General features: G+C 69.3%; 92 protein-coding genes (2 of these 92 running past the window's edge). 44 read left to right on the top strand and 48 right to left on the bottom strand.

Annotated elements, in window-relative coordinates:
- The 5 genes from D7X30_RS18590 to aspD all read right to left on the bottom strand — a co-directional run.
- Positions 1-208, bottom strand: partial view of a hypothetical protein gene (locus D7X30_RS18590; protein ID WP_120564285.1) — the beginning only. The gene continues 989 nt to the left of window position 1, outside the view; 208 of the gene's 1,197 nt are visible here — the first part of the coding sequence; its start codon is at positions 206-208; its stop codon lies beyond the left edge, outside the window.
- 2 nt (positions 209-210) lie between these two features.
- Positions 211-936 (bottom strand): ImmA/IrrE family metallo-endopeptidase, encoded by a 726-nt coding sequence (locus D7X30_RS18595; RefSeq protein WP_120564286.1) that lies wholly within the window; start codon positions 934-936, stop codon positions 211-213.
- On the bottom strand, positions 933-1,313 hold the full coding sequence (locus D7X30_RS18600; protein WP_120564287.1) for a hypothetical protein: 381 nt from the start codon (positions 1,311-1,313) through the stop codon (positions 933-935). The genes D7X30_RS18595 and D7X30_RS18600 overlap by 4 nt, the downstream gene beginning before the upstream one ends.
- The gene (locus tag D7X30_RS18605) at positions 1,300-1,917 is read right to left on the bottom strand and encodes an RNA polymerase sigma factor (protein ID WP_120564288.1); all 618 of its coding nucleotides are present in this window, start codon (positions 1,915-1,917) and stop codon (positions 1,300-1,302) included. Before D7X30_RS18605 ends, D7X30_RS18600 begins: the two co-directional genes overlap by 14 nt.
- A 262-nt stretch (positions 1,918-2,179) precedes the next feature.
- Complete coding sequence (gene aspD, locus D7X30_RS18610) at positions 2,180-3,844, bottom strand: aspartate 4-decarboxylase (RefSeq protein ID WP_120564494.1); 1,665 nt, start codon at positions 3,842-3,844, stop codon at positions 2,180-2,182.
- Between the two features lie 207 nt (positions 3,845-4,051).
- Between aspD and D7X30_RS18615 the strand changes: the two genes are divergently transcribed.
- Positions 4,052-4,846, top strand: a complete 795-nt coding sequence (locus tag D7X30_RS18615; RefSeq protein ID WP_120564289.1) for a GNAT family N-acetyltransferase — start codon at positions 4,052-4,054, stop codon at positions 4,844-4,846.
- An 86-nt stretch (positions 4,847-4,932) separates the two neighbouring features.
- A complete protein-coding gene (locus D7X30_RS18620; RefSeq protein WP_120564290.1) occupies positions 4,933-5,622 on the top strand; it encodes an iron-containing redox enzyme family protein in 690 nt (229 codons plus the stop codon).
- Positions 5,623-5,640: 18 nt separating this feature from the next.
- On the opposite strand, the gene D7X30_RS18625 is transcribed toward D7X30_RS18620, so the two are convergent.
- From D7X30_RS18625 to D7X30_RS18685, 14 genes are all read right to left on the bottom strand, one after another.
- Complete coding sequence (locus D7X30_RS18625) at positions 5,641-6,669, bottom strand: LuxR C-terminal-related transcriptional regulator (protein ID WP_120564291.1); 1,029 nt, start codon at positions 6,667-6,669, stop codon at positions 5,641-5,643.
- A 263-nt stretch (positions 6,670-6,932) separates the two neighbouring features.
- Positions 6,933-9,140, bottom strand: a complete 2,208-nt coding sequence (locus D7X30_RS18630; RefSeq protein ID WP_158619290.1) for an NACHT domain-containing NTPase — start codon at positions 9,138-9,140, stop codon at positions 6,933-6,935.
- Positions 9,137-9,757, bottom strand: coding sequence for a hypothetical protein (locus tag D7X30_RS41975; protein ID WP_158619291.1), 621 nt, complete (start codon positions 9,755-9,757; stop codon positions 9,137-9,139). The genes D7X30_RS18630 and D7X30_RS41975 overlap by 4 nt, the downstream gene beginning before the upstream one ends.
- Before the next feature lie 452 nt (positions 9,758-10,209).
- A complete protein-coding gene (locus D7X30_RS18635) occupies positions 10,210-10,716 on the bottom strand; it encodes a hypothetical protein (RefSeq protein ID WP_147443238.1) in 507 nt (168 codons plus the stop codon).
- Positions 10,717-10,771: 55 nt separating this feature from the next.
- Positions 10,772-11,581, bottom strand: coding sequence for a hypothetical protein (locus D7X30_RS18640; protein WP_120564293.1), 810 nt, complete (start codon positions 11,579-11,581; stop codon positions 10,772-10,774).
- A gap of 84 nt (positions 11,582-11,665) precedes the next feature.
- Positions 11,666-12,103, bottom strand: a complete 438-nt coding sequence (locus tag D7X30_RS18645; protein WP_120564294.1) for a hypothetical protein — start codon at positions 12,101-12,103, stop codon at positions 11,666-11,668.
- A 122-nt stretch (positions 12,104-12,225) separates the two neighbouring features.
- A complete protein-coding gene (locus D7X30_RS18650) occupies positions 12,226-13,065 on the bottom strand; it encodes an alpha/beta fold hydrolase (protein WP_120564295.1) in 840 nt (279 codons plus the stop codon).
- Positions 13,065-13,841 carry an alpha/beta fold hydrolase gene (locus tag D7X30_RS18655; protein WP_120564296.1) on the bottom strand — a complete coding sequence of 259 codons (777 nt, stop codon included), beginning with the start codon at positions 13,839-13,841 and terminating at the stop codon, positions 13,065-13,067. Before D7X30_RS18655 ends, D7X30_RS18650 begins: the two co-directional genes overlap by 1 nt.
- A gap of 27 nt (positions 13,842-13,868) precedes the next feature.
- Positions 13,869-20,324, bottom strand: a complete 6,456-nt coding sequence (locus D7X30_RS18660) for a non-ribosomal peptide synthetase (RefSeq protein ID WP_120564297.1) — start codon at positions 20,322-20,324, stop codon at positions 13,869-13,871.
- Positions 20,321-27,145, bottom strand: a complete 6,825-nt coding sequence (locus D7X30_RS18665; protein WP_158619292.1) for a polyketide synthase — start codon at positions 27,143-27,145, stop codon at positions 20,321-20,323. The genes D7X30_RS18660 and D7X30_RS18665 overlap by 4 nt, the downstream gene beginning before the upstream one ends.
- 174 nt (positions 27,146-27,319) lie before the next feature.
- Positions 27,320-28,198: an alpha/beta hydrolase gene (locus tag D7X30_RS18670; RefSeq protein WP_147443239.1), complete on the bottom strand. Its 879-nt coding sequence runs from the start codon at positions 28,196-28,198 to the stop codon at positions 27,320-27,322.
- The gene (locus tag D7X30_RS18675; protein ID WP_120564300.1) at positions 28,195-29,943 is read right to left on the bottom strand and encodes a DUF885 family protein; all 1,749 of its coding nucleotides are present in this window, start codon (positions 29,941-29,943) and stop codon (positions 28,195-28,197) included. Before D7X30_RS18675 ends, D7X30_RS18670 begins: the two co-directional genes overlap by 4 nt.
- Before the next feature lie 27 nt (positions 29,944-29,970).
- Positions 29,971-30,558 carry an NYN domain-containing protein gene (locus D7X30_RS18680; RefSeq protein WP_120564301.1) on the bottom strand — a complete coding sequence of 196 codons (588 nt, stop codon included), beginning with the start codon at positions 30,556-30,558 and terminating at the stop codon, positions 29,971-29,973.
- A gap of 39 nt (positions 30,559-30,597) precedes the next feature.
- Entirely contained in the window at positions 30,598-31,485 is an 888-nt protein-coding gene (locus tag D7X30_RS18685; protein ID WP_120564302.1) for a LysR family transcriptional regulator, read from the bottom strand.
- Positions 31,486-31,598: 113 nt separating this feature from the next.
- Between D7X30_RS18685 and D7X30_RS18690 the strand changes: the two genes are divergently transcribed.
- The gene (locus D7X30_RS18690; protein ID WP_120564496.1) at positions 31,599-32,531 is read left to right on the top strand and encodes an MBL fold metallo-hydrolase; all 933 of its coding nucleotides are present in this window, start codon (positions 31,599-31,601) and stop codon (positions 32,529-32,531) included.
- Here D7X30_RS18690 and D7X30_RS18695 read toward each other — a convergent pair.
- Positions 32,464-33,477, bottom strand: a complete 1,014-nt coding sequence (locus D7X30_RS18695) for a GlxA family transcriptional regulator (protein WP_120564303.1) — start codon at positions 33,475-33,477, stop codon at positions 32,464-32,466. The two genes, D7X30_RS18690 and D7X30_RS18695, sit on opposite strands and share 68 nt — an antisense overlap.
- Positions 33,478-33,640: 163 nt before the next feature.
- On the opposite strand from D7X30_RS18695, the gene D7X30_RS18700 reads away from it, so the two are divergent.
- Together D7X30_RS18700 and D7X30_RS18705 are read left to right on the top strand one after the other, a co-directional pair.
- Positions 33,641-34,009 carry a hypothetical protein gene (locus D7X30_RS18700; protein WP_120564304.1) on the top strand — a complete coding sequence of 123 codons (369 nt, stop codon included), beginning with the start codon at positions 33,641-33,643 and terminating at the stop codon, positions 34,007-34,009.
- A complete protein-coding gene (locus D7X30_RS18705; protein WP_120564305.1) occupies positions 34,006-34,320 on the top strand; it encodes a DUF3817 domain-containing protein in 315 nt (104 codons plus the stop codon). The genes D7X30_RS18700 and D7X30_RS18705 overlap by 4 nt, the downstream gene beginning before the upstream one ends.
- A gap of 7 nt (positions 34,321-34,327) precedes the next feature.
- Here D7X30_RS18705 and D7X30_RS18710 read toward each other — a convergent pair whose 3' ends face one another.
- The gene (locus D7X30_RS18710) at positions 34,328-35,707 is read right to left on the bottom strand and encodes a hypothetical protein (protein ID WP_147443240.1); all 1,380 of its coding nucleotides are present in this window, start codon (positions 35,705-35,707) and stop codon (positions 34,328-34,330) included.
- Between the two features lie 87 nt (positions 35,708-35,794).
- Complete coding sequence (locus D7X30_RS18715) at positions 35,795-36,202, bottom strand: MarR family winged helix-turn-helix transcriptional regulator (protein ID WP_199724412.1); 408 nt, start codon at positions 36,200-36,202, stop codon at positions 35,795-35,797.
- 94 nt (positions 36,203-36,296) lie between these two features.
- Here D7X30_RS18715 and D7X30_RS18720 point away from each other — a divergent pair, with 94 nt between their 5' ends.
- The gene (locus D7X30_RS18720) at positions 36,297-37,382 is read left to right on the top strand and encodes an aldo/keto reductase (RefSeq protein ID WP_120564307.1); all 1,086 of its coding nucleotides are present in this window, start codon (positions 36,297-36,299) and stop codon (positions 37,380-37,382) included.
- Between the two features lie 6 nt (positions 37,383-37,388).
- Here the strand turns inward: D7X30_RS18720 and D7X30_RS18725 are convergent, their stop codons facing one another.
- Complete coding sequence (locus tag D7X30_RS18725; protein WP_120564308.1) at positions 37,389-38,309, bottom strand: LysR family transcriptional regulator; 921 nt, start codon at positions 38,307-38,309, stop codon at positions 37,389-37,391.
- A 93-nt stretch (positions 38,310-38,402) separates the two neighbouring features.
- On the opposite strand from D7X30_RS18725, the gene D7X30_RS18730 reads away from it, so the two are divergent.
- Complete coding sequence (locus D7X30_RS18730; RefSeq protein ID WP_120564309.1) at positions 38,403-39,287, top strand: NAD-dependent epimerase/dehydratase family protein; 885 nt, start codon at positions 38,403-38,405, stop codon at positions 39,285-39,287.
- A gap of 66 nt (positions 39,288-39,353) precedes the next feature.
- Here D7X30_RS18730 and D7X30_RS18735 read toward each other — a convergent pair whose 3' ends face one another.
- A complete protein-coding gene (locus D7X30_RS18735; protein WP_120564310.1) occupies positions 39,354-40,904 on the bottom strand; it encodes a DUF1501 domain-containing protein in 1,551 nt (516 codons plus the stop codon).
- A 5-nt stretch (positions 40,905-40,909) separates the two neighbouring features.
- On the bottom strand, positions 40,910-42,592 hold the full coding sequence (locus tag D7X30_RS18740) for a DUF1800 family protein (protein ID WP_120564311.1): 1,683 nt from the start codon (positions 42,590-42,592) through the stop codon (positions 40,910-40,912).
- Positions 42,593-42,796: 204 nt separating this feature from the next.
- Here D7X30_RS18740 and D7X30_RS18745 point away from each other — a divergent pair, with 204 nt between their 5' ends.
- Both D7X30_RS18745 and D7X30_RS18750 read left to right on the top strand, forming a co-directional pair.
- Complete coding sequence (locus tag D7X30_RS18745; RefSeq protein ID WP_120564312.1) at positions 42,797-44,206, top strand: hypothetical protein; 1,410 nt, start codon at positions 42,797-42,799, stop codon at positions 44,204-44,206.
- 37 nt (positions 44,207-44,243) lie between these two features.
- Positions 44,244-44,864, top strand: coding sequence for a hypothetical protein (locus D7X30_RS18750; protein ID WP_120564313.1), 621 nt, complete (start codon positions 44,244-44,246; stop codon positions 44,862-44,864).
- Here the strand turns inward: D7X30_RS18750 and D7X30_RS18755 are convergent.
- On the bottom strand, positions 44,845-45,495 hold the full coding sequence (locus tag D7X30_RS18755; protein ID WP_233591647.1) for a hypothetical protein: 651 nt from the start codon (positions 45,493-45,495) through the stop codon (positions 44,845-44,847). The two genes, D7X30_RS18750 and D7X30_RS18755, sit on opposite strands and share 20 nt — an antisense overlap.
- On the opposite strand from D7X30_RS18755, the gene D7X30_RS18760 reads away from it, so the two are divergent.
- On the top strand, positions 45,494-46,228 hold the full coding sequence (locus tag D7X30_RS18760) for a hypothetical protein (RefSeq protein WP_120564315.1): 735 nt from the start codon (positions 45,494-45,496) through the stop codon (positions 46,226-46,228). The two genes, D7X30_RS18755 and D7X30_RS18760, sit on opposite strands and share 2 nt — an antisense overlap.
- Before the next feature lie 9 nt (positions 46,229-46,237).
- Here D7X30_RS18760 and D7X30_RS18765 read toward each other — a convergent pair whose 3' ends face one another.
- The 6 genes from D7X30_RS18765 to D7X30_RS18790 form a co-directional block, all read right to left on the bottom strand.
- Positions 46,238-46,438: a hypothetical protein gene (locus D7X30_RS18765; protein ID WP_014395637.1), complete on the bottom strand. Its 201-nt coding sequence runs from the start codon at positions 46,436-46,438 to the stop codon at positions 46,238-46,240.
- Positions 46,435-47,292: a hypothetical protein gene (locus D7X30_RS18770; protein ID WP_120564316.1), complete on the bottom strand. Its 858-nt coding sequence runs from the start codon at positions 47,290-47,292 to the stop codon at positions 46,435-46,437. Before D7X30_RS18770 ends, D7X30_RS18765 begins: the two co-directional genes overlap by 4 nt.
- Complete coding sequence (locus D7X30_RS18775) at positions 47,289-48,389, bottom strand: pilus assembly protein (RefSeq protein ID WP_233591648.1); 1,101 nt, start codon at positions 48,387-48,389, stop codon at positions 47,289-47,291. The genes D7X30_RS18770 and D7X30_RS18775 overlap by 4 nt, the downstream gene beginning before the upstream one ends.
- On the bottom strand, positions 48,389-50,014 hold the full coding sequence (locus D7X30_RS18780) for a pilus assembly protein (protein WP_120564318.1): 1,626 nt from the start codon (positions 50,012-50,014) through the stop codon (positions 48,389-48,391). The genes D7X30_RS18775 and D7X30_RS18780 overlap by 1 nt, the downstream gene beginning before the upstream one ends.
- A 36-nt stretch (positions 50,015-50,050) precedes the next feature.
- Entirely contained in the window at positions 50,051-50,872 is an 822-nt protein-coding gene (locus tag D7X30_RS18785; protein ID WP_120564319.1) for a TadE family protein, read from the bottom strand.
- Between the two features lie 174 nt (positions 50,873-51,046).
- A complete protein-coding gene (locus D7X30_RS18790; protein WP_233591649.1) occupies positions 51,047-51,382 on the bottom strand; it encodes a TetR-like C-terminal domain-containing protein in 336 nt (111 codons plus the stop codon).
- Between D7X30_RS18790 and D7X30_RS18795 the strand changes: the two genes are divergently transcribed.
- Entirely contained in the window at positions 51,362-51,556 is a 195-nt protein-coding gene (locus D7X30_RS18795; RefSeq protein WP_233591651.1) for a hypothetical protein, read from the top strand. The genes D7X30_RS18790 and D7X30_RS18795 overlap by 21 nt on opposite strands.
- A 10-nt stretch (positions 51,557-51,566) precedes the next feature.
- Here the strand turns inward: D7X30_RS18795 and D7X30_RS18800 are convergent, their stop codons facing one another.
- The 4 genes from D7X30_RS18800 to D7X30_RS18815 form a co-directional block, all read right to left on the bottom strand.
- A complete protein-coding gene (locus D7X30_RS18800) occupies positions 51,567-53,456 on the bottom strand; it encodes a chloride channel protein (protein WP_120564320.1) in 1,890 nt (629 codons plus the stop codon).
- Positions 53,443-53,997, bottom strand: a complete 555-nt coding sequence (locus tag D7X30_RS18805; RefSeq protein WP_120564321.1) for a MarR family winged helix-turn-helix transcriptional regulator — start codon at positions 53,995-53,997, stop codon at positions 53,443-53,445. Before D7X30_RS18805 ends, D7X30_RS18800 begins: the two co-directional genes overlap by 14 nt.
- 183 nt (positions 53,998-54,180) lie before the next feature.
- The gene (locus tag D7X30_RS18810) at positions 54,181-54,498 is read right to left on the bottom strand and encodes a hypothetical protein (protein WP_120564322.1); all 318 of its coding nucleotides are present in this window, start codon (positions 54,496-54,498) and stop codon (positions 54,181-54,183) included.
- Positions 54,499-54,563: 65 nt separating this feature from the next.
- The gene (locus tag D7X30_RS18815; RefSeq protein WP_120564323.1) at positions 54,564-55,550 is read right to left on the bottom strand and encodes a LysR substrate-binding domain-containing protein; all 987 of its coding nucleotides are present in this window, start codon (positions 55,548-55,550) and stop codon (positions 54,564-54,566) included.
- A 121-nt stretch (positions 55,551-55,671) separates the two neighbouring features.
- Here D7X30_RS18815 and D7X30_RS18820 point away from each other — a divergent pair, with 121 nt between their 5' ends.
- Positions 55,672-56,586, top strand: a complete 915-nt coding sequence (locus tag D7X30_RS18820) for a DMT family transporter (protein ID WP_120564324.1) — start codon at positions 55,672-55,674, stop codon at positions 56,584-56,586.
- 4 nt (positions 56,587-56,590) lie between these two features.
- Here the strand turns inward: D7X30_RS18820 and D7X30_RS18825 are convergent, their stop codons facing one another.
- Positions 56,591-57,400 carry a class I SAM-dependent methyltransferase gene (locus D7X30_RS18825; protein WP_158619293.1) on the bottom strand — a complete coding sequence of 270 codons (810 nt, stop codon included), beginning with the start codon at positions 57,398-57,400 and terminating at the stop codon, positions 56,591-56,593.
- 68 nt (positions 57,401-57,468) lie between these two features.
- On the opposite strand from D7X30_RS18825, the gene D7X30_RS18830 reads away from it, so the two are divergent.
- Positions 57,469-58,845 carry a hypothetical protein gene (locus D7X30_RS18830; protein ID WP_120564326.1) on the top strand — a complete coding sequence of 459 codons (1,377 nt, stop codon included), beginning with the start codon at positions 57,469-57,471 and terminating at the stop codon, positions 58,843-58,845.
- Positions 58,846-58,853: 8 nt separating this feature from the next.
- Here the strand turns inward: D7X30_RS18830 and D7X30_RS18835 are convergent, their stop codons facing one another.
- Both D7X30_RS18835 and D7X30_RS18840 read right to left on the bottom strand, forming a co-directional pair.
- Positions 58,854-59,381 (bottom strand): ureidoglycolate lyase, encoded by a 528-nt coding sequence (locus tag D7X30_RS18835; RefSeq protein ID WP_120564327.1) that lies wholly within the window; start codon positions 59,379-59,381, stop codon positions 58,854-58,856.
- A gap of 111 nt (positions 59,382-59,492) precedes the next feature.
- Positions 59,493-60,308 (bottom strand): hypothetical protein, encoded by an 816-nt coding sequence (locus tag D7X30_RS18840; RefSeq protein ID WP_120564328.1) that lies wholly within the window; start codon positions 60,306-60,308, stop codon positions 59,493-59,495.
- Between the two features lie 314 nt (positions 60,309-60,622).
- Here D7X30_RS18840 and D7X30_RS18845 point away from each other — a divergent pair, with 314 nt between their 5' ends.
- The gene (locus D7X30_RS18845; protein ID WP_120564329.1) at positions 60,623-61,486 is read left to right on the top strand and encodes a caspase family protein; all 864 of its coding nucleotides are present in this window, start codon (positions 60,623-60,625) and stop codon (positions 61,484-61,486) included.
- Between the two features lie 81 nt (positions 61,487-61,567).
- Here the strand turns inward: D7X30_RS18845 and D7X30_RS18850 are convergent, their stop codons facing one another.
- A complete protein-coding gene (locus D7X30_RS18850) occupies positions 61,568-63,250 on the bottom strand; it encodes an invertase recombinase-like protein (RefSeq protein ID WP_120564330.1) in 1,683 nt (560 codons plus the stop codon).
- A gap of 631 nt (positions 63,251-63,881) precedes the next feature.
- Between D7X30_RS18850 and D7X30_RS18860 the strand changes: the two genes are divergently transcribed.
- The 23 genes from D7X30_RS18860 to D7X30_RS18970 all read left to right on the top strand — a co-directional run bounded on the left by D7X30_RS18860 (position 63,882) and on the right by D7X30_RS18970 (position 96,787).
- Complete coding sequence (locus D7X30_RS18860) at positions 63,882-64,115, top strand: hypothetical protein (protein WP_120564332.1); 234 nt, start codon at positions 63,882-63,884, stop codon at positions 64,113-64,115.
- A gap of 393 nt (positions 64,116-64,508) precedes the next feature.
- Positions 64,509-64,883: a hypothetical protein gene (locus D7X30_RS18865; RefSeq protein ID WP_120564333.1), complete on the top strand. Its 375-nt coding sequence runs from the start codon at positions 64,509-64,511 to the stop codon at positions 64,881-64,883.
- Positions 64,884-64,907: 24 nt separating this feature from the next.
- Positions 64,908-66,485, top strand: a complete 1,578-nt coding sequence (locus tag D7X30_RS18870) for a phage tail sheath subtilisin-like domain-containing protein (RefSeq protein WP_120564334.1) — start codon at positions 64,908-64,910, stop codon at positions 66,483-66,485.
- Positions 66,486-66,500: 15 nt separating this feature from the next.
- A complete protein-coding gene (locus tag D7X30_RS18875) occupies positions 66,501-67,001 on the top strand; it encodes a phage tail protein (protein WP_120564335.1) in 501 nt (166 codons plus the stop codon).
- A 34-nt stretch (positions 67,002-67,035) separates the two neighbouring features.
- A complete protein-coding gene (locus tag D7X30_RS18880) occupies positions 67,036-67,890 on the top strand; it encodes a hypothetical protein (protein WP_120564336.1) in 855 nt (284 codons plus the stop codon).
- Between the two features lie 17 nt (positions 67,891-67,907).
- Positions 67,908-68,057, top strand: coding sequence for a hypothetical protein (locus tag D7X30_RS41980; RefSeq protein ID WP_158619294.1), 150 nt, complete (start codon positions 67,908-67,910; stop codon positions 68,055-68,057).
- A 1,179-nt stretch (positions 68,058-69,236) separates the two neighbouring features.
- Positions 69,237-70,379, top strand: coding sequence for a Pvc16 family protein (locus D7X30_RS18890; RefSeq protein WP_120564338.1), 1,143 nt, complete (start codon positions 69,237-69,239; stop codon positions 70,377-70,379).
- Positions 70,376-72,412, top strand: a complete 2,037-nt coding sequence (locus tag D7X30_RS18895; RefSeq protein ID WP_120564339.1) for an ATP-binding protein — start codon at positions 70,376-70,378, stop codon at positions 72,410-72,412. Before D7X30_RS18890 ends, D7X30_RS18895 begins: the two co-directional genes overlap by 4 nt.
- Entirely contained in the window at positions 72,409-72,681 is a 273-nt protein-coding gene (locus D7X30_RS18900) for a hypothetical protein (protein WP_120564340.1), read from the top strand. The genes D7X30_RS18895 and D7X30_RS18900 overlap by 4 nt, the downstream gene beginning before the upstream one ends.
- Entirely contained in the window at positions 72,678-73,349 is a 672-nt protein-coding gene (locus D7X30_RS18905; RefSeq protein WP_120564341.1) for a hypothetical protein, read from the top strand. Before D7X30_RS18900 ends, D7X30_RS18905 begins: the two co-directional genes overlap by 4 nt.
- Before the next feature lie 18 nt (positions 73,350-73,367).
- Positions 73,368-73,643 (top strand): hypothetical protein, encoded by a 276-nt coding sequence (locus D7X30_RS18910; protein WP_120564342.1) that lies wholly within the window; start codon positions 73,368-73,370, stop codon positions 73,641-73,643.
- 21 nt (positions 73,644-73,664) lie between these two features.
- Positions 73,665-74,795, top strand: a complete 1,131-nt coding sequence (locus D7X30_RS18915; protein ID WP_158619295.1) for a phage late control D family protein — start codon at positions 73,665-73,667, stop codon at positions 74,793-74,795.
- Complete coding sequence (locus tag D7X30_RS18920; RefSeq protein ID WP_199724414.1) at positions 74,792-75,475, top strand: phage baseplate assembly protein V; 684 nt, start codon at positions 74,792-74,794, stop codon at positions 75,473-75,475. Before D7X30_RS18915 ends, D7X30_RS18920 begins: the two co-directional genes overlap by 4 nt.
- Before the next feature lie 10 nt (positions 75,476-75,485).
- Complete coding sequence (locus tag D7X30_RS41985) at positions 75,486-75,965, top strand: hypothetical protein (RefSeq protein ID WP_121712288.1); 480 nt, start codon at positions 75,486-75,488, stop codon at positions 75,963-75,965.
- Between the two features lie 11 nt (positions 75,966-75,976).
- The gene (locus D7X30_RS18930) at positions 75,977-76,345 is read left to right on the top strand and encodes a GPW/gp25 family protein (protein WP_120564344.1); all 369 of its coding nucleotides are present in this window, start codon (positions 75,977-75,979) and stop codon (positions 76,343-76,345) included.
- Positions 76,342-78,780: a baseplate J/gp47 family protein gene (locus D7X30_RS18935; RefSeq protein WP_120564345.1), complete on the top strand. Its 2,439-nt coding sequence runs from the start codon at positions 76,342-76,344 to the stop codon at positions 78,778-78,780. Before D7X30_RS18930 ends, D7X30_RS18935 begins: the two co-directional genes overlap by 4 nt.
- Positions 78,777-81,305, top strand: coding sequence for a baseplate J/gp47 family protein (locus tag D7X30_RS18940; RefSeq protein ID WP_120564346.1), 2,529 nt, complete (start codon positions 78,777-78,779; stop codon positions 81,303-81,305). The genes D7X30_RS18935 and D7X30_RS18940 overlap by 4 nt, the downstream gene beginning before the upstream one ends.
- Positions 81,302-84,685, top strand: a complete 3,384-nt coding sequence (locus D7X30_RS18945; protein WP_120564347.1) for a hypothetical protein — start codon at positions 81,302-81,304, stop codon at positions 84,683-84,685. The genes D7X30_RS18940 and D7X30_RS18945 overlap by 4 nt, the downstream gene beginning before the upstream one ends.
- A 65-nt stretch (positions 84,686-84,750) precedes the next feature.
- Complete coding sequence (locus D7X30_RS18950) at positions 84,751-89,001, top strand: DUF6519 domain-containing protein (RefSeq protein ID WP_120564348.1); 4,251 nt, start codon at positions 84,751-84,753, stop codon at positions 88,999-89,001.
- A 17-nt stretch (positions 89,002-89,018) separates the two neighbouring features.
- Positions 89,019-89,507: a hypothetical protein gene (locus tag D7X30_RS18955; protein ID WP_120564349.1), complete on the top strand. Its 489-nt coding sequence runs from the start codon at positions 89,019-89,021 to the stop codon at positions 89,505-89,507.
- Between the two features lie 93 nt (positions 89,508-89,600).
- A complete protein-coding gene (locus D7X30_RS18960) occupies positions 89,601-94,931 on the top strand; it encodes a DUF4157 domain-containing protein (RefSeq protein WP_255424208.1) in 5,331 nt (1,776 codons plus the stop codon).
- 55 nt (positions 94,932-94,986) lie between these two features.
- On the top strand, positions 94,987-95,994 hold the full coding sequence (locus D7X30_RS18965) for a hypothetical protein (RefSeq protein ID WP_147443241.1): 1,008 nt from the start codon (positions 94,987-94,989) through the stop codon (positions 95,992-95,994).
- A gap of 64 nt (positions 95,995-96,058) precedes the next feature.
- Positions 96,059-96,787, top strand: coding sequence for a hypothetical protein (locus D7X30_RS18970; RefSeq protein ID WP_120564352.1), 729 nt, complete (start codon positions 96,059-96,061; stop codon positions 96,785-96,787).
- 22 nt (positions 96,788-96,809) lie between these two features.
- On the opposite strand, the gene D7X30_RS18975 is transcribed toward D7X30_RS18970, so the two are convergent.
- The 3 genes from D7X30_RS18975 to D7X30_RS18985 form a co-directional block, all read right to left on the bottom strand.
- Entirely contained in the window at positions 96,810-98,129 is a 1,320-nt protein-coding gene (locus tag D7X30_RS18975; RefSeq protein ID WP_120564353.1) for an amidohydrolase, read from the bottom strand.
- 141 nt (positions 98,130-98,270) lie between these two features.
- Positions 98,271-98,675 (bottom strand): tetratricopeptide repeat protein, encoded by a 405-nt coding sequence (locus D7X30_RS18980; RefSeq protein ID WP_233591652.1) that lies wholly within the window; start codon positions 98,673-98,675, stop codon positions 98,271-98,273.
- Positions 98,676-98,820: 145 nt separating this feature from the next.
- On the bottom strand, positions 98,821-100,842 hold the full coding sequence (locus D7X30_RS18985) for a hypothetical protein (RefSeq protein ID WP_304984702.1): 2,022 nt from the start codon (positions 100,840-100,842) through the stop codon (positions 98,821-98,823).
- A gap of 826 nt (positions 100,843-101,668) precedes the next feature.
- On the opposite strand from D7X30_RS18985, the gene D7X30_RS18990 reads away from it, so the two are divergent.
- Positions 101,669-102,313 (top strand): DUF4386 domain-containing protein, encoded by a 645-nt coding sequence (locus tag D7X30_RS18990; RefSeq protein WP_120564354.1) that lies wholly within the window; start codon positions 101,669-101,671, stop codon positions 102,311-102,313.
- Here D7X30_RS18990 and D7X30_RS18995 read toward each other — a convergent pair.
- Complete coding sequence (locus D7X30_RS18995; RefSeq protein ID WP_120564355.1) at positions 102,291-102,896, bottom strand: Crp/Fnr family transcriptional regulator; 606 nt, start codon at positions 102,894-102,896, stop codon at positions 102,291-102,293. The genes D7X30_RS18990 and D7X30_RS18995 overlap by 23 nt on opposite strands.
- Positions 102,897-102,994: 98 nt before the next feature.
- On the bottom strand, positions 102,995-103,876 hold the full coding sequence (locus D7X30_RS19000; RefSeq protein WP_120564356.1) for a bile acid:sodium symporter family protein: 882 nt from the start codon (positions 103,874-103,876) through the stop codon (positions 102,995-102,997).
- 244 nt (positions 103,877-104,120) lie between these two features.
- On the opposite strand from D7X30_RS19000, the gene D7X30_RS19005 reads away from it, so the two are divergent.
- Together D7X30_RS19005 and D7X30_RS19010 are read left to right on the top strand one after the other, a co-directional pair.
- Positions 104,121-106,490 (top strand): arylsulfatase, encoded by a 2,370-nt coding sequence (locus D7X30_RS19005; RefSeq protein WP_120564357.1) that lies wholly within the window; start codon positions 104,121-104,123, stop codon positions 106,488-106,490.
- Positions 106,491-106,526: 36 nt separating this feature from the next.
- Positions 106,527-106,919: an MgtC/SapB family protein gene (locus D7X30_RS19010; RefSeq protein ID WP_120564358.1), complete on the top strand. Its 393-nt coding sequence runs from the start codon at positions 106,527-106,529 to the stop codon at positions 106,917-106,919.
- A gap of 146 nt (positions 106,920-107,065) precedes the next feature.
- Here the strand turns inward: D7X30_RS19010 and D7X30_RS19015 are convergent, their stop codons facing one another.
- On the bottom strand, positions 107,066-109,333 hold the full coding sequence (locus D7X30_RS19015; RefSeq protein ID WP_120564359.1) for a zinc-dependent metalloprotease: 2,268 nt from the start codon (positions 109,331-109,333) through the stop codon (positions 107,066-107,068).
- Positions 109,334-109,777: 444 nt separating this feature from the next.
- Between D7X30_RS19015 and D7X30_RS19020 the strand changes: the two genes are divergently transcribed.
- The 4 genes from D7X30_RS19020 (at position 109,778) to D7X30_RS19040 (ending at position 112,657) form a co-directional block, all read left to right on the top strand.
- Entirely contained in the window at positions 109,778-110,137 is a 360-nt protein-coding gene (locus tag D7X30_RS19020; protein WP_120564360.1) for a GerW family sporulation protein, read from the top strand.
- 308 nt (positions 110,138-110,445) lie between these two features.
- A complete protein-coding gene (locus tag D7X30_RS19030; protein WP_147443242.1) occupies positions 110,446-111,759 on the top strand; it encodes a hypothetical protein in 1,314 nt (437 codons plus the stop codon).
- Complete coding sequence (locus tag D7X30_RS19035; protein ID WP_147443243.1) at positions 111,734-112,378, top strand: hypothetical protein; 645 nt, start codon at positions 111,734-111,736, stop codon at positions 112,376-112,378. Before D7X30_RS19030 ends, D7X30_RS19035 begins: the two co-directional genes overlap by 26 nt.
- 75 nt (positions 112,379-112,453) lie before the next feature.
- Complete coding sequence (locus D7X30_RS19040) at positions 112,454-112,657, top strand: hypothetical protein (protein WP_233591653.1); 204 nt, start codon at positions 112,454-112,456, stop codon at positions 112,655-112,657.
- Between the two features lie 121 nt (positions 112,658-112,778).
- On the opposite strand, the gene D7X30_RS19045 is transcribed toward D7X30_RS19040, so the two are convergent.
- On the bottom strand, positions 112,779-113,624 hold the full coding sequence (locus D7X30_RS19045) for a DUF1963 domain-containing protein (RefSeq protein ID WP_158619296.1): 846 nt from the start codon (positions 113,622-113,624) through the stop codon (positions 112,779-112,781).
- 411 nt (positions 113,625-114,035) lie between these two features.
- Positions 114,036-115,343: the end of an ATP-dependent RNA helicase HrpA gene (hrpA, locus tag D7X30_RS19050; RefSeq protein ID WP_120564364.1), read on the bottom strand. Its footprint extends 2,403 nt past the window's final position; 1,308 of the gene's 3,711 nt are visible here — the last part of the coding sequence; its start codon lies off the right edge, out of view; its stop codon occupies positions 114,036-114,038.

The following is a 115,343-nucleotide window of genomic DNA, read 5'->3' on the forward strand; positions in this document are numbered from 1 at the left end:
GGATGATGGACCGGAGTTCATCCTCTTTCTGGATGGCGCCGCCAATCTCCTGACGGTAGCGCTCCATGATGACCTGGAGGTCCAGGCCCTCCGCCCACGTCTCCATGTTGAGCGTGCGCTCCAGGTCCTCGCGGAACGAGCCTCGGAAGTCCTCGTCGCCGGTCAATTCCTCATCATCGTCGTCGTCAACGCGCCTGTGGCCAGCCATGGTCACCCTGCGTCCTCACCGAGAAATGAAACAATGGAAAAACGAGAGCGGCCCTCTTCACGGCGCAGGATGCGCGCGTAGGTTTCCGCCATCCAATCCGGCAGTCCGAAGTGCTGCTCCAAGCGTTGCTTGTGCGTGTCCTCGGGGCCTTCCTGCATCACCTGTCGAGCGAGCTTCGAGGGCGCGAGCCATTCCAGGGCCAGCCGGTCCGCGCGCTGTTCGGCGCGGGCCACCACTCCCTTGCCGATGTCCCCTGTGGGCCCCCGGTCCATCAGGTGGATCTGCACGCCAATGGGAACGCCCTCCAGCACGGAGGTCAGCGACTCCTCTCGCGTGGGAGCGCGCTTCTGGTCCAGGACGTCCCGGATGCCGTCACCGAAGAAGTCGAGTGCCCGCCTGCGCGGCAGGAGATGGTCGAGAAGGAAATGGCCCAGCTCGTGCGCCACCGTGAAGCGCCGAACCGCCGGGCTGTCGTCCCGGTCGAAGAACACGAGTCCCTTTCCCTCCCACGCCACCATGCAACCGTGCATCCGGCGGTGGTAGCCGATCTCCACCGTGCGGCCCCGCTGGGCCAGCCACTGGCGCACCTTCTCCGAGGTCAGGTCCTTCAATCCCACGGGCCTCACGGGCAGGAGCATGGAAGCGTCCGCCGCGAGGTCACGGGGAAACACCTCTGGCGGAGGGAGGCCGCTGGCCTCCACCGCCTCCCTCAGCCAGGCCGGTTTCATGAGGCCGGCTCGTCCTTCTTGCGCCGGTCGAGTGCGGCGAGCTGGAGCGTGCCGGTGCGATGCAGGCCAGCCTCCGCATTCTTGTCGGAGGAGTCCTCGCCCATGATCTCCACCTGCCGCAGGACGTTGGCGAGCGCGTACGGCTCCAGTCCGAACCGGCTGCAGAGGAGCTTCACCTGTTCGGCGAACGCATCTCCGGACGGCTTGCGGCACAAGGACAGCTTCTTGAGCGTCTGCTCGTCGCAACCCAGCTCGTCCGCGAGCGCGTTCGGCGTGCAGTCCTCGATGGACTGGTAGGTCGCGAACACCTGGCCCAGCAGGCCGTGCTCCGTGGTGCTGCGCTTCGCCGCGTACGTCAGCCAATCAAGAGTCGACATCGGAATCCTCCATGTAGAGGCTGCGCAAAAGCCTCTTCAGCCGTTCGGTGTGGCGCCTCACCTCATGCAGCCGCTCACCAGGGGGCAGGTGGGACAACCCCAGGGCGTCCGCCATCTCTTCGGCAGGGACGCGGCCCTGGTGGAGGACGATGACGCGGATGCCGGCGATGTCGCGCTGCGGCAGGCCGGCTTCCTTGATTCGTTCCTCCAGCCGCTCCAACAGCTGCTTCGCAATCACGAAACCCTCCAGGCCATTGTTCGGAGCTGGCGGGTGGACTTCGAGAATCGTCAGCGGGTTTTTCTCCCTTTTTTCCCGCGCCGTCCTGGTCCGGTGGCTGTCATGGGCCCGGCGCCGGGCGATCTGGCTCAGGTAATTCCAGAGAGTGGACTGGCGAGCGTCGAAGCGCTCGGGTTGCCTGAGATAGGCGAAGACGGCATCCGCGGCCGAGGCGTTGGCGTCGTCAGGCGAGCACCCCAGGTAGCGTCTCAGCGACCGGATCAGCGGATCCATGAACGTGTCGAAGACGTCATGGGTCGCCGTCGGGTCATGGCTCATCATCCGATCGTGAAGGTGCTCCACTTCTTGTCGTGATGGACTGGTCATTCCCCACTCCTCACCGGCATGCGTGCCCCCGCTTCAGGTTGGACTGCGGTTCGCCTGAACGTTCGCTGCAGCCCTGTTGAGTTCGACGGCGACATGTCGCTTTTCCGAGCCGACAGGTTGGCGAGGTAGAGGATCCGTGTCTGTACCTCGGAGGTGGTACTGCCTTTGGGGTCAGGGTCTTGCGTGATCCCCCGGGGATCGAAAAAGACCCTGGCCTCCGTGCAAGGAGACCAGGGTCCATTTCATCCCGCTGTGACGTGGTTCAATGCAACGCGCCAGAGGGCGTTCCGCCGGCCTTCTTCCACGCCTCGATGGCGCGGCGCACCTCATTCATGAGGTCCCGGCCAATCCGTGGATACGCGTCGTCCTCCAGGTTCGCCAATGACACACGGGCCGACCAGGGAGGTCCGTCGAAGCCGCTGCCGTTGAGCAGCACCACGCCGTAGCGCCGGGCCAGCGTGAAGACGATCTCCAGCGGGTCGTGGTGGTCCTCGATGAAGCGGACGAAGTCCTCGCCAATGTGCTCGCGGCACCAGGCTTCCAAATCGAGCGTCTGGTAGTAGGCCGAGCGCAGCGGATCCTCGTGCATCGGAATGCCCATGCCTTCGAACAGGGCCTGGAGCCGGTCCTGGCAGATGCGCTGGCAGTACTTCTTGTAGACGCCGTCCTTGTCCATCAACGCGAACAGCGAGAACAACGTCATCTGGAGCTGCTGCGGCAGTGACAGGCCCGCCGAGTGGTTCAGCGCCACGGCCCGGCTGTCCGCCACCATCCGGTCGATGAACTTCAGCCGCCCCGGGTGCAGGGAGATGGCGCCATACCGCGCCTCCAGCAGCGCACGCTCCGACGGGGTCTGCTTCGCCAGCGCCTCGTCCAGGATGTTGTCCTCGTGGAGCGCCACCACGCCCAACCGCCAGCCCGTGCAGCCGAAGTGCTTGGAGTACGAGTACACCAGCAGCGTGTTGCGCGGCAGGTCCGCGGCCAACGAGCGGAAGCCATTGACGAACGTGCCGTAGACATCATCGGTGATGATCAACAGGTCCGGCCGGCGCTTGCGCACCAGCTCCACCAGCTTGTGGACGGACTCCTTCCGCATCGCCACCGCACCCGGGTTGGACGGGTTGACGACGAAGAACGCCTTGACGCGCGGGTCCTCCAGCTTGCGCAGCTCCGTGTCCGGGTACTGCCAGGTGTGGCGGCCGTCCTTCGTGGTGGCGCTCTGCAGGATGTCCACCGTGCGCAGGCTGAACTCCTCCAGGCGCGGAATCTCCAGGTAGGGCGTGAAGAGGGGCGCGCCCAGCGCGATGGTGTCTCCCTTGCGCAGCAGGCCGTTCACCCTGAGGGAGTGGAAGAGGTAGGTCATCGCGGCGGTGCCGCCCTCCACCGCGAACAGGTCGAAGCGGCCGGAGGGCGGCCGTCCCGCGAACAGCTCCTGCGCCAGGTACTCCTGCACGATGCGCTCACCGTGGGCGAGCATCCGGTGCGGCACCGGATAGTTGTCTCCAATGACGGCGTCCGTGAGCTCCCAGACGAACCGGTCCGGGTTGAAGCCCAGCGTGTGCTCCCCGTACGTCAGCGCGCCGCGCAACAGCTCCACGGCGGGCTCGTCATCGCTCGCCTCCAGGAACTCATGCAGGCGTCTGGCGATGCCCGGGGACCGGGGCATGCCCGCGAGCCCCACCTCGGGGACGTCCCATGCCCGCCGGCTCTCCGCGAGCGCGAACTGCCCCAGGAGGAAGAAGGCCTCGCGCGGCGTGGTGGCAATCCAGTTGGGATTGCCCCGGCCCGCGTTGAGCATCACCGCCTCGCGGGTCTTCATGGCCTCGTCCGCGACCTGGAGGAGCTCGTCCTTCAGCTCGAAGGGGCTGAGCTTGTGGAGCTTGCGTTCGGAAGGGGCTCCCGGGGCCTCGGGCGTCTGCTCGGTCATGGTGTCCTCCTCCATCGTCTGTCCAAGGTGAGCCACTTCCGGGGACGCGGGCCATGCGCCACGGGGTGGGGCGGGCGGAGGTGGCGGGCGGTTGGCCGGCCTCAGCGAAAAAAGACAACCCGCGAGCGCACTCGGCCGAGCAGCGACGAATGAAAGGTCGGGGCCGGACACACAAGTCCGGCAAGCACAGTGGAAGCGAGACCCGCCATGTCTTCATTGAGTTGCCGTGTCGCCACAGCGCAGCGCGAACTGGATGACGCGCTCCGCATCCGTTACCGGGTTTTTGGCGAGGAGATGCGGATGCTGGGGCCCAAGCGGCCCCGGGCCCCGCGCGAAGCGGACTGCTTCGACACGCTCCGCACCACCTCCCACGTCGTCGTCTACGCGGGCGAGGAGCCGGTGGCCACCGCCCGGCTGCTGACGCCCAACGCGGAGGTGGCGGCCTTCGCGGACACGGTCGTGGGCCTGGACATCGAGAAGAAGCTCGACCTGTCGGAGCTCGTCGCGCCGGGCCGCGTGTTCGCGGAGACCACGCGCTACTGCGTCACCCGGAGCTACCGGAACTCCGCCGTGCTGCGTCTCCAGGCCGGCCTGTACCGCGAGAGCCGCCGTCGTGGCGTCACGCACTGGATCGCCGCCGCGAACATGGAGACGGACAGCCAGGAGGAGGCGGACCTCTACTTCCTGGCCGCCGCGCGCCGGGGCTGGTTGAGCGACAGCTTCCGCGTGCGGACCCGGGAGTTTCCCTCGCCACCCGTGGAGCCCCTGGCCGCCCGGCTCACCGCGGAGGAGCGTGCCCAGGCCCGTGAGGGTGGACTCGACGCCCTGCGCATGCCGCCCGTGGTGTCGCTGTTCGCGGACAAGATGGGCGCGCGCTTCATCGCGCCGCCGCACTTCGATCCCGCCTTCAACCGCTTCACCGTGCCGCTCGTCGCCGCGCTGGATGCCATTCCGCAGCGGACGCTGAACCTCTTCGACTCGCTGGACGCCGACGCCGCCTGACCCCAGGCCGGCGCGCTCCTTTCTTCCCCCTTCACCCTCAACGCAACACCCACCGGGCCTTCACGGGCCCCTGTCAGGAGACGTGTATGTGCAAGCAGCCCAGGCATGAGCAGACGGCGAAGATGGACTGGCTGGACTCCCTGCGGCACGAGGCGCGGATGCTCGTGCGGGAGCTGGACACGACGCCGGGCGTCCGGCGCCTCTTCGAGGGGCGCATCCGCCAGGACGACTACGTCCACTACCTCATCCAGACGTACCAGTACGTGCGGTGGAGCGAGGGGTTCTTCACCGAGTCCGGCGAGCGCACGAAGCGCGAGGGGAAGAACGCCGCGCTCGCGGACCTGCTGTTCCAGAAGGCGCGCGAGGAGAAGGGCCATGAGCAGTGGTTGCTCAAGGACCTGAAGGCCCTGGGCTGGACCGAGGAGCGTGTGGAGCGCGCGCCCATCTGCCCCGCCGTGCGCGCCTACGTGGAGTGGAACCGCTTCACCACGCAGTCGGGCGTGCCCACCGCGTTCCTGGGCACGGCCTACGTGCTGGAGTACCTGTCCGTGAACCGGGCCCCCGGCTCCGTGGACCAGCTCATCGCGGAGAGCGGCATCCCCAACATCCACAAGGCCGTCCTCTTCCTGCGCGGCCACGGCGCCGCGGACGGCGACCATGTGGCGGACCTGGAGTCGGAGCTGCGCACGCTCACGTCCCCGGAGGAGCAGGCCGCGCTGCTCCTCTCCGCACGCACCACGCGCACCCTGTTCCCGAAGTTCTTCCGGGAGCCCTGAGCGCGCGCCCGGACCTCCTCACCCCGGCTTCTGCCCCCAGGCGGCCTGGTAGAGGAGGTCCATGCGGCTCTCGATGCCCAGCTTGGGGAAGATGTTGCGCAGGTGCGTCTTCACCGTGTTGAGCGTCAGGCCCAGGTCCTCGGCGATGAGCTCGTTCGTCCAGTTGCTGAGGACCCCCTGGACCACTTCGACTTCACGCCTGGAGAGCTTCTGGCGCCAGGGCTCCGGCATGGGGATGGCCCGCGAGCACTCCTGCAACACCAGCACCCATGGCTGGTGACCGCGCTGCTCCGGCAGCTCCACGAACGTCACCTTCAGGTCGTGCTTCGCCCCGGAGCGTGTCCACGTGTCCATGCCCGGGGCCCGCTTCGTTCCCAGGGCCTGGAGACGCGTCAGGTGCTCGCGCAGCTCCTGGGGCAGCCGCGAGTCATCCGCCTTCAGCTCCTCCGGGAACCAGCGCCGCAAGAGCTCCGTCGCCCCCGGGGTCCTCAGCTTCTCGTGCTCGGGTGGATCCATCACGACGCACTCGGCGCCCTGGTGGCGGAAGAGGGCGTCCAGCAGGTCTCCCCGCGTCGCCTCGTGCCCGAACATCCGGCAGTTGCGCACCGTGTTCGCCAGGTAGGGCGTCAGGTCCTCCAGCAGGGCCTGCTCCCGTTCGGAGAAGGGCAGGGCGTGCTCCCGGTACAGCGTGAAGCCGCCGTGCCAGCCCTCGCTCAAGTCCAGGAGCACCGCCAGCACGTGCTCCAGGGGCAGTCCCATCTCCCGGCAGCGCAGGTACAGGAGATTGCGCTTCAATTCCTTGCGCGACACCAGGTCCGTGGCCAGCTCCGGGTAGTGCGTGAAGAGGATGCCCGGGGCCCCCAGCCCCATCCACTCGTAGTCCCCGGGCCGCTCCGGCCTGGACACACACAGCGCCGCGTAGTCGCAGGGCAGGAGTCGCGCGAGGGCTCCCTGAGCTCGGGCCAGTACCTCGGTCAAATCCAGTGAGCTGGAGAGTGCCCGGGTCAGCTCGAGCACGAGCCCCTGTTCGTGCGCGGTAAGGTTCATCCCACGGGCCTCCTTCCAACCGGTCCATGCAAGGACTTAGCGGTCGGAAGGCCCGGGGGTCTGTCCCCCACAATGGGTATGGACGGGTTTCACCTCCACGAACCCCGCCCAGCGCAATTGAAGTTTCTGTCGGGCAGGGCGATTCCTTCATGCTCCCAAGCGCTGGTGCGCCGATGGCCCCTGCAATCATAAGTGCCCAGTAACTACCTCGCTGCTTGCATATTGCTGCCAGTCTTCTCTGCCTTCATCAAGCAGATGCAATTTTAAAGCGACTTGGCAGCGGTCCAAATTTCATCAATTACGAGCTGTTGCGCGGGATCCGGGTGGCGCCGACGAAGTAGTGAGTTTGGGTCCTTCAAGTGGAGCAACTCTCTTCGCGGCCCGCTAGTCGGCTGGAATTTAGCCACCAGCCTGTCATGCTTTTCAAGAATCGAGCGCAGGCGCGGCCACAATGGATCTGAGAAGGCTGGCTCGTCGTCAAGATCATCGGGCCAGAGATAGAATCGTCGCACCCATCGCCGCGCCAAGGCATCAAGTAGCGCCTCACCCGCCGATGCATGCCTCTTGCTCTTGGTCTCAATCTGATCTGCGCCAAGGCTTGAGAGTATTGACTGAATCTCATCGGGCTGACGATTGGTGGAGAGTCCTTTTCCGTAATCGCCATCAAAATACTCAACAGCGCTGGGGATGCTATGCCATTCAGTTCCTAGGATGGTGCTCGCGCTAACTCGTAGTCGCATTACTGTGGTGTTTTTTGTTTGAATGTTCGTCGCATTTGAGTCTGAAAGGTCAAGGAATCCAACGCTGCATCCAGATAGTTCAAGCAATGGCACTTCGGCGCCTACAAGGCTTACGTTTCCAAGATACAGCCCATCGGCCAGTATTCGAGAAGCATCTCCTGTAGTTCTCGTTCGAAGTAGAGCAAAACCTAGTGATGCGGCATTTAATGCGGCAGGATCCGCAGGTGGAAGAGATTTTGCCAAGCTAAAGAGTGCCTGGATTCTGGCGCGCTCAACGGGCGTGCGCAATGAACCTGCAATCTCAGCAATAATGTCAGCCAAGTCGAGGCCAAGAACTCCGAGTTGAAGAGCTGCCTCAAGGCGGCGCCAATCAGTAGTGAGTGCGGATAGAAGATATTCGGAAAAGAAGAAGTCTCTTATGATTTGATGTGGGAATCCTCGTCGTTGCCGATTTCCTTCCGGAATATCCAGAAAGGCTACTGCTCCCGCTCTGTGCACCAGTTGCTTTCGCTGCTCGTGCGGAATCCCAGCCTCCTCCAGCACTGCATCTAGAAAAAACTGGATCACGTCCAGATCCAACACCTCTCGTTCTTGTTGGCGCATTTCCAAGGCAAGTTCTTGGAAGAACCTACGCAGTACTTCCCGGCCGGAAGGATGGTCTTTGAGCAGCAGTTCTGCTTCGCGTGTTAAAAAACCTTCAGTAATCAGGAACAGCAATCGATCCGGCTCAACATTCTGGCTATTGCGAATCTCAGCGGCTAAGCGATGCGCAAAGAACGGTCGAACCAAAGCCGATGCTCTCGTGTCGCTGAAAAAATCCAGCGCAACCTCGGCCTTCTCCTCAGGGACGCCTTGCAGTCGGAAAAACTCCCTTACTTGGGGGCGCAGCCATGGTTGCAAATGAACAAATGAGAAGTCTATTCGTCCCTGCCAGAGCGCGTCCTGTCTCTGTGCGCGAAGAATGAACTCTTGATCCGAAAAGAAAGTGTCGCGAGACGAAAGGATTAGCACTCCTCCGCCTGCAATGCTGTCTAGTAATTCAGTTAAGCTGTACCATGCGTCGTCGTAGCCGTCTTGATTTACTAGTTCGTCAAAACCATCAATGACAAGGGTGAGGAGTCCGTGTTTGACGAGAATTGGTACTTCTGGATAGAAAATACCCACGCGGAGGTCTTGTAGGGTTGCGGCGATGGCGTCATTTAGGCGAGACAGGCGCCGCCCTCGGCTGCTTACGATTAGCATCAAGCTTGTTCTTCGGCGTTCGATGAAATCTCGCGCCTGCTGTGATGCTAGTTTCTTGACTAGCGTTGTTTTTCCCATTCCGGCCGGGCCATCGAGAACAACAATGCGAGTCCGGTCTGGCATTCTTGCTGCGACTTCCTCAAGGGCGCTAAGAGAATTTTCATGCTGAGTTTGCTCTACTAGTGCCGGTCCGGCAACCCACTCTGAGATTGGTTGTTCTCGGTCGTAAATTCGTCCTTGCACTCGAGCAAGATCGTCAAGATTTGCCATGTCTGCGGAGGCAAGAAATGAAGCTAGGCGCTGTTTTTGTTGGCCTTTGTGCTCAATCCAGATTTCACCGTCTTGGTGAATAGCCCTTCCTGAAAACTCACCGCCTTTTCGTACAAATGAGAACATCTCCGTGGTCTGGCTGATGGACAGGACTCTCACTTCTGTTGCTGGGTCTGCAAACGGGGCAAGCGCGAGTTCGAGTGTGTTTGAACCTGTCATGTGTCGGCCTGTTCCAAAGGAAGAAGAAGTTCTGCTGAATTGGGCATGCATCGATTGGGGCCGCGAGTTCTCAGAATCTTACACGACAGGCCCCAGTGCGACGCGACAACTACAGGAGGAATCATGTCGTCATCTTCGCTTAAGATGAGGAAGTCGGAATTGCTTTGGGCGGTGCGGCTGCGTGAGAGATAGAGAAGATCAGCTGCAATCGCTGTGTCTACCATCTTTTGCTCAAAATCAGCGCTATCATCGCGTCGCCTGAGAGTATCTCTGAGTTGGGAATGTCTTCCTCCGCATGCGAGTCGATCGCTTATCGTTGGAGGCGCAACTAAGACACCATCGAAGACAGATTGTATTTGTGGTAGGCCGATTAGCGCGCGGTGATCCGCAGTGGGTTGGTTCCCTTGATGCCATCCGTGATAAATTCTGAGATGGGCCTTGATGCGGCCGACACGCATGCGTCGCAGTGCGGCTGCAACAACGGCAGTTACTTCGGCAAGCTGTGCTTGTACGCCTTGTTTTTTGATCCGGGCTCTTTGAAACGCTGGAAGCCATTGGCATCGCCGAGCTGTGTCCCAGTCGATAAAGGCAAATGCATCCGTATGTTGGATTGTCATTGGTTTAATTTCTGCTGGACTAGGGGCGTTCGTGGATGCTAGGCCGTTTGAGACTTGGTGGGTAAGATACCTGCCCAAGGCTCGCTTGGCGAGAGCCCTAAAGCTAGTAGCCTCTAACAAATTTCAGAGCCGAGTCGGTGCACGAGCATTACTCGGGAACCGAGGACGAGAGCGCAGAAGTGGACTTCGTCCTTACGCTCATCATGGACCGAAGGCGATGGAGTTGGTCCTTTCTCAGAGCGAGGCTTTCCATCGTATAAATCTCCAGGACGCAGGTGCTTGGCGTCTAAGAATATCCGCACTGCGGGTATGGAGTCGATGAGTGAAAAGAGACCATGTGTCTCGTAGATGTTGGCGGTCGTCACCGCCTCGGTCGGCGGCAGGCTGCGGGAACCTACGGGAAGACGATGCTTGCTCTTTGGCACTACGCTGTCTTGCGATGCAAGGCCTGTTCAGCAGGCCCCCACGCTCAGCAGCAGCGCCACCATTCGAGAGGCGTGCCGGGCTGCCTGGCGCAGGGGCTGTTTCTCGGGCGTCTCGTAGTCCACACGCGCACCGTTCTCCTCCAGGGCCCGGATGGCGCGCTCCGCTTCGGGCGAGTCGCCCTGACCGACGGCATGGTCCAACCGTGTCCAGCCTTCCCGGGTGGAGACCTCCGCATGGGCTCCTGCCTCCATCAAGATGGGGGCGCACCGCAACCCCTGGCGCGACAGGGATCGCGGCATGGAGCAATGTTTGTTTGTCTTGCCACATCGTGGCATTGGGAGAGGCACCGCCTGGCGCAGTATCGCCAGCGCGTCGCAGGCGCCCTGGGAAGCCGCATGCTCCACCGCGCCGTCGACGTCCTGAGGTCCCTTCCAGGAGAGGCCACCCTCAAGCATCGTGCGAAGGAGTTTGAGGTTCTTCATCGCGAGCATCAGCGCCCAGGGGGCCTCGGTGTTCCGGGGCATGTGGCGCATGAGGAACGCGACCCTGGGCGCGTCCTTCCGCTCCACGGCCCGGGACAGGACGGAATCACCCATTCCGGACTCGCCCGCGTTCGCGCGCGCCCCCTTCGAGCAGGGCCTGGACGCGCGCCAAGTCTCCCTGCTTCACGTCACACAGGCCGAAGGCGTCGGTCTGGGCGGCCAGGTCCTCCTTCCGCCGCGCCTCGATGCGCGTGTCGAAGTCAGCATTCTCCTCGCGCGCCTGCTTCAGTGTGGCCGTAAGGTCTGCCCGCATCGTGTCCGTGACGGGCCAGCGATTCCGGGAACTCACCTCGAACCAGTCGCGTCCCCGGCACCATCCTCTCGCGAGGATGAACCGCTCACCGAGCATGGGGCCAGGGATCGGCTCCCGGGCCCGTTGTTCGGCCTCCTCCATGGCGGCATTGCCGCAGAGGTGGTCCCCGAGCGGCTCGCTGAAGACGGCAGGGAAGGGCCGGGGCTGCAGCTCACCGAGGATGACTTGGTCCACGGTCAGTGGCACGCGAGGGGGCCGCGAGAAGGTCGCGCTCCACGCGTGCACCTCCGTCACCCGGACCACGTACAGGTCACAGTCCGCGAGCGACTTGGGGTGGATGGCTTCTTCCTGGGACATGGCGTCCGGGGGGGCGCTCGGGAGCGACCCGTATCGCTGCCACTGATCCGAACCCATGATTCCCAGGCAGTGCCGGCCGCTCCAGTCCTCGCGGTGGACGGGGAGTTCGCGGGCGGCGTCGCGCACGGGCACATAGACCTCTGGCCGGGGCAGGGGACGAGTCATGCTAATCTTGCCCGCCAGGACCAGGATGGCGACGAGCAGCAGGAGTCTTCCCGCGAGGACCAGGGCCCGACGTTGGCTCATGGGGCCTGAACCTAAAACACGACCCGCCCGGTGGTCACGACGCGGGCGGGCTGATGCCATCTCTGGATTCAGCGAGGCTTCGCGTCAGTTGCCCGCGCTGCCTTCCACCGGCGGGGTGCCCGTGGTGGGGCTGACAGGGCTGCCCATCTTCTTGTTCTGGTCCCAGGCCGGCGGCGTCACTTCCATCTTCGCCCCCTTGTTGCCCGGGGTGCCGGCGTTCGGGGTGCCCGGCTTCGCGGAGGACGAGTGATCGCTGGTGCTGTTGCTCCCCTGCTCGGTGGAGCCGGAGCCGCCCACGCCTTCATCGACGCGGTCCGGGTCCACGACGCTGTCGTCATCCGGGGCCAGGACGCCCGAGGACCCCGAGCCGCCCGTGGCCTTGTCCCAGCGCTCCGCGCTGTCCTGGGGAGCGTCCGTGGACGGCTCCTGCATGGGCGGCGTTTCGTGGTCGGTGTGGCTCTGCGCGAACGCCTGGCCGGAGAAGGCGAGTGCTGCCAGTGCTGCCATCAGGGGGAGCTTCATGGGTGGCGCTCCTTCGAAGAACGTGTGTGCTTCGAAGGTGGCGACCGTCGGGTGGGAAACAAGCGCTTGACGCACCCCCGGCCTTCAGCCGCGTCCCCGCCTGCTGAGCGGGCAGCCGGTCGTCAGCCCGCCAGTGCTCGCGGCGGCACCGTGCCCACGGCCCAGGCGGTGAGCTTGCGCAGGAGCTCCGCGCGGTCCTCCGGCACGGAGAAGAGGTGGTCCGCGCGCGGATAGAAGGCGTAGGTGACGCGGCCCTCCAGCTTCAGCGGCGAGAGCATCTCGTAGAACTGGCCCTCGTGGTTGAAGGACAGCCCCATGCCTCCGGAGAACACGAAGCACAGGCTGACGCCGCGCTCCAGCAGGTGCTTGTAGTCCTGCGTCAGCTGCGAGCGCTCCGGGTACTCGCGCGTGTAGACCTCGTCGGCCTCGCCGGCCTCGCGCAGTTGGGCGGGCAGCTTGCGCTTGCGCAGGAAGCGCGTCCACCGGCGGGGGCTCAGGTAGCGCAGGTGGAAGCGCAGGTGGTAGCCCAGCGTGCGGTAGGTGTAGCCGTCGATGAAGGCCGCGCCCACCACTCGCGGATCCGCCACCGTCACCGCGTGCGCGCTGTCCACGCCGGAGCACAGGCCCATGAGCACGAAGCGCTTCTGGCCCTTCTTCTGCTCCAGGTAGTCGAGCGCCGCGCGTGTCTCCTCGCGGGCGCGCTGGAACTCGTCGGCGCCGCCCTCGCGGCGGGGGCGGCTGTCTCCCAGGCCGGACAAATCAAAGCGCAGCGTGGTGAACCCGCGGCCCGCCAACTGGCGCGCCAGCTCCACCCACACCCGGTACGGGCCCACGTGGTGGTTGAGGCCTACGTTGGACAGCACCACCACGGGCGCTTCCGGCAGGACCTTCGCCGGATCCGGTTCCGTGAGGATGCCCACGAGGCTCTGCTCGGGGCCGAAGGTACAGATGCGCTCGCGCATCACGCGGCCTCCTTCAGGAGCGTGGTGATGGTCTGCAGGATGCGGTTGGACAGGAGCGAGGACTCCTGACCGCCCGCGCCCTCCTCGGGCACCAGGTGGTGCTGGAAGGGCAGGCCCGTCTTCTCCAGGTGCTCCTGGAGCCGCTGGTACTCGGGCTTCTGCGCGCTGACCACCAGGTGCGTGCGCGTCGAGGGCCACGCGGGCAGCGCGGCCAGGTCCAGCGCGAGGATGTCGTCGTGCAGGGCGCGGGGGAACGGGAAGCCGAGCAGCTCCTCGCGCACCTCCAGCGGGCTTTCGGGCCGGGGGTAGAGGGTGCGGGTGTCCCGGCGCGCCTGGAGCAGCTCCAGCTCCTGGAGCCAGGCCTCGCCCTCCACCAGGGGCTCCCAGAGCACGAGCGCGGCGGTGGACAGTCCTTCCATCGCGGCGCGCACCGCGAGCGCCGCGCCCAGCCGCAGGCCCACGAGCGCCACGCGCTGCACGCCCGTCACGTCCTGCAGCTCGTTGACGGCGTTGCGGATGTCCTGGACCCACGTGGCCACGCGGCCCTCGTGGGACTCGCCGGCCGAGTCCCCCGTGCCGTAGTAGTCGAAGCGGAAGACGTGGAAGCCCTCGCGCGCGAGCATCCCGGCCAGCTTCCGGAAGGCCCAGTGCGTCAACATGTACTCCTGCGCGGCGGGATAGCAGAGCACCACCCCGGTGGAGCGCTCGGCGCCCTGCGCGGGGTGGTGGATGCCAAAGAGCTGTCGCTCGGAGGTGCCGAAGAAACAGGGCGTCACGGTCTGACCATTCTCCTCAAGGGCCGCTCAGTCCGAGCGCCCCGGCAGTTTCCCCTTCAGCTTATTGAACAAGCGTTGCGCCAGGGGAACAGAAGTCTCCGGGGCGGCAGTCTTTGTCGGCGTGACGGGCTGCGTCCTGGCAGCGGGCGACGGAGCCGCCGCCGCGGGCGCGAGCTGCGAGGCCACCTGCTCCAGCGTGTTGAGCAGGAGCGTGCGCGGGTGCAGTTCCTGGTTCAGCTCCTTCCGGACGCGCATCACCACCTGGAAGGACAGGAGTGAGTGCCCGCCGATGTTGAAGAAGTTGTCGTGCACGCCCACCTGCGCGATGCCGAGCACCTCCCGCCAGACGCGCGCCAGGTGCTGCTCCGTCGGAGTGCGCGGCGCGACGAAGGCATCCTCGACGGGACGCGTGGTGCCCGCCGGAGGCGGCAGGGCCTTGCGGTCCACCTTGCCGTTCGGCGTGAGCGGCAGCGACTCCAGCTCCACGAAGTGCTGCGGCACCATGTACTGCGGCAGCTGCGAGCGCAGGTGCTTGCGAAGCTCCGTGTCCGTGTAGGCCTGTCCCGGCTTCGTCACCAGGTACGCGACAAGGCGGCGGTCACCAGGGCGGTCCTCGCGAACGAGGGCCACGGCCTGAGCCAGCGACGGGTGCGAAGCGAGCGCCGCCTCGACTTCGCCCAGCTCGATGCGGAAGCCACGCAGCTTCACCTGCGAGTCATTGCGGCCCAGGTACTCGACGGTGCCGTCGGCCAGCCACCGGGCCAAATCGCCCGTGCGGTACATGCGCTCGCCAGCGCGGAAGGGGTTGGGCAGGAAGCGCTCCTGCGTCAGCTCTGGCCGGTGGAGGTAGCCCAGCGTGACGCCATCGCCGCCGATGTACAGCTCACCCGCGACGCCCACCGGCACGGGGGCCAGGTGCGCGTCGAGGAGGTAGAGCTGGGTGTTGGCGATGGGCCGGCCGATGCGGATGGAGGAGAGGGGAGGCTGCACGCGCCAGGTGGTGGACCAGACGGTGGTCTCCGTGGGGCCGTACATGTTCCAGAGGCTGGCGACGCGGGCGAGGAGTGTTTCGGCCAGCTCGCGAGGAAGGGCCTCGCCACCGACGAGGGCCTTGAAGCCGGGGCGCGGCTGCCAGCCGGCCTCCAGCAGAAGGCGCCAGGTGGAGGGCGTGGCCTGCATGACGGTGACGGCGTTGGACTCCAGCGCGGCCTTGAGGAGCGCACCGTCGGAGGCGGTGTCACGCGAGGCGAGCACCACCTGGGCGCCGGTGGTGAGCGGCAGCAGCAGCTCCAGCACGGCGATGTCGAAGGAGAGCGTGGTGACGGCCAGCAGCACGTCCTGCGGCGAGAGGCCCGGGGCTTCCTGCATGGTGCTCAGGAAGTTCACCACCGCCCGGTGAGGAACGCGCACGCCCTTGGGCTTGCCCGTCGAACCCGACGTGTAGATGACGTACGCCACGGCTTCGGGCGTGACACCGGCAACCTCGGGGGCCGTGTCCGCCTGCGACGCGGTGTCCTCGACGAAGAGGGACTTCGCCGTGGTGGAGGGCAGGGTGCTCTGGAGCGCGCGCTGGGTGAGCACGAGTGAGAGCTGCGCGTCCTCGACCATGAAGGCCAGACGCTCGGGCGGGAAGCCGGGGTCGAGCGGGACGTAGCCGGCGCCCGCTTCGAGGATGCCCAGCAGGCCCACCACCATGTCCGGACCGCGCTCGGTGAAGAGGCCGACGAGGCTCCCGGCGGTGACGCCCTCCTGCTTGAGCGCGTTCGCCACCTGGTGGCTGCGCTGGAGCAGCTGCTGATACGTGAGCGTCACGGCGCCGGAGCGCAGGGCCACCGCGTCGGGGGTGGCCCGGGCCTGGGCGGCCACGAGCGTGTGGACGAAGGCGGTCCGGTCGAACGGCTTCTCGGTGGCGTTCCAGTCCGCTAGCACGCGCTGCTTCTCCGCCTCGGGCAGCAGCGGCATGCGCGACACCGGCACCTCCGCGTCGGATACCGCGGCGCGCAGCAGCGTGCGGATCTGCTCGAGCATGCGGACGACGGTGTCCCGCTCGAACAGGTCGGTGTTGTAGTCCATGCCGCCGACGATGCCGTTCGCCGTCTCCTTCACCCAGAAGCTCAGGTCCAGCGGCGTCGCGTGCGCGTGCACGTGCACCTGGCCGTAGGTGAGGTCACCCAGGCTGGCGCCGCGGTTGCGCACGTCCTGGAAGGTGAAGAACGTCTGGAACAGCGGCGTGCGGCTCAGGTCGCGCTGCACGCCCAGCTGCTGCATCAGCAGCTCGATGGGCATGTCCTGGTGGCCGAAGGCCTCCATGCACGTGGTGCGCACGCGCTCCAGCAGCTGCCGGAACGTCTGCTCCGGCGCCAGCTGCGTGCGCAGGACGAGCGTGTTGACGAAGAAGCCCAGCAGGTCCTCGACCTCCGGATGCGAGCGGCCCCGGATGGGCGTTCCCACGACCAGGTCTTCCTGGCCGCTGTAGCGGTGCAGCAGCGTCTTGAACGCCGTGAGCAGCACCATGTACAGCGTCGCGTTGGACTCGCGGCCCAGCTTCGTGAGGGCGGCCACCTCCGCGCCGGTAAGCACGAAGGGCTCGGTGCCGCCCTTGAGGCTCATCTGCGCGGGGCGCGGCTTGTCCGTGGGCAGCTCCAGCGCGGGCAGGTTCCCGGAGAGCTTCCCCTTCCAGTAGCGGGCCTGCCGCTCCAGCTCCTCGCCCTGGAGCCAGTTGCGGTGCCACTCGGTGAAGTCCGCGTACTGGATGGGCAGGGTGGGGAGCTTGGGCTCCTGGCCCTTCGTGAGCGCGGAGTAGATGACGTCCAGCTCGCGCAGGAACACGTCGAACGACCACCCATCCCAGATGAGGTGATGGGGCATGAAGAAGAGGACGTGCTCGTTGGCGCCCAGCCGGAACAGCGTCAGCCGGAACAGCGGCGCGGCGGTGATGGGGATGGACTCGTCCGCCAGCGCCTGGAGGCGGCGCAGCAGGTCCTCCTCACGCGTGTGCGCGGGGACGGGCTCCAGGTCCACCGGCTCCAGCTCCACCGTCAGGGACGGGGCCACGTGCTGCACCGGCGTGCCCTCGTCCCACCGCACGAAGGTGCGCAGGGACGACTGGCGCTCCAGCAGCTTGTTGAAGCTGAAGCGCAGCGCGCCCACGTCCAGCGCGCCGTGCAGGCGGAACGCGGAGGGCAGGTTGTAGACGGCCGTGCCCGGGTTGAGCTGCTCCAGGAACCACAGCCGCTGCTGCATGAGGGACAGCGGCGCGGGCGCGGTGCCCGCACGGGGCGAGATGCGCTGCGCGGGGCTCGTGGCCCCGTCGTCGCCGCGCACCAGCCGGGCGAGCTTCTCCACGGTGGGCGCTTCGAACATGCGGCGCAGCGTGAGGCTCACGTCCAGGTCGCGGCTCGCGCGCGTGAGGGCCTGCGACGCCAGCAGCGAGTGGCCGCCCATGCGGAAGAAGTCCGCGGTGACGCTCACCCGGCGCAGCCCCAGCACGTCCGCGAAGATGGTCGCGAGCTTCTGCTCCGTCTCGTCGCGAGGCGCGACGAAGGCGTCCTCCTGCGACTCCACCTGCGGCGAAGGCAGGGCCTTGCGGTCCACCTTGCCGTTCGGCGTGAGCGGCAGCGCGGGCAGGGCCACGAAGTGCTGCGGGACCATGTACTCCGGCAGCCCCTGCTTGAGGTGCGCGCGCAGGGCTTCATCCGCCGGGATCGTCTGACCGGGCCGCGTGATGAGATACGCGACGAGGCGACGGTCACCGGGGCGGTCCTCGCGAACGAGGGCGACGGCCTGGGCCAGCGACGGGTGCGAGGCAAGGGCCGCCTCGACTTCGCCCAGCTCGATGCGGAAGCCGCGCAGCTTCACCTGCGAGTCATTGCGGCCCAGGTACTCGACGGTGCCGTCGGCCAGCCACCGGGCCAAATCGCCCGTGCGGTACATGCGCTCGCCGGCGCGGAAGGGGTTGGGCAGGAAGCGCTCCTGCGTCAGCTCCGGGCGGTGGAGGTAGCCCAGCGTCACGCCGTCGCCGTCGATGTACAGCTCGCCCGCGACACCCACCGGCACGGGGGCCAGGTGCGCGTCGAGGAGGTAGAGCTGGGTGTTGGCGATGGGCCGGCCGATGCGGATGGAGGAGAGCGGGGGCTGCACGCGCCAGGTGGTGGACCAGACAGTGGTCTCCGTGGGGCCGTACATGTTCCAGAGGCTGGCGACGCGGGCGAGGAGTGTTTCGGCCAGCTCGCGAGGAAGGGCCTCGCCACCGACGAGAGCCTTGAAGCCGGGACGCGGCTGCCAGCCTGCCTCCAGCAGGAGACGCCAGGTGGAGGGCGTGGCCTGCATGACGGTGACGGCGTTGGCCTCGATGGCCGCCTTGAGGAGCGCGCCGTCGGAGGCGGTGTCGCGCGAGGCGAGCACCACCTGGGCGCCGGTGGTGAGCGGCAGCAGCAGCTCCAGCACGGCGATGTCGAAGGAGAGCGTGGTGACGGCCAGCAGCACGTCCTGGGGCGAGAGGCCCGGGGCCTCCTGCATGGTGCTCAGGAAGTTCACCACCGCGCGGTGCGGAACACGCACGCCCTTCGGCTTGCCCGTCGAACCCGACGTGTAGATGACGTACGCCACGGCTTCGGGCGTGACGTCCTGCGCCGGGAGCGCGGACTCGGGCTGCGAGGCCGTGTCCTCGATGAGCAGGGGCTTCACGCTGGTGGACGGCAGGGACGCCGCCAGGGCCTGCTGCGTGAGGATGGTGGAGAGCTTCGCGTCCTCGACCATGAAGGCCAGACGCTCGGGCGGGAAGCCGGAGTCGAGCGGGACGTAGCCAGCACCCACTTCGAGGATGCCCAGCAGGCCCACGACCATGTCCGCGCCGCGATTCGTGAAGAGGCCGACGAGGCTTCCGGCCGCGACGCCCTCCTGCTTCAGCGCGTTCGCCACCTGATGGGCGCGCTGGATCAGCTGCTGGTACGTGAGCGTCACGTCCCCCGCGCGCAGGGCCACCGCGTCGGGTGTGGCCTGGGCCTGGGCGGCCACGAGCGTGTGGACGAAGGCGTTCCGGTCAAACGGCTTCTCGGTGGCGTTCCAGTCCACCAGCATGCGCTGCTTCTCAGCGGCGGGCAGCAGCGGCAGGCGCGAAACGGGCGCTTCCGCGTCGGCGACCACGCCCCGCAGCAATTCTTCGTAACATGACATCCAGCGGCGAACCGTGGAGCCATCGAAGAGGTCGGTGTTGTACTGGCACTCCAGCACCACGCGGCCATGGGCCTCGGCCGCGTTGATGAAGAGGTCGAAGTTCTCGTAGTGGCGCGGGTTGCTCGCCAGCGTGCAGGTGAGGCCCTGGAACGCCAGTTGCTCGCCCGTGACGGCCTGGTCCACGTTGAACAGCACGTTGACCAGCGGCAGACGGCTGGGGTCGCGCGGCAGCGCCAGCTGCTTGAGCAGCGTGCCGAACGTGTACTCCTGGTGCTCGTAGGCATCGAGCATCGTGGTGCGCAGCTGCTTGAGCACCTGCGTGAAGGGCGCCTCCGCGGCGACGTTGCTGCGCAGGGGCAGCGAGTTCACGCAGTGGCCCACCAGGTCCTTCAGGCCGGCCACGGACTGGCCCGCGGCGGGGATGGCCACCACCACGTCCTCCAGCCCCGTCAGCCGGTGCAACAGCGCCTTGAAGCCCGCGAGCAGCGTGGTGAAGAAGCTGCCACCGTGGCGCGCACCCACGCGCTTGAGCTGCTCCACGAGCGCGGGCTCCAGGGCGTAGTCCTCACGCCGGGAGCTGTACGTCTTGGACGGCGGACGGCGCCGGTCCAACGGCAGCTCCAGCACCGGCAGCGAGCCGGAGAACTGCTTCAGCCAGTAGCGCTCGTGCTCGGCGTACTCCGGCGTCGTGGCCAGCTGGGCCTGCGCGCGGGCGTAGTCGCTGAACGTGGGCGCGGGCGACAGCGTGTGCGGGGTGCGCCGCGCGTGCGCTGAATAGAACGTCGCCAGGTCGCGCAGCATCACCGCCATGGACCAGCCGTCGCACACGATGTGGTGCGCGGTCAGCGTCAGCAGGTGCTCTTCCGCGGACAGCCGGGCCAGGCGCGGACGCAGGAGCGGTCCCGACTCCAGGGGCAGCGGCGTCTCCACCTCCTGGGCCACGAGCTCGCGGACGCGGGCGTCGCGCTCGGAGGACGGCAGTGCGTCCAGCGCGAGCACTTCCAGCGGGAAGGGCGTGGTGGCGGCCACGCACAGCGTGAGGCCATCCGCGCTGAACGTGGTGCGCAGCGCTTCGTGCCGCTCGCTCAGGTCCTGGAGCGCGGCGCGCAGGGACTCGACGTTCAGCGGGCCGTGCAGCCGCACGGACATGGACTCGTTGAAGGCGCACGACGCGTCCGGGCCCATCTGCACGCCGGTCCACACCTCGCGCTGGGGCTCGGTGGACGGCGCGGTGAGCAGCAGCGCGGGCCCGGCGAACGGGTCGAAATCCTCGGGCAGGTCCTGAATCGGGGTCGCGGGGGTCTTCATCGGGTCTCGCTCAGCTTGACGAACTTGCCGGGCACCGTGGGGTGCGGGACGAACCAGGCGGGGTTGCCCTGCGGATCACGCCCCAGGCGGGCGCCGGGGACGGGGGGTTGGTTGGAATCGAAGGCGGCGGGGGCCTGCGTCTGGGCGCGGGCCGTGCCGGGCAGGAAGCCCGCGTCCTGCAGCTCCGTGACGCTGTCCTGGAACGCGGTGATGAGGCGCTGCACGTCCTCGTCCGAGTGCGCGGTGGTGAAGAAGCACGGGAAGCCATCCCAGATGTGGATGCCCTTGTCGCGCAGCAGGCAGAACAGCAGGTCCGCGTTCGCGGCGTCCGCCGTGACGAACGTCTTCCACAGCGACCCGAAGTGCTTGATGCGCAGCGGGGCGCCCACCTCGTCGAAGAACGCGTTGAGCGTGGTGGCGAGCGTGTCCGCCTTGGCGCTCACGCTGCGCTGGAGCTCCGGGCCCGCGGCCTTCATGTGCTCCAGCGCGGCCTTCGCGGCGGCGAGCGCCAGCGGGTGACGCACGAACGTGCCCGCGAAGTACGTCACGCCCACCGTGGGCACGGAGTCGTCGCCGAACTGCCAGTGGCCGCCGTCCAGCGCGTCCATGAACGGGCGCTTGCCCGCGATGACGCCAATGGGCATGCCGCCGCCCACGACCTTGCCGTAGGTGGCCACGTCCGCCTGCACGCCGAAGATTGCCTGCGCGCCGCCCGGGTGCATGCGGAAGCCGGTGATGACCTCGTCGAAGATGTAGACGGAGCCGGACTTCTGGGTGAGGTCGCGCAGCTGGTGCAGGAACTCGCGCGGCTGGAAGTCCGGGCGGCGGCTCTGCACGGGCTCCACCATGATGGCGGCCAGCGAGTCCGCGCGGGCGCGCAGGATTTCGAGCGACTCCGGCGTGCCGTAGTCCAGCACCAGCACGTCCTGCACCGCGCCCGCCATGATGCCCGGGGCGGCCGGCACGGTGCGCAGGCTCTTGGTGCCGCGCACCAGCACCTCGTCGAAGATGCCGTGGTAGCTGCCGCTGAAGATGGCGATGGTGCTGCGGCCGGTGACGGTGCGGGCGATGCGCATCGCGCCCATCACCGCCTCGGAGCCGGTGTTACAGAGCGCCGCGCGGTCCGCGCCGGTAAATTCACAGACGAGCTTCGCGACCTCGCCGGCCAGGGGGTGCATGGGCCCCAGCTCGTAGCCGTCGTCCACCTGCTTGCGCACGGCCTGGGTGATGAAGTCCGGCGCGTGGCCGAACATCACGGACCCGAAGCCGTTGAGCGCGTCCAGGTACTCGTTGCCGTCCATGTCCCAGAGCTTGGAGCCCTTGGAGCGGTTCACGGCCAGCGGGTAGATGAGTTCCTTGAGCAGCGGGCGGAAGCCCGTCACCACGCGCGGATCCGACAGCTGGTTCCGGTTGTCCTGGGCGTAGCGCTTGGAGCCCTGCGTCTTCGTGTTGTAGCGGCGGGTGAAGTCCTCCAGGTACGTCTGCTGGCGGGGCGTGAGCGCGTCCTTCGGCGCCAGGCTGATGCGCGCGATGGCGCCGAAGGCCTTCTTCACGTCGTACTTCACCGGGCCCTTGAGGTCGGCCTCATCCGGCGCGGCGGCGGGCGCGGGCTGGGCGGCCTGCTGCTGCGCGGCCGGGGCCTGCGAGGCCACGTGCTCGGCTGGCGCCTGCGCGGGCTGCGGCTGCGCCGTAGGCGCCGGAGCGAAGGACTGCGAGGCCACGCCCTGCGCGGGCTGCCCGGACAACAGCGCGAGTTGCTGCGTCATCAGCCAGAGCTGCTGCGCGACGACTGCCTGGAGGCTCCCGGCGGGCGCGGCCATCGCCTGTGCCTGGAACGCGGCACCGGCGGAGGCGAACTGCGCGGGCACGGCCTGCGCGGGGAAGGCGCCAGCGGCCTGGGCCGGGAACGCGGCGCCGGCGGGCGTGCCCTGCGCGGGGAACGCGGCGCCCGCGGACGGGGCGACCTGCGGCTGTCCGAGGATGTTCGCGGTGAGCTGCGCGGCCGGCGCGGCGGCCACCGGGGCGGGCGCGGCCTCAGGCGGCATGCGGCCGTCGAGGAACGCGGCGAGCAGTCCCAGCGACGGGACCTCTTCCAGGAGCTGCCGGAACGTCACCTTCACGCCGAACTGCTTCTGCACCGCGAGCGCCGCCTGCGTGAGCACCAGCGAATCGAGTCCCAGCTCCAGGAAGCTCGCGCCCGGATCCGCGTCGGCCAGCTCCAGGCCGCTCAGCTCCTCGAACAGGTTGCGCAGGGTGGGGACGAGACGCTCGGCACGGGGAACAGGGGCGGGACTCACGGCGACTCCGGTGGAGAGGGTGGGGGCGGGCACGGACGCCCGCTCAAGGTCGATCCAGTGGCGCTGCCGCTGGAAGGGATACGTGGGAAGGGTGACGCGCTGGCGCTGCTCGTCGGCGTGGAAGGCCCGCCAGTCCAGGGCCACGCCCCGGCGCCAGAGCTGGCCCGCGGCGGTCAACAGGGCGGTCCAGTCCGCGGCATCGCCGGTGGACTCGCCCAGGGAGGCAAACACCCGCGAGCGCTGGTCGGCCGTGGCCTGCTGCCGCGCCAGCGTGGCGAGCGTCACGCGCGGGCCCACCTCCAACAGCAGGTGGTCGCCCTTGTCCCAGAGCGTACGCAGCGCGGGGGAGAAGCGGACCGTGTCACGCAGGTGCCGCGCCCAGTATTCAGGCGACGTCGCCTCGGCGGCCTTCAGCCACGTGCCCGTCGCGGTGGAGACGATGGGGATGCGCGGCTCGGACAGGCGCATGCCCTTCACCGTCTCCAGGAAGGGCGCCACCGCGGCGTCCATCATCGGCGAGTGGAACGCGTGCGACGTCTGGAGCATCCGGCACGCGGTGCCCTCCGCCTCCAGCGCGGCCTGCAGCCGCTGCACGGCCTCCGTGGGCCCGGACACCACGCACAGGCGGGGCCCGTTGTCCGACGCGATGGCCAGCCCGTCCGTCAGCTTGGGCGCCACCGCTTCGGCGGACAGGCGCACCGACAGCATGCTGCCCGGCGCCTGGGCCTGCATCAGCTGGCCGCGCTTCGCCACCAGGTGCAGCGCGTCCTCCAACGTGAAGACGCCCGCGAGGCACGCGGCGACGAACTCGCCCACGCTGTGGCCAACGAGCGCGCCCGGCCGCACGCCCCAGCTCCACCAGAGCTGCGCGAGCGCGTACTCCACCGTGAAGAGGGCCGCCTGCGCGAACGACGTCTGGCGCAGCGTCTCCGCGGCCTCGGGAGATTCCGGGTCCTTGGGGAAGAGCACCTCGCGCAGGTCGCGCCCGAGCAGCGGCTTGAGCACCTCCGCGCACGCATCCACCGTGGCGCGGAAGGCCGGCGCGTGGCGGTACAGCCCGTGCGCCATGTCCGGATGCTGCGAGCCCTGTCCCGGGAAGAGGAACGCGACGGGCGGCGTGGACTCCAGCCCGGAGGCCTCCGGCTCCGCGGCCGTCAGCGCCCGCACCGCTTCCTCATGGGTGCCCGCCACCACTGCGCGGCGGAACGGGAACGCCTTGCGGCCCGTGGCCAGCGTGTGCGCCACGTCCGCGAGCGAGTCCTCCGGATGCGCCTGGAGGTGCGCGGCCAGCCGCAGCGCCGCCTGCGTCACGGCCGCGGGCGTCTTCGCCGAAATCGTCAGGAGCTGTCGCGGCTTCGAAGGACCGGAGGCCGGACGCTCCGGGGCCTCCTCCACCACGACGTGCGCGTTGGTGCCGCCCACGCCGAACGAGCTCACCCCCGCGCGCAGGGGGCCCGTGCCCTCCGGCCACGCGGAGCGCTTCGCCTGCACGAAGAAGGGGCTGCGCGGGAAGTCGATCTTGGGGTTGGGCGTCTGGAAGTGCAGCGTCGGCGGCAGCTCGCGGTGCTTCAGCGAGAGCACCGTCTTCAAGAGACCCGCCACGCCCGCCGCGGCGGTGAGGTGGCCGAAGTTGCTCTTCACCGAACCGATGGCGCAGAAGCCCGTGTCGGAGGTGTGCGCGCGGAACGCCTGGGACAGTGCCTCCACCTCGATGGGGTCGCCCAGCGGCGTCGCCGTGCCGTGCGCCTCCACGTAGCGGATGGTGCGCGGGTCGACGCCCGCGTTCGCGTGCGCCGTCGCGATGGCGGTGGACTGGCCCTCCACGCCCGGCGCCGCGAAGCTCACCTTGGCAGCGCCGTCGTTGTTGATGCCCACGCCGCGCAGCACCGCGTGGATGACGTCGCCGTCCGCCTGCGCGTCCGACAGGCGCTTGAGCACCACCGCGCCCAGGCCGTCGCTGAAGAGGGTGCCGGTGGCGTTCGCGTCGAAGGGGCGGCAGTGCCCGTCCTGGGAGAGCATGCCGCCCTCCTGGTACAGGTGGCCGGACTTCTGCGGCACCGTCACGGACGCGCCGCCCGCCAGCGCCACGTCGCACTGGTGCGTCTGGAGCGCCCAGAAGGCCTGCGCCACCGCGACCAGCGACGTGGAGCACGCGGTGTTGAGCGACAGCGCGGGCCCGCGCAGGTCCAGCTTGTGCGCGACGCGGGTCGCCACGTAGTCCTTCTCGTTGGCGACCATCGCCTGGAAGGCGCCCACCCGGCCCACGATGTCCTGCCGGGGCAGCACGTGCAGCGGCTGGTAGCTGTTGTTGTGCGTGCCCGCGAAGACGCCGATGAGGCCGGGGTACGTCTCCGGCACGCAGCCGGCGGACTCCAGCGCCTCCCACGCCGTCTCCAGGAACAGGCGCTGCTGCGGATCCATCACCTGCGCCTCCTTCGGCATGATCCCGAAGAAGGCCGCGTCGAACAGCTCCACGCCGTCCAGGACGCCGCGCGCCCGCACGTACTCGGGGGCGTCGCGCTCGGCGGCGGGCACGGACGGGTCCACCTCCTCGCGCGTGAAGGTGGCGACGGACTCCACGCCGCCCACCAGGTTCTTCCAGAACGTCTCGACGTCAGGCGCGCCCGGGAAGCGGCCCGCCATGCCGATGATGGCCACCGGCTCCGCGCCGCCCGCCGCCAGCTGCCGCTTCGCCTGCCGCGCCTCCGCCAGCTGCTTGAGCGACGGACGCGACGCGTCCCCCGTCAGCACCGCCGCCAGCTGCGCCACCGTGGGGGACTGAAACAGCTGGACGATGGGGATCTCCAGCCCGTGCGCCTGCCGCAGCCGCGCCACGCACTGGAGCGCGAGCAGCGAGTTGCCGCCCAGCTCGAAGAAGCTGTCGTGCACGCCCACCCGGTCGATGCGCAACAGCTGCGCCCACGCGTCAGCGATCGTGCGCTCCAGCGGCGAGCGCGGCGCGACGAACGCCTGCTGCAGCTCCGGCCGCGTGGGCAGCGGGGCGGGCAGGCTCCGGCGATCAATCTTCCCGCTGGGCGTGCGCGGCAGGGCGTCCATCACCACGAACGCGGAGGGCACCATGTAGTCCGGCACCCGCGTGGACAGGTGGCGCCGCAGCGTTCCGGCCGCGTGCTCCAGCGTGCCGTCCGGGACGACGTAGGCCACCAGCCGCTTGTCGCCGGGCACGTCCTCGCGCGCCACCACCGCCACCTGCTTCACCGCGGGGTGGCTGCCCAGCGCGACTTCAATCTCGCCCAGCTCGATGCGGTAGCCGCGCACCTTCACCTGGCCGTCGATGCGGCCCAGGAACTCCACGTTGCCGTCCGGCAGCACGCGCGCCAGGTCGCCCGTCTTGTACGCGCGCTCGCCGGTAGCGGGCTTGAGCGGGTGCGGCACGAAGCGCTCCGCCGTCAGCGCCTCGCGGTGCAGGTAGCCCTTCGCCAGGCACACGCCCGCGAGGAACAGCTCGCCGGACTCGCCCTGCGGCACGGGCTTCTTCTGCTCGTCCAGCACCAGCAGCTCGCAGCCGTCCACCGCCTTGCCAATGGGCGGCAGCGCGGGCCACGTGTCGGGCGAGCCCCGGAGCACGTAGCTGGAGACGACGTGCGTCTCCGACGGGCCGTAGTGGTTGTGCAGCGCGCAGCCCGGCAGCGCGGAGAAGAACGCGCGCAGGTGGTGCGTCACCTGGAGCTGCTCGCCCGCGGTGACGACCTCGCGCAGGGCGGGCGGAACCTTCTGGTGCGAGGTGGCGATCTCCGCCACGTTCTGCAGCGCGATGAAGGGCAGGAACAGCCGCTCCACGCGCTCGGCCGCCAACAGCTGCAATAGCAGCACGGCATCCAGCCGCAGCTCGTCCCGCACCAGCACCAGCGTTCCGCCGGAGCACCAGGTGCCGAACAGCTCCTGGAACGACACGTCGAAGGACAGCGGGGAGAACTGCAGCGTGCGCGTGCCCGGCCCCGCGATGGACTGGCCCAGTTGCCACGCGATGAGGTTGGCGAGCGGCCGGTGCCCCATGGCCACGCCCTTGGGCGTGCCCGTGGAGCCGGACGTGTAGATGGCGTAGGCGAGCCCCTCCAGGCTGGACGCGTCCACCGGCGAGGCCGGGGCCTCCGGAGCGAAGAGGGCAGGGGACTCATCCAGGCACAGCACCGGGCCCGCGAAGGCAGGCAACCCCGCGCGCAGCTTCGCCTGGGTGAGCAGCACCGGCGCCTTCGCGTCCTCCAACATGAAAGCCAGACGTGGCGCGGGATAGGCCGGGTCCAATGGCAGATACGCGCCGCCAGCCTTGAGCACGGCCAGCACCGCCACCACCATCTCCACCGAGCGCTCCAGGCACACGCCCACGAGCACGTCCGTGGTGACGCCCAGGCCCCGCAGGTGGTGCGCGAGCTGGTTGGAGCGGCGGTCCAGCGCCGCGTACGTCAGTCCCGCTCCCTCGAACCGGACCGCCTCGGCGTCGGGCGTCAGGGACGCTTGCGCGGTGAAACGCGCCACCACTGTCTGCATGTGCGCTGCGTCCACGGACTTATCCCCCAGGGCCATCCGAGCGTCAGGTTCCGGGCGTTTGAGATTGAAGAGAATGGGAAAGACGGGTCAACCCGGTCACACAGCATGCCATGCCTGGAATGGAATGATCGCGTCTGGGCAGATTCCTTACATCCAGCCGGTCCCTCGGCCGCTCCCCAACCACCACATTCAGAGAAAGCGCGAGAAGAACGCCAGCACCCTGCGTGGATATTCTTCGGGCGAAATCTGGAGGTAGCTCTCGTGCCCCGCGCCCGGCACGCGCCACTTCTCCCAGGGTCCTTGACCCTGGCGAAGCAGGTCGTCCAGGGCCGCGTCCGGCACCCACGGATCCGACTCGCCCGCCACCAGCAGCACGGGGCGGCCCGCGAGCGCGGCCATGTCCCGCGCGGGCTGCACGGCGTTCACGTCCACGCCCGCGCGCTTCATCACCCCCAGCGCCGGCCACAGGCCCAGGGGACCCCAGTGTCCCAGCTCGTCCTGGAGCGCCTGGGCGGGGGCCACGGCCGCGGCCTCCACCACCACGGCCTTGAGGCGCGGATCCTCCGCCGCGGCCTTCAGCACCGAGTAGCCCCCCAGGGAGAACCCGAGCGCGCCGATGCGCTTCGCGTCCACCTCCGGCTGGAGCGCGGCGAAGTCCACCGCCGCCCGCACCTGGGCCGCCTCGCGGTCGCCGTAGGTGGACACCGTGCCGCCGCTCTCGCCGTGCGCGCCCAGGTCGAAGAGCACCAGCCCGTACCCGGCCCGGGCCAGGAAGCGGGCCTCGGGCAACAGCTGCGTGCGGTTGCCCGACAGCCCATGGACCAGGACGACGAGCGCCCCGTCGCGCGGCGGCAGGTACCAGCCCTTGAGCTGGAGGCCGTCGCGGTCCTGGAACGCCACGTCACGCAGGCCGGTGAGCTCCGCGTCCTTCGGAGGACTGCCCACCGGTTGCCGGGGCGGGTGCACCTCCTGGGAGATGTAGCGCGCGCTGCGCACCGCGACCCAGGCCGCCATCGCCAGCAGGGCCACGCCTCCCAGTAGAAGCCCGGCGACGAGCGGATGCTTCACGCGGACTCCCGGGCCACCCACGCGTCGAGCTTCGCCTCCAGCACGTCCAACGGCAGCGAGCCCGTCAGGAGCACCTCGTCGTGGAAGGCCTTCACGTCGAAGCTCGCCCCCAGCGCGGCCTCCGCCCTGTCGCGCAGCGCGCGGATGCGCAGCTGGCCGACCTTGTACGCCAGCGCCTGGCCGGGCCACGCGATGTAGCGGTCCACCTCGTTGGTGACGTCCAGCTCCTGGCGCGGCGCGTTCTCCATGAAGAAGTCCAGTGCCTGCTTCCGCGTCCACCGCTTCGCGTGCAGGCCGGTGTCCACCACCAGCCGCACCGCGCGCCACATCTCGTAGGCGAGCTGGCCGAACTTGTCGTGCGGGTCGTCGTACAGGCCCAGCTCGTCGCCCAGGGACTCGCTGTAGAGCGCCCAACCTTCATCGAAGGCCACGTAGGACGTGAAGCGGCGGAAGTCCGGCACGTCCGTCTGCTCGGAGGCCAGGGACACCTGGAAGTGGTGGCCGGGCACGGCCTCGTGCAGCGTCAGGGGCACCATCTCCCAGACGGGCCGCGTCTCCGGGCGGTAGAGGTTCACCTGGAAGGTGCCCGGGCGCGAGCCGTCCGCGGAGGCCGGAAAGTAGAAGCCCGTCGTCACGTCCGGGGCCATGGCCTCCGGGATGGGTTCGACGACGTAGGGCTTCTTCGGCATCGTCCGGAACAGCCGCGGGAGCAGCGGGTCGATGCGGCGGGCCAGCGTCCGGTAGCGCGCGAGCAGCGACTCGCCGGTGGGCTCATAGAAGCGCGTCTCCGTGCGCAGCGTTTCGAAGAAGCCCTGGAGCGTGCCGGTGTAGCCCGTGCGCGCCATCACCGCGTCCATCTCCGCGCGCAGCCGCTGGACCTCCGCCAGGCCCACCGCGTGGATCTCCTCCGGTGTCATCCGCGTCGTCGTGTGCCGGCGCGCGAGCACCGTGTACAGCGCTTCGCCGTCCGGGAACTGCCACACGCCCACCGTCTCCGGCGCGGCGGGCAGGTACTCCGAGGTGACGAAGTCCAGGGCGCGCTTCAGCGCGGGCACCACGGTGTTCGCGATGGCGTCACGGCCCGCCTGCGAAAGCCTTCGCGCGTCCTCGGGAGAGAAGTCCTTCGGCATGCGGGTGAAGGGGCCGTAGAAGCCGCTCTGCGTCGGATCCTTCACCACCTGCCGCTCCAGCTGCGGCGGGATGCGCTGGAGCACGATGCGCGGGTGGATGCGGTGCTGGCGCATGCCCTCGCGCATCAGCGCCACCACCTGATCCGCGTAGGCGCCGAAGCCTTCCAGCCGCTTCACCCAGTCCTCGTAGTCCCGCACCGTCTCGAAGCGCAGCGTGTCCGCGAGCTGGTACGCCGTCTGGAGCCCCGGCGGCTGCTTGAGCCCCTCCGGCAGGCCTCCCATCTGGTTGAGGGGCAGGAGGTGGCTCTTCACCCCGTACTCTTCAATCCAGGTCTCGTGCATCCGGCGGAAGAGGTCCAGGTGCAGCCGGTCCGCGTCGCTGTCCAGCGCGGCGCGGTCCACGTCCTGAAGCCTGCGCAGCACGGTGTGGCTGTGCTGGTGATCCGCCTCCAGCGCCGTGAGGCTCAGGTCATCCCATCGGTCATTCCAGCGCCGGTCCCCCAGGAGCGACGCGTAGGTGGGGTACTGCTGGAGCGAGTACTGCCACTCCGCTTCCAGCAGGGCGTGCAGCGAAGCGGACGCGGCACCGCGCTGGGGGACGGACTCGGATGACATGGACGGACTCCGGCGTGGAAACCGCGGCTAGACGAACAGCGAAGGATCGAACTCGTCCACGTTGACCGGCAGCAGCCGGGGAAGGGGACGCTGGAACACGCGGGCGTTGAGCTCCAGGTCGACGACCTTCAGGCCCAGCGGGGTGAGCTCGCGGAATTTCTGGCTCACGTACTCGCGCAGGCCGAGCACAGCGACCTGGCGCTTCTCTTCCAGCAGGGGCTTGAGCGCCTCCGCGAAGTCCGCGCCGTCGTGGCTGGCCAGGCCCACCGCCGCCTGCGGGCGCTGGGTGCGGATGTTCTCCAGCAGCTTGAGGATGCCCAGGTCCACGACCTTCTGGTCCGGACGGCCGTGCAAGAGAGCCACTTCACAGCCCGCGGACTTCAGCGCGCGCACGAAGCCAATCATCGCGTCCGGCAGCTGCTCGCCGCGCGAATTGAGCACCACCACGCACCGCACCGGCTTGGGGAAATACGTGTCGCAGAAGGCGACGAGCCGGTCGAACTGCACCCGGTCCTGGGGCTCGGGCTTGCGCCCGACGATGTTGGAGACGGCCCAATCAACGTTCTCGGCGTCGATGAGGACGTAGGATGCTGCGGCGGGGCGGGCGGATTGCATGGCGGGGACAATACGCGGGGTTCCGGCCGTTGGGGGTTTTCATCGACCCAGGCGAATTCGTTGGAACTCCTCCAACAACAGCTCTGACACACGTCGTACGCGGGGAATATCCAGCGCGGACTTCGCGCACACCAGGTGGGTCTGGCTCCGGGAGAAGGGCCCCAGGTCCAGCTCCAGCGGGACCAGGCGCGAGGGGCGGGCGAAGCGGTGCGCCAGGCGCGCCATCACCATCGCGCCCAGGCCGGCCTCCGCCGCCGCGAGCATCACCAGGTAGTTGTCCGCCGTGAATGACGGACTGAAGCCGGGGATCATCGACTCCAATTGGGGGTTGGGCGGGACGGCTTCGTAGGGAGGCGCCCAGGCCACCCAGGGCAGCTGCTGGAGCGACACCTTCTTCGGCAGCCGGGCCTTGAGGGCCTTGGACACGAAGACGGCGTTGGGGACCTCCAGCGTGTCCACGAGCTTCAGGTCCACGCTGGTGGGAGGCCGTCCGCGCAGCGCGAGGTCCGCCTCGCCGCGCCCCAGGTCCAGGTATTGAATCTGGGATTGCACCTCCAGGCGCAGGCCCGGGTGCTTCTGGGAGACGAAGGCGGCGAAGGGGGCCACGAAGTCGAAGCTCATGTAGGGCGTGGCCGTCACGCGCACGATGCCCCGGGGCGAGCTGTCCGCGGACTCCGCCGCGCGGTGCAGCTCTCCGGCCCACTCCGCCATCTTCTTCGCGGGCACGAGCAGCCGCTCACCGGCCGCCGTGAGCGCCGCGCCATCCACGCTCCGGCGGAACAGCGCCGAGCCCACCGCGTACTCCAACGCGGCCAGCCGCCGGCTCACCGTGGGTTGTCCGATGCGCAGCCGCCGCGCGGCCCCGCTGAAGCTGCCCGTCTCCGCGATGGCGAGGAACAGCCGGGCGTCGTCCCAGGAGATATCCATGAATGGATGGCATCATGCCGTTTTCGCGGATTCCCATCCACAGGTGCATCGCGCATCTTGCCGCCTGTCCCGAACGCCCGGTGCCTCGCGCCGGAAGGAAGAAGGAGTCCGCCATGAAGTCCTCCCTGCTCGCGCTCTGCCTCGGTATCGCTGGGTTCACCACCGGCTGCGCCACGTCCTCGCACGGCGTCCAGAAGTCCGCGCTCGGCGTGACGCGCCCGGCGGACGCGGTGCTGGCGGAGCTGGACGTGCCCGGGCCGGTGGAGCTGGAGACGGTCACTTCGTGCGACTGGGCCGTGGACCGGAGCGGCCTCATCAACCTGGACCACCCGACGGCGAAGGCGGCGCACCTGGAGGACGGAGACGAGCCCGCGCAGGTCTTCTTCCACGCGCTGCGCCACCCCACGAAGGGGATGTACATCGTGGACACGGGCGTGGAGACGGCGCTGCGGGACGCGCCGGACCGCGCGGCGCTGGGCAGCATCATCGTAAGCGCGATGCACATGGAGAAGATGAAGGTGCTGGCGCCGCTGGGCGAGTGGCTGGCGAAGCAGCCCCAGCCGCTCTCCGGCGTCTTCCTCACGCACCTGCATCCGGATCACATCAGCGGCATGGCGGACGCACCGGCGGGGACGCCCGTGTACACCGGCCCGGGCGAGGCGGGCCTCCGCGCCTTCCGGAACCTGGTGGTGCAGGGCGCCACGGACCGCGCGCTGGAGGGCAAGCCGGCGCTGTCGGAGTGGAACTACACGGCCGACCCGAAGGGCCTCTTCGACGGCGCGGTGGACATCTTCGGGGACGGCTCCGTGTGGGCGCTCTGGGTGCCGGGGCACACGCCGGGCAGCACCGCGTACCTCGTGCGCTCCACGAAGGGGCCGGTGCTGCTGTTGGGCGACGCCAGCCACACGCGCTGGGGCTGGGAGCACGACGTGGAGCCGGGCACCTTCACGGAGGACGGGCCGCGCAGCGTGGAGAGCTTCAAGAAGCTGCGCGCCTTCGTCGCGGCGCACCCACAGGTGGAGGTGCGCTTCGGCCACCAGCACTGAGGCGTGCTCCTCCCCGGAACGCACGGCGGTAGGCGAGGGGACTGGTGGTGACGAAGCGTTGGAAGTGTTCGCGGAACGTGGTGGGCGAATGGAAGCCCACTTCTTCCGCGACGGCCTCCACGGACCGACCGGTGGTCTCCAGCAGGTGCTGGGCTCGGCGCACGCGGGCGCGCAGGAGCCATTGGAGCGGCGTGGTGCCGGTCTGTTCCCGGAAGCGACGGCTCAGGGTGCGCTCGCTCATCGCCGCCTTCCGGGCGAGGGCCGGGAGCGTGAGCGGGCGGTGCAGGTGGTCCTCCATCCAGCGCAGGAGCGGCTCCAGCGACGCGCCTTCCGGTGAGGGCGGTGCGTGGGTGATGAACTGGGACTGGCCGCCATCGCGCTCCAGCGGCATCACGGCCAGCCGCGCCGCGTCCGCCGCCACGGCGGAGCCATGGTCGCGCCGCACCAGGTGCAGGCACAGGTCCAGGCCCGCCGCCGCGCCCGCGGAAGTGAGCAGTTGTCCGTTGTCGACGTAGAGGACGTTCGGATCCACCTGGATGAGGGGATGGCGTCGGGCCAGCTCCTCCGTGCCCATCCAGTGGGTGGTGGCGCGCAGCCCGTCGAGCAGCCCGGTCGCGGCCAGAAGGAAGGCCCCGGAGCAGATGGACGCGATGCGCGTGCCCCGGCGGGCCGCCGCGCGGAGCGCCTTCAGGAGCTGGGGTGGAAAGGGTACGGAGACATCCGAGATGCCCGGCAGGACGATGGTGTCCGCGCGTGCCAGCGCGCCCAGGCCGTGCTGGGTCTTCACCCGGAATGCGCCCGCGTGGACCTCGGGTGTCACGCCGCAGACGCGGACCTGGTAGCCCGCGCCGCCGCCCGGCAGTCGCACGCGGCCGAAGACCTCGGTGGGAATCGCGAGGTCGAAGGGCACGACTCCATCCAGCGCGACGATGGCCACGGTGTGCATGGCGGGAAGATGCCAGGGTGGGGGTGTTCCCGCCAGCCGGGTGCCGTGGCGGGAAGCCGTCGAAAGATGGCGTTTCCGCCACTCACGGTAGGGGTGGGGCCCGTGTCATACGGACGGAGCTTCGTGGCGATGGCCGCCACTGCGTGTCCGGGACGTGTGACGGGTGTTGATCTACCGCTTGCTGCTCCTGCTGAAGTTCGTGGGTGTGGTGCTCTACGGCGGCGGGCTCGTGGGGGCGCTGGCCGCGACGGAGTCCCGGGACCGCAAGCGCGCGGTGCACGCCATCGCGTCACCGGGGTTGGTGGTGACGTGGACGGCGGGCTACCTGCTCACGCTCCAGTTCAACATCGCGTTGACGGAGGCGTGGATTCTGGGCGGGTTGACGCTGTCGCTGGTGTCGCAGCTGGCGCTGGTGGCCATGGCGTCCAGAGGACAGCGCACGGTGGCGGGGGCGCTCTGGGCCGCGGTGCCGTTCTTCTGCGTGTTGGTGCTGATGGTCTTCCGGCCGCGCTGGCCCTGGGTGGACACATGAATGCGCTGAGACAGCTGCGGTGGGTGGCCTTCCTGGAGGGGATGTCCTTCCTGGGGCTGCTCTTCATCGCGATGCCGGTGAAGTACCTGTTGGATCAGCCCCTGGCGGTGCGGATTACCGGCAGCGTCCACGGGCTCCTGTTCCTGCTCTTCGTATCGTCACTGTTTCGCGCGGCATCCGAACACGGCTGGACGGCGCGCCGTTCGCTCGCGGTGTTCGGTGCGTCGCTGGTGCCGTTCGGGAACTTCGTGCTGGACCGCTCGCTGCGGCGGGAGGAGCAGCGAGCGGAGGAAGGCACCCCTCATCCGTAACGGGCGCCTACCGCAGCCGGAACGACCCCTCGGAGATGATCAGCAGCTCCACTCCGGTGGTGGCCTTGGGGCCGAAGGCCGTCAGGGTGGCGGAGGCACCTCCGCGCACCGCGGCGTCATAGGTGGAGAAGGCACTGACCACCGCGTCCGAGAGCACCGTGGCGGACGCCTTTCCGGACTGTTCCAGCACCGTGCCCAGCGTGGCTTCGAGCGTCGCGCCCGCCTGCGCTCCCACGTGGACCGCCGAGTCGAAGGCGAGCTGGTTGCTGCTCGTCACCCCCAACTGAGCCCCCATCACAGACGTGCTGCCGCCGGTCGCGAGCTGGGTGTTGTAGTTCGCCCAGGCCGTGGCGGCGGCGCTGGCCGACGTGGCGGAAGAGAGGTTCGCGCGCAGCGACGTGGCGGCGGTGTTCGCCTGCTGCACTGTCAGGTCGGTGGCGCTCGCGCCCTGGAGCAGGGCCTTCACGGCGGCCTCGGTGGCCCGGGCCTCCAGCGCGGCGGCGGCTCGCAATGACACGTCCGCGACCGCGATCCCTGCTCCCGAGGACAGCCGCGCATCCACAGCCATGCGATAGGCCACGCTGGCCTCGCGCTCCGCCTGCTGGTCCTGCGCGTCGTTCGCCTGGGGCGTGGCCGCGCGCACCGCCGCGAAGAACGTGTCGTAGGCCCCCGCCGCGGACTGTCCGCCGGCATCCAGCGCCGCGTCCAACTGCGCGGACGCATCCAACGACGCACTGAAGAGCTGCTCCTGCGTGACCGCCACGCCGGCCCGGGTGTACGCCTTGATCCGCGTCGCTTGCGCCGCGCGCACCGCCGCGGCGAGCGCCTCCACCGACTCGGTCGCCGTCTCCTTGAGCTGGCCCCGGACCGCCGCCGCCTGCTCCGCGTTCAGCCGCGCGCGCAGGTCCACCGTGTCCACGCTGTTCGCCGCGTCCCCGTCCCGCGCCATCTGGACGAAGACCTCCGCCTCCAGCGAGGACTCACTGGTGATGGGCGGCGCCGTGCGCACCTCCTGACCGGTTTGCGGCGTCGTGGAGTCCAGCACCGCGGAGCCCACCGTGACGCCCGCCCGGTTTACAGCTTCGATGATCAGCCGCTGCCCCGCGCCGTCCAGCTCCAGCATGTAGCTGCCATCCGCCTCGACGTCGGCCTCCGCCAGCGTGGTCAGGTCTCCGGACGCCACCACGCGGCTGATCCGCACCGTGGCCGCCGCCGAAACCGTCCCATCCCCGGCCAGCGCGGGCGCGCCGTCGGTGAGCCCCTGCGACTGCTGCCCGCCTCCGTTGGTGACGTGGCCCTGGACCTTCACCTTGTCGCCGCCACAGGCAGCGAGCATCCAGCACACCAGTGCACCCAGAACCACTTCACCCGCGCGACGCGTCTGCATGAATGGGGAACTCCCGGCCGGGCGAAAACCGCCTCGGCGTCATGGCCGGGATTACGCACCAGGGGATTGGCTGGATTCAAGCCGACGTCAGCTCAGCTTCTCGAGCAGGCTCCGGAGCTCGGCCTGCTCCGCCGCACTCAAGCGTCCGAGCCGCGCGCCGAACGCCTCCGACAGCATCGCGAGCCCCTTCGCCGTCACCTTGCGGCCTGCCGGGGTGACCTGCAGCCGGTGCCGCCGCAGGTCCTCGGCGTCGATCTCCCGGCGCAGGAAGCCCGCCGCCTCCAGCCGCTTCACGTACACCGTCACCGTCGGCTTCGGCATGCTCAGGGTCGCCGCCAGCTCGGCCGGGTAGGGGTGCTCCTCCACCTGCGCCAGCACGAACAGCTCCTTCGTGTCCAACCCCAACCCGGCGATGTCGGGGGAGACCCCGGAGATGACCGACATCAACAGGTTGTAGTTCAGCGACCAGATCTTCGCCGGGTCGATTCTCGACATGGGCCCTTGCGCGGAAATTGGTACAAAATTAAATCAATTCAAGGCTGAACCAGTTCGGCCTCCCTGAAACGGTAACACATCCCCTGGAGCCCCCATGCCTCTCGACCACTACGTCACGCTCGGCCGCTCCGGCCTTCGCGTGAGCCCGCTGTGCCTTGGTGCGATGACGTTCGGTGAAGACCTTGGCTGGGGCACCAGCGTGGAGGAGTCCCAGCACATCATCGACCGGTTCATCGAACTGGGCGGCAACTTCATCGACACCGCGAACTTCTACACGAAGAGCCACTCCGAGAAGATCATCGGTGACCACGTCGGCAAGCACGCTGCCCGGCGCGACCGCCTGGTCATCGCCACGAAGTTCAGCGGCAACCTCTACCCCGGCGACCCGAACGGCGGCGGCTCCGGCCGCAAGTCCATCATCTCGGCGTGCGAGAACTCGCTCCGCCGCCTGCAGACCGACTACATCGACCTCTACTGGCTGCACAACTGGGACAAGCACACGCCCATCGACGAGACGATGGCCGCGCTGGAGGACCTGGTCCGGGCCGGCAAGGTCCGCTACCTCGGCGTCTCCGACACGCCCGCGTGGAAGGTCGTCGAGGCCAACGTCACCGCGCGCTTCCGGGGCTGGTCGGCCTTCATCGGGTTGCAGATTGAGTACTCACTGCTCGAGCGCAGCGTGGAGCAGGAACTGGTCCCCATGGCCCTGGAGCACGGGCTGGGCATCACCCCCTGGTCGCCGCTCAAGAGCGGCGCGCTCAGCGGCAAGTACACGCGCAAGAACGCGGGCCAGCTGAAGGGAGACCGGGGCGCCTTCATCGAGCCCTACCTGAACGAGAAGGCCTATTCCGTCGTCGACGCGCTCGAGGCCATCGCTCGCGCGCATGAGAGCACTCCGGCGCGCGTGGCGCTGGCCTGGGTCATGGCGAAGCCGGGGGTGGGCTCGACCATCATCGGCGCGCGGCGGATCGCGCAGCTCGAGGACAACCTGAAGGCCGCCGACGTGAAGCTCACGGCCGAGGAGCTGGGCCGGCTGGATGAGCTCACGAAGCCCACGTTCGGGTTCCCGCAGAGCATGGAGCCCATGTTCCCCTCCATCCACAACGGCGGGACGACGGTGAACGGCATCCAGATGCCGGCTTCCCCCTTCGGCGTGGAGAAGGGCGACAAGATCTACTGACCGCCGTCACCGCCGGGGCCGGGGCTTCGTGCCCGGCCTCGTCTCCTCGCGCGCGAACGCGTCCGCCACGAAGTCCACGAACACGCGGACGCGGGGCGACAGGTGCCGGCGCTCCGGATAGACGACGAACACGTCGGGCCCCGGCGAGTGCACCTCGCCGAGCACGGCCCGCAGCCGCCCGGAGGCCAGCGCCTGCGTGGCGACGAACTCCGGGATGCGCGCGATGCCCACGCCCTCCTGCGCCAACGTCAGCAGCGCTTCGTTGTTGTCGGACGCGAAGGGGCCGGGCACGTCCACCTCCTTGCCATCCAGTCGCCACGGGACGCGCTGGCCGCCGCGTAAGTAAGCCAGACACGCATGGCGCTGGAGGTCCGCCACCTTCCGGGGCGTGCCGTGCCGGCGCAGGTACGCGGGTGAGGCGCAGATGACGGCGCGAGACTCTCCCAGCCGCCGCCGCACGAGCCGCGTGTCCGCGCTCTCCCCCATGCGCAGCCCCACGTCCACGCGCTCCTCCACCAGGTCGATGAAGCGGTCCGTAAGCCCCAGCGCGCACTGAATCTGGGGATACGCGGCGAGGAACGCCGGCAGCCGTGGCACCAGCCAGTGACGGCCCAGGTCCATGGGCGCGGTGACGTGCAGCGGACCGCGAGGACCCTTCGACTCGCGCAGCTCTCCTTGCGCCGCGTCCAGCTCCGCCACGATGCGCTGGCCCCGCTCGAAGAGGGACAGCCCCTCCGGTGTCGGCTGGAGCCGCCGCGTGCCGCGCTGGAGGAGCAGCACCCCCAACCGGCCCTCCAGGCGGGCCACCGTCTTGCTGACCGCGGAAGGGGACACGCCGAGCGCCCGGGCCGCCGCGCTGAAGCTGCCCGTTTCGAGCGTGCGCACGAAGGCGCCCAAACCGGCGAGCGGCTCCTGGATGAGGGTCATTCAAGAACTCTAGGAACAGGACATGTGCCCGGCAAGCCACTACCCGTCCATGGGGGAACAGTGCAGGTTTCCTCCCATTCACGGGAGCGGATCATGAAAGTCTTCGTGTTGGGCGCGACGGGGTACATCGGCGGGTCGGTGGCGGCGCGGTTGATGGCGGCGGGACACCAGGTGGTGGGCACCGCCCGGACGCAGGACAAGGCGCGGGAGCTGGAGGCGCGCGGCATCCAGGCGACGGTCGCTTCGTTCGACGACCTGGACGCGCTCGCGCGGCTGGCGAAGGAAGCCGACGCGGTCATCAACGCGGCGTCCGCGGACGAGCGCAAGGTGGTGGAGGCGCTGCTCGCCGCGCTGAAGGGCTCCGGCAAGCACTTCATCCACACCAGCGGCTCCAGCATCGTCGCCACCGACGCGGGCGGCGAGCTGACCCCGGGTGTGCACGACGAGGACACGCCCATCGAGCCCGTCCCGGAGAAGGTGGCGCGCATCTCGCTGGACAAGACGGTGCTGGACGCCGCGAAGGACGGCATCCACTCGAACGTCATCTGCCCGTGCCTCATCTACGGCAAGGGCCTGGGCCTGAACCCGGACAGCGTGCAGCTGCCGCCGCTCATCCGGTACGCGCGCGAGTCGGGCACGGCGCGCTACATCGGGAAGGGCGAGAACGTCTGGTCCAACGTGCACATCGAGGACCTGGCGGACCTGTACCTCCTGGTGCTGGAGCGCGCGCCGGCCGGGGCGTTCTTCTTCGCGGAGAACGGCGAGGCGAACTTCCGGGACGTGGTGACGGCCATCGGCAAGAGCCTCCACCTGCCCGTGGGCAGCATGCCGCTGGCGGAAGGGGAGAAGCGCTGGGGCGTGGAGCTGGGACGGCTGGCGCTCGCGTCCAACAGCCGCATCCGCGCGAAGCGGGCTCGCGCGCTGGGCTGGAAGCCGCACCGGCCCTCCGTGTTCGACGTGCTCGCGGAGCTGAAGTAGCCGCGCGCCCTCGAAGTAGGCCGCGAGCCCGGCAAGGCTCGCGGCCTGCTCACGTTCATACCGGCGTCAGTCCGCCAGCATGAAGCCCACCTTGGCCCTGCGCGCCTGCGCCGGGAAGTTGCGCGCCACCGCGTCCGCCAGGTAGCCGGTGAGGTTGGGGAACACGTAGTCGCGCTCGGCGGCGGTGTTCAGCCCCAGCCACGAGGCAATCGTCCAGCCGTACTGCTCCACCGAGAGCGTGGGGATCCACCGGCCCCGCTCGTCCGTGGAGCCATCCAGTGAGCCGGTCAGGTCCAGGCTGGGAAAGGTGCCGTAGAACGCCCCGCCCGCCACGCGGTTGCCCAGGACGATGGCGTGACCGCCCCAGGCGTGGTCCGTGCCGCTGTCGCCGTTCTCCAGCAGCGTCCGGTTGAAGTCGCTCATGGTGAAGAGCGTGGCCTGCGGCGCGTTGGAGCCGAACACGGCGGTCTGCGTCTCCAGCAGCGTCATCGACCGCTGGAAGGCGTCCAGCGCGAAGTCCAGCTGCTCGAAGAGCTTCGGCTGATCCACGTCCTCGTCGTGATGCGTGTCGAAGGATCCGAAGCCCACGGAGAACACCTGGCGCTTGAGGCCCAGGCCGCCCTTGTCCACCGGCATGGCGCCCGCCACCAGGTCGCGCACCACCTGGTAGAGCTGCGTGTGCAGCGTCCACTTCGCGGTGTCCTCCGGCGGCAGCGAGGGCTCGAAGTAGTGATCGATGGTCAGGCGGGTGGCCTCGGGCAGCTGTGCCCACGCCGCTTCGCGCGCGGCGGCGCGGGCGGAGGAGAAGCCCTGCGCCGTGGTGAACACTCCCGCGTAGGCCGTCTCCAGCACGTTGCCGTCCTGCACTGGCATCACGTCCGCCAGCGCCGACTGCTGGAGCTGGTCGAAGTCCGACGGCGGCGTGTTGACGGTGCGGAACGCGAGCGTGCCGTCCGGGGCCACCACCATGGGCTTGCGCTCCACGCCCGCGCAGAAGCGCGGCTTGCCACCGAACGACGTCACCTCCGGGTAGTCCGGCGGCGTGCTGGAGTTGAGGACGTGCAGCTTGTCCGCCGCGCGGCCGCCCCAGCCCGTGACCTTGATGTCGGAGGTGACGGTGCTGGAGCCGGGGTTGGCCAGCGCGCTCGCCCATGCGTCCTGCTGGTCGCTGTGGGAGAAGAGGTTCTCCGTCACGGCGGGGCCGCCGGCCAGGTAGTCCGCCTTGGTCAGCGGGAGCACCATCGGGCCCACGTTGCACACGAACGCGGCGCGGCCCGACTGGAAGTGCGCGCGCAGCTTCGAAAGCGTCCTGGGCATGCCGAAGGGGGTGGAGGGCAGGTTCGAGGGGCTGATGAGGTCCAGTTGGTCCGTCTTCAGGCCGACGGTGGGACGTGCATCCAGGTACGCCGCGTAGGCGTTGGTCTCCACCGGGACGATGAGGTTGTTGCTGTCGTTGCCTCCCAGCAGGAGGACGCAGACGGCCACGCGGCTGCCGGCGTAGCCGTTGAGGGTGGCCGCTTGGGCGTTGCCCACCCAGCGGGGAAGGGCGGCCGCGGCGGCCAGGAAGCCCAGGCCCTGCGTGGCGCGCCGGAGGAACTGGCGACGGGTCGTGGTCATGGGGTTCACCGCTGGACCTGGAAGGAGGGGGAGAGGAACGTCAGGTAGAGCGCCAGCTTCTTCTTGCGGATGAGCGAGTTCGCCCGGCTGTCACCCATGGCCGTCAGCAGCTTCTGCTCCAGCTCCGGCGCCATCGTGCCGTGCAGCCAGTAGCGGCCCAGGTACGCGACCAGGTCCGTGTTGGTGGACGGCAGCAGGTCGTAGTCCACGGTGATGCCCGCGTTGGCGGCGCTGTTGGTGTAGAGGAACTCGTGCAGGAAGTTGGCGCGCGCCGTGAGGGTGGCCGTGTCCAGGATGGCGAACTCGGGCCCCACGAGGCCGTCCGCGCCCGGCAGCGGTGCGTTGGGCGGGTAGTAGCTGAACACGGAGGGCGAGCGCGGCACCCACTGGTTCATCGACTTGCTCCAGTTGCTGAGCTTCAGGCCCGGGTCCTTGGTGGCCGTGTCCAGCGTGGGATCCAACCAGCGGACGACATGGGTGACGAACAGCGCGGGCGAGCGCAGGTGGCCGTAGCCGGGCCGCAGCGCCACGGGCGGCTGGGCGCCGCGCGCCTCGGTGTCCTCCAGGATGGCGCGCACCACCGCCTGGAGGTTGCCGCGCGTGCCGGTGCCGTCGTTCTTGAAGACGTTGGCCACGCGCCGGACGTAGTTGGGCGTCGGGTTGCTCGTGACCAGGTGCTGGATGAGCTGCTTGCTGATGAAGGGCGGGACGTTGGCGTCGTTGAAGACGTTGTTCAGCGCCTGCGTCAGGTGCGTGGTGATGTCCCCGCCCTCCGTGGTGGAGACGCCCCGCAAGAGCACCTGACGGCTCTTGTCGTGGTTGTTGTCGCAGGGCATCAGCGGGTTCTTGTAGTCGGGCGTATTGCCGGCGGCGCCCTTGGCCGGACACGCAGTGGCGTTCCAGGTCCAGCCGGACAGGGCGTGCGCGAAGGCCTTCACCTGATCCTCGCTGTACGCGCGCTGCCGGTTGCCGTTGGCGTCCAGCAGCGGGGTGCCGTCGTTGTTCAGCTTGTCCGTGCCCAGCGTGAAGAGCTGGAGCATCTCCCGCGCGTAGTTCTCGTTCGGGTCAATGGGGTTGCCGTACTTGTCGAACGCGCGGTTGTTCGCCATGTCCAGGTAGCGGCCCATGGCGGGGTTCTTCGTCACCTCCTCCAGCAGCGTGCGGAAGTTGCCGAAGGCGTGCTGCGACAGCAGGTTCATGTACCCCGCGAGCGCCACCTTGGAGTCCGGGTATGGCGTCCGGGTGGACTCCGGGATGCCGTTCTGGGAGACGACGAAGATCTGGCTGAGCGCGAACGCCACGCGCTGGCGCAGCTGATCCTCTCCCGTCACCGCGCGCTGGAAGAACTGCGAGCCCAGGTCCTGGGCGCTCTCGCCGTCATAGGGCGTGGCGGGCTGGAGCGCGAACTGCTCCGTGAGCGACTGGGTGATGCCCACGGACATCACGCGCTCCACGGTGCCCACCGGCGCGGGCGCCACGCCGCGCGCCAGCTTGGGGCCGAAGGAGGACTGCTCCAGGAAGCGGATGCTGTTCGCCTCGCCAGGCGTCTCCAGGGACTCCGCGGCCTGTTCGGCCCGGCCCAGGACTTCCTGCTGTTCGGGGGGAGGGGACTCTGTTGCGGAAGGACCGTCGGCCTGTGTGCAGGACGTGGCGCACAGGGCGAGGGCCAGGGCGGCGCGACGAAGCATCCGGTACCTCCTGGGGACTGCGGGGGGGATCGACCCCGGAACGCCGGGGCCGCGACGTCACGAAAGATTCTAAGAGATATGTTAATTCGTTGAAAGCGGCTTTTTCTGGTAGTGCCGGAACCATGGGATGCCGGAGGTTTCTTCGCGCCCGGATGCGGGGCGCGGGCCGTATGTCTGGCGACCCCGTCTTCCAGCGAGCCCGTGATGCCACCCGTCCCACCCTGGTCCTGGTTCTCCGTGCTGTTCCTGGGGGCGCTCTGCGCCTGCGGCACGCCTGTCCCCGCGCCGGTCCCTCCCGAGGACACGCCGCCCCTGAGTGAGCAGATGGATCCCGCCCTGGCCGCGCGCCTCCAGGTTGCGCGCGAGGCCGTGCTGGCGGACACGTGCTTCCGGGAGCGGCCGGACGGGGACGGGTGTGAGTGGGGAGAATTCCCCTTCGACCCTGGCGCGTTCGCGATGAGCCACGACAGCGGCGAGGCCATCCTCGTCATCGACGACTTCCCCACGCTGCCGCTGCGGACGCTGCGCTACCAGAACCGCCTCCGGGGGTATTTCCGGGTGGACGGGCAGGGACGGCTGGCGCCGGCTTCCTTCTCCTGGCGGGTTCCCGTCACGCTCTACCGGGTGCTCCAGTCGTTCGCGACGCCGGACTGCCTCCCCGCGGAGCAGCTGCGCTCCCTGGAGTCGCTGCTCTCGGAGACGTACCCCGACCAGGCCAACGACAGCGCGGGCCATGGCAGCTTCGTGTTCTCGGTGCTGGTGGAGACCAACCCGCACCAGTCCCTGGTCCTGCTGGACACGTTGCGCTTCCAGACCTTCGCGGCCGAGGAGTTCTGCGACGCCTCCGGGACACCCGCGTCCTTCGAGCGCCTCCGGGCGAAGGCCTCGGTCGTCGCGGACGGGCTGCTCGGCCTGATGGCGGAGCACGGCGTGCGCTACGTCAACCTGAGCTCGGGCGTGACGCTGGCCTCGGTGCGTGAGGACTGGATGGCGTCCTGCCAGGGGCCCCTTCCCGGTGACGACGTGCTGCGCGGAAAGCTGGAGGCCTATACGCCCATCTACGCGGCGCTCTTCAACACGCCGGGCGTCTTCACGGCCCAGTCCGCCATCGATGCCGTCAGTCCGGTGGAGAATCCCTTCGACTTCCCGTCGGAGGCCTTCCCCAACCGGCTGCGGGTGGGGTTCATCACGGTGCTCGAGTCCGGGCTGGACGCGGAGGGCCGGGGGGCGCATGCGTCCCTCGGCGGCTGGCCGGCGCGGGCCAACGTGGACCTGTATGTGAATACGGGCGTGCTGCCCCAGCGGCCCTTCGAACACAACCGGACGCCGCTGCTCCAGGCGGATGCCTTTGGCGTGGACATCCTGCCCATCACCCGGGCCACCACGTCCTGGGTCACGCCCCTGGCCCTCTCCCGGTTCATCCACGCGCGGTCCGCGCACTTCGCGGGGCAGGAGCTGTCGGACGCGCTGATCCGTCAGGTGATGGAACGGATGAGGCCGCCGCGTTGCGCGGACCTGCCCGGGGGCGTCTGCATCTACCAGGACCCGTTGCTGCACGGGCAGACGGAGGCGGTCCGGCTCAACTACCGCCGGCGGGAGTACACCGCGCCCTGAGTGCTCCCGGCGGGGCGCGATGGTGTAGGAAGGCCTCGTGACGCCTCAAAGCCTCCCCACGCGCCCCGTCTCCACGGCCGCCTTCCATGGCGTGTCGCTGGCCTTCTTCACGGGCTGCGCCGCATGGCTCGTGCGCGAGTCGCGGGAGCTGGGAGGCCGTCCTGGGATGATGGCGCTGGGCGTGGCGGTGGCCTCGGCGGGATTGGCGCTCGTGGCGCTGGGCGCGCTCGTGGCGCTGCTGCGCGGCGGGAGGCTCCTGGCGCTGCGCTCGCGCGCGGAGATGGGCACCTATGCGCTGGTGCTCGCGACCATGGCCGTGCTGGCGCTGGTGGGCCTGCGGCTCTTCTCCTCGGAGGGACGGCCCGCGCTCGCCACGTTCTGTCTGGGCGTCGCCGGGTGGCTCGCGGGGGTGGGGCTGCATGGCGTGCCCGCGCTGTTCCTGGGCCCCACGGGCTTCATCGATTCGCTGGGGCGGCGCACGCCGTTCTCCCGGCTGGAGTGGTTCTCGTTCCAGCGGGAGACGGGGGACCTGCCCCGCGTGCGCCTCCAGGCGGGGCACGGGACGCGGCTGCTCCTGGCCGCGCGGCTCGCGAGCTCGGACGAGGACGCGGTGCGGACCGCGCTCGTCGGAGCGGGCCTTACTTCCCGGCGGCGGTAGCGTCCTTCCACGGGTCTCCGCCCACGCCGAAGGCCTCCAACCGGAAGGACTGCGTGCCGGAGACGCTCACCAGGCCCAGCACCGGGACGCTGGGGGACCACTGGGCGATGATGCCTCCGGCGTACGAGTACTCCGACACCGCCAGCTTCTTGCCGGCGATCGTCTCCGTCGTCTCCCGAAGCGGGTGGGGTCTCCGGTCGGCGCCCGGTTGGTTGAACGGCGCGGGCCTGTCTTTCGGCGGACGGCCGGGCACGCGCAGGCGCATGAGCAGCACGCTCTTCGCGCTGAAGCGCTCGCCCTCCACCAGGAAGTCGAAGCCCACGCGTCCGGCGGCGGGCACGTCGAGCTCGATGACGACCCACCGGCCGCGCTTGCCCTCGTGGCGTCCCGGACCGCCCAGCTTGATCACGAACTGCGGGGGCCCGTCCGGCGACATGTTCACGTAGCGCGCCCAGCCACCTTCACGCACGACGAGCGGCAGGCCGAACAACGCATCCGGCGCGCTGTCCTGTGCCCGCGCGGGCAGGGCCCCCAGGCCCACGAGCAGCAACGCGAGCAGCGTCAGGAACCGTCCCACGCGTCCCCCGGACTTGTCCGGCGCTGAGCCCCGGACCGATAGTGCTGTTCCCATGCGCCGCCTCCTGTGTCCCGTGTGCACCGCCGTGCTGCTCTCCGCCACATCGGCCATGTCCGCCGCGCCCGACGCGGGCCTCGCTCCCGCCATGACGGTGGCCCCATCCGACGCGGGGACGCCCGCCCCCGCGGATCCGCCCATCGCCCCCGACCGCCTCGCGGAGGCGCGCGCCCTGGTGCCGCCCCTGCTGCTCTACGGCCAGCTCCAGCCCGTCGTGGGCACGTGGGTGGAATACACCGTCCGTTCGAAGCAGGTCACCTTCCCCGTGCGCGCCGCCGTCGTGGGAGAGACACCGCGCGAGCGCGACACGCTCTACCAGGTGGAGCTGGACTACCAGACGGCGCCCCGCGTCCTCATCATCGCCTGGGTGGCTCGCGCCGGTACCGGCCGCGCAGTGGTGGAGCGGCTGGCCATCACCGTGCCGCCCAGCACCCCCGTCGCCATCCCGGTGGACCTCCTCGCGGACCACGCCGCGCTCCGGGGTGCGCCCGTCCGTCAGCGCGACGTCGACCTGAGCGCCGGCCCCTTCGCCGGCAAGGGCCGCGAACAGACCTTCCGCCTGGAATCCGGCCAACAGATGACGGTGGTGACGGCCGCCACGGTGCCGGTGTTCGGCGTGGAGTCCCTGCGCGACGCGGAGGTCACCTGGACGGCGCGGAAGAGCGGCACCGGGGCCCGGCCCACGCTGGACTCCGTGCCCCTGTCGCTGCCCCGGCTGCCCGTGCCCTGACCCGAGCCTTCAGCCGAACGGGTAGCCCAGCACGCAGTAGAAGCCGCGGATGTAGATGGTGAGCGCCGCGAACATCTCCGGCGCGAACGTGGTGATGGCGCCAACGCCGAACATGAACGCCATCAGCAGCACCGTGAACTCCGCCATGGCCTGTCCCCGCGAGCGGGAACGCCGCATCCACCGGTAGCCACGCGACAACCAGCCATTCATCGATTCGACTCCTGGGGAAGGGGGGCACGCTCGAGCACGAACGTGATGAGGGATTCGGGCGGACCGTCCTTGTCGAGCGGCGCCAGCGTCAGCGACAGCCGCTCACCGGGGCGCTCGAAGTCGAGCACCTCCACGCCGCGCGCGAGGCGCCGGTCCGAAGGCGTGTAGCCTTTGGCGGGCAGCTGCGCCCGGTAGAACTCCGCGAGCATCTGGGGCGTGCCGTGCGCCACCTGCGTGAGCGTGGTGCTGCCCGCGCCCAGGCCTTCGTTGCCTTCGTCCACGCGCAGCACCGTCACCGCGCCCGGAGGCTGCGGCAGCGACGCGGGCGCAGTGCCCTGCAGGTGGATGCCCTCGCGCGCCTCCACCAATGAGGGGAACACGAGCGTGCGCGCAGTGGCGCCACCCACGCGGATGGTGGTGACGGCCACCAGCGCGCCCAGCCGCTCGTCGTAGTAGTTCACGGAGCCGCCGCCCGCGCCGTCGTCCTGCGTGACGATGTGGCGGCCCCGCAGCCGGAACTCCCGCGCGTAGAACTCCAGCACCTCGCCCGGCGGGTGGTCCGTTTCGAAGTAGAGCATCTCCATGGGGCTGCCGTTGGTCACCAGCCGGCCCATGGGCACCATCACCGCGCCGGGAAAGGGCGGGATGACCCGCGTCACCCGGCCCACGCCAGCATCCGGAAACGGCGGCGCCGGAGGCAGGGCGACCTGAGGCGTGGTGGGTGGCTTCGCCGGGGCCTCCGTCGACGGGGCCGGCGGGTCCTTCAGCAGCGCGGCGGTGGCCACGAGCGCGAGCAACCCGCCCAGGCCCAGCCAGCGCGTGAGCGCGCCCGTGTGGTCCGTCAGCCCGCTCATGGGATGCAGGCGTCGCTGTTGTAGTGGAAGTACGCCGCCGCCGCCGTCGTGGACTGCGTGTAGACGGACTCCGGCTGGTTGGAGATGGTCGCGCCCTGGAAGAAGTTCCCCCGGCACCGGTAGGAGCGCATGGGCCAGTTGTCGCCCCGGCCTCCGGAGTTGGAGAGGCCGCGCTTCGTGCGGATGGCGTTGGGCTCGCAGTTGCCGTAGCAGTAGCTGGTGTCATTGCGCCAGTAGGCGGCCTGGAGCACGTCGCCGGGCACCGTGCGCGTCGGCCGGACCGCGTTGAAGCGGCCCGCGTCCGGCACCGCGCGGATGAGCACGGACTGGCGGATGTATTCGTCGGAGAAGGGGAAATCGAGCCCCAGCACGGACAGCACCGCCGAGATGGAGTTCATCGCCCCGCCGCTGACGCCCGCGTAGACGATCTGGCTGGAGCGGTCATGCGTGAGCTGCTCCACGCGCGGATACGTCTGCGACGGAGCGTCTCCCGGCCCCCACGCCTTCCACGTGTCGTGGAAGAGGTAGAAGTGCTCCTGGAAGTTCAGGTCCAGCTGGTTGCCGTCGAAGCCCGTCGTGTAGAGGGCGACCTCGCGGGGGATGATGTGGTTGACCAGCCGGACCTGCACGTCCGCCTGGACCGCACCGACGCTGGGGTCGAAGCCCATGTCCTGGACCAGCTGCTCCGGCGAGCCGCCCAGCGCGCCAATGGCCGCGCCCGCCAGTCCACCCACGCCGGCCTGCCCACCCATCTTGGACATCTCCACGCCTTCGAGCGGCGCGTCCGCGTTCTGGGCCTGCACCTGAATGGTGATGCCGTTGCGGTAGGCCGTGCCCAGGTTTCCCGTCTTGGTGGAGCCGTCCAGGTCCTGGTAGCGCTGCCGCGCCTCCGCCGCGATGGTGGAGATGTCCTGGCGCATGGTGCGCTCGAAGGCGACGAAGCGCGCCATCTCCGCCATCTTGATGCGCGCGCGCTGCACCTCCCAGAAGTAGTTCGCCCAGAGGACGAGCACGACGAGCAGCGGCGCCAGCAGCGCCAGCTCCACCGTGGCCGCTCCCCGCGAAACGCGGCGGACGTGAAGGGGACGAGGGCGCATCAGTAGTTGATGCCTTGAATGAGCCATTCGCTGTCCTCCCATGCGGGCACCAGCCACTTGAGGTGATCCGCGTCCCAGTGCGTCTGCACGGGCGCCAGGCGCGCGGTCCAGAGCGGGTTGAAGAAGTTGGGCTCCTCCTTCCACGCGTTGGGGCGGTGGTAGATGGCGCGGCCCACCGCCATGGCCATCATGCCGCCCGTGCGCTGGCGGAAGTCCGCCGCGTAGCCGTCCTGCTTGCCGCCCACGTACTCCCAGGTCATGTCCAGGTACGACTCGCGGATTCCCTCGTCGTTGTTCTCCGCGGTGTTGTACTTGCCGTCGCCGTTGCCCTCCATGAACGCGTTGTTCTTCAGGTTCTCCAACTCGTAGACGGGCTTGTTGCCGCTGCGCTCCGCGCCCATGTCCTTGCCCAGGACGATGAGGTTGCACGGGTAGCCGAAGTGGTTCTGCCGCGGGCTGACGAAGCTGGTGTCGGACGTGATGAACGGCGTGATGCCCAGCCACGGGTGGTGGTCATCCGTCTTGTTGGAGCCGTATTCCTGGTGGAAGCCGCCCCGGTTGTCCGCCGCCGCCCGGAAGCGCAGCCGGAAGACGTCGCTCCAGCCGAACAGGAAGCAGGTGGGGCGCACCTCGATGCGGATGTCGTCCGACGCGAAGAGCTGATCCTTGCGGTTGTTCTCGAAGTTCTCGTCGAAGCTCTTGATCTGACTGTCCGCCGTCTTGCGGATGCGCAGCTCGCCAATGCCGACGCACAGCCGGAACTCCCACCTGCGCCCGATGAGGATGGGCCCCTGGCCCTCGGCCGTCCACGGCCGGCGCACGCCGTTGGCCAGGTTGCCCATCAGCAGGCGGTACTTGGCCATGTTCGGATCCGACAGCTTGTTGCCCGTCACCAGCTTCCCGCGCGTGAGCATGCCGGTGGGGTCCACGCCCATGGTGGGACTGCTGCTGAAGGGGCCGTCGTCCAGGACGTGCAGGAAGTTCTTGGCGTTGGAGTAGTTGATGTCGCTCGGGTTGCCGAACAGCGAGGACACGGACGCGTTGTTGAAGGACTGCCCGGAGTCCATGTCCTCGGTGACGTCCGCCCGGGGGTCGGTCTTCCTGATGACGTCCCCGTGCCCCTTCGTGGTGTAGAGGTCGAAGAGGGTGCCCGTGAGCATGGCCTCCTGGGCCAGCCACAGCGCGATGTTGAGCGCTGTAATCACCGGGATGAGCAGTCGTGAGACGGTCTCCACCGTCACCTTCCAGGCTTTTATCGCCGTGGACACGGCCGTGAAGACGGCGCCGATTCCGGGGATGTATTGCAGGTACTTGGCCGCGACGCCGATGGTGCGGTCCAGGTACACCGCGTGGCTCACGTAGGACATCAGCGTGAGCATCGCGGAGTAGTGCACGATCATCGCGCGGTTGGTGTACGCGAGGAAGTTGTAGGCCCGCGCCTCCTTCACCGCCAGCGAGTACGCCTGCGCGTCCGCGGCGTCCTGCAGCTTGATCTTCTCGTAGACGCCCTGGCCAATGCCTACCGACGTCATGATGGTGACGGCCAGCACCAGCATGACCACCACCCCAAGCACCATGGCCTGCCCGCGCTCGTCGCGCCGCAGTCTTCGCAGTATCCGGAACATCCGAGGGGGTCCTTCTGGCCAGCGCCGGGGGAGGCGCTAGCCGTCCACGGCGCACGAGGTGGGGCCATGCGCGCCGTTGAGGAAGTTGGACTGCATTCGCATCGAATAGGTGGCCACGACGGGGATGGCGAAGACGTTGCTGTCGGCGAGCGTGCGGATCTTCTTGTGGTCGTTGCTCTGGCCCGCGCCCTGGTCCTCCAGGTGGTCCGTGAGGCTGCCGCCGTTCACCTTCTGGGTGGTGAAGTTGACGCCCCGCATGGCCAGGCCGTTGAGCGCCTCGCGGCCCATGTAGAAGGCGTGCAGCTGCCAGTTCGCGAACGGGATGCGCATCTCGTAGAAGTACGTGATGCGCACCGTGAGGAGGTTGGCCTCGATGACCTGCGCGTTGCGGATGTCGTCGAAGTCCACCTCCAGGCCCGACAGGTGCGAGCCATAGGAGGAGAAGAGGGTGGGCAGCTGGCTGCGCCGGGGGTTGAGCACCTCCACCCGCACGCGCTCCAGGTTCACCTGCTGGTAGCGCTGGTTCTGGTCCGCGAGCTTCTCGTCCGTGTACGCGTCATGGACCAGCGCCACGTTGATGAGCGTGTCCACGCGGCCCTTGCCGCCGGACTTGGGAGGACCCAGGGTGGGCAGCAGCGCCACGTAGGCGGCATTCTTCATGATCTCGCAGTCGCCGCTGTTGACGATGCCCGCGCGCGCCGCCCGGTACGCCGCGTACTCCGTCATCAGCCGCGCATGGTGGAGCGTGCCCAGCTGGAGGATGCCCAGGATGAGGAACACCATCACCGGGATGACCAGCGCGGACTCCACGACCGCCTGACCCGACTCACCGGGATGGGTTGAATGGGACCTTTTCATGGGACGTCCAATGTTCACACAGCGTGTTGCCGGGATGCCAGTTGGCGGCCCCTGGGTCGCCCGCCAGCCTCCCTCATGAAACAAGGGCCATCCAATACAAGACGTAAAAAGACGGTATCGGGCACGTGGACGCGCCCGTGCCGGAAGAGGCCACCCTGCGGGTGGAGGTGAAAGCTACCGCGCGCGCTTTCCGGGTTTCGGGCCCTGCACCAGCGTGGCGACGAGGGTCTGCGCCAGCACTTCCGCCGGAGATCCCTGGAATCCGGAGCAGGTGAGCTTGAGGCTGATGATCCCGTGCAGCCCTGCCCAGAAGACCTCCGCCAGCTGCTCCGCGGGTGTGGCCTCCGGGGCCCGGCCGGCCGCCTTCAGGTCCGCGCAAGCGCTGATCAGCAAGGCGAAGGACCGGGGGCCCTCGCCGTGCTGCTTGTCCTGGAAGAGCTCCGCGGACAGCTTGGGGTCCTCCATGAAGATGAGGCGGTAGGTCTCCCGGTGCTCCAGGCCGAAGGCCACGTAGGCCTCCGCCTGCTCACGAACCCCGTGCTGCTGGACGACTCCGCGCTGCGCGGGCTCCTGGGCTCGGTGCACAAGACGCCGTACCCGGAAGGCATCCGTCAGACGCTCGCGGCGCTGCGCCGCGAGCAGGAGGCGAAGGCAGGTCCGGCCCGGGTCGCCGCGACGACCTGAGCCGGAGCGCTCACGCGGGCCGGGGCGCCGGGGGACGAGCGGGGCCCAGGCCTCGCTCCCGCGTGCGTTCGTTCGCCAGCCGCTGCCGGTGGCCCGCGAGCAGGTCGCTGCGGGTGAGGATGCCCACGACGTGTTGTGGCTGCGTGCGGGAGACGACGGGCAGGCGGCCCACGCCCTCGTCCATCATCAGGTCCGCCGCCTCGCGCAGGGAGCTGTCCTCGAAGACGACCGCGGGCGGCCGCTTCACCACGTCCCGCAGCCGCCGGCCTTCGGTCGCGTGTCCGTCCAGCAGATCCCTTCGCGTGACGACACCCACGAGCGTCCCTTCCCGGGACACGACGGGGAAGCCCTGGTGTTTGGAGCCCGAGGCGTCGGACGCAAGCCACGCGCGCACCTCTTCCAGGAGCATGTCCGCCTGCAGCGTCACCACGAGCTTGAGGCCGTGGTCGCGCACGAGCGCCGTCCCCAGCGCGTCCGCGCCCAGCTCCGTGGGGATGCGGGCGCCGCGGCGGGCCAGCTTCTCCGTCATGATGGAGTGCCGCATGAGCAGCGCGGACACCAGGTAGGACGCCGCGCAGCCGGCGAGCAGCGGCAGCAGGCCCAGCGGCTGCCGGGTGGTCTCGAAGGCGAACACCACCGACGCGAGCAGCGCGCGTGACGCCCCCGCGAAGAGGGCGGCCATGCCCACCAGCGCCGCGACGCGCACGTCCACGCCCAGGCTGGGGAACAGCTGCGTGGCCAGCAACCCCAGGCCGGAGCCCAGGCCGCCGCCCAGCGTGAAGATGGGCGCCAGCGTTCCTCCGGACGTGCCGCTCCCCAGCGCGACGGACCAGGAGATGAACTTGAGCGCGCAGAAGAGGAGCATCGCCGTGCCCACGAAGCGGCCGGACAGGATGTCCTCGATGTTGGTGTAGCCCACGCCCAGCGTGCGCGGGGAGAAGTAGCCCACCACGCCCACGACGATGGCGCCCAGCGCGGGCCACCACATCCAGTGGATGGGCAGCTTCTCGAACATGTCCTCCAGCCAGTACACCGCGCGCGTGCACGCCACGGAGGCGACTCCAATGAAGAGGCCCATCACGCCGTAGAACGCGAGCGCCCCGCCGGACGGAGTCGTCAGGTCGGGGATGGCGAACGCGGGCGCGCCGCCCATGAAGGCGATGCGCACGCCGGTGGCGGTGGCGGTGGCCAGGGCCACGGGGATGACGGAGCGGGGCTTGAACTCGAAGAGCAGCAGCTCCACGGCGAGGAGCACGGCGGACACCGGCGCGCCGAACGTGGCGGCCATGCCCGCGGCGGCGCCCGCGGCGAGCAGGGCCTTGCGCTCGTCCGCCGTGACGTGGAGCCCCTGACCCAAAAGCGACCCCAGCGCGCCACCCGTGGCGATGATGGGGCCCTCCGCGCCGAACGGGCCGCCGGTGCCGATGGCGATCGCCGCCGACAGCGGCTTGAGCAACGTCATGCGGGGCGGGATGCGGCTCTGGTTGAACAGCACCTGCTCCATGGCCTCCGGGATGCCGTGACCCCGGATGGCCCGCGAGCCGTAGCGCGCCATCAACCCCACGATGATGGCGCCCGCCACGGGCACCAGCACCACCCAGCCGCCCAGCGTGTTGTCTCCGGGCGACACCGGCTGCGCGGACAGCCGCCCGAAGAAGGCCAGGTTCGTGACGAAGTGGATGAGCGCGCCCAGCCCCTGCGCCACCAGCCCCGCGACGACCGCGAGCACCACCGCCAGGCCGCTGATGAGCACGGTGCGGGAGTCCACCGCCACGGAGACGGGAGGGGTGCGCAGGCTGGCGAGCGCGGGGCCCATCGACGGGGCCACGGGGAGGCCGGAGCGCGCCTCCGCCCCCTCGCCCAGGCCCTCTTCGATGCGTTCCACATCAGGTTTCTTCATCGGTGTGCTCCTGTGCCTTGCTGCGCCGCGAAGGGCGCGAGGTTTCTTCCTCGAAGAAGAGCGGGGCCACGTCCCCGTCGAGCCCCAGGGCGCGCACCCAGGCGTCCAGCCCCTGGACCAGTCCCGCGCGCACGTCGGGCTTCAGCCCGCGCAGCCCGGAGATGAGCCGGGCCTGGGCCATGGGCGGCGCCTTGCGTATGAGCGCGCGGCCCTTGGGCTCCAGCGCCACCTCCACGCGGCGGCCGTCCTCGTCGGAGCGGCGGCGGCTCACCAGCCCCTGTTCAATCAGCTTGGTGACGACGACGGACACGCTGCTCTGGTGCGTGAGCGTGCGCTCCGCGAGCGTGTTGATGGAGCAGGGCCCGCTCTCCGCCAGCTCCTGGAGGATGAAGAGCTGGGCACCGCTGATGCCCACCAGCCGTTCGGAGGCGCGGGCGGAGACCCGCAGCAGCCGCACCAGCCGCCGCACGCCGTCCATGGCCGCGCGCACCTCGCCGGACACGTCCGGGGACGTCGGCGTTCTATTTGTATGGGAGCCCATATAACTGCCCGCAACCTACGGGGCAGGGCTGGCGGGCACAAGCGAAAGCGCGGGGGATGCCTGGCCGCCGGGGGGCAGAGGGGGGGACTCACCGTCGGAGCGCACGGCCGGTACGTGTCACGGCTGGAACGACAGCGAGGCCCGGCCATGAAGCCCGGGCCTCGCGAGGAAGCGGACCGCGGCTCAGCTGTCGGCGGTGAGGGACTGCTCGGCGGCGGGATGCTCCTCGCTGCACACCTGCGAGGCGTCTTCGGCCTGACGGGCCTCGTCCCCGGTCACGGAGGCCGTGGACACGGACACATCCGGGACGCCGCCGCAGGACATGTAGTTGGTGTACTCGCCACACGTCGTTTCGACCGTGAGCCCGATGTAGCACGCCTCCTCGCACAGGACGTTGCGACAACCGATGTAGCTGCACTGGAACGGCAGGGCAAAGGCAGCCGTGGGGACCAACGACAACACAGCGGAGGCAGTCAACAAGGACTTCACCAACGTGCGCATGCGTGCTCCTCGTGAGGGAACGGCGCGGACACCGTGAGCCTGTTTCCCAGACAAGTCAATGCATGTCATTGGGAGGGTTTGTCATCACCCTGGGGTGATGCGTGTTGTTGGGAAACTTTCCGGCGTGACGGTGCAACGCTTTGCGTCGCGGGCGGTGGCGGTACCGTCGCGCTGTCGCGCTGCGCCAGCAGCCAGTCCACGAAGAGGCGCGCGGCGGGACGCAGCCGCCGGTGCGCGGGGTACACCACGAAGTAGCTGGCGCGGGTGGGCACGATGGGCCCGGGCAGCCGGATGAGACGGCCGTCCGCGAAGTAGGGCGTGGCGATCTTCTCTCGCGCCAGCGCCGCGCCCAGGCCCTGCACCGCGGCCATCAGCGCGCCGGTGGTGTCGCTGAAGCTGTAGCGCTCCTCGAACCGGGCCCCGCGCACGCCCGCCGAGCGGAACCAGTCCTGCCAGCCCTGACGGGACAGGTCCGCGATGAGCGGGAGCTTCGCCACGTCCGCCGCGTCGCGCACGTGCTCGATGCCCGCGAGCCGCGCGGAGGCCACGGGGAACAGGGCGTCGTCCATGAGTGGCTGCGCGCTGAGGCCGGGCCAGGGCCCCTGGCCATAGCGGATGCCCAGGTCCGGCCCGCCCTCGTCGAAGCGGGTGAGCGCCATCTCCGTGTCCACGTGGATCCGGACGCGCGGATGCCGCGTGGTGAAGTCCGGCATGCGCGGCAAGAGCCACGCGTACGTCAGCGAGTGCACGGTGGTGACCCGCACCACGGCGTCCTCGTCCCGGGAGTGTTTGAGGCCCCCGAGCACGTGGTCCATGTCCGACAGCGCGCTGCTGGCTGCGTCCGCGAGCTGGCGCCCCTCGGCCGTCAAGGCCACGCCCCGGGCATGCCGCTGGAACAGGGCGACCCCCAGCCGGTCCTCCAGCTTGCGCACGTGGTGGCTGACGGCGCTCGCGGTCAGGTGCAGCTCCTCCGCGGCGCGGGCGAAGTTCTGGTGGCGGGCGGCGGACTCGAAGGCCGCCAGGGCGGGGAGCAGGTCGGTGCGCAGGTGCATGGGGACGAGCCTCAAATCTGGCTCATGTCTGCCACGGAAAGGATGCGCTTGTGAAGAAAGGGCCCCGGCGTGAAGAGAGGGCCAGACAGGAATCAGATTCCTTCCTCGCACGAGGGCCGCCATGAGCGCATCCGGTCTCACCCATCCCCAGGCCGTGACTCCTACCTTCAACAGGGCGTGGCTCACGCCCCTGGAGCTGGGCGGGCTGGCCGCCATCTGGGGCGCGTCCTTCTTGTTCCTGCGCATCGCGGCGCCGGCCTTCGGTCCCATCCCCCTGGTGGAGCTGCGCCTGGTGCTGGGCGCGGCGGTGCTGATGCCCTTCCTCTGGCGTGCTCGCTCGTCCATCCCTCCCGCGCTGTGGCCCCGGCTGGCGTTGGTGGGCGTCATCAACGCGGCGGTGCCCTTCTCGCTGTTCGCCTGGGCCGCGCGGCAGGCCCCCGCGGGCGTCGGGGCCATCACCAACAGCATGGCGGTGCTCTTCACCGCCCTGGTCGCCTTCGTCTTCTACGGCGAGCGCATCGGGGCCCGGCGCGCGCTGGCGCTGCTCACGGGCTTCGCCGGGGTGGTGGTCCTGGCCAGCGGCAAGTCAGCGGGTGCGAGCGTCGCCTGGGCCGTTGCGGCGGGGACCACGGGCGCGTTCCTCTACGGCATCGGCGGGAACCTGGTGCGCCGCCACTTCGCCGGACTGCCGGCCGCCGCGGTCGCCTCCGCCACGCTGGCCTGCGGCGCGGTGCTGCTGCTGCCCTTCGCGGTGGCCACGTGGCCCACGGAGTCCATCGGCCTGCGCCCCTGGTTGGCGGGAGCAGCCCTGGGCATCATCTGCACCGGCCTGGGGTACGCGGTGTTCTACCGCCTCATCCAGCGCATCGGCGCGCCGCGCGCCGCCGTCGTCACCTACCTGGTGCCGCTGTTCGCGCTGACCTGGGCCTGGCTGCTGCTGGGCGAGCCGCTGACGCCCACCATGCTGGTGGCTGGCACCCTCATCCTGGGGAGCGTGGCGCTGGGGCAGTCCTCCTCCGCGCCGAAGTCGAAGTGAGGCGTCAGCGCCGCTCGAACTTCCAGATGCGGTAGCCGTCGCGAACCGGCTGCATGAACCTCCGGACGATGAACGCCGGGACGCGCTTCCCGGCCAGTTCCAGGGCGCGCAGGGGGACGGAGGTGGAGGACGCGGCCGTGTAGCCCGCCTCCAGGAAGAGCGCCTCCGGCGTGTCCGTCATGTCCTGGAAGGACGCGCCCATGCTGGCGAGCACTGCGTGCAGGTCGGCGCTGTATTCGCGCTGGAAGCTTTCGCGCATCAGGTCGCAGTACACGGCGTGGTGGGGGAACACCTGCTGGAGCACCGTGAGCATGTCCCGGCGCTGCGCGTGCGACAGGTACATGAGCACGCCCTCGATGATGACGTGCGTGCGCCGCGAGTCTTGGTATCGCTCCAGCTTCCGGGCGAGTGACTCCGTCGCGAAGTCGATGGAGAGCCGCTCGAGCGGATTCTTCGCCTCCGTCACCGGCAGCTTCGCGTCCTTGAGCGTGAGGATGGCGGGCTCGTCCACCTCCAGCCACCGGCCGCCGCGAAGCCGGTAGGCCCGCGTGTCGAAGCCCGCGCCCAGCACCACCACCCGCGCGTCGGGAGCGCGGTCCAGCTCCTCCTGCACCAGCGCGTCGATGATTTGATGCCGCGCGGCGTTGCTCGCGTTGGGCCGGTCGAACGACTGGAAGCGGGACCAGATCTGCCGCGCCTCGTCATCCATGAAGCGGGACGCGAAGGTGTCATTGCACAGCGGCCGTGGCTTGCGCGCGTCCTCCGCCCGGCAGGCCAGGGTGTAGTACGCGGTCTTCGAGATTGCGTTGGCCATGGTTGGGGCTCCTTGAAACCTGCGCGCAGCTTGCATGAGATACGCGCTTTCTCGAAAGGTTGGTCCAGATGCGATTCATGATGGCCCTGGGCGTGGTCGCGTTGGGTGCGGGCTGTGCACATGCTCCGAAGCCGGCGGCCCCGGCCGCGCGGGCCCAGCAGCTCTCGGAGGAAGCGGATCAGGCGTACAAGGCGCTGGATTTCGAGCGGTGCGCGGAGCGGTTCCAGGCTGCTGGTGAGGCGAACGCGGAGGGGCCGGACCGCGCGGAGTTCCTCTACCGGGCGGCGGGGTGTGCCTCGCTCGCGGGCCACGCGGACGCGGCCGTGGACGTGCTGAAGCGCGCGGTCCAGGGCGGCTACTACGACGCGGATCACCTCGAATACAACCCGGAGCTGGCGGCGCTGCACGCGCTGCCCGCGTGGAGCGGAATCGTCGCGGAGGCCCGCGCCAACCTGGCGAAGGCACCCGAGGCGCCCTTCATGACGATGACGCTCATGGGCGTGGATGCCTTTGGTTCGCGCAAGGTGGACCAGGAGACGGTCCAGCGGCTGATGGGGCTGGAGGTGGGCAAGCCCATCGTGGGCAGCGGCGCGATCTTCAGGCAGAAGGAGGCGGCGCTGCGTGAGCAGTACGGCCTCGCCTACGCCCAGGTGAGCATGTCCATCTACTTCGCGGACGAGCGCAAGGGTTCCGCCTTCGTAGTGGTGGACATGGTGGACGCCGAGGACGCGGCCCGGCTGCGCTTCCTCCCCGAGCCCAAGGGGCACGCCACGGATCCGGAAGGACTGCTTGCCCGGTGGAACGATTATGTGGAGCGCCTGCAGAAACTCCAGATGCAGGGGAAGATGTCTGAAGACACCAGCTGCAAGGTCGCGAATTGCATCGGTGGGTTCGGCCATCCAGACCTCGCGTCCTTCGAGCCGGAGTTCCTCGCGAAGGTGCCGGGGCAGCTGGACGCGTTGACCGCTGTCCTGCGCGAGGATGCGGACCCGGAGAAGCGGGTCGCGGCGGCCTACCTGCTTGCCTACGCCCCTACCCTCGAGGAGACAGCGCAACGGCTGCAGCCCTCCATCCGGGATCCGGAGTCCGGCGTGCGCAACAGCGTGCTGCGCGTGCTGGCGTCCACGCAGGAAGCCGCGACGAAGCCCCTGCTGGACGTGGCCAGGGTGGCGGACGCGGTGACGATGCCGAAGGCAACCGACCGCAACAAGGCGACGCACCTCCTCAACTACCTGCTGGACGACCTTTCACCCGAGGCGCTGAAGGCGCAGCGTGCCGGGCTGCTCCGCCAACTGGGAGAACACCTGGTGCGGATGTCCGCGCTCACGTTGCCCATCAACCGCGACCCCGCGGTCCTGGTGCTGAAGCAGCTCTCCGGCGAGCAGTACGAAACGGCCGAGGAGTGGCGCGCGTGGCTCGCGCGTCAGCCGAAGACGGAAGGGTAGGGGTCAGCTCAGTCCCCGACGATGACGGAGACAGGTGTGGAGAACTGCCGCACGACGCAGTCCTCCGCGCCCCCGTCCTCCCACGCCAGCATCGCGAACTCGGCCGGCTCATCGAGCGCGATGATGGGGTGGTGCCACACGCCCCGGTGGTAGTTCACGCCCTGGCCGGGGCCACAGACGAACGCCACGAGCCCGTCCAGGTCGGGCCCGCCCGAAGGCGCGGTCGGCGCGACGCAGACCAGGAAGCGCGAGCAGCGCATGGGCAGGAACGCCTGGCTGGACTGGGGATGGTGTTCGAGCAGCTTCACGGTGAAGGGAAGCGGCTGCGGCACGGAGCGGAACACCGCGAGGTTGGGCTTCGCACCCGGCCGGCCGTTCTCCAGCCGCGCCGACCAGTCGAAGCGCACCGCGGTGCCCTGGTTCGCCGAAGCGCCGCTCTTGAGCCCGGCGGACACGACGTCGCCAAAGGGAGCGAAGCCCTCCGGCGTCAGGGGCAGGGCGACGATGGAGCGGAGCGGGGCGGAAGTGTCCTTCATGAGGGGGACTATAGGGGCGAGTGCCCGGGTCCCACCCCCTCCAAGGTCGTCGGGGTTCAAGGAGACATGGGGCCCCTTTCCCGCATGCGTGGGAAAGGGGCCAGGTGCTGGTTACTTCGCGGCGACGGTGGACTCGCCCAGGATGTTGAAGGTGCTGGCGGCGGCCTTCACGTCGATGGAGGAGAAGCCGGTGTACGGATAGTGGCCGTCGCCGATGTCCTCGACGATCTCCAGGAAGTCGCCGCTGATGCGCTTGCCATCCACATCCAGCGTGAAGGCATCACCGGTGCCGCGGAAGGTCCAGCTGCAGGCGCCCGGGGCGACGCGGCCGTACATGCTGCTCCCCATGCCGTGGTTCTTGAAGCCGAAGTCGTACCGCGTGAGCCCGATGTGGATCTGGTACCACACCGAGCCGACGCCGTAATCGGGCTCGAAGTAGTGCGAGTTCAGCAGCATGTTGCCGCGCCACAGGTTGACGGTGAAGGGCGAACCGCCCGACCGGCCCGTGAACGAGGGCCGCAGGGTCACCTGATCGCGGTCCTTGCCCGGCTGGACGCTGATGGTGCTGACCACCTGGTCGCCGTCACGCGCGGCGAGCGTGAAGCCCTGGCCCGCGGCGCCCACGCCACCCAGCTCCGTCTTCAGCACCCAGTCGACGGCGCGAGGGAACTCGCTGGAGAAGCCGTCCGTCTTCACGTTGGTCAGGTTGGACACGGCGATGCTCTTGCCGGTGTTCGTGAGCGTCGCGCGGCCCGTCGCGCAGTTCTTGATGCCCTCGAAGCCCTCGATACAGGTCCGCTCGGCCTTCGCTTCCTGCGTGGCGAGCGAGTCCCCCGTGCTCGTGGTGGGCTCTTCACCCTGGCAGCCCGCGGCCGTGACACTCAGGAGCGCGGCCGTCAGCAGGCGGCCCGTCAGCTTCATCATCATGGAGAAACCTCTCGTTGGTGGGGGATGACTGCGTGCCGGTCCCGGTAGAGCCCGGCGCGGGTCGCGCTTGCACCCACCGAGCCACCCTTCGACCCGGAGGTCCCTCCTCTGCGCAGGGCACCGCGAGGCCCGTCCGCGTGGCGTGTCAGGTCACAGCCAGGGGCCCTGCGTAACCTGTCGTGTCACACGGGAGCGGAGGGAGCGAGCCCCGGGCTCCTGGTCGGGAAAGGGCCGGAAGGACACGGCGCGCGCCGCCTCCTCCCTGCCATCCCGTCCGCCCGTCTCCACCGTGAGTGAAGGAGGCAACGACAGTCATGGCGCAGGGATATTCCATCAACATCGGTTTGAACGCGGTGGATCCGAAGCACTACGCGGGCTGGGACGGCCAGCTGCAGGCGTGCGAAGCGGACGCCGAGGACATGATCAGCATCGCGAAGGCGCAGGAGTTCAGCCGCGTCCGCCCCTTCCTCACGAAGGACGCCACGCGCGCGAAGGTGCTCGCGGAGCTGGGCGAGGCGGCGTCGGTGCTCCAGGCGGGGGACCTGTTGCTGTTCACCTACTCGGGGCACGGCGGCCAGCTCCCTGACATGAACGGGGATGAGGACGACGGCCTGGATGAGACGTGGTGTCTGTATGACGGGGAGCTCGTCGACGACGAGATCTACCAGGCGATGGGGAAGCTCAAGGCGGGCGTGCGGGTCTTCATGCTCTCCGACAGCTGCCACAGCGGCTCGGTGAGCAGCGTGGCCTATGCGGCCCTGCGCGCCAGCGGCAGCCTGCAGCTGCTGGCGGATTCGATGCGGAGCACGGAGCCCACGGAGCGTCGTTTCAAGGAGATGCCCCTGGGCATCGAGCAGCGCACGTACCGCGACAACACGGCGATGTACGACGCCATCCTGAAGGGGTTGCCCAAGGAGGATCCAAGGCTGACGCTCAAGGCCACGGTGCTGCTCATCTCCGGCTGCCAGGACAACCAGCTCTCCAGCGACGGCGTCCACAACGGCCTCTTCACGGCCAACCTGCTGCGCGTGTGGAACGGGGGGAAGTTCAAAGCCACCTACCCGACCTTCCACCGCCGCATCCTGCGCACCATGCCCCCCATCCAGTCTCCGGCGTACTCCATCATCGGAGTCCCCAGCCGCGAGTTCGAGCGGATGGTGCCATTCCACGTGAGCTGAGGCCTGACGGGAAGAGGGGGCTGCGCCAGGGGAGCGATGAGGCTTCACGCCCCATCGCTCCCTTCATTTCAGCGACGCGTCCTAGTCCTTCGTGCAGACGACGTCGTCGACCTGGAGGTGGTCTCGGTCGGCGACGCTGCGGCTCGGATAGAAGAACAGGCGCCAGTCGCGCACGTTGCCGGTGAAGCGGAAGAACACCGGCTGCCACTCATCGCTGTCCACCGTGACGAAGTCCGTCTGCGGGCTCCAGCCGCCGCTCGAATAGCTGCGGTGGCGGATGCTGCCGTGGCCACGCACGCGGTACGAGCAGGAGTAGTTGCCCGTCGGCACGTTGAACTTCTCGGTCGTGAAGCGCTCAGCGATCTGGATGGGCACCACGAACTGCAGCGCCGCCGAGCCGCCGTGCACCGCGCTCGTGTAGCGCGCGAGCCGCGAGGGCTTGATCTCCGTGCCCGGGTCCGTGATGCCGTTGTCCAGTCCGTACCAGTAGTCCGGGACGTAGTTGTTCCCGTAGTAGGGGATGGGGCGGGTGCTCCAGTTTTCGAAGCCGCCGTTGCGGATGATGTTCGCGGAGTGCTCGGCCGCGACGCAGCGGCGGGTGGCCGGGTCGCAGGCGGGCAGGGCGCCGCGGCAGTCATACGTCGTGAAGCAGGCGCCTTCGGCCAGCTCGCACACGCCCGTGGTGGGATTGCAACTCGTCGCCGGGTTGCTGCACGTGACGCCGGCGCAAGGGTCGCCCTCGATGCAGAGGTGCGAGGCGGTGTCGCAGACGGGCGTCTCCGGCGTCCCCGCGCAATCCGCGTGGCGGACGCAGCGGTCCTCGGCGGTCACGCAGGTGTGGGTCGCATCGCAGGCCTGCCACTCGCTGCAGTCCATGGAGTCGTCGCAGCGGCCAGAGAGCGGCTGGCAGGTCGCGGTGGCGTTGTCGCAACGCGCCCAGGCCTCGCAGCTGACCGAGTCGCACGGCTCGGGGGCCCGCACACAGCGAACGTTGTCGATGAGCAGGTGATCGCCGCTGGTGTTCCGGACGCTGAAGATGAGCTCGAAGGTGTCGAAGACGGAGTTGGCCAGGTTGAAGTTGTAGCTCACCTGGGTCCACGTCCGGGTGTCGACGGAGGTGTAGGCCGAGTAGCTGGAGAAGTCGGTGCCGAAGAAGCCGTTGCGGACGTCACCGGTCCCCCGCGCCTGGTAGGTGCAGGAGTAGCGGCCCGCGGGCATGGACTTCGCCGCGGTGCTGAAGCGGCGGTGCGTGGACGAGGTGTTGATCAGCCGTGCCGCGTTCACGCCCTCGAAGGCCTGCGACGTGACCTTCTGCACCACGTCTTCGATGTTCGTCGTGCTCCCGGACCACAGCGCCGGAAGCGCCCCGGGCCACTCCTCGAAGCCACCGTTGTCGATGACGTTCGCGTCGGGGGGCCCGCCCGCGTCCGGCGTCTCCGAGCCCGCGTCGGTCGGCTCGGTGCCGGCGTCCGGCGTCTCGGTGCCCGAGTCCGGCGTTTCAGTGCCGGCGTCCGGAGTCTCCGAGCCCGCGTCCGGCGTCTCGGTGCCGGAGTCGGGCGTCTCGGTGCCCGAGTCAGGAGTTTCCGAGCCCGCGTCGGACGGCTCGGAGCCGGCGTCGGTCGGCTCGGAACCGGAATCCGGAACTCCGACGCCCGCGTCCGGCCGGGACTGCCCGGCGTCGGGCGCCTCAGGAGAATTCGAATCACCACCGCACGCGACGGCCAACACCAACAGCGAAGTCAGACACACTCGAAACAACGTCAACGCAGCCTCCGGTTCCAGAACTGGATCTTTCGTACCACACTGTACAGGAGAGCCATCACCCGCAGGGGCTGTCACCGCCGTCCTCCCCATGGGAATGGCCGGAAAACCCGAGGCAGGAAGCCGCTGGGCCTCAGCGGCTCCCGGGCGGCGCCCGCCGCTTCGCGCGAGGGCGGATGGGCGCGAGCACGAAGGCGAGGCTCATCAAATGCTCGCGGCCGGGCGCCCGCGACTGACTGGTGAGCTCGCAGAGGCGCTCGATGAGTCTGTTGACCTCTTCGACGTCCCTGGTGCTCAGCCAGCCCTTGTTGCGAGCGGTCCAGCCTCGGAGTCCTCATGTTCGCTTCGTCCGTGTTTCACACCGTGCGCCGTGGCGCGCTCGCACTCACCGCCGCTGTCCTCGCTTCCTGCGCCTCACTCCCCGCTCCTTCCGTCGCGCCGGAGACGCTCTCGCCCGAGGCGGTGCGGGCGGACCTGCGCTTCGTGATGGAGACCCTCGAGCTCAATCATCCGGACCTGGCGCACTCCATCGACCGGAGCGAGCTCGAGCGCACCCGGGTGGAGATGGAGCGCACGCTCGACCATCCCCTGACCCATGACGAGGCCTGGGCGGCGCTGGCCCGGCTGAGGTGCCGTGGCGGGAGTGGGGGACGTGGTGCGGGTCCGCCAGTCCGGTGGCGTGCAGAGCGTGGTCCTGCCCCGCACGGGGCTGATGTTGTCCTATCCCCGGTTCGTGCTGGACCGTCCCTCGGGGGCAAGGGAGCCGGTGCTGCTTCAGCCGGAGGTGGTGCTTGAAGACAATCCGTTGCACCCCCGTGCCACCGTGGATGCCCTGCTGTCTCGGCCCGTGGACTCGCGCGTCCCCTGATTTTGAAATTGTGTGTGTTTGTCTTGGATGTATTGGGGCCACACCGGAAGTCCGTAAGTTTTGAACGCCGGTCAAGGACCTGCCAGGGAATGTCCCTGAGACAGAGGGTAACAACCCTCCAGGGGAGGGTGATCCGCACGCCCCGGAACTTCGTTGCATATCGTCATTTTTTGACGCACCGCGAGTGTGTGCTCGTGTGTCGCGACAGCGCATACGTATTTTCCACGTGTGTTGCATGTGTGTGCAGGTGTTTCCGGAAAATAATTGTTTAAATGGCTGGACAAACATGGCGATGTTTTGTTTTTGATTATGCCATTGGGTTGGGGGGCACCATGCGAGCGCGCCAGGGGGGCGCCTCCGCCGTGACTCCCTTTTTGTCGGAGGAGAGCGGCCATGGCGAACGCGGTGTTCTCGTCGAGCGTGACCTACACACCCAGCGGAGGCGGTTCGCTCACCCAGGGGTTCCGTGTGGCTTTTCCGTATACGGCCTCCTCGGCGGGAACCGTGGATGTCGCCGCCGGCTCCACGACCGCGGTGGACATCGGTTTCGGGACCGTGAGCGAGGTCCTCGGCTTCGTCCTCCAGAACAACACCGACAAGGACATCGCCATCAAGGTGGGCGCCAATGTCCTCTACAAGCTCGCGGCGGGGGGCGTCCTGATGCACTGGTCCCCGGTGAAATCGGGAGCGTCCCTCACCGGCGTGAGCGCGACCCCCGACACCCCCACCAACCCCGGGACGATCGAATACGTCGTCCTCGGGAACTGACCGTCTTCAACAACGAGGCCCACCATGCCTGCACGTCTGCATCCAGGTGTATACGTTGAAGAGGTTCCCAGCGGCGCACGAGCGATCGAGGCGGCGGGGACCTCGACGGCCATCTTCGTCGGCGACACCGAGCGCGGCCCGCTCACGCCCACGCGCATCAAGGGCGTCGCGGATTACGAGCGGCAGTTTGGCGGCTTCAAGCGCCACGCCGGTGTCGCGCCCGCGGCGAGCTCCGTGGTCCTGCGGTACGCGATCGACGCCTTCTTCCGCAATGGCGGCACGTCGGCGTACGTCCTGCGGGCCATCACGAACACCAGCGTCTCCCCGGCCAAGACGGGGGCCCGGGCCAGCCTGGGCGTCGTGGCCTCTTCGCCCGGCGCGTGGTCGTCCAACCTGGCGGTGGTGCTCGGCGACTCCAGCGATGGTGACGCCACCCGGTTCCGCCTCTTCGTGGTCTACACCTTCCCTGGCACCTCCGACGGCGTCATCGTCGAGCGCTGGGACCGGCTCTCCGCCACCCCCACGGATGAGAACTACGCGAAGGACGTCCTCCTGCGCAGTTCCTACATCCGCTGGCAGGACGGCCCCGTCGTGAAGCCGGCCGGTCCCGCGGATGTCGCGGGCGCGAGCCCGCTCGACACCGCCATCGTCGCGTCCGCCGCCAGCCACCTGCTGACGGGCGGCACCCAGGGCAACGCGGACTTCCCGAACGGCAGCCTCCCCGGGCTGCTCTCCGCGCTCGATGAGGTCACGGACGCGAGCCTGCTCGTCGTCCCCGCCCAGTTGGGTGAGGCGGACAACGACGTGGTGACGCGGACCCAGGCCGCGCTCGACTACGTGACGGGCCGCCCCCGGCAGGACCTCTTCTGCATCGCGGACATGCCCAGGTCCGCCAACAAGACGGCCACGGAGGCGGCGTCCGCCACGGTCGCGTACATCCGCAACGCCGTGCTCACGACGACGAACTTCGGCGGCGTGTACTTCCCCTGGATCGAGATCAGCGATCCGGCGGGCGTCGGCCGGGACCCAACCCTCGTCATCGGGCCGAGCAGCTTCGTCGCGGGCATCTTCTCCCGCACCGACCAGCGCCGCGGCGTGTGGAAGGCCCCCGCGGGCCTGGAGGCGACGGTGCTCAACTCCCGGCGCCTGGACTACAACCTGCTCGACGCCCACCAGGACGACCTCAACCCGCTGGGCATCAACGGGCTCCGCGCCCAGCCCGGCGGAGGCAACGTCGTGTGGGGCGCGCGCACGATGCAGCCCGGGTCGGAGTGGCGCTACGTGCCCGTCCGGCGCACGGCCATCTTCCTGCGCACGAGCATCTACAACGGCATCCAGTGGGCGGTGTTCGAGCCGAACGATGAGCCGCTCTGGGCGCAGCTGCGGCTCACCATCGGCGGGTTCATGGAGCAGCTCTTCCGCCAGGGCGCGTTCGCGGGCCGCACCACCCGCGAGGCGTTCTTCGTCAAGTGTGACGCGGAGACGACGCCGGAGGCGGATCAGATCGCGGGCATCGTCAACGTGTCCGTCGGTTTCGCGCCGCTCCGTCCAGCCGAGTTCGTCGTCGTCCGGCTCAGCCAGATCGTCAATCAGAAGGCGTAGCGAGGGCATACGGCCATGGCACTCTTTTCTGTCAACAGCCACCGGAGCGACCCGTACAAGAACTTCAAGTTCCGCGTCCTCATCGACGGGCGCCCGGTCGCCGGGCTCTCGAAGATGAGCGCGCTCAAGAAGTCGACGGAGGCCGTCGAATGGCGTGAGGCCGGAGACCCGTCGATCGTCCGGAAGATGCCGGGGCGCACGAAGTTCGAGCCCATCACCCTGGAAGCAGGGCTGACCCACGACACCACGTTCGAGGAGTGGGCCAACCTGGTGAACAACCTGGACGGCGCCGCGGCCATGTCGCTCGCGAAGTACCGCAAGGACATCGCCATCGAGGTGCTCAACCTCCAGAGCACCCCGGTCCTCCGCTTCAAGATCCGCCGCGCGTGGGTGAGCGAGTACCAGGCCACGCCGGAGATGGATGCGAACGCCAACGCGGTCGCCATCACCATGGTCAAGATCGAGCACGAAGGCTTCCAGCGAGACACCACGCTGACCGAGCCCGCCGAGACCTGATTCCTCCTCCTCCACCGGCCCACGGAGATCCGAGATGGCCACAGAGCGGATCGATAACCCGTTCGCCCGGCGACGGGCGCAGCCAGGTCCTGCCCCGAGGGAAGGGGACGGCGCGCGCGAGGTCCGGCCACAGCCCCAGCCGGAGTCCGCGCCGCCGCGTCCCATGGCGCCCGCGGCCACCGCCCGGGGCGTGCACAAGCCGCTCGCTCCGCGCTCCGAGTCACCGCTTCGGGCCATGACCGGCTACGAGGAGGAGGCCGTCGAGGCCCACCAGCGGGACTCCAACACCGCCGCGCTCTGCAACGAGATCGTGGCGCGGTGCTCGGTGGCGCCCGGCGCCGACTTCGAGGCTGCGTACGCGCGCGTCCGGGAGCTGACGACCGTGGAGCGCGATGCCGCCCTCGTCCGGATCCGCCAGCTCTCCCTGGGCGACGTGGTCCACCTGGAGGTGGCCTGCCCCACGTGCGGCCACAAGAACGAGGTCGACTTCAAGCTGAGCAACCTCCCCCTGCCGGAGGCGCCTGTCCCCACGGAGGTCGAGATCGAGCTGCCCGGCCACGGCCTTCCGGCGGAGCCCGCGGAACGCACGGCGCTCGCGCTGACGCCGACGGCGGGAGATCAGGAAGATCTGCTGTCCGCCGGCCTGGAGTCGGAGTCGGCGCGCCGCACGTTCCTCCTGGCGCGTGTGCTGCTCCGGTACGCGGGAGAGGAGGGGCCCTTCGACGAGCCGTTCGTGCGCGCTTTGCCCATCGCCGCGCGCGCCGCGATCGAGCGGGCCATCGAGTCGGCGCTCCCGGATCTCGACCTCGGCATGGCGGTGCAGTGCTCGTCCTGTAGTGCCGGTTTCGAGAGTCCGTTCGACGTTGCGGCTTTTTTTTTGCCGAGCTGAGAGGGAGGGGGCGACGGATGTTGCATGACGTCCACAGGCTGGCCGCGCACTACCACTGGAGCGAGGACCAGATCCTCCGCCTGAAGCTCCCCCGGCGCGCCGCGTACCTGGCCCTCATCGAGGCCGAGGACGACCAGCACCTGTTCGATGCGCTCGGAGAGGGGTAAGGCGCGATGGCGGCCCTGTCGCGGATCGTCCAGGGACCCTTGCGCGGCGCCGCTGATGGCGCCGCGGGTGAGGCCTCGCCGCGTGCCGCGCCGATGAGCGTGCGCGCCACCGAGTCCGACCGCACGGCGCCCGCCGTGGACGTCCCGGCCGGACCACTGTTCCCCGCGCGGATGTCGGCCTCTGCTCCGGTGGAACCCTCTCCGGAGCGTCCCACTGCTGGCGCAGGGGCCTTGCCGGAACCGCTGGTCCCCGGCCGTCCCAACGGGGTCGAGCCGCCACGCGCCGCCGCTCCTGTTCCTTCAGCGTCAGTTCCCGCCGCCCCCCAGGTCGCCGCGCCGGGCGTCCCGGCCGCGAAGGTCCCAGTTGCCGCCACTCCTGTGGCCTCCGCCGTGGCCGGTCCTGCTGCCGTCCCGCCCGCGAGGCCGTTGGTCGCGGAGCGTCCCCGCCTTCCCGCCATGGCCGCGCCGCTCGTGGTGCGAGAGCGCGTGGTCGAGCGCCGCACCGAGCGCGTGGTGGACCGCGTCGTCGAGCAAAGGGTGGTCGTCACGGCGGCTGTTCCGCGCGAGCCCCTGGCCCCCACGCCGGAGCGCCCCGCTGTGGAGTCTCCGCGCTGGGCAGCTCCGCCGCTCACTCCGTTGACGCCGCCACCGCCTCGGAGCGCGCCCGGGCCCTCCACGGGCAGCGCGGACGAGCGGACTTCGAAGCCACCCCTGGCTGCTTCCCGGCCTCCAGAGGCCCTGCCTGCGCCGCGCCCGTCGGCTCCTTCCGAGGACAGACCTCCTCGCGCGGTGGCGCCCGCTCCCGTCGTGACTGCCCCCGTCGTCGCGCAGCCCTCCGGCATGGCGCAGGCGAAGGCTGCTCCGCCCTCGGCGCCACCCCAGCCGAAGGTGCCTGCCGGAAGTCCAGCGCCGGTCCCCGCGCCGAAGTCCGCGCAGCCCACTCCGCCCGCGCCGCGCCCTCGCGCCGACGCCGCGAGCGTGCGCCCCGCACCCGTGCCTGCGCCGCAGCGAGCGCCTTCGCCCGCGCGGCCCGCCCCTCCGAGCATCTCCATCTCGGTTGGCCGCATCGAGATCGTCGGCAGCCGTGCGCCCGCGCCACGGCCGGCCACGGTGCACGCGCCGCGCTCTCATCAGATCGAACCGGGGCTCCCGCTCGGTCCTTTCGGCGGGAGGTGGTAGGTGGCGACGTTCAACAACCTCTACCACGCGACCGAGGCCATCAAGCACGTCCTCGAGACGCGGATCACCCCGGCGCCGGGCAACGTCATTGCCGGCCCGCCGCCCGACACCGCCATCACCATCGAGGAGCTGCGGGTGTCGCTCCTCTGGGTCAACGAGCAGGCGGGCCACAAGAACGACGGCTACATCCGCAACCCCGACGGCACGTCTTCACCGCCGCCCGCGTCGTTGTCCCTCTTCGTGCTGATCACCGGCTACGGCGAGGACCCCGAGACCAACTCCGCCGGTGCCCACCGCCTCATCGGCGAGGTGCTGCGGATCTTCCACTCGGAACCGCACATCGAGCTGCCCATCCCGGCGCTGCCGAGCAACAGCGGAAGGGGCCGCATCTCGCTCGCCCTGGTGCCGCTCACGCCCGACCTGGTGGAGAAGCTCTTCTCGCCGCTGCAGATCAAGCACCGGCCCTTCCTGCTCTACGAGGTCGGTCCGGTGCAGCTCGTGAGCAAGCTCGCCGCGACGCCGGTGTCGCCGGTGGTCGCCCCGGGAGGCATGGTCCTGACCGGGCCCTCCATCTCGACACCGCCCCGCATCGGACGGCTCGTGCCGAGCAGCCTCGCGGAAGGGGGCTACCTGCGCATCGATGGGGCCTTCCCGACGTCCATCGACGCGGTCTGGATTGGCGCCAGGAAGTTCGTCGCCGGTGGCTTCGACGTCATCGAGCCGGGCCGCGCCATCGGGCTCAAGCTGCCCACGGCCGGACCGAACGCGGTTCCATCGGGTGTCCACCGCATTTCGGTGATGAGCGGCAAGGTGGGCTCCGAGCCCGCGGACCTTCGCATCGTGCCGGCGGGCACCTGGTCGGTCGATGGACCGAAGGTCCTCTCCGTGGCGAAGGGCGCGACCTTCAAGCTGGAGGGGCAGGGCCTCGCGCCCGCCACGCAGGTGTACCTCTGGCCGGACAGCGGCATCTTCGCGCCCACCGACGTGCACCGGATTGGCGGCCTCACCGTCACGCCCACCTCGGTGGAGTTCACCGTCCCCAGCCTGACTTCCGGCGACTACCGGTTCTCGGTCGAGCTGACCCTCGGGGCTTCGGTGCCGTTGCAGTTCACGCCGTTCGTCACCGTGGAGATCAAGGGATGAGGGACTCCGCGCCTCCTCCCGTGTCCGCGCTCGCGCTCGCGCGTGAGCTGGTGCTGCTCGGCGCGGAGGCAGCGGTCCGCGAGCGCGAGACCGCCACGTTCGACGCGGCGGCGGGATTCGCGCATGCGCCCGAGCGGTTCCGGGAGCTCGGCGAGCGGATGCGCGCGTGCCTGCTGAGGCAGGACCCCATGACGGCCCGCCTGCGTGGCCGGCTCGGGCTCTCCGAGGAGGGCACCTGGCTCGTCGTCCTCGCCGCCGCCGTCGAGGCCCACCCGGAGTGCGCCGCGGCCGCGAGCATCCTCGCCGAGGACGAGCGCGTCCAACTGGTGACGCCGGCCGCGTTCGCCCGGCTCCTCGTGTCCGCGCAGGGCGTCCCGTTCGAGCGCTCCCTGTCCGAGGCGATCGAGGGCGGCGCGGCGGAGCGCATGGGCCTGGTGGAGCGCATCGAGGCGGCCGTCCAGAAGCCGCTCGCGCAGGTGCCCGTGCGCCTTGCCTCCGCCGAGGCCCGGCGCCACCTGCTCGCGGACGTGCCCGACGTGGAGCCCACGCAGCTCGCCATCACGCGCGAGCCTCCCTCCCAGCGGTTGGGACTGCCCCGGGCGCTGGTCGAGGGCGCCCGCGCCATCCTGGATGAGGAGGGCGTCCTGTGCCTCCGCGCCGGGACGGCCCGCACGTCGCGCCAGCTGGGGCTCGACCTTGCCTCCGTGGCCGGGGAGACGGCCTTCCTTGTCGGGGGCGCGGACGAGCCGCCGGACGCGGCCGAGGTCATGCGCCTGCGCGGTGGCCTCCCGGTGGTGGACCTCCACGCCGCCTGCCAGTCGCGCCCCTTCCCCGAGCCGTGGATCCGGATGGTCTCGCGGCACCTCCCCGCGGTGGTGCTCCTGGTGCCACACAACGCGTACACCGGCGCCTGGCCCACGGTGGATCTGCCGGAGCTGGACCTCGATGCGCGCCGCCGCGTGTTCGAGGCCGAGTTCGGCGAAGGACCCGTGGCCGCGGCGCTGGCCCTCCGCTTCCGATCGAGCCTCGACGAGGTGCGCGCGGCCTCGCGCGCCGCCACCACGAAGCTGCGCCTCGCGGGTGGTGCCTCCGCCGGAGTCGACGCCGACGCCATCGCCGCGGAGCTGCTGGCCCAGGGCGCGCGGAAGATGGGCCGGCTCGTCACGCACATCCTCTCGCGCGCGGTGTTCGACGACCTCGTCGTGCCGCCGCACCTGCGCGACACGCTCGTCGACATCGTGGGCTTCTACCGCGCGGCGCCCCGGGTGCGCGCCGAGATGGGCCTCTCGGGTGCGTCGCCGCTGGGCCGCGGCCTCTCGTGCCTGTTCTCGGGCAGCCCCGGCACGGGCAAGACGTTCGCCGCGCAGTGCCTCGCCAGCGCGCTCGGGCTCAACCTCTACCGCATCGACCTGAGCCAGGTCGTCTCCAAGTACATCGGCGAGACGGAGAAGGCGCTGTCGCGCGTGTTCGAGGAGGCCGAGGCCGGGCACGGCATCCTCCTCTTCGACGAGGCCGATGCGCTCTTCGGCAAGCGCAGCGAGGTCAAGGACGCGCACGACCGGTACGCCAACGTGGAGGTCGCGTACCTGCTCCAGCGCATGGAGTCCTTCGAGGGCATCAGCATCCTGACGACCAACCTGCGCAGCAACATGGACACCGCCTTCCTGCGCCGCCTCCGGTTCGTGCTGGAGTTCCCCATGCCGGATGCGTCCATGCGGACGTCGCTGTGGCAGCGCTCGCTTCCGCCCGTCGCGCGCTGGGCTCCCGGGCTGGACCTGCGGCACTTCGTGGAGCGCTTCAGCCTGGCGGGCGGGAGCATCTACAACATCGGCGTCGCGGCGGCGCACCTCGCCGCGTCGGAGCCTGACGGCCTCGTGCGGATCGATCACCTGGTCCGCGCCACGTACCGGGAGCTGGAGAAGGTCGGGCTCGGGCGCTCGCGGGAGGACTTCGGGCCGCTCGCCGTCCACCTGCCGGGCCACGCACAGGAGTTGAACGGCAAGCCGGTGGTCTGGGCGAGGGGGCGCGCATGAGCGGCATCTCCGTCCGCATCGACACCATCTCGGTGCTGGGCCTCTCCGACGAGGTCCGCGCGCAGGCCGTCCAGGCGACGGTGCAGGACGCCCTGCGCAGGCTCGCGGAGCGCCTCGCGAAGTCCCCGCTCGCGCGCTCCGGTGTGCAGGAGCTTGCCCTGGAGCGGCTCTCGCTCGACGCGCTCCCCGCGGACGAGCTGCTTTCCGAGCGCGGCGCGGAGCGTCTGGCCGACGAACTCTACTCCGCCGTCATGAGGAGGTTCCCGTGAGCGACCCTGTCAGCTACCTGCGAGGCGCATTCATCGCGTATGAGCCGGGCGGTTACCCGAACGGCGACAAGCGGGTGATTCCGTTCCGCTTCAACCCCGAGATTTTGACCCGGGCCTTCCAGGTCGAGCAGGGCAAGAGCGGCTCCGGCACGGAGGGCGCGGCGAAGGGCTTCGGCAAGGGAGAGCAGGGGGCCGACGCCGCCAGCGGCAACGTCAAACAGACGCTCACCGTGCAGGTGCGGTTCGACTTCGATGACCGGCTCCAGAGCGCGGAGAACCTCCCCGCGGAGCTGGGCATCCTCCCGGAGGTCAGCGCGCTGGAGGGACTGCTCTTCCCGGCGGAGAGCCCGCAGGACCGCAGCTCCGACGGTAAGGAGCCCGTGAAGGCGCGCAAGCAGCGCCCCACGGTCCTGTTCGTGTGGGGCAAGAAGCGCGTGCTCCCCGTCCGCATCACCGGGATGAACGTCAACGAGACCCGCCACAACCGCGACCTCAACCCCATCCGCGCGGAGGTGGACGTGCAACTGGAGGTGCTCACCGACGCGGACGCCAAGGACAACAAGGCCGTCCAGGACGCGCTCGCCTTCACCGCGTCGAAGCGCTCGGAGATGGCGCGGCAGTTCCTGGATACGACGGCCGCGCAGGGGACCAACATCCTGCCGCTCTGACGCGAAAGGCGCTCACCCGTGATCGACAAGACGAGCCGATACGCGAAGACCCCCACGGACACCGCCACCGACGCCTCCGGAGAGGACGTCACGCTCCTGTCGCTCCGCGAGATTCCGGCGACGGGCGGCGTCTTCTTCCACGCGCCCGGCGAGGGAGAGCGGCTGGACAACCTGGCCCAGCAGTACTTCCGCGATCCGAAGAAGTTCTGGCGCATCTGCGACGCCTCCAGCGTCCTCGACCCGTTCGACGTGCTCGTCCCCGGACGGCCCGTCCTCATCCCGCCGAACCGCTGAGGAACCATGCCGGATCCGCGCATGCTCGTATCCATCGATGGGGAGCCGATCGAGGCCTCGGTGCTCGGTCTGCTCACCCGTATCGAGGTGCGTGAGAGCGACGCGGACCCCAGCTTCCTCGCCCTGCGCTTCAACGCCACGCAGTCGCCCGAGGGCGAGTTCTCGCCGCTGGATGACGGCCTCTTCGTGCCGTCCGCGAAGGTGTCGGTGCAGATTGAACCGCCCGGCGGCACCTCCGTGCGCCTCTTCGAGGGCTTCGTCACGCACGTGCGCCCGCACTTCGAGTCCGTCGAATCCAACAGCTACGTCGAGGTGCTCGCCATGGACGCGGCCGTGCTGCTCGCGGCCGAGGAGCGGGTGGAGGCCTATCCCGATGTCACCGACACCGAGGCCGCGGAGAAGGTCTTCACCCGCTACCAGCTCGCCTTCTCCGGAGAGACGACCGGCACGCGCCACGAGGAGAAGAAGCAGCTCCTCGTGCAGCGCGGCACCGACTGGGAGTGGGTCCAGCGCCTGGCCCGGCGCAACGGCTTCGTCTGCTACCTGGAGCCCGACCCGCAGAGCGGCGCCGTGACGGCGTACTTCCGGCCGCGCGCCATCAAGGACACGCCCCAGCCCGACCTCACCCTCCTGCGCGACGATCCCAACCTCAAGTGGTTGGATCTCCAGGCCACGATGAGCGGGCCCGCTCGCGTGAAGGGCTCGGCGATCGACCCCATTGGCAAGCGGCTCGTGCGCTCCGACGGCAGCCCCAAGCTGGATCCGCTGGGGGACGGACTGGTGGGCGACGCGCTGGAGAAGGGGCTGAAGCAGGCGGGGGCGACCGGCTCCGTCACGCTCCTGCGCGACCCGTTCCCGGCGGAGACGGCCATCGCGGATGAAGGCTCGGCGGCCACCGACCGGGCGCTGTTCGCGGTCGAGGCGAGGGGAGAGGTGGACACGCCCCTGTACCGGGGGCTCCTCCGCGCGCGCCGCCCGGTGCTCATCAAGGGCGTGGGGCGGATGTTCGCGGGCGTCTACTACGTGCGCGCGGTCCGGACGACGGTGGACGAAGGGGTGATCAGCCAGACCTTCGTCGCCGAGCGCAACGCGCTGGGCCTCTCCGGGAAGGAAGACTTCGGCCAGAGCGCCGAGGAGGTTCCGCCGCAATGAAGGTGGAAGACCTGCTGCGCACGTTCGAGGAGCGGTTCCTGCACCGCTTCTACGGAAAATACGAGGGCGTCGTCACCGACAACGCGGACCCCCTGGAGCTGGGGCGCCTGCGCGCGAAGGTGCCCGCCGTCCTGGGCGAGGACGTCCCGTCGGGCTGGGCGCTGCCGTGCGTGCCCTACGGCGGAGGCAAGGACCGCGGCTTCCTGTTCACGCCGGAGGTCGGCGACACGGTGTGGATCGAGTTCGCGGGCGGCGACCCGAGCCGGCCCATCTGGTCCGGCTGCTTCTGGGGCGCCCCGGAGAGCACCGGCCAGGCCGACGACCTGGGCACCGAGAAGGGCACGGAGGTGCCCACCTCCGAGGACACCAAGGCCGGCCCGATGAAGCACGTGCTCCGGACCAAGGCGGGCCACCGCATCTTCATGGATGACGACGGAGAGGTCGTCGTGCTCGCCCACGGCGGCGACAAGGTCGAGCTGCGCCTGACCAAGGACGGCGAGCTGATCATCAAGGCCGACAAGATCAAGCTGGGCGACGGGGCGGAGCAGGCCGTCGTCCTGGGCAATGACTTCATGCAGTTCTTCAACAGCCACACGCATCCCACCGGCGTCGGGCCGTCCGGGCCTCCGGCCCAGCCGATGCAGTCGAGCCACCTGTCGAAGAAGACCTTCACGGAATAGGCCGCCTCCCATGCCCCTCGTGTTCGACACGCTCAAGACCCAGCTCGAACAGACCTGGCTCGTCCCGGAGGGCGGCTCCTATCCGCAGGACGTGAACGAGTCCGCGGACCACTTCGCGACCGCGGTGTCCAGCTGGTTCGCGGCGGGGCAGGCGGCGGGGATCCCCTGCGCGACGGCGCTCGCGCGCAAGTCCCAGCTCGCGGCGGCTGCGGCGGGTGCGCTCGCGGCGCAGTCGGCGCAGGCCGCGGGCACGCAGCTGGCCATGGGCGTGGCGGCGTACATGGCGGGCCAGAGCTTCCCGCCCGGGACGGCGTCCTTCCCGACGGCGGCGGGCGCGGCGGTGTCGCAGATGATCTCCGTGTTCTCCGACGTGGACGGGTCGGTGTCGCAGAAGGCGCAGCAGATAGCGACGGCGTGCACGCTGCTCGCGTCCACCACCCTCGTCATCTTCCCCGTTCCCCCTGGCCCGCCGCCCGCGCCCATCACCTGAGGAGGACTCCCATGGCCGATCGCTTCCTCCAGCACCCATTCCGGTTCGGCGCCCAGGGCGGGGTCGCCGTCATCGATGACGCGGACAAGCACCTGCGCGACAAGATCCTCGCGGTCCTGTTCACCGCGCCGGGAGAGCGCGTCAACCGGCCGGACTTCGGCGTGGGCCTGAACCGCGCCGTCTTCGACGAGCTCAATGACCTGACGATTGGAGCGCTGGAGTTCCGCATCTCGCAGTCGCTCCGCCGTGACATCGGCGATGAAATCCTGGTGGACGGCGTCGACGTGGAGGCTTCCCCCGAGGACGGCGAGCTGTGGGTGAAGATCGCCTTCCGCCGCCGCACGGACCGCCTGCCTCGCAACCTGGAGGTGCGGCTGTGACGTCCCCGTGGTTGCAGTGGTCCGGCCGCCATGGGACCTCGTTGTTCCAGGGCATCGACTACCTGGAGCTGAAGCTCCTACCCAACGAGCAGGCGCCCACGTCCGCGACGCTGGTCGTCCACCTCCAGCGGACCTGGGTCGCCCCCAAGTTCTCCGAGAAGAGCTTCGCCATTTCGGGCGGGCTGCGGATCACCGACCTGGGCTTCACCTACGTGGGCGAGGACAGCGCCCAGAAGACCGTCACGCTCGCGCTCTCCAATGTCGGTGATGCGTCCGAGTACACGTTGACGCTGCTTTCCACCGGAGAGGGGCCGAACGGCCCGCGGGTTCATCCCTTCTTCGGAAGCGCGACGTTCGACTTCACGCTGAGCTGCGAGGGCGGCGACTGCCGGCCCCTCACGGAGCAGCCGCCCAGGGCGTTGCAGCCGCGGCCCGCGGTGGACCTGCTCACCAAGGACTTCTCGGGCTTCGTGCAGATGTTCGGCGACTGGGTGCGCGTGAAGAACCCGGCGTGGGCGGACCTCTCGCCCGCGGCCCTGGAGCGCGTGCTCGTGGAGTTGCTCGCGCACCACGGCGACCTGCTGAGCTACTACCAGGACCGCGTCGCCAACGAGGCGTTCGTCGACACGGCCAGCCAGCGGTACTCCCTGCGCCAGCACGCGGAGCTCCTCGGGACGCGCCTGTTCGACGGCACCGCGGCCGAAACGCTCCTCTGCTTCCAGGCCCAGAGCGACGGCTACCTGCCCGTGGGCATCGAGATCACGACCCCGGCCGGGGCGAGCGGCGCGGAGGTGGTGTTCTGGCTCACCGAGCGTTCGCGGGTCCTCACCGCCCACAACGTGCTGCCACTCGCCGCGTGGCCCGGAGCCGACGACGCCATCATCCCCGAGGGCGCGAGCGAGATGCTCCTCTGGGGCACGGTCGAGAACCTCGGCGTGGGCCAGACGCTCGCGTTCGTGCAGGGCAATTACTTCGCCACGACGCCCCCGGACGCGCCCGTTCCCCCCGCGCAGATCGTGACGATCACCGCCTTCCGCCACGAGCGGCTTCCGGGATGGACGGCCTCCGCGTCGGACGCCCCGCACACGAACGAGTCCGCGGTCACGGTCGTCGCGTTCGAGCCGCCGCTGGCCACCGCGATGCGGCCGGCGTGGGGCGAGCCGGACGCGCTGCGGATCCACGGCAACCTGGGGCGGGCCCGGTTCGGCCGGTCCCGGCAGGACCGCTACGTCCGCTCGGAGACGGCCTTCTCTCGCGACCGCCAGAGCTACGTGCTGGAGCGGCGGCCGGGGTTCTCGCACCTGCTGCTGCGCGCGCTGCGGCTTTCGGAGACGCAGGTCGTGTTCGAGTCCACGGTCACCGCGGCGGGGCTCGCGGGCTCCTCGGTCCGGGTGGAGGTGACGATCGGCTCGGAGAAGTGGCAGCGGGTGGAGCACCTGCATGCTTCCCAGTCCTTCGACAGGCACTTCGTCGCGACCGCCGACGAGGACGGCTCGCTGTGGCTCGAGTTCGGTGATGGCAAGCAGGGGCGCGCCGTCGAGGTGTGGTCCGAGGACGCGCTGAGCCAGGCGCAGCAGCACAGTGAGCAGCTCCCCGGCGACATCGTGGTGGAGTACCGCACGGGCGACGCGGTCGCGGGCAACGTGGGCGCCGGTGTCCTCACGCGCTTCGTGCCCGGCCAGTCCGCCGTGGCCGGCTTCTCCGGGCTGCGCGGGACCAACGTGCTCCCGGGCAGGGGAGGACTCCGGGCCGAGACGCGAGAGGCCGTGCGCCTCCGCATCCCGGCGTCGCTCCGGCATGGCCCCGTCGAGCGCGCCGTCTCGCTCTCCGACTACGCCGTGGCCGCAGGCACCGTGAAGGGCGTGGGGCGCGCGACCGCCAGACTCCTGGGCGGACCCTTCAACGCGGTGCTCGTCCTGGTGGATCCGGAAGGACAGACCGGGCTCTCCGAGCCGCTCCGGCAGGCGGTGTTCGACCGCATCGACGCGCTGCGCATGACGGGGCGGGAGCACTTCGTGAGCGCCGCGGAGTACGTGCCCATCGACGTGCGGCTCGGCATCTGCGTCGAGCCGGGGGCGCTGCCCTATCGCGTGCGCTCGGCGGTCCTCGCGGCGCTGCGGCCCGGCTCCAACGCCAACCCGGGCTACTTCCACCCGGACCGGCTGAGCTTCAGTGACGGGCTGGAGGTCGGGGAGTTGCTCGCGTTCGTGCAGCGCATCCCGGGCGTGCGGTCGGTCAAGGCGCTCCGCTTCCGCAAGCTCAAGGTGTTGTCCGCGAATGAGGTCGAGTCGCGCATCACGCTCGCGCCGACCGAGGTCGTCCGCAACGACGGCGACGATGACCTGCCGGACTACGGAAAGCTCAAGGTCCTCGTGGTCGGGCTCGACGCGGGCGTGACCGAGAAGGACTTCGTCATCGAGGAGGTCGCCCCGTGAGCCGCCCACCGCGCTTCCGCACCGCGTACTCCACCACGGGCGAGCCGCTCGCGGGCCGGACCGTGCTCGACTATTTGCCGGACGAGTTCGCCGACCTCCTCGACGAGCAGCGCACGCTGGCCTCGCACGAGCTGGGCTTTCCGCCCTCCACCGCGCAGGGCGACTTCGCCGGCACGCTCATGGAGCTGGCGGCGCTCCTCGGCCACACGCTGGGCGCCTACCAGGACCGGTACGCGAACGACGCCTTCCTGGGCACGGCGCTCACGGCGAAGGCGCTGGTGCGCCACGGACGCCGCCTCGGCTACGAGCCTGGGCCGGGCCTGGCGGCCACCGGGTACGTGTTGCTGACCCTCAAGGACGGCGTGTCCGGCACCGTGCTCCGGGGCCTGGGGATGGGCTCGGCGGCCGTGGGCGAGAAGAAGGCTCAGGACTACGAGACGACCGAGGACCTGGCCGTCAGCGCGTCGTGGAGCGAGCTCTTCCCGTACGACGCGCTCGCGGTCCTGCCGCTCTCCGGCAAGTCGACGTTCGAAGTAGAGGGGACGGGGCTCGGCATCGAGCAGGGCGGCTTCGTGGTCATCGAGCGGGGGACCACGCTCTCCGCGCACGAGGTGAGCGCTCCGCCCGTGGAGGGTGGGGGACGGACGCGGCTCACGGTGAAGCAGCCCCTCACCGGCAGCGACAACAGCTTCCCGGGCGCCGTCGTCTGGGCGAAGCCCGCGCATGACCTGCATCTCTTCGGCTGGGACACGCCGGCCTCGTCGTTCACGGAGGCGGAGCTGCGGGGTGGGGCCCTGCCCACCAATCCCGCGTCGTACCCAGCCCACGGCTACACCGTGACGCCCGCGAACAACTCAAGCGAGGCGAACGACCTCTATCTGTCCGAGGAGCTCAAGAAGTCGGTCATCGGCACTCCCGGGGTTCGCGTCACCAGCTCGGGGCCGTCGGCGCTCAAGGTCACGACGGAGGTGTCGAGGAACGTCACGTTCTCCAAGGTCCGCCACGTGGTCGTCCAGATTCCGGTGGACCCCACGAAGCCGAACGAGGCCCAGGTCACCGTGCTCAATGAGAAGCCCACCGTGAGCGTGGCGAGGACCGTGACCGCCATCCAGGCGACGGCGGGCGGCACGACCCTGACGCGGAGCGGGCAGGACATCCGGACCAGCCGGTGGCTCCTCGGCTTCGGCGTGAAGGCCTCCCTGGTCGCGACCGGGCCCAATCCGGCGGCCATCACCCAGCCCGGCTCGACGCCCGTCCGGCTCGACCGTCTGGTCGCGGACCTGGAGCCCGGCCGGCGGGTGGCGCTGGGAGAGCGCACGGGCGGAGCGCGTTACGAAATCGTGCGCATCACGTCGGTGGGCACGTGGGCGGATGGAAACAGCACCGTCCGGACGCAGCTCACCTGGGAGCCCGTGGAGCCGCCCGTGGCGGGCGCGCCCTGGACGTTCGGGGCGCTTCGCATCCTGGGCAACGTCGCGCGCATCTCCCACGGGAAGACCGCGTCGGAGGTGCTGGGTGGCTCGGATGGGAGCACGCCCTTCCTGCGCTTCCCGCTCAAGCAGAAGCCGCTCACGTACCTGCCCTCGCTGGACGGCGCGGAGCCCGAGCTGGAGGTTCGCGTGGCGGACGTCCTGTGGCACCGCGTCGTGGACTTCGTGGCGTCTTCACCGGAGGACCGGTGCTACCTTGTCCAGCGCGACGAGACCGGCACGGTCAGCGTGGTGTTCGGAGACGGCCTCCAGGGCGCCATTCCTTCCTCCGGGAGGAACCACATCGTCGCGACGTACCGCATCGGCATCGGTCCGGATGGCGACGCGGAAGCCTTCGCCGTGAGCCGGCTCAAGAAGGCGCATCCCCTGGTGGAGCGGGTGGCGAACCCCCTCGCGGTGAAGGGCGGCGTGGCCCCGGCCGAGCCCGAAGAGGTGCGCACGCAGGCAACGGGCTACATCCGGACGTTCGACCGCGCCGTCTCCGTGGAGGACCACAAGCAGCTCGCGCTGCAGTTCCCGGGCATCGTGAAGGCGAGCGCGGAGTGGACGAAGCTCGAGGGCGGCGCGGAGGGGATCCGCGTGGTGGTCGCCGACGCGAAGGGCACGGCGGCGACCGCGTCCCAGTTGAAGGACTTCCTCCAGGCCCGCCGTGACACCACGGTGCTGCTGGACGTGGTGGGCCCGGAGCTCGTCGGGCTCAAGCTCAAGCTGACCGTGGAGAGCGACCCGGCGTACCTGCGGGAGAGCGTCGAGCGTGCCGTGCGCGACGCGCTCTGCGGCACGTCGAAGGACGCGCCGGGCCTGTTCGCCTTCGAGGCCCGCGACCTGGGACAGCCCGCGTTCCTGAGCGAACTCTACGAGCGCATCGAGCGTGCACCCGGCGTGCTCTTCGTCCAGCTGCACCTGTTCGACACGCTCGAAGAGGTCGGCAAGGGCCAGCCCCCGCGAGTGGCCGACACCGTCATCGCGTGGCCAAACCAGATGCTCGTGCTCGCGCCCCAGGACATCGAAATCCTCTCTCCGGAGCTCCCATGAGCGGCGAAGGCGGCGACACCCCCACGCTCGACCCCGGCGTCCGTGCCCTGGTCACGGACCTGCTCTATTCGCACCTGCCGGCGCTCTACCGCGTCGTCGACATGGCCGAGGGGACACGCGAGCCCCAGAAGTCGCTCGCACCCCGGGGCGTGGAGGAGCTCTACAAGTTCCTGCGCATCCTCGCCGCGCCCATCGCGCGGACGCGGCAGAACATCGAGGAGCTGCACGCGGACCTCTTCATCGACAAGAGCGCGGATTGGGTCCTCCCGTACCTGGCGGACATGATCGGGATGCGGCTCGTCTTCCCGGATGCTCCGTCCAACCGGCGCGACGTGCGCGGCACGGTGGGCTGGCGTCGCCGCAAGGGCACCCCCACCATGTTGGAGGAGATGGCGGGAGACCTCTCCGGCCAGCTGGCGGTGAGCCGCGAGGGATGGAAGCGGATCCTGCTCGCCCAGGACCTCGACCTCTACCGGCCCGAGCGGACGATCGCCGGGCTGAGAGAGGCGACGATCGCCGAACGTGCGTCGGGCCCGCTCGACACCGCGTTCCACGCCGTGGATCCGCGGCGCATTGGCCGGACCACCGGGCGCTACCACCCCAAGCACGTCGCGCACTGGCTGTACCCGACGAAGCTGTTTCCCGTCACGGAGGGAACGGCGAGGGACCGCACGCGCTACGGCGGCGGCGGTGTGCCCGAGGTGGACTACCGGTTCGCCTTCAACCCCCTGGGCGACGACGTGCCCCTCCGGGTGCGGCGCGCCTCGGCCGAGGACACGCTCGCGGGAGATCGCGTGCCGCCCCTCCACTTCGGAGCGAGCCCGGGCGACTACTTCGACCAGGAGGGTGGCAGTGGCGCGCGCTTCACGGTGCGCTTCACGGGCCTGCCCGCCGCCGTCGCCAGTGCCACGAAGGAGGCGCGGGCCTCCATCCGCCTGCCCGCGGAGCGCGCGCTCGCCGCGGACCTCTGTGACGTGCTGCTCCTGTCGCACGTGGCGGAGCGGTTGTCGTCGCCGGTCCGGGTGGGGGTGATGGCCGTGCCGCTCACCGGCGCGGACGCCAACGTGCCGAACACCGCCGGGGGCATGCTTCGCGGAGAGGTGCGCATCGAGGCGCGCGGTGGGACGTCGTCCCTTGGCGTGGCCGGGCCCGTGGCGGGCCCGTATGCCGTGATGCTGCGGCTCGTGGCGGACGGGGGCGCGGGGTACTTCCCGGGTGCCGTCATCGAAGTCGCCTGCCGCGCTCCCTCGGCCTCGATGCCGCCCGCGGATCCGCGCCTCGCCACGATGGGGTTCCTCGCGGGCGCGCTCACCGTGGAGCTCCCCGCGACGTGGGTGGTGGGGGAGCGGTGGCTGTTCGTCGCGGCGGACGGCAGCGTGTACGACGCCGACCCTGCCGGCACCCCGCTGACCGTCACGTCCGAAGGGCTGCGGCTGCCCGGTGAGGCACTGTCGGCCGGGCCGGGGCCGGCGTGGCCGCCCTTGCCGCTCACCTCCGAGCCCGAGCCGTGGCGGAGCATTCCCTCCGCGACCGCGCGGGGGCCAGTGGTCGTCCACGGTCCACGTGCGCTCGACGTGACCGGTGCGCCGGTGGTGGCGGGCAATGCCGTGGCGCTGCGGCTGGCGTTCGCGCTCCGGATCAAGAGCCGCATCCACCCGTTCCTCCAACTGGCGTGGACCGGCCCGGACGCCACGGCGGTGACCGCGTGGAAGGCCTTCAAGGAGGACGGCACCGACGTGACGACGGCGGCGGAGCTGCGAGCGGCGTGGAGGTTCTTCGCGCAGGAGTCCGCGGCCTCGCGGGACGATGCCGAGCTCTGGCTCAGGTTGGAGTCCGACACGCAGCGCATCCTCCTGCCGTCCTGCGAGGTGTCCTTCACGAGCGACCAGGGTGAGGCGGTGCTCATCCACCTTCCGGCGCTCGAGACGAAGGTGCCGCCGCTCGCGGGCTGGTCTCCGTCGCTCGCCTTCGCGAGCGAGGCCGTGTCGGTGAGGCTCGACGGCTCGACGGTCTGGGCCGGCAGCCTGCAGGTGGCGCGCTTCGCGTGCGGGGCCATCACCCCCATTCGCGAGGCGAAGACGCTCTGCCGCCGACAGATCCGGCAGCGCACGCTGTGCTGGTGGAAGAACGAGGATCCGATGAGCCCCCAGCTCGGCCTCGCGACGCCCGCGGGCTGCCTGGACATCGATCCCGCTCACGGCCTGTTCTCCTTCGCGAAGACCGAACCCGCGGCGCCGTTCACCGTGGCGTCGGTGCACACAGGGGCCGTCGGCTGGCCGCCGAGCCCGGTCACGGTCGACTATCTGGAGGGGTATTCGTTCCACACGGGGGCCCGCCCTGATGCGCGTGAGCCCCTGCTCGCCGAGGAGCTGCCCGCGCCGACGCGGCTCGTGCTTCGAGGCGGCAGCCTGCACCGGGACGCGCCCCTCTCGTACCAGGCCCTCCCGCGCTACTCGACGCTCGGGGAGGCGCTCGCCGCCGTCGTCGCCGATGGCGTGAAGGCGGCGAAGCACGAAGTCATCCAGTTCGAGGACAGCGCGACGTACGCGGAGAGCGCGCTGGTCTGGCCGGCCAACGTGACGTCGCTGACCCTCCAGGCGGCGGAGCTCCACCGGCCCGTCATCCTGCTCGGCGCGGCGTGGGCGAGCGGCGCGCCCCCGACGTACGAGAAGCTGACGCTGCACGGGCTCGCCATCCGGCAGACCACCTATCCGGGGTCGCCGCCGGTTCCGGCCACGGTGGCGCTGGACCCGCCACCCGCCAGACAGGTCGAGGTGCGGTTCTGCTCCGCGCTGGCGCCCCACGACCTCTGGAGGTTCACGGCCGCGGCGGGCTCGGACACGGAGATCCGTCTCTTCCGCTGCCTCGCGCCGAGGCTCCAGGTGAACGGGGCCGCCTCCGTCATGGTGGAGGAGAGCGTGCTCGACGCCGCGGGCGGCGCGGCCGTCCAGGCCATTGACAGCGAGGTCCGCTTCGAGCGCTCGACGGTGGCGGCCGTGCGCGCGGACCTGGGCGGGGGCGCCTCGGTGGACGTGCGCGTCATCGAGGCGAGCGAGAGCCTCTTCACCGACGTGGCGCGGGCGCGCGACCGGTTCCACGGCTGCGTCCGCTACAGCCGCGTGGAGCCAGAGAGCCTGCTGCCACGCAGGCATCGCGTCACGGAGGACCTCGCCCTGTTCGTCACGCGCGACCGGACCGACGCCGCGCACCTCCGTCTGTCCGAGGAGTGCCCGAGGTCCATCACGCGCGGCGCGGAGGACGGTTCGGAGATGGGAGCGTTCCACGGCGCGCGCTTCGCGCAGCGGGGCGACGCGTTGCTCACGAGGTTGATCGAATACACCCCCGCGGGGCTCCAGACCGGGCTCCTGCGGATGGACTAGCGCGCCGGGCCACTGGGTTCGGCGATACCTGAGACACCGGGAAGAGGACGGTTGAGAGAGCGACCATGAAAGGCGACTTCACCAGAGGCCATCGTCCTGATGCCAAGCGCAAGGAGAAGTACCGGCGCGTGCTCCTGCAGGAGGGGCGGCTCGTTCTGGACAGCGATGTCGCGGCCAGCGTGGACGCGGCCGACACGCTGATCCGCGACCTCGCGTCGGACGTGGGCTGCGAGCAGGGCAGTCCGAACCTGGGCTACCTCGCGACGCCGGGCCCGCTCCTGGCGGTGTTCGAGACGCTCGACGGCGTGACGCTGCCCGCACCGGGCGGCGCGTTCGTGGCGTACCGCGACTACGGCGCGAAGTACCACGAGCGGTTCCCGTCCCTGTACGTGGGGGCGCACGCGGCGGGCGGCTTCGTGCAGATCCGCGCCCGCCGCAAGCTCGCCAAGGCCCGGTATCCGAAGCTCCGCCTCTGGCTGCGGGCCAACGCGAACGTGGAGGTCCGGATCCACAACGTCAGCGCGGGTGTCCTCAACGTCAACGACGCGACGAACTTCAAGTTCTACGACGTGCAGGTGCCCGCGGGCGCACCCGCCGAGTACGACACCCTCGAGATCGGCTTCTCCGCGGCGGGCGCCGCGAACGAGGCGTGGATCGGCTTCATCGAGGGCTTCGAGCCCGCCACCAAGGCCCCGCTGTTCTCGTACACGCGCGGCCGGTACTACCTGCAAGGCCTCGGGGTCGAGTCGGCGGACGACGGGATGTTCTGGGAGTCCACCTTCCCGACGAGCAAGGGCTTCCCGACGGGAGACACGCTGCCCGTCGCGGGGAGCTACGTGGTCGCCTACCTGGAAGGGTGGGAGCGGCTCATCACGCGCATCGAGGACGGCGGAATCCTGGAGCAGGCGCTGGGCGGCGTGCTCGACACGACGGTGCGCTCGAAGGCGGTGGGCCAGGTCAAGCTCGCCGTCTTCGCGAACGACGGCGGCAGTCCGCTCACGGGCAAGGACGACGTGCCGGCCGCCTTCGCGAAGGTCGACGCGGGCACCGGCAAGCTGAGGCTCACCACCAAGGTGGCGCCGGACAACCTGGACCCCTGCGCGATTCCCGAAGCCGGCGGCTACACGGGCGCGGACAACCGCTTCTACCGGTTCGAGGTGCACAAGGGCGGCGCGCTCGGGAACGTCGAAATCAAGTGGTCGAAGAACAACGGCTCGGACGTGTTCGCCGTCGCCTCCGTGGCGAACACGCTCACGAACCTGACGCTCGCGCCCGGCGCCGAGGTGAAGGACGGCGACCTCATCGAGCTGCTCGATGAGACCGACGACCTGGGCGACGCCGCCCCCGCGGAGGTCGCGCTCGCGGCGAAGTCGTTCAGGGCCTCGCAGCGCTCGGTGGGGCAGCTCTTCTACGCGGAGACGACCGCCACCTCCGGGCAGCTCAAGCTGCGCGACCCGGTGACGCGGCTGCCGGTGAACGTGCCGGCGGACTTCGCCAACAAGGACAAGGCGCCCCGGAAGGTGCGGGTCTGGCACGGCCTCCTCGTCACGAAGCCCAAGGTGATGGGGGATCCGCCCGTCACCGCGTTCGACCTGGGCGATGGCATCGTCATCGAGCTCACCGGCGCGGCCTTCCGCCCGGGGGACTACTGGCAGCACGAAGCGCGCAAGATCAAGGACAACCAGAATGGCCTCTGGCAGGAGTCGCCCCACGGTCCGGAGCGGCTGTTCGCGCCGCTGGCGCTGTTCCGGTACACGGGCGAGTCCGCGCCGCTCGAGCTGGTGCGCTGGTACGACCACCAGTACTCGGCGCTCTGCGAGCTGAACGCGGACGACATCGCCTACGACGGCGGCAAGGTCGGCACCAACGCGGACACCGTGCAGGAGGCGCTGGACGAGCTGTACGCGAAGGAGGACGGCGGCTGCTGTGACGGGTCGCTGTCTCCGTCCGAGAACCATGGGGACGACACCGCTCGCATCCAGCAGGCCATCGACGAGGCCATCGATGGTGCGACCCTCTGCCTGGAGCGCGGCATCTACCGGATCCACGGGACGCTGAACGTCATCGGGAGGCGGGTGACGCTCGCTGGATGCCCGCACGCGACGCTGCTCGGCTTCGGGGGGGACGCGCCGGTGTTCTACGTGCATGGGGACGCGCGCCTCACCCTGCGCGATCTCCTTGTCTTCCGGCGCGAGGTTTCGGGGCCGCTCGTGCAGCTCACGCTGTCCGGGGGAATGCCGGGGAGCAAGGGGCGCGAACAGCTCGTCCCGACGCAGCTCTGGCTGGAGGGGACCGCGCTGGTCCATGCCGGGGAAGAAGGCGTCGCGATCCAGGTCGCCAAGCCCGAGCTGCCGGTCTTCAAGCCCGAGGAGCCGACGCCGTTCGTGGTGTACCCCGATGCCCGGGGGACCACGTCCATCCGCGCCGAGGAGTCGATCCTCCTGGGCGCGTGGGGCGTCGCCGCGGAGTACGTGTTCATGACCGAGCTCATCGAGTCGGTGGTGGTCGGCGAGAAGGCTGGCTTCTACGCCAAGGGGGCAGGAGGCCTGCGGCTCCGGCGCTCCTCGTTCCAGGGCTGGCTGGACGTGGAGCGCCGCAAGGTGCTCATCGACGCGGCGGACGAGGACCTCGAGAAGACGGTCACGAAGCTCATCGAAACGGAGGCGGGAGGCTTCAGCGCGGAGAGCGTCGGCATCGGGGTGAGCGGGATCGACTACTGGCGATGCGAATTCGAGCGGTGCACGTTCGCCTGCGGAAGTCCGGTGCTCATCGGGTACCTGTCGTCCGACCTGGTCTCGGCCGGCAACGAGTATGTGGGCTCGTACGCAGGCATCCGGGTCGACTTCCTGTACCAGTGCCGGCTGTCCGGGGACCGGTTCTCCACGTCCGGCGCGGCCGGGCTCTGGCTGCCATGGGTGACCAGCTCCCTGGAGGTCGAGGGGTGCACGTTCACGGGCCCGCGCGGCATCCTCTTCGCGGCCTCGGCTGATACCAGCCCGCTGCCTGTCCTGGAGTCCACGTATCCCTCGCTCGCCGGGATTGGCATCCACGACAACCAGTTCCTGTCCTATCTCGCGGGGGTCCAGTTCGGACCGAGCCTCGTCCAGCAGAAGGAGGGCGCAAGCCCGCCCGTGGTGAACATGGAGGGGATCGCGGTGACGGCGAACGTCTTCAGCGATACCACCGTGGGCGTTGCCTGCACGCTCCTCGCTCCGCCGCCCTGGGAGCAGGAGCAGGAGGTGCGCACCCAACGGCTGCGCATCGCGGACAACCAGATCGACGCCGCGGTCGGGGTGCTCGCGCTGGGGAATGACGTGGTCGTGCAGAGCAACACCATGCGCGGCCAGCAGACGATCGTCTCCGAAGACGTGCTCGGCCTGCCAATGCGCAAAGCGAGGCAGGTGGGCCTCTACCTGTCGGATGGCGGGTACCTGTCCGTCCAGGACAACGTCATCACGCTGAGCACGGAGTTGCCGCCCGACGAGGGCGGGACCGTGGGCATCCTGCTCTACGAGCGTTGGACCGAAGGCGATCGCGACGGCATCGTGGTCCAGGGCAACACGGTGACCGCGTCCGCTCCGTTCTGGGCCCCCGAGGGAGAGACGGGCGCTGGGACCACCTGGCTCCTCCTGGAGGCGAACCGCTTCACCGGGTTGGGATGCAGGAGCGAGCAGCTCTACGAGAGCACCCTGCGGAGCAATGTCGTCACGGGCGGGTTCCAGATCACGATGGGGGGCGGCAACGTCGTGTCCGGCAACCGGCTGCTGCCGCTCTGGAACAGCCACATCGCGCTCATCATCACCCGTGCGTGGGGTGACTGGCAGATCGAGGACAACCGCGCCGAGGGGAGCATCCTGTTCTTCCCCTACACCTACACCTCGTCCGGCGTGGCGAGTTCGTCCCCGCGGTTCATCGAGTCCCTGCAGCCGTGGGTGGCACCCGCGAACACGGTCTACAGGGGCACGGTCCGGGTCGCGGAGGTCCAGCCGATCTTCCAGACCTATCTGAAGGCGCTCGCCACGGCCGCCGTCGAGAAGGAGTACTCGTACAACGCGCAGGTGGAGGGGAACTGGGTGACGGCGGATCTCGTCGTCGGCTGGCCGAACGCGACCGTCAAGTCGCCGTATGACACGTATCCACCGGCGGTCGCGGACTCGTACTCGGGGCTCCAGATCGTGGGCAACCGGGCCGGCAGCGTGCTCGTCACGAACGCGTACAGCCGGATCGTGTTCGCGCACAACTTCGCGACGGACTTCAACATCTCGGGCTGGAGCCAGGCCGGGATCATCACTGCTCCGAACTACAACGCACCCTGACGGAAAGGACGCACTTCATGCGACCGACGCAGAACATGAAGAAGGCCTTGAAGCTCCCCGGGGGCAGCGACCCCCGTCCCCAGCGGCCCGCGCCCAAGAACCCTGGCGCGCCCGTGGCCGCGCGGCGAGAACAGCTGGAGCAGAGGCTCAAGTCGATTCGCGAGCTCTCGGGCAGCGCCATGCTGACGCAGACGATGACCGCTGGGCGGGAGGTCATCCAGGAGCTCGCGAAGGCCGCGCTGCAGGGCAAGAAGGACGTCCCGCAGACCCTGCCGACCAATACCCCGACGAAGCTGCCCACCAAGGCGGAGGTCGCGAAGATAGAAGAGGCCGAACGCAAGGCGCTCGAGGCCTGGACGGGCATCGAGAAGGACGCGCAGGAGCGGATCGCGCTCCGCATCCGCCGGGGTGAGGCGAGGGTGCGGGCGCTGACCGCCTATCAGTCCGCGCGCGCTCGCGGGCTGGGGGGACCGAAGAGCCAGCCGCCGAAGCCGGTGAAAGGCTGACAGCGGGTGGGACGTCCGGCCGCGAAGACTCCGGCGCCTGTGAATGCGCCGAGTGCGGCGGTACCCGCGTCGCGGGCCGCTGAGGCCGCCGGTGTGTCCCACGCGGCCGAGCCGGGCTTCTCGGGGGGCAGTCCTCTGGGCCCCTCGACCCGGTCGCGGATGGAGGGCGCCTTTGGGCGCTCGTTCGACGGGGTGCGCGTGCACACGGATGCTCGCGCGTCGGGCTTCGCCGCCGAGCACCAGGCCGAGGCCGTCACCACCGGACAGGACATCGCCTTCGGGACGTCGAAGTACCGCCCCGGCACCGAGGGCGGCGACAGGCTGCTCGCGCACGAGCTGACCCACGTCGTGCAGCAGGGCAACTCCGCGCGCGGGGCGCCCCAGGCCAAGAGCGAGGTCTCCACTCCGAACGAGCCGGCCGAGATGCAGGCCGACTCGGCCGCCACCCGGGTGATGTCGGGGCAGCCGGCCGGCGTCACCGCGGGCGGCTATTCGGGGTCGACGCGGAACCGGCTGATGCGCAAGGCGCTGTCCGGCGCGAGCGTGCCGGTGCCAGGCAATGCCGCGGAGACCGCCGGGCCGACGGAGGCCAAATCCGCCAACAGCCCCGAAGTCACGGGCGGGCCGCCAGGGAAGAAGCGAAAGAAGCCCGAGGCGGCGGGGGCGGAAGCAGGCGAGGCTGGGAAGGAGCAGGAGAAGGCGCCGGGAGAAGAGGGCGCTGGCGCGGAAGGAAAGACGTCCGCGGATCGGCAGGCCGGCGTGGAGGAGCCCGCGCCCGCCCGGAAGACGCAGGAAGGGACGCAGGGCGCCAGAGCGGCCGTGGGCGGTGGTCTCGCCGGAAGGCTCGCGCAGTCGCTGCGGGCGAAGGTGACGCGGGGAGAGGAGAAGCCCGCGCTGTCGCCCGGAGCGAACGAAACGCTCCGAGAAGCGGCGGAGTCCGGCAGGGCGCCTGGAGCCACCGGAGCGAAGCAGGACGAAGGCAAGGCCGCTAAAGCCAGTACGGCCGGAGTCCTGGCGCCTGAAGCAAAGGCCCCCGGTGATGTGGCCAGGCCGCGTGAGACGAAGGCCGCGGAGACAACGCCGGTTGAAGCGAAGGCGGGTGTCGATGGGAAGGCGCCCGGAGCGCCCGTCGAAGGCAAGGCAGGTGTTGCCGGGAAGGAGCCCGGAGCGCCCGTCGAAGGCAAGGCAGGTGTTGCCGGGAAGGAGCCCGGAGCGCCCGGTGCGGGCAAGGCCGAGGACAAGGGGCAGGATGGAAAAGGCGCCGAAGCGGAGGGCGCGGCGACAGGTGGGAAGGGCGCCGAGAAGAAGCCGGGAGCGCCCGACGAAGGGAAGGCCCTCGCGGGAGAGAAGGAAGAGGGCGCCAGGAAGGGTAAGGGCGGCGACGCGAGCGCGAAGGCCGAGGGCCAGTCCAAGGCCCGGCAGGGCGTTCCCGGTGATGTGAAGAAGGCCCTCGAAGGATCGAGCGAGAAGGGCCCGGCGGGTGCCTCACCGGCGACAGCGGAGCGCGAGCCCGCCGCGGCCGGTGGGGGCGGAGGAGGCGGTGGTGGTGGCGGGGGCGGCGCTGGCGGAGAGGGAGGCGCCGAATCTCCCGAGGCCCAGGCCACCGAGGAGAAGGTCGACGAGAAGCAGCCCGAGGAAGAGACGGCCGCCGAGGCGCAACAAGATCAGGAGCCGGAGGCCGCCGGGGGTGGAGCGGGCGGTGATGTTGATGCGGAGGCCGATGGTGGAGGCGGAGCGGAGCCTCCGGAGGCGGTGGGCGGTGGTGGCGAAGGAGACAACGAGCCCGCCAGCGCCGAGGGCGTAGAGAAGGGACCCTCCGAACAGCAGGTCGAAACAAAGGAGTCCGCGGCCGCGGCGGAGAGCAACCGGGAGCTCGACGAACAGAAGCAGGCCGATGCCGAAGAGGAGCATGCGCAAGAGCCAGCTCCCGAGAGCGCAGGCCCCGAGGAGGGGGCGCTCTCTCCAGCGGAGCAGGGCGCGGCGACCGCGTCCGTGAGCGAGGACGCGGGCGGTGGTGCCGGCGCGGCCGCGGGGGGCGGTGGAGGCGGAGGAGCCATTCCCGACAAGCCAGCGCCGGCCGTCCCCGATGTCTCGGGCAGCGAGCCCAAGGCCGGGCTCGGGTCGCTCAAGGGCCTGGCTCCCATGTCCATCCAGGGCGCGCTCGGGAGCGTCTCCCAGTCGGTCTCGAAGACCGTCGGCGACAAGAAACAGGCGCTCGCCGCGAACCCACCCACGCGCGCTGCCTCCTCGGGAATGCCCGGCAAGAAGGGCGCGACGCGGCTCGACCTCGGCGCTGAAGGCAAGGGCGACACGAAGGCCGAGAAGGTGGACGAAGGCGCCGCGGTCGAGACGCCCGCGGCCGAGCCCGTGCCGGAGGCGCCAGCCCCCGCCGTCAACGCGGTGACCGCACCCCCGACGAGCGGCGCTGGCGAAGGAGAGATGTCGCAGCAGGACGCGGACCGGATGGGCTCCGCGGTCGACAACATGCCCACCTCGGATCCCGAGGTGAGCACCAGCGCGGGCCCGCCGCCCACGCTCGCGCTCGAAGGGAACGCGGATCCGGCGCAGGTCACGGCCCAGCGCGTGAAGATGGACCAGTCCGTGGCGGCCGCGCACGACACGGGCAAGGCCGATGCGCGCAAGCCAATGGGGGAGAATGAGATTGCTCCCCAGGAAACCCACGAGACGCTCGCCGCGAAGGTGCCCGCCAGCGGAGGGGGCGCGGGCGGAGGGGCGGCGGGTGGGGAGGGCGGCCCGGACGCGGAGGCCGCGTCGATCATCGCCCAGGAGAAGAGCCAGGGAGAGATCGACGCCGCGGTCGAAAAGGGCCAGGGCGACATGGTCCAGGAGGAGGCGAAGGAGCAGGAAGCCTCCGAGGCGGAGACACAGCGCACCGAGCAAGCGGCGGCCCAGGCCGAGTCGGACGCCGCGGCGGAGCAGGAGTCGGAGAAGGCCGCCGCCCAGAACGAGGTCGCGAAGAAGCGCGGCGAGTGGAACGAGGAGCAGCAGGCCGCCGTCGACAAAAGCAATACCGAGGCCGACACGAAGCAGCAGGAGGCCGACGAGAAGGTCGACACCGAGAAGACGCAGGCCGACGAGAGCGCCGGAAAGACCCTCTCCGAGGGTGAGGAGAAGGCCCAGAAGGCCAAGGAGGAGGGAGAGGCCAAGGCCGAGCGCGAGAAGGCCAAGGCGAAGGAGGAGTCGAGCGGCTTCTTCGGCTGGCTCGCGTCGAAGGCGAAGGCGTTCTTCAACAAGATCAAGGAGGCCGTGAAGAGCGTCATGAAGGCGCTCCGCGCGGCGGTGAAGGCGGCCATCGAAGCGGCGAAGAAGGCCGCGGTCGCGCTGATCGAAAAGGCGCGGCAGGCGGTGGTCGCGGCCATCCGTCTCGCGGGTGACGCGCTGATCGCCATCAGCGACGTGGCGCTCGCCGCGTTCCCGGAGCTCAAGGCGAAGTTCCAGGGCGCCGTCCGCCAGACCGTCCAGGACGCCGAGGACGCGGTCAACAAGATCGCGGACAAGCTGAAGAAGGGCGTCACGAAGCTGCTCGACGCGCTCGGCGAGTTCCTCGACAAGGCGCTGGGGCTCCTCGAGAAGGGCCTGCTCGCCGCCGTGGACGCGGTCGCCGCCGTGGTGGACTCGGCGATCAAGGCGGCGGAGGCCGTCGCCAAGGCGCTCGGGACGTTCCTCGCGCTCATCAAGGACATCGCGGCGGGCCCGGGTCAGTGGATCTCGAACCTGGGCGCCGCGGTCGTCGACGGCATCAAGAACCACCTCGTGAAGGCCATGAAGTCGGCCATCAGCGAGTGGTTCAAGAGCAAGGTCGAGGAGGTGCTGGGCATCCCGGTCGACCTGATGAAGGCGCTCTTCACGGGCGGCTTCAACCTGGAGGCCATCGGGAAGATGGCCTGGGAGGCGCTCAAGACCGCCGTCCCGGGCATCCTCATCCAGCTGCTGATCGAGAAGCTGGTGGCGATGATCGTGCCCGCCGCGGGCGCGGTGATGGCCATCATCGAGGGCGTCCAGGCGGCGTGGGGCGCGGTCAGCCGGATCATCGCGGCCATCGACTCCTTCATCACCTTCCTGAAGGCGGTGAAGGGTGGAAACGCCGGTCCCCCGTTCGCGACCGCGGTGGCGGCGGGCGCCGTGGCGGTGATCGACTTCGTCGCCAACTGGCTGCTCAAGCGCCTCATGAAGCCGGCGAAGAAGGTGTCCGGCAAGCTGGCTGCGATTGGCAAGAAGATCCTGGCCAAGATCAAGAAGGGGCTGAAGAAGGCCGGCAAGAAGCTCAAGAAGTTCTTCAAGAAGGCCGGTCAGAAGCTCAAGAAGCTGAAGGACAAGCTCTTCGGCAAGAAGAAGAAGGGCAAAGGCAAGGACAAGAAGAAGGACAAAGAGAAGGACAAGAAAAAGGAGGCGAAAAAGCGCCTCAAGCGCGCGCGGAAGGCCATCGCCGCCCGGCTCCGCAAGCCCAAGAAGGGGGGCGATGCTCGCTCCACCATCCAGCGCGTGGCCGCGCAGCACAAGGTGTCCGCCACCATCTCCGTCGGAGCCGACAAGTGGCTGGTCACACTCAAGGTCAACCCGGACGAGAAGCTTTCGCTCCAGCAGACCGACAACGCGCCAGCACTGCAGGGCGCGGAACAGGCGAAGACCGTCGTCGGGGACATGAAGTCCGAAGCGGCGCAGATCGAGCAGATCGTCGCGGCGATGGTGCCGACGCCGTCCAAGACCCCAACCGAGAGCGGGGAGGCGAAGGAGAAGGCCAAGCTCGAGGAGATCCAAAGCTCCTCCGACCAGACGTTCGTACCGACGAAGCCGGGCCACCTGAAGGACGAGCCTTCCGTCAAGGGACCGGGGTTCGACGCCGCGGCCCTGAAGTCAGAGGAGAGTGGAGACGTCCTCGAACTCTTCGAGGAGAAGTCCGGCAAGCCGCGCGTGCTCCTCGGTCACTCGTCCTCGCGCAAGATGCCCACGGGGAAAGAGGTCATCGACACGACCGGCGAAGGCTCGGCGAGGGCCAAGGTCCTCAGTGATCCCGCGACGGCGCAGAAGGTCGCTGGCGGCGAGGCCGTCCTCCGCCAGGACGGCCGGCAGATGCAGAATCAGCTTGGCGCGATCACGTCGCAGCTGAGGAAGAACATCAAGAAGATGGAGAAGGCGCTTGATGATGGCGTGAAGAAAAAGAAGGTGGACCCGCAAGTGAGTGAGAGGGTCAAAAGGGTTCTCGCCGGCAAGGGCGGGCTGATACGCATCGTGATTGAGCTCGACAAGGGGGCCTCCTTCAGCGCGAGCGATTTGGAGGCTGCGAAGACGCTGATCAAGCATGCGATTGACAACTTCAAGGCGACGTTGAAAACTGTCGAAACCAATATCGAGGCTGTCATTCGCGAGGCAGGCAAGGACTCGGACACGGTGGTCTATGGCTGAAGCTCGATACCGCGTCCTCGAAGGCCTACGAAAGATGGGGCGCGCGGAAGAGGCCTTGTCACACCTGACCAGCCCAATCTTGCTGTTCGATTGGTTGCTCGCCAGACTGCTCGCAGGGGAATCGCTCGACATGGGCGAGCCGCAACTGCAGGCTTTTCAGCAAGGATTTACTCCGGCTGAGCAAGACTTCGCCAATCTTCGCCGTCATGTATGCGTCGCTGCGAGTGCGTTGCTCACCGGTCGGCCCGTTGGCTCAAGTCCCAAGGAAGCGCTCTCGCTCGCGCACCGCGCCTGGAACGGCGGCTGGCAGGACCTGGAGATCTCGGTCGAAGCCTGCGCCGCCGCCGCCTGCGCGCGCGATAGCGCCGAACTCACACTTTGGAGGGAGCGGGCGGAGCGCAAGCCAGCATCGGACTGGGTCGAATCGTTCGAGGAGACGCTCTTCTTGCTCGCGCCACCTTCGGCGGCGATCAGTCCCCAGGGACTGGCGACAGGCGTGGCACGTGTGTCCGCCGAAGTCCTTCTGTTTGAATCGACCAACTCCGCCGCGCCGCTCGTCTGCGCCCTGTGGCATCGCACGGAGTCACACGCAGCCATTGGCGCGCTCTTGTCGGGGCGCGCGCAAGCCGTCGATGAGCTTGTGTTCGGTCCCGAGGGCGAGAAGCCGCGCCTCAAGATCGGCAAGCCGTCTCACGACCTCATCGAGATGGACCCGGGGCCGCTGCTGGTCTTCGGGCTCAAGGTGACCGGGCGCGGACCGCTCTCTCCCGGCGGCTATTCGCTCGCCCCCTTCACGTACCAGCTGGCGGAGCTCTTGGACCGGACCCAGGCGAAATGGAGCCGCCTCGCCGAGCCCGAGCGGACGCAGAAGCTCACCGCGATGGAGGGGGCGCTCGCGCGCAAGGAGCATGGCGTGACCTTCCGCATCCATCTCGCTCGCGGCGTCGAACTCTCGCCCGAGGATGAAGAGGGGTTTCGGGCGCGAATCGCGTCTTCGTGGGAGCACGCCCGTCGCAGCCTCCGCGGCGTCCATGCGGATGCGCGCGTGGAGTTCGTTCGCTGACCCTCGCCCGTCCTGAGTCCTGGCGCGCTTGCCCCTGCCGGATGGACGCAGTAGACGCGGAGCCATGGGTGCTGACGTTGTCGGCTTTCGGGGTTGTGCTCTCCAGGTCGAACTCGGTGACGCGGGCTTCCTGCGGAAGCTCAAGCTGAAGTCCTACAAGGACGCTGCCGACGCCGCGGTGCCTCCCGAGCGGAGACCCAAGCTCAAGATCAACGTCCGGATCGGAGACAACGCACCTGTCTCGATGGCCTACCCCGACCTGGAGCGGGAGGTCGCGGAGTTCACTCGCCGGGTTTCCGAATGCGCGGACTGCCCCCTCGTCGAGGGTGCTCCGGCGGGGTGTTACGCCTACGTCGCCTATCCCATCGACGCTGCCGCGGAGGAGGTGCTGTTCGAGGTGGTCGTCCGCGGATTGGAGAGTCCCGGCTCCGTGGGCTCCCGGTACCATCAGGAAGTCATGCTCCGGTTCGAGCCTGCCCCTGCCTCGTGGGTCGAGCGCCGGGGGACAGTGCAGGGCGCCCTCTGTGTCCTGGATCGGCCGCTCGAGCACAGCTGGCACGAGGGCGGCGAGGTGCGTCGCCTGACGAGCGCCGATGTGCTCTGGGCGTTGTTCGCCACGCTCGACGATGCACGGGGCATCTCGCTCGTCGGTGAGCTGCTGTCAGAAGTGGGCCGGGTCGCGCGCGAGCGGCATGCCACGGTGACCGGCACCCTCGCGGAGCTCGTGCGCATGGGGGACCTGGCCCGTGCGCTCAGCACCGTCCCGGGTGGCCGGCTCGTGATTGTCGATTGACCCTGGGTGGAGACGGGGGACCTCAGGGCCTGCCCAGCAGCTCCAGCGCGGAGGTGGTCAGCAGGGTGACGCCGGTGCGCAGCGCGCGCTCGCGGTCCGGCGCGTAGAAGGGCGAGTGTGGGGAGGGCAGCGCCTCCTCCGCGCCCTTGGCCTCGGCGAAGCGTTTGGGCTCGGTGATGCCCAGCCACAGCATCACCGAAGGCACGCCCGCGCGGCCGTACTCGGAGAAGTCTTCTCCGCCCATGACGGACGGCGTCTCGCTGAGGTTCTTCTCGCCCAGCACCTTCCCCACCGCGTCCACCAGCCGCTTCGTGAGCTCGGGGTCATTGTAGGTGGCGGGCGTGCCTTCGGTGACGTTGACGGTGGGCGGGCGGGGCGCTCCGGAGGCCATCGCCTCCGCTTTGGTGATGCGCTCGATGCCGGCCAGCAATGCCTTGCGCACCTCCGGCTTGTACGTGCGCAGCGTGAGCTGCAGGCGCACCTCATCCGGGATGATGTTGTGCTTGGTGCCACCGTGGATGGAGCCCACGGTGAGCACCGCCGGCTCCAGCGGGCTCTTCTCCCGGCTGACGAGCGTCTGCAGCGAGAGGATGGTTCGCGCCGCCATCACCACCGGGTCCACGGTGGTGTGCGGGTACGCACCGTGCCCGCCCTTGCCGTAGAGGGTGACGTCCACCGCGTCCACGCTCGCCAGCGCATAGCCGGGGGTGAACCGCACCGTCCCCGCCGCGGCGTTGGCCACGGTGTGCATGGCCACGGCGACGTCCGGCTTGGGGAAGCGCTTGAACAGGCCGTCCGCCAGCATCTGCCGGGCCCCCGCTCCCATCTCCTCGGCCGGCTGCCCCACCAGCATCAGCGTGCCACGCCACCGGTCCTTCGTCCGCGCCAGCAGCGTGGCCGTGCCAATCCATGACGTCATGTGCACGTCGTGCCCGCACGCGTGCATCACCGCGACTTCCGTCCCGGCTCCATCCTTCGCCTTCGTCTTGCTGGCGTAGGGCAGCCCCGTCTTCTCCTCCACCGGCAGCCCGTCCAGGTCCGTGCGCAGCATCACCGTGGGCCCCTTGCCGTTGCGCAACAGGGCCACCACGCCGTGCCCGCCCACCTTCGGTGTCACCTCGAAGCCGAGCTTGCGCAGGCGCTCGGCCAGCTTCGCCGCCGTCTTCTCCTCCTGGAGTGACAGCTCGGGCGTCTGGTGCAGGTCGCGGTAGAGCGCGTCCAGTTCGGGGTACAGCGCGTCCAGGCCCGCGAGGACCGTGGGAGGGGGCGCCGCCGCGAGCACGGGGCCGACGGGCGCCGCCACACAGGCGAGGAGCAGGGGAAGCAGGGGAAGCGTTTTCACCAGGGAACCTCCTGACAGTCAGGGAGCCCCCACTGTACTGACATGAAGGGGCGCCTCGGAGTCTGGAAGGAGCGGTGGCGGACGGGACCCTCCGCGCACGCCCTCCCCCTGGCCGGTCCTTCACTCGAAGGTGTTGATGACCTACTCCCGCGGCCCCACGCGGGCGACTGCCGCGCCCAGGCCCTGCTCCACGACGTTCCGGTAGGGGCCCTCGGGAACGTGGGGGAGCGCGTCGACGGCCTGTTGGTAGTGCGCGCGAGCCGTGGCGAAATCGCCCCGGTCCTCGGCGCACCTGCCGAGGTTGAGGTGGAGCGACGCGAAGAAGGGGCGCACGCGGTCATCATCCACGGCCTGGGCCCGCTCTAACGACACCTGGTTCCAGTGCCGGGTGGCCTCCGGCGTGAGCTGATGCCGCGCGAGGTAGTGGGCCGCGATGCAGGCCTCGTAGTCGTCGGTGGCGATGTCCCACGCCCGCTGGAAACACGCTTGTGCCTCCTCCGGACGGCGTGCGGCTTCCGCCTGCATGCCCTGGCTGCACAGTTTCACGACGGGATTCTCCGGGTCCATGCCCCGCAGGATGCACCGTCCCCGCGGCCCTTGCGATGCCGTGATGGGCCGCGGCCCGTAGCCGCGGGCCCATGGCACCGGAGTGGAGGGGCGAAATCACTCCGCGAGGACCCCAGCTCCAGCGTCAGAGCGTCTTGAGGTACTCGATGATGGCCAGACGCTCCGGGTCGGTGAGCACGGAGTTGAACTCGTGGCCGCCATTGTCCTGGCCGAAGGCGTTGGTGTTGTAGATCTTCCGGTCCTCCAACTGCTGCCGCGTGCGGGTAGGCGGGAAGAGGATGTTCCAGGAAAGAGCCAGGTTGCTGAAGAGCACGCTCATCATCTCCTGCGCCAGGGGGGTGGTGAACTCGTCGCCCGGCTGGCAGTTGATGTACGGAGACACCGCTGGATTCAGGGGCGTGCGCCACTTGCAGGGGATGGTGTCGTACTTCCAACCGAGCCTGGTGGAGTCGGAGGCGCGTTGCAGGTCCGTGTCGAAGCCCATGACGGTCAGCGGCTGATCCCACCGCGGCGGCGTGGAGACCCGGCGCCAGATGGGCTTGCGGTCGGCGGGCTTGAGCACCTCCCAGACATTGGGAACCGAGCCGTTATGGAGGTACGGCGCGGTGGCCCAGACCCCGTACAGCGGCGGCGCAAGGTAGCCGAGCTCCCGATTGCCACGGATGTGCGGCTGGTTCTGCGGACCGCAGTCGTTGGCGGTGCCAGCCGTCGAGGGATAACCGAAGAAGTTCTTGGCGCCCGCGGACTGGACCGCCGCGTTGTTGGTATTCACCCGGACCGGGTCGGTGCCAATGATTCTCAGCGGGGCGATGTAGCTCGCCATGCCCTCCAGCGCCGGTGTGGCCAGGAAGGCCGGGTTGTTGACGTAGCGGGGCGAGTAGGCCCCATGGCAGCTCGCGCACGAGCCGTTGCCCTGCGGCCGCGGCACGGCGTTGTTGCGCCCCGGGGCCCACATGTCGAGCGTGTGGAACAGCACCGCACCCTGTTCGGCCAGCGTCTGGTTGATGGGCAGGGGATAGGGCGGTGACTTGAGGGAATCGACCCAGGTGTTGAGCGACGGGCCGTTGGCCCGCATCCAGTCCTGGCCCGCTTCACTCAACGGCCCGCCAGCGCTTCCGAACAGGCCGATGAACGGCGTGTAGAACACCATGTCCACGCGCGGCGCATCCATGGGGAAGACGCCGTCAACGAACTTCACCGGCCGGTGTCCCATGTTCCACCAGGCGGGCGTATCCATTCCGGCGGTCGAGCCGGAGTTGATGAGGCCAATCACCTCGGAGGGCGTCAGCAGTTTCTCGTCCGGGAACAGGAAGGCGAGGTTGATGTCGCTGGCATTGTTGGTGCCGCGGGTCCGGTTGAGGTTCAGGAACGTGGCCAGCGACGCCGGGTAGCCCAGGGGCAACAGGTCGCTGAGGAACAGGTCCAGGTCCGCCAGGCTGCTGCCGCCGCCCACCTGCACCCCGAGGCCCGGGCCATCCCCGGGCTTGCCCACCATGCCGCTGTGGCAGGCGTGACAGGTGACACCGATGCGGCTGCTCCAGCTCCCATCCGGGTTGCGAAGCTGCGTGAGCATCTGCGGCAACTGCCCGCTCCCGCCGTTGGAGAGGTTCGGAAACTGCCCGGGCAATGGGTAGGGATTGCGCTCGGTGTTCAGCCCCGACCCGTAGCGCTGGGCGACCAGGGTGTCGAAGTTGTCGGGACGAAAGGGAAAGCCCCAGACGCGCCACAGCTCGTTGTACTGCGCCGCGGAGAAGGTGGCGATGCCGAACGCAGCCTCGGGCCGCGTGTAGTCGGTGCCGGTGAACAGCACGCCCACGCCGGGATGGCCGTTGGTCAGCAGCCCCTCGCCATGAGCGAAGCGCGCACGCAGTTCGCCGCAGGTCTTCGCCGCTCCCTGCTCCTTCACGGCCACCGGGTCGACATGACAGTTCTTCCAGTAGGCATTGAAGTGCACCGCCCGCCCGTCACTGACACCGGGCTGCACCAGGGTCCGAGGATCCACCGGCAAGAGCGCACTGTCCGGCCTGCCATAGCAGAAATCCCACTGCGCCGAGCCACCTCGGCTGCTCCCCAGCAAATCACCCGCGGCGCTGACTCCAGGCACCGCCAACGTCGCCAGGACAGACAGCATGCGAATGAATGGCACGGCGGCCCCGCTTCCAACGAACGGCCTTCTCTCAACGAGCATGAGCTCCTCCTGCTTCGCGGCGTGCGTTCTGACGGCGAGGCGGAAGGGCGCGCGGAGGTTCATCGTCGGGCGCCTCGCTCATTGAAACGATAGGTCCTTGTTGGCAGGGCGTCAACACGGAAAGGCCAGAACTTCATGGCGGCACCTTGGCTGCGATTGAGTCACCGAGCGGACCCGGGGCATGCCGCATCGCGACACCCTCTGCCTCCAGGTGTCCGGGGGGCGTTGCTCCCTGCTCCAGGGTGTTGAAGCTGGCTTGGGTCACACCCCCGGCCCCGGTGCGGCCGGCGCGAGGGGCTGCGAGTCCTTCCTGTCATGCAGGGAGAATCCATCCGGAGTGCCCCCTCGGCCGGTGTGTCCTTGTGCACCTCGAGGGTCGCGCGGCTGCTGTGTCTCACTTTGTGGGGGCTGACAGGCTGCGTCGAGCAACGGGACGCCGAGGTGCTCCCCGATCCCGGCACCTCCCCTGGGAGCGCCTGCGAGGGCGTCGCCCCCCGCACGCTGGAGGAGGTCCATGCGGCGCACTTCGCCGCGGAGCGCCCCACGGGCTGCACGGTGGGGTGTCATGACACCGGCGCGGGCGGCCTGACGTTCCGTGACGCCCACGAGCTGTGGCAGGCCACCGTGAAGCGGCCCTCGCAAGGCGACTCCTCGCGCCTGCTCGTGGCCCCGACCCAGGCTCCGCACGGGCCGTGCCCACTTATTGATCCTCATCAATGCGGGCGAGGGCGGCCCCCGCCAGTCTGGAGGCCACAACGTCGCTGAACGTTCTGGAGCCCTCGCGATGAGCATCACCCGCCTTCACTCCCGTTCCCTGGGAGTCCTCTTTCTCCTTCCGTTCTTCGCCTACGGCATCGGCACCGCGCTCGTCACCTCCGTCCTGAAGGATCCGGAGCAGCTGGCCGGACAGAGGACGCTGTTCGTCGGGGGAGCGCTGCTGCTCCTGTTGAACTCCCTCCTCGTCGTCGGAATTGGCGTGCTGTTCTTTCCCATCCTCCGCGAGCGGAGCCCGGGCATCGCCGTCGCGTACGTCTGCACGCGGGTGATGGAGGCGCTGACCCTCATCGTCGGAGTGGTGTTCCTGCTGTGCATCCTTCAGCTTGGAGAATCCGCGCCGCCGGAGTGGATGCCCCTGCTCAACCTTCTCTCGAAAGGGAACTTCTGGGCGTACCAGCTCGCGATGATCATCCTGGGGGCCGGCAGCGTGGCGTTCTGCCTGTCGCTGTACCGCTCGCGGCTTCTTCCCGCGTTGCTCCCGCTGGTGGGCGCGGTGGGCTACGGATTCCTGGCGCTGGGGGCCGTGCTCGAGCTCTTCGGCCTGCCGTGGGGCATCTTCTTCTCCGGACCCGGGGGCCTGTTCGAGCTGTTCCTCGGTGGCTGGCTCATCACCAGGGGGTTCCGGACGGTCACGCCTTCCGTCGCGGCGTAGCCTGCTTGCCGTGCGTGGTGATGCGCTTGCGGATCCGGCTCAGCGACTCGGGCTTCACGCCGATGTAGCTGGCCAGCTGGTACTGGGGAATCCGCTGGAGGAGGTCCGGCCGCGTCCTCGTGAGCTTGAGGTAGCGCTGCTCCGGGGTATCCGTGAGATAGGACGCGAACCACTCCTGCTGCTCCGCCAGGACCTTCTGCATCACCCTCCGGGAGATGCTCTCGAAGCGAGGGAAGCGCCGGTACAGGTCCCCCTCGCGTTGCGCGGTGCCCACCACCACCGTGGTGTCTTCCGCGCAGACCCAGAAGTGCTCCGCCGGGGTCTGGTTCATCATGCTGTGAATCGAGAGGACCCATTCGTCCTCGGTGAAGAACCCGTTGCTGCGCTCCTCCCCGTCGACGATGGAGTACTGGCGGACACAGCCCTGGAGGACGAAGTAGGCCTCGGTGCAGACCTGGCCCGCCATGAGCAGGTGCGCGCCTTTCGGGCAGGTCTTCACCACCATGCTGTCCAGGATGGCCCCGGCTTCCTCGTCCGACAGAGGCGCGATGCGGCGGAAGTAGTCGACGAGCCTGTGTTTCATGGGAGCACCGCGCGACCGGTGATGGCCCCATCATCCCACTGGACTGGCGGACGTGGCCCGAAAACGCACGTGCACGCCACGCAGGAACTGCCCATCGCTCAGGCGCGGACCATGCCCCCGTGCCGCAGCGGCCGCTGCCGCCGGCCTCGCCACGCGAGGAGCCACGCAATCGGGAAGAGGACCGCGAACCCGACCAGCGAGGAGACGACGACCATCACTTCGGCGTTCTGATCCCCCATCCCCTGGGTGGCAACCACCATCGCCGCGGCGATGTTGCGTTGCCCGGTGCCCAGCCCCAACACCACGTGTCCTCCGCGGTACTCGCGGCCGAAGACCCAGCCGATGCCGAAGGCGCCCGGAATCAGGATCAGCGGGGCGAAGATGGCGCCAGTGCTGATGATGTGCACGACGCCCCCGAAGTTGGCCACGAGGGTTGCCGCGACCAGTACGGCCAACGCCACCATGGCGAGCTTGCCCAACCAGGGCCGGAGCCGTTCCGCCAGCGTCTGGTGCCGGGCCCGGACGTAGAGCCCCGCGCCCAGGGGAAGAATCATCGTCCACAGCAGCGGCAACGCGATTGCCGCCGGACGCACCCTCACGTCCGGCACCACCCGCGGGACCACCAAGGGCATGTAGAGGACGGTGGCCAGCATGAGGAGCACCGTCAGTGACGCGCTCAACGGCATGTTGCCGCCCGCAGCCGCGGTGAGCCTCATGAGGAATAGAGCACCCGCCGCCATGCCGATGAGCATGACGCCGGTGGCATGGGAGCTGTCCAAGGGGACCACCTGCACCACGCCGTACGCGAGCAGTGGGACGAGTACGAAGTTCGCCACCAGCGCGCGGATGGCTCCACGCGAATCGAGCAGCGGGGCGGATATCTCGCGGAGCGTGTGGCTTAGTCCGACGGCGAGCATGGTGCATACGGAGAACACCAGGATCCCGATGCTCGACAGCGCCTGAAGGAACCCGACCCTCATTCCTTGAAGGTCACGGTGCCCGCACGAAACCGCAAGCGCTCCGGGACGACCGCGCAACCGGCCCGCCAGGCAAGGCCCGGCTCACGCCTGGCGCCCCCACCTTGGGTGCCATGCAGCGGGCCGCATGCTGGATGCTCCTCGCCTGCGCGCCCCGCGTGAGCGTCACTCGGACGGATGGCCGGACCGAGCCCGCGGCTTGCAGTCTCGTTCGTCGTCCTCATCTCTCGGGAGGAGGCACGCGACGATGGCGAAGAAAAAGGAGCGGACTCCGAGGCGGATTGAACGGGACACCTACCCGAGGCCCGAGCACCGCTTCCGGGATGCGAAGATCGGGATGACCTGGAAGGACTCGGAACCCGACTCCCCCGGCTTCCAGAGGGCGCCGCCGGGCGCGCCGAACATCGTGCTCGTGCTGCTGGACGACGTGGGCTACGCGTGGCCGAGCAGCTACGGAGGGCTCGTGCGCATGCCCACCTCGGAGCGGCTGGCGAAGGAGGGCCTCACCTACTGCCAGTTCCACACCACCGCGCTCTGCGCGCCCACACGGGCGGCGCTGCTCACCGGCCGCAACCACCACTCGACCTCCTTCGGGGTGGTGGGGGAGATGGCCACCGGCTATCCGGGTTACAGCGGAGTCCTCTCGCGGAGCTGCGCGACCATCGCGGAGTTGCTTGCGCCCAACGGCTACGCCACCGGTTGGTGGGGCAAGAATCACTCCACTCCGCTGAACCAGGCCTCCGCCGCGGGGCCCTTCACGCACTGGCCCACCCGGCGCGGCTTCGACTACTTCTACGGGTTCCTCGGCGGAGGGACGGACCAGTTCTATCCGGCGCTCTACCGGAACACGACCCCCGTCAATCCCACTGGCACGCCGGAACAGGGCTACCAGCTCACCCGGGACCTCGCGAACGACTGCATCGCCTGGATGCGAGCGCAGAAGGCCATCGCCCCGGAGCGACCGTTCTTCGTGCACTTCGCCCCCGCCGCGGCGCACGGCCCGCACCAGCCGCCACTCGACTGGCGCGGGCGAAATGCCGGTCGCTTCGACATGGGCTGGGACCACTACCGCGAAGTCGTCTATCAGCGGCAGCTCGAGCTGGGCGTCATCGCCCCGGGCACGAGGCTGACCCCCCGGCCGAAAGAGCTGCCGGCCTGGGACCGCTTCGATGCCGAGGCGCAGGCACTGCTCCGCCTCCAGGCCGAGAACTACGCGGACTACCTCGAGCACTGCGACCACGAAGTGGGCCGGCTGGTGCACGTCCTCGAGGAGCTGGGAGAATTCGAGAACACGCTCTTCATCTACATCCTCGGCGACAACGGCTCGAGCGCGGAGGGGTCACTGACCGGGACCCTCAACGAGAGCGCCAGCATGCAGGGCATCGAACCGCCCATCGAGGCGAGTCTCGCGCGGATGGGGGAGTGGGGGCTGCCGGGAACCACGCCGCATTACGCGGTGGGCTGGGCCTGGGCCGGGGACACCCCGTTCCAGTGGATGAAGCAGGTGGCGTCCCATTTCGGGGGCACCCGCAACGGGATGATTGTGAGCTGGCCCGCGTGGATCGCCGACAAGGGGCAGAAGCGCTTCCAGTTCCACCACGTCATCGACGTCGTTCCCACCCTCCTCGAGGCCGTCGGAATCCGCGAGCCGGTCAGCGTCGATGGCGTGCCGCAGAAGCCAATCGAAGGCGTGAGCATGGCGTACACCTTCGACCGGGCCAACGCGGAGGCGAAGAGCACGCGCACCACGCAGTACTTCGAGATGCTGGGAAACCGCGCGCTCTATCACGACGGCTGGACTGCCTGCTGCCGGCACGGGCGGCTCCCCTGGGTCACCCGGGGCAGTGCCAGCTTCGATGAGGACACCTGGGAGCTGTACCACCTCGATGAGGACTTCAGTCAGTCCGAGGACCTGGCGGCCCGCTATCCCAAGAAGCTGCGCGAGCTTCAGGACCTGTTCCTGCTGGAAGCGGCGAAGTACGACGTGTTCCCCCTGGATGACCGCTTCGCGGAGCGGGCGGATGTGACGTTGCGGCCGGGCTTCTTCGTCGGCCGCAGGCGGCTGACCCTCTACCCGGGCATGGTGCGGCTGCCGGAGAGCAGCGGCCCCAAGCTGGCGAACGTCGACCACGCCATCACCCTCCACGCGCGGCTTCCCGAGGGGCACGCCGAGGGCGTGCTGGTGTGCCTGGGCGGGGACACCGCGGGATGGAGCCTGTTCGTGGAGGACGGGCGGATGCGCTACCACTACAACTGGTTCGGGTTCGAGCGCTTCGACGTCCTCTCCGGGGCAGCACTGCCCGGCGGCGAGGCCGAGCTTCGGATGGAGTTCACCTGTGAGACGCCGGGGATTCCAGGAGGGCCGGCCGTGGTGCGGCTCCTCTGCAACGGCACCGTGGTGGGCGAGGGGCGGATTGCCAGGCAGGTGCCAGGGTACTTCGGCCTCGGTGAGACGCTCGACGTCGGAGAGGACACGCTCTCCCCGGTCTGGCCCGGCTACCGCGACCGGTTGCCCTTCCGCTTCAACGGAAGCATCGACCGGGTGGAATTCGAACTCGGCGAGGCCGCGCCACGCAGCATGTCGGAGCTGCTCGAGGAGCAGCTCCATCAGGACTGAGGCTTCACGGTGGAAGGACTCGGCCTGGATCTGAGCATGTTGGTTCGCCTCGCGGTGGCATTCGCGCTGGGGTTGCCCGTGGGTTGGGAGCGAGACCACCGGGCGCTCTCGCCCGGATTGCGCACGTTTCCGCTCGTCGGCACGGGAGCGTGTGCATTCCTGCTCATCGGCCAGCATGCCTTCCCCGGCGATGCGCGCGCTCAGGGCTATGTCTTTCAGGCCGTGTTGAGCGGCATCGGTTTCATCGGAGGCGGTGTCATCGTCAAGGGCAGGGGAGAGATCCAGGGGATCGCGACCGCCGTGAGCGTCTGGATTACCGCCGCGGTCGGGGCTGCTGTCGCCTATCGGCTCTATGGGCTCGGGGCGGTTCTGTCGCTCACGACCGTGGCTGCACTGCAACTGCTCAGGCCGTTCAAGGAACACACGTAATCGGGTGAAGAAGCGCTTCGGCCAGCGTGACAAGGCGTCAGAAAACACCAAGGCCGGAAGCCGCTGGGGCTCAGCGGCTTCCGGCCTCGGTCCTTCCGTGTCCCCGACGGGATTCGAACCCATGGGTGGAGCGACCAGGCTTCGCGTCAGTGGTAGTAGGGCGAGAGCGCGCTGGAGACGCGCGCCAGCAGATCCTCGGACTGCAACCGCTCCTCCCCCGTGAGCGACGGGAGCTGCGCGGTGAGCGTGTCGCGGGCCTCGCGCAGCGCCGAGTACGCGGGCAGTGTCTGGAATTGCTTCAGGATGTCCACCATGGCGCGGCGGGCCGCGTAGCCGCGCACACCGTCCACGTTGAGCAGGATGCCGCGCACGTCCGCCATCACCGGCGCCGTGAACTGCGGAGTGGTGGGCGCATTCGCGGTGAAGATGCCGCCGCGCGAGGACACCGGGTCCAGGTAGAGGCGCGTGAGGACGCGGCGGGCGAGCTCATCCGCGCGGGAGGCGTAGACCGCGGGCGCGCCCGGAGGCACGACGAGCGGCGGCCGCACCTGGGCCAGGATGTCCTGGTACGCCCGCACCTGCTCCGTCCCGGCCCGCACGAAGCCCAGGACCTGGTTGGTGCGGGTGCTGAGGGTGAGGTTGAGCCGGTTGGTGACCGAGGCCGTGGTGAGGAAGCTCTGCGCGTAGACGTTGAAGTCCGCCAGCGTGAAGCTGAACGTGTCATTCGTGCGGTCGTACATGGCACAGCGCGGGTCGGTGAACCGGTCTTGATCCGTGCAGAACTCCCAGGTGGGCAGCTGGGTGTCCAGCCCGTAGAGGTAGCGCACCGCCTGCACGTCGTAGGGGCCCGGCGCGCTGTCCAGGACGGAGTCCTCGTTCGCGACGTAGTCCATCACGGAGCTGCTGCGCAGGCCCGTGGGCGTGCCGTCGTAAGCGAGCGATCCGGCGAAGTTGTGGCGCAGGCCCAGCGTGTGGCCAATCTCATGCAACACCACGTGCGTGAGGTAGGCCTCCACCTTCTGCTTCTTCGTCTGCGGAGTGACCGCCGTCAGCGACGACGCGAGGCCGGCCTCCGGGTCGCCGAAGCGCTCGAGGACGTTCAGGTCGCACAGCTGCTCCGCCTTCATCCCGGACCAGGACATGCTCACGGGCGAGAGCGTCCGCGCCCGTGCGGCGGCGAACGCGCCGGGGTCGCTCTCGAAGGTCTCGTCCCCGAGCACCAGCCACATGGCCGGCAGGTAGACGCTGGCGCCGCGCAGCTCGCTGGTGTTGGGGTTGATGCGGAAGTTCGCGAAGGCGTAGGGCACGCCCTCGTCCGGGTCGAAGATGAGGACGTTCTTGTCGTCATCCGCGAAGTCGAGCCCCGCACCGCCCACCGTGGCCTCCAGGACCTTGAAGCCGAACGCCTGGTTCCAACCCTCCACGCCGCGCTTGATGGCGCCCACCAGGTCATAGTCCTGGAAGCGCGGGTCGGCCTGGATCGAGAGCACGGAGGGGGTGATGAACCAGGAGATAGGCTTCATCCCGGGGTGGATGTTCCACTTCATCGCCGGGATGTCCTGCCAGCCACCGGCGTTGGTGATGAAGCTCGGCGCTCCCGCGAAGTAGAGCGTCTGCTCGGGCATGGCCGTGGGCGTGTAGCCGGGCCCCTCCTTGTAGCGGCGCAGGGCGAGGCCGAGCGTGCCGGAGGCGCGGTAGCCATTGGGCTCCAGGTAGTCCACGGCGAACGGCTCGGACGCCTCCGAGTAGCCCGTGAAGACCTGCTCGAAGGCGATGCCGTCGGTGATGGGGTGGAAGCGCTGCGCGAAGCTCAGCTCCGTCTGGAATCGCGTGGAGACGGACAACGAGTCCCCCATCACGCCGAAGCGGTTGAGCCCCGCCGACGGGTCGATGAGCACGTACTGGTCGGCGTTGCGCAGACGGTTGAAGGGGCCGTAGTCGGTGACGACGGGGTAGGCCTCCACCAGCACCTGTGGGTCGAACACGTCGCTGAGCTTCTTGCGGTCGTCCACATCCACCACGAAGAGCCGTCCGTTCTGCTCCTGGAAGGAGACCACCCGCGTGCCCAGGGACCTGCCAGCGCCGAAGATCACCCCTCCCGGATGGAGCTGCTTGAGGAACGCGGACAGGAACCACTTCTGCTTCAGCTCGCTGCGCTTGATGGCCAGGTAGAAGTGGGTGCCCGCGTCCTCCACGATTCCGGACAGGCGCTGTTCCACCTGTTGGCGCTGCTCCGTGCTCGTGGCCCGGGGCACCGCCACGAAGGCGTCCTCCAGGCTGACGGCCAGCGAGGCTTCGGGGGCTTCCGTCTCAGTCACGGGCCCGCCGGTGTCACAGCCGCCGCTCGTCAACATCACCACCAGCGACGCGGCGCCCAGCCAGCGGCGCCGCGAAGACCACGTCCGTCCAAGCATCGAATCACTCCAGGGGGTTGGGGCGGCATCGCGCCGCCCGTTGCACCGGAGGAACGACATTTCGGCGGGGGGCATACCGGAAGGGCGCCAGGCTTCGGAAGAAGCCCTCCACCGCGCAAGGACTTTCAACCCGGACGATATGTCGGCCCGGTTCTCGCCCGCGACAGGGCTCCCACGTCGCTGATGCGCATGCTCTCCAGGCCACTCCTTCGGGAGCTTCACGGACCAGATGATGGAGACACTCTTCCCGCCCCCTCCCGTGTTCACCCGGAGTGGGTCGTGCGTCCGTCGGCTTGGTGGCATCGGGGGCCTTCTTGCGGACGCTCGACGCGCATGGGTGGCGCGTCTCAGCGGCGAGCCGGGCCCCGGGCTGGTGCCTTGGTGTGATGGCTCGCGCTCCCACCGTGCCTATCTCTGGCGGGAGCATTCGAAGAGGAATCCGCCATGGACATCATCGACCTCATCGACCGGACCCGCGACAGCATCTCCGCGCGCAGCGTCTTCGGCCAACCCATCCAGCAGGGGGAGGTCACCGTGATTCCCGTCGCGCGCGTGATGGGCGGTGGAGGCGGCGGTGGGGGAGAGGGCCCGGTCCCTGAGGCCAACTCGAGGGAGGGCATGGGACATGGGGAGGGCACGGGCTTTGGGCTGAGCGCGCGTCCGGCCGGCGCCTTCGTCATCCGCGGAGACAGGGTGTCGTGGCTGCCTGTCGTGGAGCCCACGCGCATCATCCTCGGCTTGCAGGTACTGGCTGGCTTCGCCCTGCTCTTCTACTCGCGCACTCGGCTGAGTGGCCGACGATAGGCCGACCCGTCATTCAGATACCCGTGTCGTGCTCAAGCCACACGTGCTCCAGGTCGGTCCATGTCTGGGGGAGCCCGCTCTTCGTTGTCCATGCCGACCGGCTCGCCGAGAACGTCCGGCGCTTCCAGCAAACACCCGAGAGCCAGACGCGGGGGGCCGAGATCTTCTATTCGTGCGGCAACTGAGCCGGTTGCGTCGCTTCCCAGGTCCTCCCGGGTCGTTGTTTCGCCCTCTTCCTTGGGGCTCGAATGGTGGGGCAGAGAAGTGCCCATCTGCGTCCCTGGCAGACTTTGAACGAGGGGGAAGACATGCCCGCGACCCATCACCTCGAGGTGGTTGCTGTCGACGAAAAGGGTGCTGCGCTCAATGTGAGCACCGTGACGCTGACCTCGGGACTGGCCGTGAGCCGCAGCGTGGCAGTCTCCGGCGCTGTTCGCATCGCATTGAGCGGAGTGAACCCGGGCCGGGGCGAAGTGTGTTTCTCCTTCGTGGACCGGCCGGATTTCATCCTGCCCCTCACCTTCGTGAAGGGGACGGAGGGACCGGTGCCTACGTTCCCCCAGGAGGCGCCCCTCTGCTGCCCGACCATCCAGCGGACCCAGGAGACCGCCCTGGGCGCGGCGAAGACCGTCTTCACCCTGACCCTGACGCTGGCCTCGGCTCACTCCGAGGTCGTCCTCGTCGCGGGCTGGGACTACAGCGGCGGGGCGAACAACGTCGCCTACTGCAACACCTGTCGTGAGGACCTCTATTCGGGGAGCACGCACAGGACCGGCATGAAGACAACCATCCCCAAGCGCATCGACACACCCACGGTCGTAACCCTCTTCGACTTCAAGTCCGGAGAACGGAGCAGGAGCGTGAAGAGCGCGTCCGGGTGGTTTGATTTGGACCGCGTCCTCCAGGGGACGGTGAAGCCGCATGTGGCGAAATACTCAGAGACGGTGAACCAGAAGCGGCGGCACGACGACGATTCCATCTCCATCCTGCACGTCTACGACTACCTCGCCGAGCTGGGCCTCAAGGCACCGGGTGCCTTGAGGGAGTTCCATCTCTTCTCACATGCCTGGGCAGGGGGACCCATCCTCGCCAACACCACCGAGGACATCGGCTACCGTTCGGGCGGGACCTCCGCGGCGCTGCGGGATCCGGGAGACAAGGACCCCCGGCTCAAGGACTTCGATCCGGTCAACATGCCCCGGCTGGCGGACCTCAAGGCCGCCTTCGCCACTGACTCCGTCGTCAAGGTGTGGGGCTGTCTGGCGACCACGGCCTATCGCAACCTGATTCGCGCCACGGCCTCGGCCAAGAGCGACACCGACACCGTCACCTACGACTGGTCCGGGACGAAGGTCACCAAGACGGCCGCGGAGTCGAAGACGTACCTTCGGGACGTCATCCTGAAGTACAACTACATGGCGAAGTTGTCCGCTGCCATTGGCGGTCGCGCGAAGGTGTACGGGGCGCCTCCCGGCATGGGCGCCAATCTTCGCGCCGTCCCCGTGGGCAAGAAGACTTTCAATTACATGTACGTGGATGGCACCATCTACAAGCGCGAATACGACTTCCTCAAGAGCGCCATGGGATTGGTTCCCGATGACACCGGCTATCTCTTCTTCTGATTCCGACAGGCGGTCTGGCCTCTCCCGGGCGTGGCTCGCCGCGACGCTGCTGCTGGTTCCGGCCTGTCAGGAGGCGGCCCGTGGCGCCACGGCCTCGGAGCGCGAGGGTGTGGCGAAGGGCCGGGTGGAGGCGCCGGCCATCACTCCTCCGGAGGAGCCTGCTCCGGCGGCACCAACGCCGTCCGCCGACGTGGAGGCCGAGCCTTCGCCGGGGGCCCGCGCGGTGGCTCGGCTCAAGGCGGAGGCCTCCCAGCTTGAGTCGGCCCGCCTTGTGACCTGCGGTGGGGAGAAGGTGGTGGGGCGCATGCCCGAGCCGCTGTTGGCGCGGCTTCGGACCGCGTTCACCCAGGCGGCGGTTTCGAAGGACCCGGCCCTGACCACGCCGCCCTGGGAGTCCGTCCTCCTGGAGCTGAAATTCCGGGACGGCAAGTCGGTGTTCGGGCAACTGGTGCGCGATGATGTCCTGCGCCTGCGCGAGGAGAGGTGGTGCGGGTCGGGGGCACAGGGGCGCGAGCTGGTCCTGACGGACGGGCCGTCGCTGCTTCCGTGGTTCCAGAAGCACCTGGGCCCGGTGCAGTCGAAGGAGCATCAGCTCCCACCCGGGATTCCCTCTCCCTGACGCGAAGCCGGAGGGTGGTTGCGGCTGGCATCCCAGCCCGCTCGCGAATCACGAACTCCGGTTCAGCCCTCACGGTTGCCCTGGAAGCTCACCTCGCCCACGGCCTTGTTCACCTTGCTGCTGGGCGCGTTCATGCTGTTCCTCAGCCTCAATGCCGCGCTGACCGTGATGCTTGGCGGTGCCTCGCTCGCCTTCGCGCTCGCGGTCCATGGAAGCGCGGCGGTCTATGGAGTCGTGCTGGCCGCCGCGCTGCTGCGCCCCCAGAAGGTCATCTCTTGATTCTTTCGCTTCTGGCGCAGCGCGTCTCCGGCGGACCTTGGGTGTCCGTCCCCTCGCAGCTGCTCGGACGGCCCTATGAGAACCTCGCCCGGCGTGCGCCACGTGAGCAGTTCGACCAGGGTCACGTGCCCTGGAATCGAAGCGCGACTTCCTTCAGGTGTGTTCGGCACATGAAGAGATAGGCCGTCCACACATCGCCCCAACTGGCATCCGTCACATCAGAGGGAGAGAGCTGCAGCAGCAGCTCCATCAGCTCCCCACAAACGGTGCATCGTGGTGTCTGGTCTGGGCCGTTCACCCAATTGGGATATCCGCCGAGCACGACCCCTCTGTTGCGTGAGTGGGGTTTCTCGCGGGCGTGGGTTAGCTCACTGGCGACTCGAGCCACCACGTGCCAGTTCTCCCACGCCTGCCGAGCACCGGAGTTTCCGGGGACTCGGTCCCAGAGCGGGGGACAGTGCACCTCGAACCCAACGTCATCAGGGAGCGATTGTTCGAGTCGTGGGGTCACGAATCGAGGCTCGAACTCTTGCCAGTGATAGCCTTTAGAGGCATCCGGCTCCGGTCGGAGTTCGCATGCCTGGGAAGGCGAGAGCGACGGGTACGCCATCACCCGAAATCCTTCCCGCTCCTTGATTCCGTCCCGCGGCTTTTTGGGGTGCAGCGGGCCGCAGTCCCAGCAGTAGAAGAACGTGAAGAAGGCGATGCCGAGCGTGGGCGAGTGCCGAGCGTCTCGTACATGGTTCACCTGCGCAACGAAGCTCAGGAGATGGCCGCGGTCACAGATGGGCCACTGTTCGCCACCGCGCCCCGTGGGCACGCCACCGAAGCGCGTGGCAAGCAGCGAGTCGTCGCGGGAGGACGCTCCCGGCACCAGCATCGTGCGCTGGCGAATCAACGGACGTAGCCATCGACCGACCTCGTCCGCGCTGAGGGCATCGATTTTGTCGCTCCGGGCCTTGGACATGGGCGGTGAACGTAGCCTGCCGTGCAGACGGAGCGAAGGCGCGCGGGCAATTGCATCCAGCCCCAACCGTGAAACGCATCGCCCTGCGGCCGCTCCCTCAAGCAGGTGCGGAGACAGGCTTGAGGGTGTGGGCGTACGTGAAGGGGGCCCCGGGGCGGGCAATTCTGGCGCACCTGGGCTAGCCCACGGCATGGGCGAGGTTGGCCCCGACACGAGGGCCACCCCAGGCCTCGTGGTGTTGAGGCTCAAGAGGCGCCAAGAGGTCCAGGCCCCTGCCACGCACCTGATGCGAGCGCGGCCTGTCCACCGGACGGGAGCATCACTACCGGCCTACCGGCCGGCGGTGGGCAGTCCGGCGGCGGCACCTTGAGGACGCCGATGCTCTCGTCGCGGACGGACAGCCACTCGCTTCTAGCGCAGCGCCGCGAGGGCCGCGCCGACCTTCGCCACCGTCACCGACACGGGCGTCGTCACCTCCGGAGCGAAGATGGCCACGCGGAGCTCCTCGAAGGCCCACCGCAGCTCCTGCGCTGCCTCCTGGTCACGCGCGGTGGCGGACCTGGCGAGGAAGGTCTCCCACAGGGGGAGGAAGGGCGCGGCCTTCCCTGCGTCCTTCGGGGGGTTCGCCACTGCACGAGACAGCCGTGCCTGGGCCGCGCGGAGGTAGCGCGGGTAGTGCAGCAGGCGCACGAGGGGAATCCACTCGATGAGGTTCGCGGGGAACAGCTGCCCGAGCTGCGAGCGGATGTCCCGCACGGCCGCCGCGCCGCTCGGCCCCTTGGAGGCCGCCTTGAGTGCGGCGAGCGTCGCAGCGAGTTCCGAGGAGGTGACGACGACGGCGTTCGCCCAGTCCCGTGCCTCACGCTCGATGCGCGGTGAGCCCTCATGGACCAGCGCCTCGAAGGCCGCCTTCGTGCGGGGCAGTGGCGCACCCGGTGCGAGCTTGAACGCATCGTCGACGCTGCGTGCGAGGACGAGCGCCTTGAAGGCGTCAGCCTTGCCCCGCGCGGGCGGCGCGCCGTCCAGGGACGGGAAGGGCAGCGGCATGCGCGCGCCGCTGACGGCCACGTGGCCGCGCGCGGCGAGCATCAGGAGCCGGCGGACCCCCGTGCGCGTGGCCGCGTCGGCGGCGGCGGAGGTCTCGAGCAGCACCAGGTCCACGGCAGCGCCCCGGTCGACGAGCGCGGGGTAGCTGCGGACATCGAGCCCGCCGACCCGCCGGGTAACAAAGGGGGGCAGCTCGCCGAAGGTCCATGCGGTCAGCCCCTTGCGCTCCCAGTCCGAAGTCGGTGCCGCGCTGCGCAGCGCCGCCCGTGCATGTCCCCCGTACTGATCGAGCAACGCGTCGGCGTCGCGGCTCTTCGCGAGCTCCTTTCCCCGCTCGTCGAGCACCCGGAGCGTGATGCGCAGGTACGGCACCACGGCATCCGCGCGGAAGGACTCCTCGGGCACGTCCACGCCGCACAGCCGGGACACCGCACGCGCGAGCGCTGGAATCAACGGCCCGCGGAAGGGCACCAGTTCCTTCTCGAGACGGTCGACCAGTTCCGGCACGGGCCCCAGCTGCTTGCGCTGGGCGCGGGGGACCTGCTCGAGCAGGGCGGTGAGTTTCTCCCGCTGCCAACCGGGGATGGTCCAGTCGAGCTCACCTGGGACCAACTGGGCGAGCAGCAGCAGCGGCACGCTCACGGTGATGCCATCGTCCTCGGCCGATGGGTC

This window comes from Corallococcus sp. AB011P (assembly GCF_003611605.1).
Classification (GTDB): Bacteria; Myxococcota; Myxococcia; order Myxococcales; family Myxococcaceae; genus Corallococcus; species Corallococcus coralloides.

What these genes read in the sequence shown, in the direction of transcription:
- D7X30_RS18595 (WP_120564286.1), bottom strand. Translation starts at nt 936, where the DNA reads ATGAAACCGGCCTGGCTGAGGGAGGCGGTGGAGGCCAGCGGCCTCCCT.
- D7X30_RS18600 (WP_120564287.1), bottom strand. Translation starts at nt 1,313, where the DNA reads ATGTCGACTCTTGATTGGCTGACGTACGCGGCGAAGCGCAGCACCACG.
- D7X30_RS18605 (WP_120564288.1), bottom strand. Translation starts at nt 1,917, where the DNA reads ATGACCAGTCCATCACGACAAGAAGTGGAGCACCTTCACGATCGGATG.
- aspD (WP_120564494.1), bottom strand. Translation starts at nt 3,844, where the DNA reads ATGACCGAGCAGACGCCCGAGGCCCCGGGAGCCCCTTCCGAACGCAAG.
- D7X30_RS18615 (WP_120564289.1), top strand. Translation starts at nt 4,052, where the DNA reads ATGTCTTCATTGAGTTGCCGTGTCGCCACAGCGCAGCGCGAACTGGAT.
- D7X30_RS18620 (WP_120564290.1), top strand. Translation starts at nt 4,933, where the DNA reads ATGTGCAAGCAGCCCAGGCATGAGCAGACGGCGAAGATGGACTGGCTG.
- D7X30_RS18625 (WP_120564291.1), bottom strand. Translation starts at nt 6,669, where the DNA reads ATGAACCTTACCGCGCACGAACAGGGGCTCGTGCTCGAGCTGACCCGG.
- D7X30_RS18630 (WP_158619290.1), bottom strand. Translation starts at nt 9,140, where the DNA reads ATGACAGGTTCAAACACACTCGAACTCGCGCTTGCCCCGTTTGCAGAC.
- D7X30_RS41975 (WP_158619291.1), bottom strand. Translation starts at nt 9,757, where the DNA reads ATGACAATCCAACATACGGATGCATTTGCCTTTATCGACTGGGACACA.
- D7X30_RS18635 (WP_147443238.1), bottom strand. Translation starts at nt 10,716, where the DNA reads ATGCGCCACATGCCCCGGAACACCGAGGCCCCCTGGGCGCTGATGCTC.
- D7X30_RS18640 (WP_120564293.1), bottom strand. Translation starts at nt 11,581, where the DNA reads ATGAGCCAACGTCGGGCCCTGGTCCTCGCGGGAAGACTCCTGCTGCTC.
- D7X30_RS18645 (WP_120564294.1), bottom strand. Translation starts at nt 12,103, where the DNA reads ATGAAGCTCCCCCTGATGGCAGCACTGGCAGCACTCGCCTTCTCCGGC.
- D7X30_RS18650 (WP_120564295.1), bottom strand. Translation starts at nt 13,065, where the DNA reads ATGCGCGAGCGCATCTGTACCTTCGGCCCCGAGCAGAGCCTCGTGGGC.
- D7X30_RS18660 (WP_120564297.1), bottom strand. Translation starts at nt 20,324, where the DNA reads ATGAAGACCCCCGCGACCCCGATTCAGGACCTGCCCGAGGATTTCGAC.
- D7X30_RS18675 (WP_120564300.1), bottom strand. Translation starts at nt 29,943, where the DNA reads ATGTCATCCGAGTCCGTCCCCCAGCGCGGTGCCGCGTCCGCTTCGCTG.
- D7X30_RS18680 (WP_120564301.1), bottom strand. Translation starts at nt 30,558, where the DNA reads ATGCAATCCGCCCGCCCCGCCGCAGCATCCTACGTCCTCATCGACGCC.
- D7X30_RS18685 (WP_120564302.1), bottom strand. Translation starts at nt 31,485, where the DNA reads ATGGATATCTCCTGGGACGACGCCCGGCTGTTCCTCGCCATCGCGGAG.
- D7X30_RS18690 (WP_120564496.1), top strand. Translation starts at nt 31,599, where the DNA reads ATGAAGTCCTCCCTGCTCGCGCTCTGCCTCGGTATCGCTGGGTTCACC.
- D7X30_RS18695 (WP_120564303.1), bottom strand. Translation starts at nt 33,477, where the DNA reads ATGCACACCGTGGCCATCGTCGCGCTGGATGGAGTCGTGCCCTTCGAC.
- D7X30_RS18705 (WP_120564305.1), top strand. Translation starts at nt 34,006, where the DNA reads ATGAATGCGCTGAGACAGCTGCGGTGGGTGGCCTTCCTGGAGGGGATG.
- D7X30_RS18710 (WP_147443240.1), bottom strand. Translation starts at nt 35,707, where the DNA reads ATGCAGACGCGTCGCGCGGGTGAAGTGGTTCTGGGTGCACTGGTGTGC.
- D7X30_RS18715 (WP_199724412.1), bottom strand. Translation starts at nt 36,202, where the DNA reads ATGTCGAGAATCGACCCGGCGAAGATCTGGTCGCTGAACTACAACCTG.
- D7X30_RS18720 (WP_120564307.1), top strand. Translation starts at nt 36,297, where the DNA reads ATGCCTCTCGACCACTACGTCACGCTCGGCCGCTCCGGCCTTCGCGTG.
- D7X30_RS18725 (WP_120564308.1), bottom strand. Translation starts at nt 38,309, where the DNA reads ATGACCCTCATCCAGGAGCCGCTCGCCGGTTTGGGCGCCTTCGTGCGC.
- D7X30_RS18730 (WP_120564309.1), top strand. Translation starts at nt 38,403, where the DNA reads ATGAAAGTCTTCGTGTTGGGCGCGACGGGGTACATCGGCGGGTCGGTG.
- D7X30_RS18735 (WP_120564310.1), bottom strand. Translation starts at nt 40,904, where the DNA reads ATGACCACGACCCGTCGCCAGTTCCTCCGGCGCGCCACGCAGGGCCTG.
- D7X30_RS18740 (WP_120564311.1), bottom strand. Translation starts at nt 42,592, where the DNA reads ATGCTTCGTCGCGCCGCCCTGGCCCTCGCCCTGTGCGCCACGTCCTGC.
- D7X30_RS18745 (WP_120564312.1), top strand. Translation starts at nt 42,797, where the DNA reads ATGCCACCCGTCCCACCCTGGTCCTGGTTCTCCGTGCTGTTCCTGGGG.
- D7X30_RS18760 (WP_120564315.1), top strand. Translation starts at nt 45,494, where the DNA reads ATGCGCCGCCTCCTGTGTCCCGTGTGCACCGCCGTGCTGCTCTCCGCC.
- D7X30_RS18755 (WP_233591647.1), bottom strand. Translation starts at nt 45,495, where the DNA reads ATGGGAACAGCACTATCGGTCCGGGGCTCAGCGCCGGACAAGTCCGGG.
- D7X30_RS18765 (WP_014395637.1), bottom strand. Translation starts at nt 46,438, where the DNA reads ATGAATGGCTGGTTGTCGCGTGGCTACCGGTGGATGCGGCGTTCCCGC.
- D7X30_RS18770 (WP_120564316.1), bottom strand. Translation starts at nt 47,292, where the DNA reads ATGAGCGGGCTGACGGACCACACGGGCGCGCTCACGCGCTGGCTGGGC.
- D7X30_RS18775 (WP_233591648.1), bottom strand. Translation starts at nt 48,389, where the DNA reads ATGCGCCCTCGTCCCCTTCACGTCCGCCGCGTTTCGCGGGGAGCGGCC.
- D7X30_RS18780 (WP_120564318.1), bottom strand. Translation starts at nt 50,014, where the DNA reads ATGTTCCGGATACTGCGAAGACTGCGGCGCGACGAGCGCGGGCAGGCC.
- D7X30_RS18785 (WP_120564319.1), bottom strand. Translation starts at nt 50,872, where the DNA reads ATGAAAAGGTCCCATTCAACCCATCCCGGTGAGTCGGGTCAGGCGGTC.
- D7X30_RS18800 (WP_120564320.1), bottom strand. Translation starts at nt 53,456, where the DNA reads ATGAAGAAACCTGATGTGGAACGCATCGAAGAGGGCCTGGGCGAGGGG.
- D7X30_RS18805 (WP_120564321.1), bottom strand. Translation starts at nt 53,997, where the DNA reads ATGGGCTCCCATACAAATAGAACGCCGACGTCCCCGGACGTGTCCGGC.
- D7X30_RS18810 (WP_120564322.1), bottom strand. Translation starts at nt 54,498, where the DNA reads ATGCGCACGTTGGTGAAGTCCTTGTTGACTGCCTCCGCTGTGTTGTCG.
- D7X30_RS18815 (WP_120564323.1), bottom strand. Translation starts at nt 55,550, where the DNA reads ATGCACCTGCGCACCGACCTGCTCCCCGCCCTGGCGGCCTTCGAGTCC.
- D7X30_RS18820 (WP_120564324.1), top strand. Translation starts at nt 55,672, where the DNA reads ATGAGCGCATCCGGTCTCACCCATCCCCAGGCCGTGACTCCTACCTTC.
- D7X30_RS18825 (WP_158619293.1), bottom strand. Translation starts at nt 57,400, where the DNA reads ATGGCCAACGCAATCTCGAAGACCGCGTACTACACCCTGGCCTGCCGG.
- D7X30_RS18830 (WP_120564326.1), top strand. Translation starts at nt 57,469, where the DNA reads ATGCGATTCATGATGGCCCTGGGCGTGGTCGCGTTGGGTGCGGGCTGT.
- D7X30_RS18835 (WP_120564327.1), bottom strand. Translation starts at nt 59,381, where the DNA reads ATGAAGGACACTTCCGCCCCGCTCCGCTCCATCGTCGCCCTGCCCCTG.
- D7X30_RS18840 (WP_120564328.1), bottom strand. Translation starts at nt 60,308, where the DNA reads ATGATGATGAAGCTGACGGGCCGCCTGCTGACGGCCGCGCTCCTGAGT.
- D7X30_RS18845 (WP_120564329.1), top strand. Translation starts at nt 60,623, where the DNA reads ATGGCGCAGGGATATTCCATCAACATCGGTTTGAACGCGGTGGATCCG.
- D7X30_RS18865 (WP_120564333.1), top strand. Translation starts at nt 64,509, where the DNA reads ATGGCGAACGCGGTGTTCTCGTCGAGCGTGACCTACACACCCAGCGGA.
- D7X30_RS18870 (WP_120564334.1), top strand. Translation starts at nt 64,908, where the DNA reads ATGCCTGCACGTCTGCATCCAGGTGTATACGTTGAAGAGGTTCCCAGC.
- D7X30_RS18875 (WP_120564335.1), top strand. Translation starts at nt 66,501, where the DNA reads ATGGCACTCTTTTCTGTCAACAGCCACCGGAGCGACCCGTACAAGAAC.
- D7X30_RS18880 (WP_120564336.1), top strand. Translation starts at nt 67,036, where the DNA reads ATGGCCACAGAGCGGATCGATAACCCGTTCGCCCGGCGACGGGCGCAG.
- D7X30_RS41980 (WP_158619294.1), top strand. Translation starts at nt 67,908, where the DNA reads ATGTTGCATGACGTCCACAGGCTGGCCGCGCACTACCACTGGAGCGAG.
- D7X30_RS18895 (WP_120564339.1), top strand. Translation starts at nt 70,376, where the DNA reads ATGAGGGACTCCGCGCCTCCTCCCGTGTCCGCGCTCGCGCTCGCGCGT.
- D7X30_RS18900 (WP_120564340.1), top strand. Translation starts at nt 72,409, where the DNA reads ATGAGCGGCATCTCCGTCCGCATCGACACCATCTCGGTGCTGGGCCTC.
- D7X30_RS18915 (WP_158619295.1), top strand. Translation starts at nt 73,665, where the DNA reads ATGCTCGTATCCATCGATGGGGAGCCGATCGAGGCCTCGGTGCTCGGT.
- D7X30_RS18920 (WP_199724414.1), top strand. Translation starts at nt 74,792, where the DNA reads ATGAAGGTGGAAGACCTGCTGCGCACGTTCGAGGAGCGGTTCCTGCAC.
- D7X30_RS41985 (WP_121712288.1), top strand. Translation starts at nt 75,486, where the DNA reads ATGCCCCTCGTGTTCGACACGCTCAAGACCCAGCTCGAACAGACCTGG.
- D7X30_RS18930 (WP_120564344.1), top strand. Translation starts at nt 75,977, where the DNA reads ATGGCCGATCGCTTCCTCCAGCACCCATTCCGGTTCGGCGCCCAGGGC.
- D7X30_RS18945 (WP_120564347.1), top strand. Translation starts at nt 81,302, where the DNA reads ATGAGCGGCGAAGGCGGCGACACCCCCACGCTCGACCCCGGCGTCCGT.
- D7X30_RS18950 (WP_120564348.1), top strand. Translation starts at nt 84,751, where the DNA reads ATGAAAGGCGACTTCACCAGAGGCCATCGTCCTGATGCCAAGCGCAAG.
- D7X30_RS18955 (WP_120564349.1), top strand. Translation starts at nt 89,019, where the DNA reads ATGCGACCGACGCAGAACATGAAGAAGGCCTTGAAGCTCCCCGGGGGC.
- D7X30_RS18970 (WP_120564352.1), top strand. Translation starts at nt 96,059, where the DNA reads ATGGGTGCTGACGTTGTCGGCTTTCGGGGTTGTGCTCTCCAGGTCGAA.
- D7X30_RS18990 (WP_120564354.1), top strand. Translation starts at nt 101,669, where the DNA reads ATGAGCATCACCCGCCTTCACTCCCGTTCCCTGGGAGTCCTCTTTCTC.
- D7X30_RS18995 (WP_120564355.1), bottom strand. Translation starts at nt 102,896, where the DNA reads ATGAAACACAGGCTCGTCGACTACTTCCGCCGCATCGCGCCTCTGTCG.
- D7X30_RS19000 (WP_120564356.1), bottom strand. Translation starts at nt 103,876, where the DNA reads ATGAGGGTCGGGTTCCTTCAGGCGCTGTCGAGCATCGGGATCCTGGTG.
- D7X30_RS19005 (WP_120564357.1), top strand. Translation starts at nt 104,121, where the DNA reads ATGGCGAAGAAAAAGGAGCGGACTCCGAGGCGGATTGAACGGGACACC.
- D7X30_RS19010 (WP_120564358.1), top strand. Translation starts at nt 106,527, where the DNA reads ATGTTGGTTCGCCTCGCGGTGGCATTCGCGCTGGGGTTGCCCGTGGGT.
- D7X30_RS19015 (WP_120564359.1), bottom strand. Translation starts at nt 109,333, where the DNA reads ATGCTTGGACGGACGTGGTCTTCGCGGCGCCGCTGGCTGGGCGCCGCG.
- D7X30_RS19020 (WP_120564360.1), top strand. Translation starts at nt 109,778, where the DNA reads ATGGACATCATCGACCTCATCGACCGGACCCGCGACAGCATCTCCGCG.
- D7X30_RS19030 (WP_147443242.1), top strand. Translation starts at nt 110,446, where the DNA reads ATGCCCGCGACCCATCACCTCGAGGTGGTTGCTGTCGACGAAAAGGGT.
- D7X30_RS19035 (WP_147443243.1), top strand. Translation starts at nt 111,734, where the DNA reads ATGACACCGGCTATCTCTTCTTCTGATTCCGACAGGCGGTCTGGCCTC.
- D7X30_RS19045 (WP_158619296.1), bottom strand. Translation starts at nt 113,624, where the DNA reads ATGTCCAAGGCCCGGAGCGACAAAATCGATGCCCTCAGCGCGGACGAG.